General features: G+C 68.6%; 121 protein-coding genes, 2 tRNA genes and 10 pseudogenes (1 of these 133 running past the window's edge). 66 read left to right on the forward strand and 67 right to left on the reverse strand.

Going from position 1 to position 109,208, the window contains the following annotated elements:
* Window positions 1-15 precede the first annotated feature (15 nt).
* From dnaA to GBA65_RS00040, 8 genes are all read left to right on the forward strand, one after another.
* Window positions 16-1,362, forward strand: a complete 1,347-nt coding sequence (gene dnaA / locus GBA65_RS00005) for a chromosomal replication initiator protein DnaA (protein WP_166394824.1) — start codon at window positions 16-18, stop codon at window positions 1,360-1,362.
* A 574-nt stretch (window positions 1,363-1,936) separates the two neighbouring features.
* Window positions 1,937-3,085: a DNA polymerase III subunit beta gene (dnaN, locus tag GBA65_RS00010; RefSeq protein ID WP_166394825.1), complete on the forward strand. Its 1,149-nt coding sequence runs from the start codon at window positions 1,937-1,939 to the stop codon at window positions 3,083-3,085.
* Between the two features lie 6 nt (window positions 3,086-3,091).
* Entirely contained in the window at window positions 3,092-3,289 is a 198-nt protein-coding gene (locus tag GBA65_RS24860; protein WP_166394827.1) for an RNA-binding S4 domain-containing protein, read from the forward strand.
* Window positions 3,286-4,416 carry a DNA replication/repair protein RecF gene (gene recF, locus GBA65_RS00020; RefSeq protein ID WP_166394829.1) on the forward strand — a complete coding sequence of 377 codons (1,131 nt, stop codon included), beginning with the start codon at window positions 3,286-3,288 and terminating at the stop codon, window positions 4,414-4,416. Before GBA65_RS24860 ends, recF begins: the two co-directional genes overlap by 4 nt.
* 167 nt (window positions 4,417-4,583) lie before the next feature.
* Complete coding sequence (gyrB, locus tag GBA65_RS00025) at window positions 4,584-6,521, forward strand: DNA topoisomerase (ATP-hydrolyzing) subunit B (RefSeq protein ID WP_166394830.1); 1,938 nt, start codon at window positions 4,584-4,586, stop codon at window positions 6,519-6,521.
* Window positions 6,514-9,081 carry a DNA gyrase subunit A gene (gene gyrA / locus GBA65_RS00030; protein WP_166394831.1) on the forward strand — a complete coding sequence of 856 codons (2,568 nt, stop codon included), beginning with the start codon at window positions 6,514-6,516 and terminating at the stop codon, window positions 9,079-9,081. The genes gyrB and gyrA overlap by 8 nt, the downstream gene beginning before the upstream one ends.
* Window positions 9,074-9,499, forward strand: a complete 426-nt coding sequence (locus tag GBA65_RS00035) for a hypothetical protein (protein ID WP_166394832.1) — start codon at window positions 9,074-9,076, stop codon at window positions 9,497-9,499. The genes gyrA and GBA65_RS00035 overlap by 8 nt, the downstream gene beginning before the upstream one ends.
* Window positions 9,500-9,567: 68 nt before the next feature.
* Window positions 9,568-10,815: an NYN domain-containing protein gene (locus GBA65_RS00040; RefSeq protein ID WP_166394834.1), complete on the forward strand. Its 1,248-nt coding sequence runs from the start codon at window positions 9,568-9,570 to the stop codon at window positions 10,813-10,815.
* Between the two features lie 69 nt (window positions 10,816-10,884).
* On the opposite strand, the gene GBA65_RS00045 is transcribed toward GBA65_RS00040, so the two are convergent.
* Window positions 10,885-11,175: a hypothetical protein gene (locus GBA65_RS00045; protein ID WP_166394835.1), complete on the reverse strand. Its 291-nt coding sequence runs from the start codon at window positions 11,173-11,175 to the stop codon at window positions 10,885-10,887.
* 144 nt (window positions 11,176-11,319) lie between these two features.
* On the opposite strand from GBA65_RS00045, the gene GBA65_RS00050 reads away from it, so the two are divergent.
* The 4 genes from GBA65_RS00050 to GBA65_RS00065 all read left to right on the forward strand — a co-directional run bounded on the left by GBA65_RS00050 (window position 11,320) and on the right by GBA65_RS00065 (window position 15,712).
* A complete protein-coding gene (locus GBA65_RS00050; RefSeq protein ID WP_166394836.1) occupies window positions 11,320-11,652 on the forward strand; it encodes a hypothetical protein in 333 nt (110 codons plus the stop codon).
* A 564-nt stretch (window positions 11,653-12,216) separates the two neighbouring features.
* Window positions 12,217-12,981 (forward strand): hypothetical protein, encoded by a 765-nt coding sequence (locus GBA65_RS00055; protein ID WP_207956012.1) that lies wholly within the window; start codon window positions 12,217-12,219, stop codon window positions 12,979-12,981.
* An 81-nt stretch (window positions 12,982-13,062) separates the two neighbouring features.
* Window positions 13,063-14,796: an FAD-binding protein gene (locus GBA65_RS00060; protein WP_228281555.1), complete on the forward strand. Its 1,734-nt coding sequence runs from the start codon at window positions 13,063-13,065 to the stop codon at window positions 14,794-14,796.
* 64 nt (window positions 14,797-14,860) lie between these two features.
* Window positions 14,861-15,712, forward strand: a complete 852-nt coding sequence (locus GBA65_RS00065; RefSeq protein WP_166398245.1) for a succinate dehydrogenase/fumarate reductase iron-sulfur subunit — start codon at window positions 14,861-14,863, stop codon at window positions 15,710-15,712.
* Between the two features lie 120 nt (window positions 15,713-15,832).
* On the opposite strand, the gene GBA65_RS00070 is transcribed toward GBA65_RS00065, so the two are convergent.
* Window positions 15,833-15,905, reverse strand: a tRNA-Gly gene (locus GBA65_RS00070).
* A gap of 58 nt (window positions 15,906-15,963) precedes the next feature.
* On the opposite strand from GBA65_RS00070, the gene GBA65_RS00075 reads away from it, so the two are divergent.
* The 3 genes and pseudogenes from GBA65_RS00075 (at window position 15,964) to GBA65_RS23825 (ending at window position 16,794) form a co-directional block, all read left to right on the forward strand.
* Entirely contained in the window at window positions 15,964-16,278 is a 315-nt protein-coding gene (locus GBA65_RS00075) for a hypothetical protein (RefSeq protein WP_166394838.1), read from the forward strand.
* A gap of 2 nt (window positions 16,279-16,280) precedes the next feature.
* Window positions 16,281-16,469: pseudogene (locus tag GBA65_RS25890) on the forward strand (zinc ribbon domain-containing protein); the annotation flags it as partial.
* A 109-nt stretch (window positions 16,470-16,578) separates the two neighbouring features.
* Window positions 16,579-16,794, forward strand: a complete 216-nt coding sequence (locus GBA65_RS23825; protein ID WP_228281559.1) for an NUDIX hydrolase — start codon at window positions 16,579-16,581, stop codon at window positions 16,792-16,794.
* Here GBA65_RS23825 and GBA65_RS00085 read toward each other — a convergent pair.
* The gene (locus GBA65_RS00085; protein WP_166394840.1) at window positions 16,784-17,362 is read right to left on the reverse strand and encodes a flavoprotein; all 579 of its coding nucleotides are present in this window, start codon (window positions 17,360-17,362) and stop codon (window positions 16,784-16,786) included. The genes GBA65_RS23825 and GBA65_RS00085 overlap by 11 nt on opposite strands.
* Window positions 17,363-17,490: 128 nt before the next feature.
* Here GBA65_RS00085 and GBA65_RS00090 point away from each other — a divergent pair, with 128 nt between their 5' ends.
* The 3 genes from GBA65_RS00090 (at window position 17,491) to GBA65_RS00100 (ending at window position 19,219) form a co-directional block, all read left to right on the forward strand.
* The gene (locus GBA65_RS00090; protein WP_166394841.1) at window positions 17,491-17,691 is read left to right on the forward strand and encodes a DUF2795 domain-containing protein; all 201 of its coding nucleotides are present in this window, start codon (window positions 17,491-17,493) and stop codon (window positions 17,689-17,691) included.
* Window positions 17,692-17,790: 99 nt separating this feature from the next.
* Complete coding sequence (locus tag GBA65_RS00095; protein ID WP_166394842.1) at window positions 17,791-18,579, forward strand: SDR family NAD(P)-dependent oxidoreductase; 789 nt, start codon at window positions 17,791-17,793, stop codon at window positions 18,577-18,579.
* Between the two features lie 7 nt (window positions 18,580-18,586).
* Window positions 18,587-19,219: a hypothetical protein gene (locus tag GBA65_RS00100; RefSeq protein WP_166394843.1), complete on the forward strand. Its 633-nt coding sequence runs from the start codon at window positions 18,587-18,589 to the stop codon at window positions 19,217-19,219.
* 3 nt (window positions 19,220-19,222) lie between these two features.
* Here GBA65_RS00100 and GBA65_RS00105 read toward each other — a convergent pair whose 3' ends face one another.
* A complete protein-coding gene (locus GBA65_RS00105) occupies window positions 19,223-19,579 on the reverse strand; it encodes a hypothetical protein (RefSeq protein ID WP_166394844.1) in 357 nt (118 codons plus the stop codon).
* Window positions 19,580-19,584: 5 nt separating this feature from the next.
* Window positions 19,585-22,110 (reverse strand): MBL fold metallo-hydrolase, encoded by a 2,526-nt coding sequence (locus tag GBA65_RS00110; RefSeq protein ID WP_166394845.1) that lies wholly within the window; start codon window positions 22,108-22,110, stop codon window positions 19,585-19,587.
* A gap of 132 nt (window positions 22,111-22,242) precedes the next feature.
* Here GBA65_RS00110 and GBA65_RS00115 point away from each other — a divergent pair, with 132 nt between their 5' ends.
* Entirely contained in the window at window positions 22,243-22,515 is a 273-nt protein-coding gene (locus GBA65_RS00115; protein ID WP_166394846.1) for a hypothetical protein, read from the forward strand.
* Window positions 22,516-22,542: 27 nt separating this feature from the next.
* On the opposite strand, the gene pknB is transcribed toward GBA65_RS00115, so the two are convergent.
* From pknB to GBA65_RS00160, 9 genes are read right to left on the reverse strand one after another with little or no spacing between them, the layout of a single operon-like run.
* Complete coding sequence (pknB, locus tag GBA65_RS00120) at window positions 22,543-24,621, reverse strand: Stk1 family PASTA domain-containing Ser/Thr kinase (RefSeq protein WP_166394847.1); 2,079 nt, start codon at window positions 24,619-24,621, stop codon at window positions 22,543-22,545.
* A 29-nt stretch (window positions 24,622-24,650) separates the two neighbouring features.
* On the reverse strand, window positions 24,651-26,396 hold the full coding sequence (locus GBA65_RS00125) for a peptidoglycan D,D-transpeptidase FtsI family protein (protein ID WP_166394848.1): 1,746 nt from the start codon (window positions 26,394-26,396) through the stop codon (window positions 24,651-24,653).
* On the reverse strand, window positions 26,393-27,703 hold the full coding sequence (locus GBA65_RS00130; protein WP_166394849.1) for an FtsW/RodA/SpoVE family cell cycle protein: 1,311 nt from the start codon (window positions 27,701-27,703) through the stop codon (window positions 26,393-26,395). Before GBA65_RS00130 ends, GBA65_RS00125 begins: the two co-directional genes overlap by 4 nt.
* A 4-nt stretch (window positions 27,704-27,707) precedes the next feature.
* Complete coding sequence (locus GBA65_RS00135; RefSeq protein WP_166394850.1) at window positions 27,708-28,934, reverse strand: Stp1/IreP family PP2C-type Ser/Thr phosphatase; 1,227 nt, start codon at window positions 28,932-28,934, stop codon at window positions 27,708-27,710.
* 8 nt (window positions 28,935-28,942) lie between these two features.
* The gene (locus tag GBA65_RS00140; RefSeq protein WP_166394851.1) at window positions 28,943-29,446 is read right to left on the reverse strand and encodes an FHA domain-containing protein; all 504 of its coding nucleotides are present in this window, start codon (window positions 29,444-29,446) and stop codon (window positions 28,943-28,945) included.
* Between the two features lie 2 nt (window positions 29,447-29,448).
* On the reverse strand, window positions 29,449-30,291 hold the full coding sequence (locus GBA65_RS00145) for an FhaA domain-containing protein (protein ID WP_166394852.1): 843 nt from the start codon (window positions 30,289-30,291) through the stop codon (window positions 29,449-29,451).
* A 38-nt stretch (window positions 30,292-30,329) separates the two neighbouring features.
* A complete protein-coding gene (locus GBA65_RS00150; protein WP_166394853.1) occupies window positions 30,330-31,928 on the reverse strand; it encodes a serine/threonine-protein kinase in 1,599 nt (532 codons plus the stop codon).
* A 34-nt stretch (window positions 31,929-31,962) separates the two neighbouring features.
* Entirely contained in the window at window positions 31,963-32,343 is a 381-nt protein-coding gene (locus tag GBA65_RS00155; RefSeq protein ID WP_207956013.1) for a protealysin inhibitor emfourin, read from the reverse strand.
* A gap of 43 nt (window positions 32,344-32,386) precedes the next feature.
* On the reverse strand, window positions 32,387-33,457 hold the full coding sequence (locus tag GBA65_RS00160; protein WP_166394854.1) for a M4 family metallopeptidase: 1,071 nt from the start codon (window positions 33,455-33,457) through the stop codon (window positions 32,387-32,389).
* A gap of 103 nt (window positions 33,458-33,560) precedes the next feature.
* Here GBA65_RS00160 and GBA65_RS00165 point away from each other — a divergent pair, with 103 nt between their 5' ends.
* The 11 genes and pseudogenes from GBA65_RS00165 to GBA65_RS00215 all read left to right on the forward strand — a co-directional run bounded on the left by GBA65_RS00165 (window position 33,561) and on the right by GBA65_RS00215 (window position 39,277).
* Window positions 33,561-34,055: a hypothetical protein gene (locus GBA65_RS00165; RefSeq protein WP_166394855.1), complete on the forward strand. Its 495-nt coding sequence runs from the start codon at window positions 33,561-33,563 to the stop codon at window positions 34,053-34,055.
* Between the two features lie 245 nt (window positions 34,056-34,300).
* Window positions 34,301-34,432: pseudogene (locus tag GBA65_RS25895) on the forward strand (hypothetical protein); the annotation flags it as partial.
* A gap of 71 nt (window positions 34,433-34,503) precedes the next feature.
* The gene (locus tag GBA65_RS00175; protein WP_166394856.1) at window positions 34,504-35,478 is read left to right on the forward strand and encodes a GNAT family N-acetyltransferase; all 975 of its coding nucleotides are present in this window, start codon (window positions 34,504-34,506) and stop codon (window positions 35,476-35,478) included.
* A gap of 95 nt (window positions 35,479-35,573) precedes the next feature.
* Window positions 35,574-35,657, forward strand: a tRNA-Leu gene (locus GBA65_RS00180).
* Between the two features lie 187 nt (window positions 35,658-35,844).
* Window positions 35,845-36,813: a hypothetical protein gene (locus GBA65_RS00185; RefSeq protein WP_166394857.1), complete on the forward strand. Its 969-nt coding sequence runs from the start codon at window positions 35,845-35,847 to the stop codon at window positions 36,811-36,813.
* A 14-nt stretch (window positions 36,814-36,827) separates the two neighbouring features.
* Window positions 36,828-37,106: an Lrp/AsnC family transcriptional regulator gene (locus GBA65_RS00190; RefSeq protein WP_166394858.1), complete on the forward strand. Its 279-nt coding sequence runs from the start codon at window positions 36,828-36,830 to the stop codon at window positions 37,104-37,106.
* A 51-nt stretch (window positions 37,107-37,157) separates the two neighbouring features.
* On the forward strand, window positions 37,158-37,361 hold the full coding sequence (locus GBA65_RS25900; protein ID WP_407691125.1) for a hypothetical protein: 204 nt from the start codon (window positions 37,158-37,160) through the stop codon (window positions 37,359-37,361).
* A gap of 7 nt (window positions 37,362-37,368) precedes the next feature.
* Window positions 37,369-37,629, forward strand: coding sequence for a DUF2283 domain-containing protein (locus GBA65_RS00200; protein WP_166394860.1), 261 nt, complete (start codon window positions 37,369-37,371; stop codon window positions 37,627-37,629).
* 131 nt (window positions 37,630-37,760) lie between these two features.
* Window positions 37,761-38,765 (forward strand): GNAT family N-acetyltransferase, encoded by a 1,005-nt coding sequence (locus GBA65_RS00205; protein WP_166394861.1) that lies wholly within the window; start codon window positions 37,761-37,763, stop codon window positions 38,763-38,765.
* Between the two features lie 2 nt (window positions 38,766-38,767).
* A complete protein-coding gene (locus GBA65_RS00210) occupies window positions 38,768-38,908 on the forward strand; it encodes a GNAT family N-acetyltransferase (protein ID WP_166394862.1) in 141 nt (46 codons plus the stop codon).
* A gap of 51 nt (window positions 38,909-38,959) precedes the next feature.
* The gene (locus GBA65_RS00215; protein ID WP_407691126.1) at window positions 38,960-39,277 is read left to right on the forward strand and encodes a GNAT family N-acetyltransferase; all 318 of its coding nucleotides are present in this window, start codon (window positions 38,960-38,962) and stop codon (window positions 39,275-39,277) included.
* Window positions 39,278-39,391: 114 nt separating this feature from the next.
* On the opposite strand, the gene GBA65_RS00220 is transcribed toward GBA65_RS00215, so the two are convergent.
* The 4 genes from GBA65_RS00220 to mutL all read right to left on the reverse strand — a co-directional run bounded on the left by GBA65_RS00220 (window position 39,392) and on the right by mutL (window position 46,402).
* Window positions 39,392-41,575 (reverse strand): fibronectin type III domain-containing protein, encoded by a 2,184-nt coding sequence (locus GBA65_RS00220; RefSeq protein WP_166394864.1) that lies wholly within the window; start codon window positions 41,573-41,575, stop codon window positions 39,392-39,394.
* 625 nt (window positions 41,576-42,200) lie between these two features.
* Window positions 42,201-43,334 carry a glutamate--cysteine ligase gene (locus GBA65_RS00225; RefSeq protein WP_166394865.1) on the reverse strand — a complete coding sequence of 378 codons (1,134 nt, stop codon included), beginning with the start codon at window positions 43,332-43,334 and terminating at the stop codon, window positions 42,201-42,203.
* Window positions 43,335-43,432: 98 nt separating this feature from the next.
* A complete protein-coding gene (locus GBA65_RS00230; RefSeq protein WP_228282024.1) occupies window positions 43,433-44,383 on the reverse strand; it encodes a DMT family transporter in 951 nt (316 codons plus the stop codon).
* 141 nt (window positions 44,384-44,524) lie between these two features.
* The gene (mutL, locus tag GBA65_RS00235; RefSeq protein WP_166394867.1) at window positions 44,525-46,402 is read right to left on the reverse strand and encodes a DNA mismatch repair endonuclease MutL; all 1,878 of its coding nucleotides are present in this window, start codon (window positions 46,400-46,402) and stop codon (window positions 44,525-44,527) included.
* 117 nt (window positions 46,403-46,519) lie between these two features.
* Between mutL and accB the strand changes: the two genes are divergently transcribed.
* Both accB and accC read left to right on the forward strand, forming a co-directional pair.
* On the forward strand, window positions 46,520-47,023 hold the full coding sequence (gene accB / locus GBA65_RS00240; RefSeq protein WP_228281561.1) for an acetyl-CoA carboxylase biotin carboxyl carrier protein: 504 nt from the start codon (window positions 46,520-46,522) through the stop codon (window positions 47,021-47,023).
* Window positions 47,024-47,043: 20 nt separating this feature from the next.
* A pseudogene (gene accC, locus GBA65_RS25905) lies at window positions 47,044-48,431 on the forward strand (acetyl-CoA carboxylase biotin carboxylase subunit).
* 101 nt (window positions 48,432-48,532) lie between these two features.
* On the opposite strand, the gene GBA65_RS00250 reads toward accC, so the two are convergent.
* Window positions 48,533-49,066 (reverse strand): sugar O-acetyltransferase, encoded by a 534-nt coding sequence (locus GBA65_RS00250; protein WP_166398247.1) that lies wholly within the window; start codon window positions 49,064-49,066, stop codon window positions 48,533-48,535.
* A 177-nt stretch (window positions 49,067-49,243) separates the two neighbouring features.
* Here GBA65_RS00250 and GBA65_RS00255 point away from each other — a divergent pair, with 177 nt between their 5' ends.
* Both GBA65_RS00255 and GBA65_RS00260 read left to right on the forward strand, forming a co-directional pair.
* Window positions 49,244-50,065, forward strand: a complete 822-nt coding sequence (locus tag GBA65_RS00255) for a DUF1385 domain-containing protein (RefSeq protein WP_166394868.1) — start codon at window positions 49,244-49,246, stop codon at window positions 50,063-50,065.
* Window positions 50,066-50,322: 257 nt separating this feature from the next.
* Window positions 50,323-51,171, forward strand: coding sequence for an aldo/keto reductase (locus tag GBA65_RS00260; protein ID WP_166394869.1), 849 nt, complete (start codon window positions 50,323-50,325; stop codon window positions 51,169-51,171).
* 121 nt (window positions 51,172-51,292) lie between these two features.
* Here GBA65_RS00260 and GBA65_RS00265 read toward each other — a convergent pair whose 3' ends face one another.
* The 4 genes from GBA65_RS00265 to GBA65_RS00280 all read right to left on the reverse strand — a co-directional run bounded on the left by GBA65_RS00265 (window position 51,293) and on the right by GBA65_RS00280 (window position 54,512).
* Window positions 51,293-52,036 carry an SDR family NAD(P)-dependent oxidoreductase gene (locus GBA65_RS00265; RefSeq protein ID WP_228281565.1) on the reverse strand — a complete coding sequence of 248 codons (744 nt, stop codon included), beginning with the start codon at window positions 52,034-52,036 and terminating at the stop codon, window positions 51,293-51,295.
* 85 nt (window positions 52,037-52,121) lie between these two features.
* On the reverse strand, window positions 52,122-52,460 hold the full coding sequence (locus GBA65_RS00270; protein WP_166394870.1) for a hypothetical protein: 339 nt from the start codon (window positions 52,458-52,460) through the stop codon (window positions 52,122-52,124).
* Between the two features lie 207 nt (window positions 52,461-52,667).
* Window positions 52,668-53,075 (reverse strand): hypothetical protein, encoded by a 408-nt coding sequence (locus tag GBA65_RS00275; RefSeq protein WP_166394871.1) that lies wholly within the window; start codon window positions 53,073-53,075, stop codon window positions 52,668-52,670.
* A 6-nt stretch (window positions 53,076-53,081) separates the two neighbouring features.
* Entirely contained in the window at window positions 53,082-54,512 is a 1,431-nt protein-coding gene (locus GBA65_RS00280) for a circularly permuted type 2 ATP-grasp protein (protein ID WP_166394872.1), read from the reverse strand.
* Window positions 54,513-54,587: 75 nt separating this feature from the next.
* On the opposite strand from GBA65_RS00280, the gene GBA65_RS00285 reads away from it, so the two are divergent.
* The 7 genes from GBA65_RS00285 to GBA65_RS00315 all read left to right on the forward strand — a co-directional run bounded on the left by GBA65_RS00285 (window position 54,588) and on the right by GBA65_RS00315 (window position 59,095).
* On the forward strand, window positions 54,588-54,950 hold the full coding sequence (locus GBA65_RS00285) for a hypothetical protein (RefSeq protein ID WP_166394873.1): 363 nt from the start codon (window positions 54,588-54,590) through the stop codon (window positions 54,948-54,950).
* 15 nt (window positions 54,951-54,965) lie between these two features.
* On the forward strand, window positions 54,966-55,253 hold the full coding sequence (locus GBA65_RS00290) for a hypothetical protein (protein WP_166394874.1): 288 nt from the start codon (window positions 54,966-54,968) through the stop codon (window positions 55,251-55,253).
* Between the two features lie 51 nt (window positions 55,254-55,304).
* The gene (locus tag GBA65_RS00295; protein WP_166394875.1) at window positions 55,305-56,096 is read left to right on the forward strand and encodes a DnaD domain-containing protein; all 792 of its coding nucleotides are present in this window, start codon (window positions 55,305-55,307) and stop codon (window positions 56,094-56,096) included.
* Window positions 56,032-56,907 (forward strand): AFG1/ZapE family ATPase, encoded by an 876-nt coding sequence (gene zapE / locus GBA65_RS00300; protein WP_166394876.1) that lies wholly within the window; start codon window positions 56,032-56,034, stop codon window positions 56,905-56,907. The genes GBA65_RS00295 and zapE overlap by 65 nt, the downstream gene beginning before the upstream one ends.
* Before the next feature lie 4 nt (window positions 56,908-56,911).
* Window positions 56,912-57,436 (forward strand): hypothetical protein, encoded by a 525-nt coding sequence (locus tag GBA65_RS00305; protein ID WP_207956015.1) that lies wholly within the window; start codon window positions 56,912-56,914, stop codon window positions 57,434-57,436.
* Between the two features lie 199 nt (window positions 57,437-57,635).
* Window positions 57,636-58,517 carry a ComEC/Rec2 family competence protein gene (locus GBA65_RS00310; RefSeq protein WP_166394877.1) on the forward strand — a complete coding sequence of 294 codons (882 nt, stop codon included), beginning with the start codon at window positions 57,636-57,638 and terminating at the stop codon, window positions 58,515-58,517.
* Between the two features lie 98 nt (window positions 58,518-58,615).
* Window positions 58,616-59,095, forward strand: a complete 480-nt coding sequence (locus GBA65_RS00315) for a single-stranded DNA-binding protein (protein WP_228281568.1) — start codon at window positions 58,616-58,618, stop codon at window positions 59,093-59,095.
* Window positions 59,096-59,829: 734 nt separating this feature from the next.
* Here the strand turns inward: GBA65_RS00315 and GBA65_RS00320 are convergent.
* Window positions 59,830-60,471, reverse strand: coding sequence for a redox-sensing transcriptional repressor Rex (locus GBA65_RS00320; RefSeq protein ID WP_166394878.1), 642 nt, complete (start codon window positions 60,469-60,471; stop codon window positions 59,830-59,832).
* Between the two features lie 432 nt (window positions 60,472-60,903).
* Between GBA65_RS00320 and GBA65_RS00325 the strand changes: the two genes are divergently transcribed.
* Window positions 60,904-61,788: a GNAT family N-acetyltransferase gene (locus GBA65_RS00325; RefSeq protein ID WP_228282026.1), complete on the forward strand. Its 885-nt coding sequence runs from the start codon at window positions 60,904-60,906 to the stop codon at window positions 61,786-61,788.
* 175 nt (window positions 61,789-61,963) lie between these two features.
* Here the strand turns inward: GBA65_RS00325 and GBA65_RS00330 are convergent, their stop codons facing one another.
* The gene (locus GBA65_RS00330; protein WP_166394880.1) at window positions 61,964-62,119 is read right to left on the reverse strand and encodes a hypothetical protein; all 156 of its coding nucleotides are present in this window, start codon (window positions 62,117-62,119) and stop codon (window positions 61,964-61,966) included.
* Complete coding sequence (locus GBA65_RS00335) at window positions 62,113-62,628, reverse strand: hypothetical protein (RefSeq protein ID WP_166394881.1); 516 nt, start codon at window positions 62,626-62,628, stop codon at window positions 62,113-62,115. Before GBA65_RS00335 ends, GBA65_RS00330 begins: the two co-directional genes overlap by 7 nt.
* A 293-nt stretch (window positions 62,629-62,921) precedes the next feature.
* Here GBA65_RS00335 and GBA65_RS00340 point away from each other — a divergent pair, with 293 nt between their 5' ends.
* The gene (locus GBA65_RS00340) at window positions 62,922-63,173 is read left to right on the forward strand and encodes a hypothetical protein (protein ID WP_166394882.1); all 252 of its coding nucleotides are present in this window, start codon (window positions 62,922-62,924) and stop codon (window positions 63,171-63,173) included.
* Between the two features lie 48 nt (window positions 63,174-63,221).
* Here the strand turns inward: GBA65_RS00340 and GBA65_RS00345 are convergent, their stop codons facing one another.
* From GBA65_RS00345 to queG, 6 genes are all read right to left on the reverse strand, one after another.
* On the reverse strand, window positions 63,222-63,620 hold the full coding sequence (locus tag GBA65_RS00345; RefSeq protein ID WP_228282027.1) for a GFA family protein: 399 nt from the start codon (window positions 63,618-63,620) through the stop codon (window positions 63,222-63,224).
* Between the two features lie 291 nt (window positions 63,621-63,911).
* Window positions 63,912-64,691, reverse strand: a complete 780-nt coding sequence (locus tag GBA65_RS00350) for an amidohydrolase family protein (RefSeq protein WP_166394884.1) — start codon at window positions 64,689-64,691, stop codon at window positions 63,912-63,914.
* Between the two features lie 277 nt (window positions 64,692-64,968).
* Window positions 64,969-65,787, reverse strand: a complete 819-nt coding sequence (locus GBA65_RS00360) for an SDR family oxidoreductase (protein ID WP_166394885.1) — start codon at window positions 65,785-65,787, stop codon at window positions 64,969-64,971.
* Window positions 65,788-66,072: 285 nt separating this feature from the next.
* Window positions 66,073-67,698, reverse strand: coding sequence for a M2 family metallopeptidase (locus GBA65_RS00365; RefSeq protein ID WP_166394886.1), 1,626 nt, complete (start codon window positions 67,696-67,698; stop codon window positions 66,073-66,075).
* A gap of 167 nt (window positions 67,699-67,865) precedes the next feature.
* Window positions 67,866-68,705 carry a J domain-containing protein gene (locus tag GBA65_RS00370; protein WP_166394887.1) on the reverse strand — a complete coding sequence of 280 codons (840 nt, stop codon included), beginning with the start codon at window positions 68,703-68,705 and terminating at the stop codon, window positions 67,866-67,868.
* A gap of 7 nt (window positions 68,706-68,712) precedes the next feature.
* Window positions 68,713-69,915 carry a tRNA epoxyqueuosine(34) reductase QueG gene (gene queG / locus GBA65_RS00375; RefSeq protein ID WP_166394888.1) on the reverse strand — a complete coding sequence of 401 codons (1,203 nt, stop codon included), beginning with the start codon at window positions 69,913-69,915 and terminating at the stop codon, window positions 68,713-68,715.
* A 105-nt stretch (window positions 69,916-70,020) separates the two neighbouring features.
* Between queG and GBA65_RS00380 the strand changes: the two genes are divergently transcribed.
* From GBA65_RS00380 to GBA65_RS00400, 5 genes are all read left to right on the forward strand, one after another.
* On the forward strand, window positions 70,021-70,482 hold the full coding sequence (locus GBA65_RS00380; protein WP_166394889.1) for a MarR family winged helix-turn-helix transcriptional regulator: 462 nt from the start codon (window positions 70,021-70,023) through the stop codon (window positions 70,480-70,482).
* A gap of 288 nt (window positions 70,483-70,770) precedes the next feature.
* Window positions 70,771-72,162 (forward strand): NAD-dependent succinate-semialdehyde dehydrogenase, encoded by a 1,392-nt coding sequence (locus GBA65_RS00385; RefSeq protein WP_166394890.1) that lies wholly within the window; start codon window positions 70,771-70,773, stop codon window positions 72,160-72,162.
* An 82-nt stretch (window positions 72,163-72,244) separates the two neighbouring features.
* Entirely contained in the window at window positions 72,245-72,757 is a 513-nt protein-coding gene (locus GBA65_RS00390) for a hypothetical protein (RefSeq protein WP_166394891.1), read from the forward strand.
* Window positions 72,754-73,047: a hypothetical protein gene (locus GBA65_RS00395; RefSeq protein ID WP_166394892.1), complete on the forward strand. Its 294-nt coding sequence runs from the start codon at window positions 72,754-72,756 to the stop codon at window positions 73,045-73,047. Before GBA65_RS00390 ends, GBA65_RS00395 begins: the two co-directional genes overlap by 4 nt.
* Window positions 73,048-73,417: 370 nt before the next feature.
* Window positions 73,418-73,621, forward strand: a complete 204-nt coding sequence (locus tag GBA65_RS00400) for a hypothetical protein (protein ID WP_166394893.1) — start codon at window positions 73,418-73,420, stop codon at window positions 73,619-73,621.
* Window positions 73,622-73,833: 212 nt separating this feature from the next.
* On the opposite strand, the gene GBA65_RS00405 is transcribed toward GBA65_RS00400, so the two are convergent.
* Window positions 73,834-74,088 (reverse strand): hypothetical protein, encoded by a 255-nt coding sequence (locus GBA65_RS00405; RefSeq protein ID WP_166394894.1) that lies wholly within the window; start codon window positions 74,086-74,088, stop codon window positions 73,834-73,836.
* A gap of 93 nt (window positions 74,089-74,181) precedes the next feature.
* Here GBA65_RS00405 and GBA65_RS00410 point away from each other — a divergent pair, with 93 nt between their 5' ends.
* Both GBA65_RS00410 and GBA65_RS00415 read left to right on the forward strand, forming a co-directional pair.
* Window positions 74,182-74,958, forward strand: coding sequence for an SDR family oxidoreductase (locus tag GBA65_RS00410; RefSeq protein WP_166394895.1), 777 nt, complete (start codon window positions 74,182-74,184; stop codon window positions 74,956-74,958).
* Between the two features lie 45 nt (window positions 74,959-75,003).
* The gene (locus GBA65_RS00415; protein WP_166394896.1) at window positions 75,004-75,408 is read left to right on the forward strand and encodes a hypothetical protein; all 405 of its coding nucleotides are present in this window, start codon (window positions 75,004-75,006) and stop codon (window positions 75,406-75,408) included.
* A 246-nt stretch (window positions 75,409-75,654) separates the two neighbouring features.
* On the opposite strand, the gene sufU is transcribed toward GBA65_RS00415, so the two are convergent.
* From sufU to ygfZ, 10 genes are all read right to left on the reverse strand, one after another.
* A complete protein-coding gene (gene sufU / locus GBA65_RS00420; protein ID WP_166394897.1) occupies window positions 75,655-76,071 on the reverse strand; it encodes a Fe-S cluster assembly sulfur transfer protein SufU in 417 nt (138 codons plus the stop codon).
* Between the two features lie 37 nt (window positions 76,072-76,108).
* Window positions 76,109-77,167 (reverse strand): alpha-hydroxy acid oxidase, encoded by a 1,059-nt coding sequence (locus GBA65_RS00425; protein ID WP_228281574.1) that lies wholly within the window; start codon window positions 77,165-77,167, stop codon window positions 76,109-76,111.
* Window positions 77,168-77,169: 2 nt separating this feature from the next.
* Window positions 77,170-77,661, reverse strand: a complete 492-nt coding sequence (locus GBA65_RS00430; protein ID WP_166394898.1) for a GFA family protein — start codon at window positions 77,659-77,661, stop codon at window positions 77,170-77,172.
* A 44-nt stretch (window positions 77,662-77,705) separates the two neighbouring features.
* Window positions 77,706-78,023: a hypothetical protein gene (locus GBA65_RS00435; RefSeq protein ID WP_166394795.1), complete on the reverse strand. Its 318-nt coding sequence runs from the start codon at window positions 78,021-78,023 to the stop codon at window positions 77,706-77,708.
* Window positions 78,008-78,718 (reverse strand): HNH endonuclease family protein, encoded by a 711-nt coding sequence (locus GBA65_RS00440; protein ID WP_166394899.1) that lies wholly within the window; start codon window positions 78,716-78,718, stop codon window positions 78,008-78,010. Before GBA65_RS00440 ends, GBA65_RS00435 begins: the two co-directional genes overlap by 16 nt.
* Before the next feature lie 46 nt (window positions 78,719-78,764).
* Window positions 78,765-79,112, reverse strand: a complete 348-nt coding sequence (locus tag GBA65_RS00445) for a non-heme iron oxygenase ferredoxin subunit (protein ID WP_166394900.1) — start codon at window positions 79,110-79,112, stop codon at window positions 78,765-78,767.
* 4 nt (window positions 79,113-79,116) lie between these two features.
* Window positions 79,117-80,478, reverse strand: a complete 1,362-nt coding sequence (gene sufD, locus GBA65_RS00450; protein ID WP_166394901.1) for a Fe-S cluster assembly protein SufD — start codon at window positions 80,476-80,478, stop codon at window positions 79,117-79,119.
* Window positions 80,479-80,572: 94 nt separating this feature from the next.
* A complete protein-coding gene (sufB, locus tag GBA65_RS00455) occupies window positions 80,573-81,985 on the reverse strand; it encodes a Fe-S cluster assembly protein SufB (protein WP_166394902.1) in 1,413 nt (470 codons plus the stop codon).
* A gap of 13 nt (window positions 81,986-81,998) precedes the next feature.
* Complete coding sequence (sufC, locus tag GBA65_RS00460) at window positions 81,999-82,751, reverse strand: Fe-S cluster assembly ATPase SufC (RefSeq protein WP_166394903.1); 753 nt, start codon at window positions 82,749-82,751, stop codon at window positions 81,999-82,001.
* A gap of 241 nt (window positions 82,752-82,992) precedes the next feature.
* On the reverse strand, window positions 82,993-83,994 hold the full coding sequence (gene ygfZ, locus GBA65_RS00465) for a CAF17-like 4Fe-4S cluster assembly/insertion protein YgfZ (protein ID WP_166394904.1): 1,002 nt from the start codon (window positions 83,992-83,994) through the stop codon (window positions 82,993-82,995).
* Between the two features lie 48 nt (window positions 83,995-84,042).
* Here ygfZ and GBA65_RS00470 point away from each other — a divergent pair, with 48 nt between their 5' ends.
* Together GBA65_RS00470 and GBA65_RS00475 are read left to right on the forward strand one after the other, a co-directional pair.
* Window positions 84,043-84,693, forward strand: coding sequence for an HAD family hydrolase (locus tag GBA65_RS00470; RefSeq protein ID WP_166394905.1), 651 nt, complete (start codon window positions 84,043-84,045; stop codon window positions 84,691-84,693).
* Between the two features lie 158 nt (window positions 84,694-84,851).
* A complete protein-coding gene (locus GBA65_RS00475; RefSeq protein ID WP_166394906.1) occupies window positions 84,852-85,055 on the forward strand; it encodes a cold-shock protein in 204 nt (67 codons plus the stop codon).
* A gap of 113 nt (window positions 85,056-85,168) precedes the next feature.
* Here GBA65_RS00475 and larC read toward each other — a convergent pair whose 3' ends face one another.
* Genes larC through GBA65_RS00495 form a run of 4 tightly spaced genes read right to left on the reverse strand, consistent with a single transcriptional unit; the run spans window position 85,169 to window position 87,199 of the window.
* On the reverse strand, window positions 85,169-86,290 hold the full coding sequence (larC, locus tag GBA65_RS00480; protein ID WP_166398251.1) for a nickel pincer cofactor biosynthesis protein LarC: 1,122 nt from the start codon (window positions 86,288-86,290) through the stop codon (window positions 85,169-85,171).
* Window positions 86,218-86,757 carry a DUF3618 domain-containing protein gene (locus GBA65_RS00485; protein ID WP_166394907.1) on the reverse strand — a complete coding sequence of 180 codons (540 nt, stop codon included), beginning with the start codon at window positions 86,755-86,757 and terminating at the stop codon, window positions 86,218-86,220. The genes larC and GBA65_RS00485 overlap by 73 nt, the downstream gene beginning before the upstream one ends.
* Entirely contained in the window at window positions 86,754-86,984 is a 231-nt protein-coding gene (locus GBA65_RS00490) for a phage holin family protein (RefSeq protein WP_166394908.1), read from the reverse strand. The genes GBA65_RS00485 and GBA65_RS00490 overlap by 4 nt, the downstream gene beginning before the upstream one ends.
* Window positions 86,936-87,199, reverse strand: coding sequence for a phage holin family protein (locus GBA65_RS00495; RefSeq protein ID WP_166394909.1), 264 nt, complete (start codon window positions 87,197-87,199; stop codon window positions 86,936-86,938). The genes GBA65_RS00490 and GBA65_RS00495 overlap by 49 nt, the downstream gene beginning before the upstream one ends.
* Window positions 87,200-87,384: 185 nt before the next feature.
* On the opposite strand from GBA65_RS00495, the gene yqeC reads away from it, so the two are divergent.
* A complete protein-coding gene (gene yqeC / locus GBA65_RS00500) occupies window positions 87,385-88,128 on the forward strand; it encodes a selenium cofactor biosynthesis protein YqeC (RefSeq protein ID WP_166394910.1) in 744 nt (247 codons plus the stop codon).
* A 219-nt stretch (window positions 88,129-88,347) separates the two neighbouring features.
* On the opposite strand, the gene GBA65_RS00505 is transcribed toward yqeC, so the two are convergent.
* On the reverse strand, window positions 88,348-88,524 hold the full coding sequence (locus GBA65_RS00505) for a hypothetical protein (RefSeq protein WP_166394911.1): 177 nt from the start codon (window positions 88,522-88,524) through the stop codon (window positions 88,348-88,350).
* Window positions 88,525-88,685: 161 nt separating this feature from the next.
* On the opposite strand from GBA65_RS00505, the gene GBA65_RS00510 reads away from it, so the two are divergent.
* The 3 genes from GBA65_RS00510 to GBA65_RS00520 all read left to right on the forward strand — a co-directional run bounded on the left by GBA65_RS00510 (window position 88,686) and on the right by GBA65_RS00520 (window position 90,948).
* Window positions 88,686-89,120, forward strand: coding sequence for an OsmC family peroxiredoxin (locus tag GBA65_RS00510; protein ID WP_166394912.1), 435 nt, complete (start codon window positions 88,686-88,688; stop codon window positions 89,118-89,120).
* 164 nt (window positions 89,121-89,284) lie between these two features.
* A complete protein-coding gene (locus GBA65_RS00515; protein WP_166394913.1) occupies window positions 89,285-89,737 on the forward strand; it encodes a DUF2231 domain-containing protein in 453 nt (150 codons plus the stop codon).
* 32 nt (window positions 89,738-89,769) lie between these two features.
* Window positions 89,770-90,948, forward strand: coding sequence for a M20 metallopeptidase family protein (locus GBA65_RS00520; RefSeq protein WP_166394914.1), 1,179 nt, complete (start codon window positions 89,770-89,772; stop codon window positions 90,946-90,948).
* Between the two features lie 13 nt (window positions 90,949-90,961).
* Here GBA65_RS00520 and GBA65_RS00525 read toward each other — a convergent pair whose 3' ends face one another.
* From GBA65_RS00525 to GBA65_RS25910, 4 genes and pseudogenes are all read right to left on the reverse strand, one after another.
* Window positions 90,962-91,708, reverse strand: coding sequence for a uracil-DNA glycosylase family protein (locus GBA65_RS00525; protein WP_166394915.1), 747 nt, complete (start codon window positions 91,706-91,708; stop codon window positions 90,962-90,964).
* A 7-nt stretch (window positions 91,709-91,715) separates the two neighbouring features.
* Window positions 91,716-92,180 (reverse strand): annotated as a pseudogene (locus GBA65_RS00530) (YIP1 family protein); the annotation flags it as partial.
* A gap of 192 nt (window positions 92,181-92,372) precedes the next feature.
* On the reverse strand, window positions 92,373-93,074 hold the full coding sequence (locus tag GBA65_RS00535) for a DUF4097 family beta strand repeat-containing protein (RefSeq protein WP_166394916.1): 702 nt from the start codon (window positions 93,072-93,074) through the stop codon (window positions 92,373-92,375).
* A gap of 232 nt (window positions 93,075-93,306) precedes the next feature.
* Window positions 93,307-93,690 (reverse strand): phosphomannose isomerase type II C-terminal cupin domain, encoded by a 384-nt coding sequence (locus GBA65_RS25910; RefSeq protein ID WP_166394917.1) that lies wholly within the window; start codon window positions 93,688-93,690, stop codon window positions 93,307-93,309.
* A gap of 105 nt (window positions 93,691-93,795) precedes the next feature.
* Here GBA65_RS25910 and GBA65_RS25915 point away from each other — a divergent pair.
* Window positions 93,796-94,017: pseudogene (locus tag GBA65_RS25915) on the forward strand (2Fe-2S iron-sulfur cluster-binding protein); the annotation flags it as partial.
* 477 nt (window positions 94,018-94,494) lie between these two features.
* Here the strand turns inward: GBA65_RS25915 and GBA65_RS25920 are convergent.
* Window positions 94,495-95,175 (reverse strand): annotated as a pseudogene (locus GBA65_RS25920) (LLM class F420-dependent oxidoreductase); the annotation flags it as partial.
* Between the two features lie 81 nt (window positions 95,176-95,256).
* On the reverse strand, window positions 95,257-95,679 hold the full coding sequence (locus GBA65_RS00555; protein WP_166394918.1) for a hypothetical protein: 423 nt from the start codon (window positions 95,677-95,679) through the stop codon (window positions 95,257-95,259).
* A gap of 417 nt (window positions 95,680-96,096) precedes the next feature.
* Here GBA65_RS00555 and GBA65_RS00560 point away from each other — a divergent pair, with 417 nt between their 5' ends.
* Entirely contained in the window at window positions 96,097-96,414 is a 318-nt protein-coding gene (locus tag GBA65_RS00560; RefSeq protein ID WP_166394919.1) for a hypothetical protein, read from the forward strand.
* A gap of 228 nt (window positions 96,415-96,642) precedes the next feature.
* Here the strand turns inward: GBA65_RS00560 and GBA65_RS00565 are convergent, their stop codons facing one another.
* A complete protein-coding gene (locus GBA65_RS00565) occupies window positions 96,643-97,182 on the reverse strand; it encodes a cob(I)yrinic acid a,c-diamide adenosyltransferase (RefSeq protein WP_166394920.1) in 540 nt (179 codons plus the stop codon).
* Window positions 97,183-97,261: 79 nt separating this feature from the next.
* Between GBA65_RS00565 and GBA65_RS00570 the strand changes: the two genes are divergently transcribed.
* A complete protein-coding gene (locus GBA65_RS00570; RefSeq protein ID WP_207956018.1) occupies window positions 97,262-98,800 on the forward strand; it encodes an ATP-binding protein in 1,539 nt (512 codons plus the stop codon).
* Between the two features lie 272 nt (window positions 98,801-99,072).
* Here GBA65_RS00570 and GBA65_RS23835 read toward each other — a convergent pair.
* From GBA65_RS23835 to GBA65_RS00590, 5 genes and pseudogenes are all read right to left on the reverse strand, one after another.
* Window positions 99,073-99,273: pseudogene (locus tag GBA65_RS23835) on the reverse strand (cold-shock protein); the annotation flags it as partial.
* 103 nt (window positions 99,274-99,376) lie between these two features.
* Window positions 99,377-99,568 carry a hypothetical protein gene (locus tag GBA65_RS00580; protein WP_166394922.1) on the reverse strand — a complete coding sequence of 64 codons (192 nt, stop codon included), beginning with the start codon at window positions 99,566-99,568 and terminating at the stop codon, window positions 99,377-99,379.
* A gap of 158 nt (window positions 99,569-99,726) precedes the next feature.
* Window positions 99,727-99,948, reverse strand: a complete 222-nt coding sequence (locus GBA65_RS25715; RefSeq protein WP_407691032.1) for a histidine phosphatase family protein — start codon at window positions 99,946-99,948, stop codon at window positions 99,727-99,729.
* A gap of 175 nt (window positions 99,949-100,123) precedes the next feature.
* A pseudogene (locus tag GBA65_RS25925) lies at window positions 100,124-100,522 on the reverse strand (2,3-bisphosphoglycerate-dependent phosphoglycerate mutase); the annotation flags it as partial.
* 12 nt (window positions 100,523-100,534) lie between these two features.
* Complete coding sequence (locus tag GBA65_RS00590; protein WP_166394923.1) at window positions 100,535-101,011, reverse strand: hypothetical protein; 477 nt, start codon at window positions 101,009-101,011, stop codon at window positions 100,535-100,537.
* Window positions 101,012-101,251: 240 nt separating this feature from the next.
* Between GBA65_RS00590 and GBA65_RS00595 the strand changes: the two genes are divergently transcribed.
* A complete protein-coding gene (locus GBA65_RS00595) occupies window positions 101,252-101,449 on the forward strand; it encodes a DUF2795 domain-containing protein (RefSeq protein ID WP_166394924.1) in 198 nt (65 codons plus the stop codon).
* A gap of 100 nt (window positions 101,450-101,549) precedes the next feature.
* Here GBA65_RS00595 and GBA65_RS00600 read toward each other — a convergent pair whose 3' ends face one another.
* Window positions 101,550-101,852 carry a hypothetical protein gene (locus GBA65_RS00600; protein ID WP_166394925.1) on the reverse strand — a complete coding sequence of 101 codons (303 nt, stop codon included), beginning with the start codon at window positions 101,850-101,852 and terminating at the stop codon, window positions 101,550-101,552.
* A gap of 185 nt (window positions 101,853-102,037) precedes the next feature.
* Here GBA65_RS00600 and GBA65_RS00605 point away from each other — a divergent pair, with 185 nt between their 5' ends.
* A complete protein-coding gene (locus GBA65_RS00605; RefSeq protein WP_166394926.1) occupies window positions 102,038-102,361 on the forward strand; it encodes a Sec62 family protein translocation protein in 324 nt (107 codons plus the stop codon).
* Between the two features lie 86 nt (window positions 102,362-102,447).
* On the opposite strand, the gene GBA65_RS00610 is transcribed toward GBA65_RS00605, so the two are convergent.
* From GBA65_RS00610 to GBA65_RS00625, 4 genes are read right to left on the reverse strand one after another with little or no spacing between them, the layout of a single operon-like run.
* On the reverse strand, window positions 102,448-102,933 hold the full coding sequence (locus GBA65_RS00610) for a DUF4188 domain-containing protein (RefSeq protein ID WP_166394927.1): 486 nt from the start codon (window positions 102,931-102,933) through the stop codon (window positions 102,448-102,450).
* Window positions 102,930-103,484 carry a hypothetical protein gene (locus tag GBA65_RS00615; RefSeq protein WP_166394928.1) on the reverse strand — a complete coding sequence of 185 codons (555 nt, stop codon included), beginning with the start codon at window positions 103,482-103,484 and terminating at the stop codon, window positions 102,930-102,932. The genes GBA65_RS00610 and GBA65_RS00615 overlap by 4 nt, the downstream gene beginning before the upstream one ends.
* A complete protein-coding gene (locus GBA65_RS00620; protein ID WP_166394929.1) occupies window positions 103,474-103,956 on the reverse strand; it encodes a hypothetical protein in 483 nt (160 codons plus the stop codon). Before GBA65_RS00620 ends, GBA65_RS00615 begins: the two co-directional genes overlap by 11 nt.
* A complete protein-coding gene (locus GBA65_RS00625) occupies window positions 103,956-104,234 on the reverse strand; it encodes a hypothetical protein (RefSeq protein ID WP_166394930.1) in 279 nt (92 codons plus the stop codon). The genes GBA65_RS00620 and GBA65_RS00625 overlap by 1 nt, the downstream gene beginning before the upstream one ends.
* Window positions 104,235-104,357: 123 nt before the next feature.
* Between GBA65_RS00625 and GBA65_RS00630 the strand changes: the two genes are divergently transcribed.
* The 4 genes and pseudogenes from GBA65_RS00630 to GBA65_RS00645 all read left to right on the forward strand — a co-directional run bounded on the left by GBA65_RS00630 (window position 104,358) and on the right by GBA65_RS00645 (window position 108,370).
* Window positions 104,358-104,936, forward strand: a complete 579-nt coding sequence (locus GBA65_RS00630; protein WP_166394931.1) for a PadR family transcriptional regulator — start codon at window positions 104,358-104,360, stop codon at window positions 104,934-104,936.
* Between the two features lie 187 nt (window positions 104,937-105,123).
* On the forward strand, window positions 105,124-106,164 hold the full coding sequence (locus tag GBA65_RS25930; RefSeq protein ID WP_407691033.1) for a GNAT family N-acetyltransferase: 1,041 nt from the start codon (window positions 105,124-105,126) through the stop codon (window positions 106,162-106,164).
* A gap of 163 nt (window positions 106,165-106,327) precedes the next feature.
* Window positions 106,328-107,330, forward strand: a pseudogene (locus tag GBA65_RS25935) (TIGR03557 family F420-dependent LLM class oxidoreductase).
* A gap of 8 nt (window positions 107,331-107,338) precedes the next feature.
* Window positions 107,339-108,370, forward strand: coding sequence for a hypothetical protein (locus tag GBA65_RS00645; protein ID WP_166394933.1), 1,032 nt, complete (start codon window positions 107,339-107,341; stop codon window positions 108,368-108,370).
* Window positions 108,371-108,494: 124 nt separating this feature from the next.
* On the opposite strand, the gene GBA65_RS22575 is transcribed toward GBA65_RS00645, so the two are convergent.
* Window positions 108,495-108,878 carry an acetamidase/formamidase family protein gene (locus GBA65_RS22575; RefSeq protein WP_207956306.1) on the reverse strand — a complete coding sequence of 128 codons (384 nt, stop codon included), beginning with the start codon at window positions 108,876-108,878 and terminating at the stop codon, window positions 108,495-108,497.
* 5 nt (window positions 108,879-108,883) lie between these two features.
* Here GBA65_RS22575 and GBA65_RS22580 point away from each other — a divergent pair, with 5 nt between their 5' ends.
* Entirely contained in the window at window positions 108,884-109,126 is a 243-nt protein-coding gene (locus tag GBA65_RS22580; protein ID WP_207956395.1) for a hypothetical protein, read from the forward strand.
* On the opposite strand, the pseudogene GBA65_RS25940 reads toward GBA65_RS22580, so the two are convergent.
* Window positions 109,015-109,208 (reverse strand): annotated as a pseudogene (locus tag GBA65_RS25940) (acetamidase/formamidase family protein) (its annotated part continues 223 nt past the right edge of the window); the annotation flags it as partial. The gene GBA65_RS22580 and the pseudogene GBA65_RS25940 overlap by 112 nt on opposite strands.

Consider the following 109,208-nt stretch of genomic DNA (forward strand, 5'->3'; position numbering starts at 1 on the left):
GTGGAAGAGGTCTGGATGGAGGTCCTGGACCGCGTCTCCGAGCATATAGATGCGCCCTCCTGGCGCGTCTGGTTCGAGGGCACGAGGCCGGTGGACCTCCGGGAGGACCGGCTGGAGATCTCCGTCCCCAACTCCTTCGCCAAGGAGTACATAGAGGGACGCTTCAAGGGTCTGCTGGAGGAGGCCCTCGACTCGGCGCTCGGCGCGGAGGATTCCAGCCTCATCGTCTCCATCGAGGGACCCGAGGCACGCGGGGTGAGGCGGGAGAACGGCAGGAACAACGACGGAAACGGCGGCATGGACGGGGCGGAGGTCGTCAGAAACGCCCGCACGCCGCGCCCGTTCAAGGCGAAGTACACCTTCGATACCTTCGTGATCGGGGCGGGCAACCGCTTCGCGCACGCCGCGGCGATGGCCGTGGCGGAGACGCCGGGCGTGGTCTACAACCCGCTTTTCATCTACGGTGGGGTGGGGCTCGGTAAGACGCACCTCCTGCACGCCGTCGGGCAGTACGTCGAGGAGCAGGACCCGACCAGCGGGATCCGCTACGTCACCTGCGAGAACTTCACCAACGACTTCATCAACTCGGTGAGGGACAACGCGCCGCTGGACTTCCAGAGGCGCTACCGCGAGAACGACGTCCTGCTCATAGACGACATACAGTTTCTCGAGGGCAAGATCGAGACGCAGGAGGCGTTCTTCCACACCTTCAACGCCCTCTACGAGGAGAACAAGCAGATCGTCATAACCTCCGACCGGCACCCGAAGTACATCCCGACGCTGGAGGACCGGCTCGTCTCGCGTTTCGAGTGGGGGCTCGTCACCGACATCCAGCCGCCGGACCTCGAAACCAGGATCGCCATCCTGCGCAAGAAGGCGATGATGGACAAGCTCGAGGTCGACGACGAGGTGCTCACGTTTATCGCCTCCAAGGTCTCGACGAACATCCGGGAGCTGGAGGGGGCGCTGGTTAGGATCCTCGCCTACTCGTCGCTCTACGGCCGGCAGGTGAGCGTGCCGCTCGCCGAGGAGGTGCTGAAGGACATCCTGCTGGACGCGGCTTACCGCGAGATCCCGGTCGAGCTTATACAGCACGAAGTCTGCCGCTACTTCGGGGTGGCGAAGGCGGACCTCGTGGGCCAGAGCCGGTCCAAGCCGTTCGCCTACCCGCGCCAGGTCGCCATGTACCTCTGCCGCGAGCTCACCGACGAGTCGCTCCCGAAGATAGGACGCGCTTTCGGAGGCCGCGACCACTCGACGGTGATGCACGCCACCTCGAAGATCGCCAACCTCATCAACAGCGATCGCGACGTCTTCAACCAGATTCACGAGATCACATACCAGATCAAAAGCAAGCGCTAAACCCCGCCAGCCCCAAGCCTCTCATGCTTTTTCGAGTACCCGGACCCCCCTCCCCCTTATCTTTCTACCCCTCCCCTACAGGGGAGGTATTTGTAACAGATTTCGAGCTTTTCGCGCCCTTTTTATCCACAAGCCGTCCACAGGCTTGCCGGAGGCTGTGGATAACTCTGGCATGGCCTGCAGCGCTCGGCAGGGGGTTATCCACAAAATGTGTGGATAAAAACGCGCTCCTGTGGATAACTATCACGGTTCATGTCTAAACAGTGATGCCATATACGCGAATTGGCATAGAACCTGTGGATAAAAATGTGGACAAAGGGGGACGAAGCTGTGGATAAACCTGTGGATAAAAATGTGGATAACTAGGGGCTGTGGATAAGTGGGGTAGTTATCCACATTCCTTCCACAGGGTAGGGGCGTTTATCCACAATTTCGTCCACAGGCAAGGTAGGCGTTTTTCGGCTTAGATAAGCGGATCCGCGAAGTTATCCACACTATCCACAGGCCTTATTATTACTACTAATATAAGGAATATAGGGTTTTAATACTAATACTAAGGAGACGAGGAGGGGCGATGAGGGCCGTTTGCAACACGGAGATGTTCGGTAGGAAGCTCGCGCTGGTATCGCGGGGGGTATCGGCTCGTTCGACGATACAGCTTCTCGGCGGGATCCTGCTGGAGGCGTCCGCAGACGCCGGCGAGTTGCGGCTCTCGGCGACGGACATGGAGATCTCCATCCAGACCACGTCGCCGGCCGAGGTCGGGGAAGAGGGGCGGGTCGTGGTGCCGGCCCGGATCTTCAACGACGTGGTGCGTTCGTTGCCGGGCGGGGAGATCTCGCTCGTCCACGATCGGTCCGAGGGGGTGGTGCGGCTCTCCTCGCGGGAGAACGAGTACGGGATACGGGCCTACGCCGCCGAAGACTTCCCGAACCTGCCGAGCTTCGACGAGGGCTCCGCGTTCAAGATGAGCGCCGACGTTATCGTCGAGACCGTGGAGAAGGTTTCGAAGTCGTACTCGCGGGACGAGACGCGTCCGGTCCTGACCGGGATCCTGGTGAGCTTCGAGGAGTCGCGGGTGAGGATGGTGACGACGGACTCCTACCGGTTGAGCATCAAGGAGACCGAGCTCGCCACCAACGGCTTCGACGGGGAGCGGCAGGCGATCATCCCGGCCCGCGCCATGCAGGAGGTCAGCCGCATCTCCTCGGCCTCGGGGGAAGAGGGGGTGGAGGTTGTGCTCTCGGAGAACCAGGCGCTCTTCAAGATCGGGGACGTCCTCTTCGGCACCAGGCTCATCGAGGGGAACTTCCCCGAGTACCGGCGGCTGTTGCCGAGCGTGTTCGAGCGCGAGATCTCGGTGGACCGGGAGGAGCTGATCGGCACCCTGCGCCGCGTGAACCTCTTCGCCCAGCGCCAGACCCCGCCGGTGCCGGTGAGCCTGGCGTTCACGGAAGGGGCGGTGGAGGTCTCGGTGCGCAACGGCGAGGTCGGCGAGGCGCGCGAGAAGCTGCCCTCCAACGCCGAGGGCGAGGAGGAGTTCCGGATCTCGTTCAACCCGACCTACCTCATCGACGGCGTCACCGCGGTCGACTCCGAGAAGGTCCGCTTCAAGCTCAACGAGTCCTTGAAGCCCGGGCTCATCGTCCCCGACACGGAGGACGAGGGAGAGCCGGACTTTCTGTACCTGATCATGCCGATGCGCGACCCCTCCCGGAGCTAGGACACCTTGGAGCTCCCCCCCGGCATCACCCTCGGACAGGCCCTCAAGGCCGCGAACGTCGTCGGTACCGGCGGGGAGGCGAAGGTCCTGATCCAGTACGGAGACGTCCTCGTGAACGGCGAGGTGGAGACGCGCCGCGGCCGCAAGCTGGAGCCCGGCGACGTGGTCGAGGTGGGGGACGAGAGGTTCGAGGTGGGCCCGTGAGCTCTTACGTCAGGGCCGTCCGGCTCATCAACTTCCGCAACTACGCGGACGCCACCGCCCTCTTCTCGCCTGGGCTGAACATCGTGGTCGGGGACAACGCTCAGGGGAAGACGAACCTCCTGGAGGCGATCTCCTTCGCCACGACCGGCTCCTCGCCCCGCACCCCGAACGACTCCGAGGTCGTGAGATGGGGGGCGGACTTCGCCCGGACCGAGATGCGCGTGAGCCTCGACGAGAGCGACGGGAGCGAGGAGCGCAAGGTAGCAGTCGGGTATGCCCCCGGCCAGAAGAAGCGCCTCACGGTGGACGGGGCGCCGGCGAGCTCGCTCGCCTCCTACGCCGCCGGCGGGACGGGGGTGCGGGCTGTCACGTTCTTTCCGGACGACATCAGGATCGTCAAGGGCGCCCCATCCGACCGGCGCGAGTTTCTGGACACGCTGCTCTCCTCGCTGCGGCCCTCGTACGCCCGGGCCGTCGCCGAGTACGCCAAGGCCGTCCAGCAGCGCAACCAGCTTCTCAGGCGCATCAGGGACGGTTTCTCGTCCGAGAAGACGCTCTCGACCTGGGACCGGAAGGTCATGGAGCTCGGCTCCGAGGTGCTCAGGGGGCGAGAGGCGGCGGCGGAGCCCCTGAACGCGCTCTTCGGAACTTCGGTGCGCACGCTGTACGGCCCCGAGAAGGCCGCGCTGAGGTATTCCCATAGCGCACCCCTCGACGGGTACGCGGAGGCGCTTACGGAGGCACGTGAGGCCGATATAGAGCGAGGCACCACCTCGGTGGGGCCCCACCGCGACGACTTCGCCGTCCTTTTCGGCGGGGTGAGCATGACGACGTACGGATCGCAGGGTCAGCAGCGCCTCTCGACGCTGGCGCTCAAGTTCGCGGCGAGGGAGTACCTGAGGGGGGAGACGGGGGAGGATCCCGTGCTGCTCTTCGACGACGTGATGAGCGAGCTCGACGAGGAGCGGCGCGGGTACCTCTCGGGGTACTTTCTGGAGAGCACGCAGGCCGTTATAACGACGACGAACCTCGAGTACTTCGACGAGGAGGTCCTGGAGAGGGCGCGCGTCGTACGCATATCTGGGGGGGCGCTGTCCAGGCCCACAAGGGATGGTGCAAAGGGGTAGAATCGGGCCTTGGGAGGGCCGGAAAACCGCTTAAATAAGGGCCAAACGGTACATATACGCCGTTGGGAAAGCATGCGGAGTGTGATAGAATCTTCGGGTGCAAAGTTATGCGATAGATCCTGATGTCGGCGGAGGCGCCGATCGTAAGATGAGGAGGGTCCGGTTCCTTGGCGGCTAACCCTGTTACCAAGAATGGCAAGAGCGAGTACGATGCAAGTTCCATCCAGGTTCTAGAGGGTCTGGAGGCCGTCAAGCGACGGCCGGGGATGTACATCGGGTCGACGGGGCCGCGAGGGCTGCATCATCTCGTCTGGGAGATCGTCGACAATTCCATAGACGAGGCGCTGGCCGGTTACTGCACCGAGATCTCGGTGGTCGTGCACCCGGACAACTCCGTCTCCGTCACGGACGACGGGCGCGGCATGCCGGTCGGGAAGATGGACAAGTACGGCAAGTCCGCGGCCGAGGTCATCATGACCACGCTGCACGCCGGCGGCAAGTTCGACGGCTCGGGCTACAAGGTCTCGGGCGGGCTCCACGGCGTCGGGGCGTCGGTCGTCAACGCGCTCTCGGAGTGGCTCGAGATCGAGATCAGGCGCGAGGGCTACGTGTGGGGGCAGCGCTACGAGCGCGGCTTCCCGATGGGCGACCTCGACAAGGTCCGCAAGCTCAAGAAGGGCGAGCCCTCCGGGACGACCATCCGCTTCAAGCCCGACCCGGAGATCTTTACCGAGACGCTGGAGTACTCGTTCGACACGCTGAGCCGGCGGTTCAGGGAGTCGGCGTTCCTCAACAAGGGGCTCAAGATCTCGCTCGAGGACGAGCGCGACGAGGACCTCTCGGTGACGTACCAGTACGAGGGCGGCATCCGCGACTTCGTCGAGCACATCAACGAGGCGAAGGACCCGATCCACAAGACGATCTTCTACCTCGAGCGCGAGGACGAGGTCGGCGACGTCGAGGTGGCGCTGCAGTGGAACTCGGGCTTCCAGGACTCCGTGTTCACCTTCGCCAACAACATCAACACCCACGAGGGCGGGACGCACCTCTCGGGCTTCCGGGGGGCGATCTCGCGGACGATCAACGCCTACGCGCGGCAGAAGGGCCTGATCAAGGAGAAGGAGGAGAACCTTACCGGAGACGACATCCGGGAGGGGCTCGCCGCCGTCATCTCCGTGAAGCTCGCCGAGCCGCAGTTCGAGGGGCAGACGAAGACCAAGCTCGGGAACACCGAGATCAAGGGCCTCGTCGAGAGCTCGACGAACAAGTTCCTCGCGGAGTTTCTCGAGGAGCGGCCGGGCGAGGCCAAGGCGATCATCAACAAGTCCTTGCAGGCGGCGCGTGCCCGTCAGGCCGCGCGCAAGGTCCGCGACACGATCCGCAAGGGCTACCTGGAGAGCTCGACGCTCCCGGGAAAGCTCGCGGACTGCTCGTCGAAGGACCCTGCTCGTAGCGAGCTGTACATCGTCGAGGGCGACTCGGCGGGCGGTTCGGCCAAGCAGGGGAGGGACCGGAACTTCCAGGCCATCCTGCCGTTGCGCGGCAAGATCCTGAACGTCGAGAAGGCCAACATGAACAAGGTCCTCTCGAACGTGGAGATCCAGGCGATGATCAGCGCGATCGGGGCCGGCGTGGGGGAGACCTTCGACGTCTCTCAGGCCCGCTACAACAAGGTCGTCCTGATGACGGACGCCGACGTCGACGGGAGCCACATCCGGACGCTGGTGTTGACGTTCCTGTACCGGAACATGCCGGAGCTGATCGAGGCGGGCTACGTGTACATCGCGCAGCCGCCGCTCTTCAAGGTCACGCACCAGCGCAAGGACCACTACGTGTACAACGAGCGCGAGCTCAGGGAGACGCTGAACCGTTTGAACGCGAACGGGAACGCGAGCATCGGGCGCTTCAAGGGCCTCGGGGAGATGAACCCGATCCAGCTCTGGGAGACGACGATGAACCCGCAGAACAGGACGCTCTTGCAGGTCGGGGTCGACTCCGCCGCGGTCGCCGACGAGCTCTTCACGGCGCTCATGGGCGACAAGGTCGAGCCGAGGAAGCTGTTTATAGAGCAGAACGCCAGAGAGGTTAAGAACCTGGATGCTTGATACTTTTTCGGGGAACATACAGCCCCACTCGATTGAAGAGGAGATAAAGGACTCCTTTCTCTCCTATGCGATGAGCGTCATCGTCTCGCGCGCCCTACCGGACGTGCGAGACGGCTTGAAGCCGGTCCACCGGCGCGTCCTCTACGCGATGCACGACCTCGGCCTGCAGCCGAACCGTCCGTACCGCAAGAGCGCGACCGTCGTCGGCGAGGTCATCGGTAAGTACCACCCGCACGGCGACTCGGCGGTCTACGACACGCTCACGCGCATGGCGCAGGAGTTCTCCCTCAGGGCGCCGCTCGTCGACGGCCAGGGGAACTTCGGGAGCGTCGACGGCGACCCGCCGGCGGCGATGAGGTACACCGAGGCGCGCCTCACGCGGATGGCGACCGAGATGCTCCGGGACATAAGCTCCGATACCGTCGACTTCGCGCCGAACTTCGACGAGAGCCAGCGGGAGCCGACGGTGCTGCCGGCGCGCTTCCCGAACCTGCTCGTCAACGGCTCCGACGGGATCGCGGTCGGGATGGCGACGAAGATACCGCCGCACAACCTCGGCGAGGTCGTGGACGCGACCGTCGCGCTCATCGACGACCCGGAGATGGACGACGACGGGATCGCCGAGCACATCAAGGGGCCGGACTTCCCGACCGGCGGGATCATCGTCGGGCTCGCGGGCATCCGGGATGCTATCCGGGCCGGGCGCGGCTCCGTGCGGGTGCAGGCCAAGGCGCACACGGAGCAGATGAAGGGGAACCGGACCCAGATCGTGGTCACGGAGATCCCGTACCAGGTCAACAAGAGCTACCTGCTCCAAAAGATCGCCGAGCTCGTCAAGGAGCGCAAGATCACGGACATCTCGGACCTCCGGGACGAGTCTGACCGGAACGGCATGCGCATAGTGATCGAGCTGAAGCGCGACGCGGTGCCGAAGGTCGTCCTGAACCAGCTCTACAAGCACACCCAGATGCAGCAGAGCTTCGGGGTGAACCTGGTGGCGCTCGTGGACGGCGTGCCGAAGACGCTCTCTTACCGCTCCGTCCTCAAGCACTACGTCGACCACCAGTTCGAGGTAGTTACGCGCAGGACGCGCTACGAGCTCGCCCGCGCCCAGGCCAGGGCCCACATCCTCGAAGGCCTCCTCATAGCGCTCTCGAACCTCGACGAGGTCGTCGCGACGATCCGGAAGTCCAGGAGCGTGGAGACGGCGCGCAACAACCTGATGAGGACCTTCAAGCTCTCCGAGCGCCAGGCGCAGGCGATTTTGGACCTCAGGCTGCAGCGCCTCACCGCGCTGGAGCGCCAGAAGGTCGAGCAGGAGCATCGGGATCTGACGGAGAAGATCGAGTACCTCGAGAGCGTGCTCGCCGACGACGGCAAGGTCTACGGGATCATCAAGGACGAGCTCCTCGAGGTCCGCGCGGCGTATGCCGACGAGCGGCGGACCACCGTCACGGTCGACGAGAGCGTGGACTTCGAGATCGAGGACCTCATCGCCGAGGAGGAGATGGTCATCTCCATCTCCAACGGCGGCTACCTCAAGAGCGTGCCGGTCAACACCTTCCGCAAGCAGGGTAGGGGCGGCGTCGGCGTCGCGGGGATGGAGCTCAAAGAGGGCGACTTCATCGAGCACCTCTTCATCACGACGACGCACCACTACATGCTCTTCTTCACCAACAAGGGCAAGGTCTACCGGCTGAAGGTGCACCAGCTGCCGAGGATGAGCCGGACGGCGAAGGGGCGTCATATCGCCAACCTCCTCCCGTTCTCGCAGGACGAGAGGATCCAGACCGTCATCGCGACGAAGGACTTTCTGGACGCCGAGTACCTGCTCTTCGCGACTCGCAAGGGCGTCGTCAAGAAGACCCCGTTCCTCGACTACAACACGCACCTGAAGAGCGACGGGATCATCGCGATCAACCTCGCGGACGGCGACGAGCTGATCGCGGTCCGGACCGCCTCCGACGGCTCCGACGTGGTGCTCGTCACGAGCAACGGCCAGGGCATCCGCTTCAAGCAGACCGAGGCGCGGCCGATGGGCCGGGCGACCGGCGGGGTCAAGGGGATCACGCTCAAGAACGGCGACGACGTCCTCAGCATGGACGTCGTCTCCGACGGGGCGCCGGCGGACCTGTTCATGATCACGGAGAAGGGCTTCGGCAAGCGCACGCCCCTCTCGGACTTCAGGGCGCAGGGCCGCGGGGGGCAGGGCGTCATCGCCATGAAGACCGACGGCGAGCGCGGCAAGCTCGCGGGCGTGCGGGTGGTCCGGCCCGACCTGCACGAGCTGGTGATCGTCTCGAACTTCGGGACCACGATCCGCATCGACGCGGAGTCCGTCTCCCGGCAGGGGCGTGGCGCCCAGGGCGTGCGGGTGATGAACCTGCGCTCTGGCGACTCGGTGAGCGCGATCGCCAAGGTCGTCTCCTCCCGCTCCGAGGACGCCGACGGCGCGACGGACGAGCTCTCGCTGGACGAGATCGTGGACGAGGAGGTGTTGAGCCCCGCCGAGGCCGGGCTCCCGGAGGCGAACGGAGACGGAAGGGTGGAGCGTGGATAACGACAAGCACGCCTCCTGCGACGGCGTCGTCGAGTGCACGGCGCTCGTCCTCGCCGAGGGCTACGCCGAGCTCGAAGGGAGGCTCACCCTCTTCGGGATACTCGACGAGATCAGGCCCACCGGCGAGAGCGGCACCTCCTTCGTCGTCTACGCCAAGTTCGAGGGGTGCGAGCACGCGGCCGGCGGCGAGCGGCGGGCGCGCATCCTGATCACCGACGAGGACGGCGAGATCCTCGAGGAGTCGCCCGAGTTCTCCGTCTGGCTCAGCGGGGAGGAGGGCCCGGCGACCATCGTCGCCGAGTTCGACCTGCCGGGCGAGCTCGGGGGCGAGGAAGGAATACTGTGGGTGGAGGCGGAGCTGGACGACGAGACGCTCGCCCAGACCGCGATACCACTGCGCGAACGGTACAACGTGTAAACGGATCGGCGGAGGCCCGGGGGATCGTCCCCGGCCTCTCCTTTTATGAACCAAGGAAACCAACCCAAATGACCGAAGATACTGCAATATTCATCGACTGGGAGAACATCTACATCTCCACGGTCACGGAGTACGGCGCCAAGCCGAACGTCTCCGCAATCCTAGAAAAGGCCCGCGAGTACGGGCGCGTCGTCTCCGCCACGGCCTACGCCGACTGGACGGACGGCGACTTCCGGAACGCCCCCCCGACCCTGTACTCGAACGGCATCATCCCGCGCTACATCTCGGCGCGCTACTTCCCCGGGGGCCGGTCCTCCAAGCGGCGGACGAACTCCATCGACGTGATGCTCGCCGTGGAGTGTTCCGACTTCCTGCACGGTCACCCGCAGGTCGACACCTACGTCCTGGTGACCGGGGACGGGGACTTTATCCCGCTCGTGATGCTCCTCCGGAGCCGGGGGAAGAAGGTCGTGGTCATCGGGGTGTCCGAGGCGACCTCCTTCCACCTCATCGAGTCGGCCGACGACTTTATCTCCTACGCCTCGCTCATGGAGGAAGAGCGGGCGGCGCGGGCCCGCGAGAGGGAGCCCAAGAAGAAGACCGCCGACCCGTACAAGGAGCTCGTGCGCGCCGTCGAGGCCCTGAGCAACGGGAGCAAGACGCGCGTCCTGGGGCAGGTCAAGCAGCAGATGATCGTGCAGCTCGGCTCGTTCGACGAGCGCAACGAGGGCTTCAAGAAGTTCAAGGACTTCGTGGTCGAGGCCGAGCGCCGGGGGCTCGTGAACACGGTCGACCGGGACTTCGAGCTGCAGGTCTACCTGCCGGGCGAGGAGATCCCCGAGACCCCGGAGTCCGACCTGGCCACCGAGGAGCCGCAGGAGACGAAGGAGACCGCCGCGCCCGCCGCGACGAACGGCCGGACCGAGGCTCCGCCGGAGCCCGCCGCGAGCGACGGTTCCGACGAGCCGCCCCAGCAGCGTGAGGCCGCCGAGGAGGCCCCCTCCCCGGAGAAGCCGGGCTTCGATCTTCTGGAGGACCTTACGCCCTACGAGCTGAGGACGATCTGCAAGAGCGTCGCGGACCTCGAGCAGCCGGCTTCGTTCATAGAGATCTTCGGGAGCATCCGCGAGCTCGACGAGCGGGGCGAGCTCGAGCTCTCGAAGGACGAGATCCGCGAGGTGATAGAGGCGATGCTCGAGGCGGGCTACGTGGTCAAGAGGCGCACGAAGCCCTACAAGGAGGCCAAGGCCGACATAACCTTCTTCGCCCTCGACCGCGAGCGCGACGAGGTTAAGGCCGCCCTGAACGGCGCCTGACGCCAGAGGCGATAGCAAGAGTAGAGGGCCCGCGAGCGAGACTCGCGGGCCCTCTACTCTTGCCCGTTCTTAATCGGCGAGTTTGTAAACGGTGAAGGCCGCGATGAGGAGGGCTACGAGGGCCTGTGCCAGCGAGGCGCCGATCGTCGCGAGCACCTGGAGCGTGGAGACGCTGCGGATCAGGAGCTGCACGCCGATGATGCTCCCGAAACCGAGGAGGAAGACCAGCAGGGCCTTCTTCCTGTAGCCCTCGCCGCGCTCCTTGAGGAGGGCCATGCCCAGCAGGGCGGGTATAAAGAACGCAAGTATCAGGGGAACGAGGCGCAAAACCTCTATGGCCGCGCTTATAACGGTGGTCATATACTTAGTTTAGCGCAAACCTTGCACAATGCTGGAAACTCGGTTATTCGATATGTATCCTGCTGTACCTAAAGTGGAGACCGAGAGGCGGTAGGGCGGATGGGGATCAACCAGAGGATTTCGCTTCGTAAGTTTGTAGACGACGTGAAGCGCTGGGTGGACGAGGGCAGGTCGGACGAGTGGATCGCCAGCGCCCTCGGGACGAGCGCCTCCAGCGTGCAGTCCTTCCGGTCGCGCAATGGGATCTACCGCAGGGACGTCTCGGCAGCGTTGGGCAACCCCGAGGAGTACGAGGTCTACGAAGGGGTGATCGAGGCCGGCCACAGCGGCACCGGGATCTGGTTCGACCCGGAGGTGGGGGAGGGCCCCCGCTGGCAGGGGCGCTGGAGCGGCGTCGGGAAGGTCGAGATCCGCCTGAGCCCGACGAAGATCGTCCTGCTCTCGCGCGGCCGGGCCAACGGCCACTTGGGGGTATAATAACTTCGGTTCGGGCCGTCCGACCCGTCGCTGTCCGGCGGATCTCCGCCGGGTAGAGAAAAGTCCGGACTCGCGAGGACGGGGTAGGGGCGACCCTTCCCGATCCGGAGAGGCCGCTCGGGCCAACAACCCGAGGGGCGGGTGGCGCAAGCCCCCGTCACGTCAAGTGCAACAGAGAGCAGACCAGCCGATGGCCGTGAAACCCTTCGGGGTCCACCGGCACAGGTGATGGGTGAAAGGGTGGGGTAAGAGCCCACCGGCGGTATCCCGCGAGGGACCGGCCAGGTAAACCACCGGTGCGAGCAAGCCAAATTGTCCCCATAGGGGCTCCGCGAGGGGCTCCGGGGCTGGTAGGCGCGGCTCCTCCCAGAGGAGCCCGGGACGGGCCGCAAGGCGCTCCCGGAGATGGATGGCGGGATAGAGCAGGATCCGGCTTACGGGGCGGCCCGGACTTTGTATGTTGCGTCACATTAGATTAGAACGGTTTCACAAAAGCTATGTGCACGATCCTCTATACTTCCGGCACGTCAAGAATATACCTGTGGTTACTAGAGAGGGAACGCATTGGCACAGAGCGACGCGGCTAGATCCACCACCCAGGTCTTGAACAGGCTTCCTTGGTGGACGGGCCCGATCACGGTTACGACGGTCCTGATAGGCTTCGGGATCTACGTGACGGCTTCGTTATTCTTGTTCGACCGGAGCGAGTACGAGAACTACCTGTCGCCGTTCTACTCGCCGCCGGTCGGGTTCCCCGAGTGGTTGCCGACCTGGCTCACGCCGGCGGTCTTCGTGCTGTGGATACCGTTAGGGTTCCGGGCCACCTGTTACTACTACCGCAAGGCCTACTACCGGTCGTTCTTCTGGGACCCGCCGGCCTGTTCCAGCAAGGCCCAGCAGCGCGAGCCGCGCAGCCCGGAGAACTACAGGGGCGAGACCGCCCTCTTCGTGCTCAACAACATCCACCGGTACTTCCTCTACGGCTCGCTCATAGTCCTCGTGTTCCTGTGGTACGACACGGCCCTCGCGTTCCTCCCCCAGGGCTCCTTCGGCATAAGCCTCGGTTCCATCATCTTCCTCATCAACGTAAGCCTGATCTCGGCATACACGTTGTCTTGTCACTCCCTGAGGCACCTCATCGGCGGCCAGGTCGACTGCTACTCCTGTGTGACGGGCGGCAACGCGCGGCGCAAGGCGTACAACTGGCTTAGCGTCCTGAACCGCCAGCACGCGCTCTGGGCGTGGCTCAGCTTGTTCTCCCTTCTGATAACGGACATCTACGTGAGGCTCCTGCTTGCGGGCGCCATCACGGACCTGCGGATACTCTAAGGTTGGTGCAATTTGGAGCGTAACGGAAATACGAACGGTAGCAGCTCTCATCCTCACGAGGTAAGGGAGCACGACGTCCTCGTGATCGGGGCGGGCGGCGCGGGCCTCCGGGCGGCGGTCGCGGCCACCGAGCGCGGCCTCTCGGTCGGCGTCGTCACGAAGAGCCTCCTCGGCAAGGCCCACACGGTCATGGCCGAGGGCGGCATCGCGGCCTCCCTCGGCAACGTCGACCCCGAGGACGGCTGGCAGACGCACTTCAAGGACACGATGAAGAGCGGCAAGTTCATCAACAACTGGCGGATGGCCGAGATCTTCGCCAAGGAAGCCCCCGACCGGGTCTACGAGCTCGAGCAGTGGGGCGCCCTCTTCAACCGGACGCCGGAGGGCAAGATCTCCCAGCGCCCGTTCGGGGCGCACACCTACCGCCGCCTCTGCCACGTCGGCGACCGGACCGGTCTCGAGCTGATCCGGACGATGCAGGAGAAGGTTCTCGCGACCGACACCAAGGTCTACATGGAGACCACGGTGACGAGGCTCTTCCAGAACGACGAGGGGCGGGTCGTGGGGGCTCTCGCGTACACCCGCGAGACCGGCAAGTTCATCCACTTCAAGGCCAAGGCCGTCGTGATGGCGACCGGCGGGTGGGGCCGCATCTTCAAGGTCACCTCCAACTCCTGGGAGGGGACCGGAGACGGGGTCATGCTCGCGTACCACGCCGGCGCCGAGCTCGTGGACATGGAGATGATGCAGTTCCACCCGACGGGGATGGTCTGGCCCCCGGGCGTGCGCGGCCTGCTCGTCACCGAGGGCGTGCGCGGCGAGGGGGGGCTCCTCAAGAACTCCGAGGGCGACCGCTACATGGGCAACTACGACGAGGAGCGCATGGAGCTCTCCTCGCGCGACGTGGTGGCGAGGGCCAACTACACCGAGGTCAAGGAGGGGAGGGGATCGCCGCACGGCGGGGTCTACCTCGACATCACGCACCTCGGCTACGACAAGATCATCCAGAAGCTCCCGACGATGCACGAGCAGTTCCTCAAGCTCGCCGACATCGACATCTCCAAGGAGCCGATGGAGGTCTTCCCGACCGTCCACTACACGATGGGCGGCATCAAGATCGACCCCGAGACCGCGGCCTCGAACGTCCCCGGGCTCTTCGCGGCCGGCGAGGTCGCCGGAGGCCTGCACGGCGCGAACCGCCTCGGGGGCAACTCGCTCTCCGACCTGCTCGTCTTCGGGCGCAGGGCCGGCGAGGGTGCCGCCGAGTACGTCAAGAGCAACGGCTACTCGACGGACATCCCCGAGAGCGCGGTCGAGGAGGAGAAGAAGCGGATGCTGGATCCCCTGCAGAAGCAGGGCGAGGGCGAGAACCCGTACCACCTCCAGCAGGAGCTCCAGGAAGTGATGATGGAGCACGCGAACCTCATGCGCACCGGGGACTCCCTCAAGGAGGGGCTCGGGAAGGTGCTGGCCCTCAAGGACCGGCTGCCGAACATGAAGGCCAGCGGCTCGACCCTGTTCAACCCCGGCTGGCACGCGGTGCAGGACGTCAATAACCTGGTCACCATCTCCGAGGTGATCCTGAGGACCGCTCTAGAGCGCACGGAGCGCCGCGGCGCCCAGTGGCGCCTCGACTTCGACGGGCCGGACGACGATCTCGGCAGGGTCAACTTTATCGTCAAGGAGGACGCGCAGGGCGAGGTGGGCATAGAGAAGCGCGATATCCCGCCGATGCCCGAGCACCTCCGTAGGCTCTTCGACGAGAACCAGGACATGAGCGGCGGCGAGAAGACCGGGAAGGAGAGCCAGTTCTAGGCTGGCTCTCCCAAGACAGGAGCATAGATTGAGCGATAGAACGAACATCACCGACATCGCCGAGATGGCGCACGCGCCGGCGTACAACGACGACGCGGCCAACACCGGCGAGACCCGCACGCTCCAGATCTTCCGGGGCGACGGCGAGGGCGGGAGCCTCGTCCCCTACGAGATCGAGCTGATCGAGGGGATGGTCGTCCTCGACGCGGTCCTCAAGATCCAGGCCGAGCAGGCCGGCGACCTGGCCGTGCGCTGGAACTGCAAGGCCGCCCACTGCGGCTCGTGCAGCGCCGAGATCAACGGCAAGCCGAAGCTCCTCTGCAAGTCCCGCGTCGAGGAGTACGACGGGCAGGAGATCAAGGTCATGCCGCTCCAGGCGTTCCCGGTCGTGAAGGACCTGGTCTCCGACGTCTCGTGGAACTATGGGGTCTCGGCCCAGATCCAGCCGTTCAATCCCGGCAAGGAGCAGGCGCCGTTCACGATGTACGAGGAGGACGTCGAGCGCCTCTACGAGCCGAAGAAGTGCATCGAGTGCTTTATGTGCCAGGACGTCTGCCACGTGCTGCGCACCCACCACAAGCACCCCGAGTTCGCGGGCCCGCGCTTCTTCGTGCGGACGCAGTGGCTGGAGATGCACCCGATGGACGAGAACAACCGCCTGCAGTTCCTCAAGGAGGGCCGCGGCGGGGTGCAGTACTGCAACATCACCAAGTGCTGCTCCGAGGTCTGCCCGGTCGACATCCACATCACGGACAACTCCATCATCCCCCTCAAGGAGCGCGTCGCCGACGAGTACTACGACCCGGCGAAGTGGCTTATGCGCAAGATCCGGGGCAACAGGAGGAACGGCTCCGCCAACGGCAACGGGGGCACGCGCGCGAGCCACAAGCGCGCCGAGATCCGGACGAACGGGTAAGGGGACTTTCGACCGTCAGCCGTCAGCGGCCAGCCATAACGGGGGAGCCGCGGGTCACTTCCGACCCGCGGCTCCCCCGTTTCTGCTGAGGGTCGAAACCCTGATGAGAGGCAGAGAAAGAGCGGACGACGGGCTTCGAACCCGCGACCTCCAGCTTGGGAAGCTGGCGCTCTACCAACTGAGCTACGTCCGCAACGGTGCTATTTTAGCATCGGGGTGTGGAGCTTGCGACGGTCGGGGGTCTGCGTAGGATGGTGCGGAAACTGAAGGGGAGCATCTTCCGGAAGCCGCGGATGGGTCTGAGCCGCGCCGCGGGGATGAGGCTGGGCGACGCGCAGGTAGCGTGCGGGGCCCTGCTCCTAGCCCCCTCCTCCTTCGCTCCCTCGCAGGGCGCGAAACCCTTCTACTCCTCGTTCGGGCTGCTGGCCGGGCCGATGTTGGCGTTGCGGGGCCTTGCGGGGCTGCTGGCGGCGGAGAAGCGGAAGCTGGCCGGAGACCACCGCCTGGCGTCCATGCTGCCGGGGTTGCTCGCTCTCTTGGCCGCCGTTCTCGAGTTTCCGGCCTAGCGATGGGGGAGCTCGAATACGACTTCTGTCCCCGTTGCGGCGGTCGCCTCCGGTCGCGCCGGGTCAAGGACGGGGAGCCGGAGCGGCTGGTGTGCGAGGAGTGCTCGTTTATCTTCTACCTCGGGCCGAAGCTGGTGGCCGCGGTGATCTGCGAGATGAACGGGGGGATCGTGATGACCCAGCGGGCCATCGAGCCGGGGTACGGGAAGTGGACGTTCCCGGGCGGGTTCATGGACCGGGGGAGACGGCGGAGGCCGCAGCCTCGCGCGAGGCGCGGGAGGAGGCGGGGTCGAGGTCGAGGTGGGGCCCATCCTCGGGCTCTACTCCTACGAGGGGCAGGTGCCGGTGATCGCGGTGTACAAGGGACGGGTCACGGGCGGGACTCTGGAGCCGTTGGACGAGACGCTCGCCGTGAAGGTCTTTCCGCGCGACGGCCTGCCCTGGAGCGAGATGGCGTTTCCGAGCACGGAGCAGGCGCTCGAGGATTACGTGCGCAGCGTCTCCCCTAGCCCCTAGCCCCGGCCAGGGCCTCCTCGACGGCGGCCAGGATCTCGGCCTCGTCCGCGAGCCTGCCGACGCCCGGTAGCTCCTCCGCGGAGGCCATGAGCCCCTCGGACGGGCCGACGAAGCGGTGGTTCCATCCCTTCAACGTCTCCACGTTGCGCTCCGTGGCCGGGTTGGACCACATCTCGGGGTTCATGGCGGGGGCCCAGAGGACGGCCCTCGCGCCGGCCAGGATCGTGGCGGAGAGGAGGTCGTCGCCGAGGCCGACGGCCGCGCGGGCCATCGCGTCGGCGGTGGCCGGGGCGACGAGGACGAGGTCGGCCCAGCGGGCGAGGGTGACGTGTTCGACCCGGCCGGAGCGTTCCCACCACGTCTCGTCGGTGTGGACCCCGCCGCCGGCGGCTATCGCGAGGGTCTCCTCGGGGATGAAGCGGAAGGCGGCGTCCGTGGCGACGGCCCTCACCTCGTGCCCGGCCTCCCTGAGGCGCCGGATCACGCCGGGCGCCTTGTACGCCGCGATGCCGCCGGTCACGCCGACGAGCACCCTGCTGGCCGCACTGCTGCTACCGAGTTCCGTCACTTCTACCTCCGGCGGGATGCGCTTGCGTACCCGCGATTCTACGCCCGGTTGATCGCGCCCGCACAGGGGTAAAGCATCGGCCACGCGGGCCGTCGTACCCGCACGAGCGAGCCAAAGAGGAGGAGACGGTGGACTTCAATCCGGACGACGCGCAGCAGTACCTCGAAGGCATCGAGTACCCGGCCAGCAAGGAGGAGATCTCGTCCGCCGCCGAAGGGAACGGCGCCCCCGAGGACCTCGTCGGCCTGATCGGCACCCTGCCCCGTCCCGAGTTCTCCAGCCAGGAGGAGCTCATGGACGAGCTTCGGGCGCGACCGGGCGGCGGATAAACTCGGCGCAGGCTGCTCGACGCTACCTTTCCCCTCTCCGGACGACGCCCGTAGCGCCGCGCCGTACGCCGGCGCCTCGAACGGGTAAGATGCGAGGCCATGACTGAGAAGAGGTTGAGCGGCAAGATCGCGGTGGTCACGGGCGCGTCGAGCGGCATAGGGGAGGCCACGGCGCGGGCGCTGGCCGCCCGGGGTGCCCCGGTGGTGCTCGCGGCGCGGGACGAGGAGAAGCTGGCGTTTTTGGAGCGGGAGATCCGGGCCGCGGGCGGGAGGGCGCTCGTCGTCGGGACCGACGTCGCGGACAGGGAGTCGGTGAGGGGGATGGTCGGGCGCGCCGTGGCGGAGTTCGGGTCCGTGGACGTGCTGGTGAACAACGCCGGCCTCGGACTCTCCGGCCGCGTCGCCGAGCTGCGGCCGGACGACCTGCGCTACGTCTTCGACGTCAACCTCCTCGGCCCGCTCCACTGCATACAGGAGGCCCTGCCGCACATGCCCCGCGGCGGGCGCATCGTCAACGTCTCCTCCGTGGTCGGGAAGCGCGCGATCCCGAAGGTCGGCGGCTACTGCGCGTCCAAGTTCGCCCTCAACGCCCTCTCGGACGCCCTGAGGGTCGAGGTGGCCGCCCGGGGCGTCACGGTGACGAGCGTCTACCCGGGGACGACGCGGACCTCCTTCAGGGACAACTCGCGGCGCACCAAGAGCGAGAAGCGCGGCTGGCGTCCGAAGGGCGTGTCCCCGGAGAAGGTGGCCGAGAAGATCTCGGGGGCCGCCGAAAGAGGGGGACGCGACGTCTACGTCACCCCGACCGACCGGCTCTTCGTGGCCGCGACGACCCTCGCCCCCGGCCTCACGGACCTCGTGCTGCGCCGCTTCTGGGCGAAGGACTGACGGGGCCTTGGGCTTCGAGGAGAGCGCGCTCGCGAGGCTCGGGCGCTACCGCGAGGAGGCGGACCGCTCGCTGGAGACGCGGCGCGGGATCGAGCAGACCGCCCGCCGCTTCTCCGAGCGGCTCTTCGGGGGCCTGGAGTACGCCGCTTCGCTCGCGCGCCGGGCCGGGCTCGGGGCGGAGACGCAGCGCGACGGAGGCCTCCTGGTCCTGCGGGTAGAGGCGGAGCCCGGCGGGACCTCGGAGACGAGAGCTACCTTCGGGACCCTTCGGGGGACCGCCGCGGAGACCGACGAGGACCTCATGCACGAGGACCTGAGCCGCTACGACCTCGATCCCTCGGGGTTCTCGGGGCGCGTCCTGGGCTGGTCGGAGGAGGTGGGGGAGGAGCCCTGCCAGATCTTCGCCGTGTACGGCGACGGCGTGTGGAAGACGAAGGGCGTCTTCGTCGCGAGGTCCCGGGGCAGGGTGGACGACCCGGACGACGTCCTGAACGGCTTCTGCCTGCGCATCCTGGGACGCCTCTTCGACACGGCCGCGCTCACCGGCGGCGCGGGGCGGCGCTGGGCCCGGGACGCCTACACGCTCCCGGACCTCCTCTCCGGCCGGGAGCACCCGACGGAGCTTCGCTGGTCGAGGTAGACGTCAGGCCCCGAACTCCCGGACGGAACGGACCCCGTAGCCCGGCAGGGCGCCGCTCCTCGTGGCCCGCTCCCCGGGCACCAGCAGGTTGTGGCGGGCCAGGGTCTCGAGGGCGCCCGCTATCTCCTCGTCGGTGCTCTCCCCGAGGGTCGCGCGGAGGTCCTTGCGGTTGATCTGGCCGTGCCCGAGGTATGAGCAGAGGCCGGCGTAGAGGACCTTCGCCGCCGGGTCCACGGGCAGGGCCCAGACCTCGGGCTCGTACCAGAACCCGCCGACGCCCACGGCGTTCTCGGGGCGGGGGCCGCGGTCGTCGGAGAGGATCGTGACCTCGGGGAGGGCGGTGCTGCTTGCGCGCTCCATCCCCCCTACTTCAGGACGGTGCGGACCGTCTCGCCGACGGCGGGGGTGTGTATCTTGTAGCTCGGGGCGAGGCGGTAGGCCAGGTCGCTGATGCGCCGCTTGGAGCCGTGGATCAGGATAATCTGGCGCGGTGTCAGCTTCTCGGTGATGCCGAGGAGCTCCTCCTGGGTGCAGTGGGCGGCGAAGTTGACCTTCTCGACCCGCCAGCCCTCGCCCTCGGCGGGGACCTCGCCCGTGCCGTAGGAGGCCTGGGCGTTGGACGGCAGGATCACGGCGTTCGTCGGGTCGTCCTGCAGGCGCCTGCGGTAGAACGCGCTCGCTCCGCCCTGCATCGTCACCGGCGAGGCGATGATGGCGCACGGGTTGGAGAGGATGCGCTCGCGGGCCTTGTCGTCGTTGGCGACCGCCCGGATGTTCTCCCCGAAGAAGAGCTCCTTGGGGTCCGTGTGCTGCAGGTACGGCTTCATGTACCCGAGCTGCTCGGCGTAGAGGCGCTCCGAGGTCGTCACGACCGAGCCGTCCACGTAGATGAAGACGTCCTTGTCGAGGCCGTACTCCTTGCCGAAGTGCTTGAGGCCGAGGATGATCTCCTGCGCCTGCCCCAGCGCGTACGTCGGGATGAGGACCGTCCCCTCCTTGCCGACGGTCGTCTCGTTGATGACCTCGACCATGGTCCGTATGGACTCCGAGAACGGCTGAGGCCTCTGGTCCGCGAGCGTCGCCTCCATGATGAGCAGGTCTATGTCGCTGACCTCCGGCAGCCGCGCCGAGGGGATGGAGAAGTGATCCTCGAGGCAGATGTCCCCGGTGTGGAACACGGTCGCCGAGCCCGTCTCGAACAATACGCTCGCCGCCCCCAGGATGTGGCCGCTCTCGGTCAGTGTGATCCTGGTGTTCCCTACCTTGAGGGGCTTGTTGAACTGCACGGGGACGAGGCGCTTCTTGACCTCCGAGAGCGGCGCCCCGCCCGCGAGCCCGCCGCCCATCGCCGCGTGGTCGTTGAGCGCCGCGGCTATAAGCTTCGCCGAAGGCGGCGTGCAGTAGATGGGGACGTCCGGCTGGTCGCGCACGAGCAGCGGCAGCGCGCCGCAGTGGTCGAGGTGCGCGTGGGTAATGATCGCCGCGTCGAGGCCCTCCACCTCGCGGAAGTTGGGGGCCAGGGAGCCCCGGCCGTCGGGCTTTATGCCGGCGTCGACGAGGACGCGCGTGCCCCCGAAGTCCAGAAGGTGGCTGCTGCCGCCGACCTCCCCGGCCCCGCCCAGGGCCCGAAAGGAGAGCGTGGGGCGCGACCTCCCGTTCGGGTGAGCGCCCGCCTTGCCCGCCGGGCGGGACGGGAGCGCCTCCTGTGCCTCCCCGCGGTGGGACCCGTCCCCGGCTACCGGCGGGGCAGGGGACGGGTCGGGGTCTTCGGGCTCCTCGCTCGTGGCCGAGGAGCCCGCGGACCCGCCGCGCCCGTGCTGGCCGGCCCGCGGCTCGCGCAGGTCGGCGTGGGCGCGGAGCACGCTGCCCATGAACTCCATAAGCTGGGCGGTCCTGGCCGTGGCGTCGAGGGAGTTGGGCAGGGAGCCGACCTCGTTCTTGACGGCCCTTATGAGCAGCTCGCCGAAGCCGTCGTCGGTGAAGCGCGCGTTCTGGAGGGCGTCCTGGATGCGGTCGCGCTCCGCCACGACCTGCCCGAGCTCGTCGTGCATCGTCTCCAGGCGCTCGGCGGCGGAGGAGTAGGCGGATCTCTCGCCGTCGAGGATGCGCTCCAGGTGCCGGGCCCTCTTCTCCAGGTCGGCCACCTTCTCGCCCATCCTGGCCCTGAGGTCCATCGCCGTGGCCGCGCGCTCCTCGGCCCTGCGGGCCCCCGCGACGGCGTCCTCGCGCTCGTCGAGCAGGACCTCGACCTCGCGCCCGAGGGAGACCGCCTGCTCCCGCGCCGCCCTGCTGGAGAAGGAGAGCTGCTCGTTCTCGCGCTTGAGCCGCTCCAGCTCGGCCTCCAGCTCGGCTATGCGCGCGCTCTCGGAGGCCTGCTTCTCGGCCTGCTGGTTCTCCTCCCGCCAGCGAGCGATAAGCGCGGGGACCACCCCGTCCGCGGGCTCCGTCTCGCCGCTCACCGCGGCCAGCAGCAGGCTCTCCGTCGTGTGGGCCTCGGCGAGCTCCCCCAGGTTCTCGGTGGTGAGCCCTTCGAGGGCGTCGTCCGTCTCGGGCGGGATCTGGTCCCCGACGGCGGTGCGGAAGGCGCCCCAGGCGGCGACGTCGTTCATCACGCGCCTCGCGACGCCCTTCAAGATGCCGGCGGCGCCCCCGGACTTGCGGGTTAGGGCGTCGGCCTGGATGCCGCGGGGTAGGAGGGCCTCGTCCAGGCCCGGGATGCTCTTGCAAAGCTCCGCCAGGGTCTTGCGGGTGTCCAGCCGGGAGAGCCTGCGCTGCAGAAGCTCTTCAGGGAAACCCTCCGGCGGAAGCGGGGGCGACGCAGGCTTGCCGGCGTCGCCGGGTTCGACGCCCTTCCCCCCGGACGCTTCGTCTCTGGGTATGGGATCTGACATCGGATCTCCCTCCGAGTATGCGAATTTGCTGCACGTTTCATGAAAATTATTCTACCACGGGCTATTTTCCGGCCCCTCCGCCGCGCGCGTACGGGCCCCGGGCGGGGCTTCCCCTTCGTATAGACTGCGGGCATGGAAGCGGAGAAGGGCACACAGAACGCGAGGATCTTCGCCTACTCCCCCGGACGGTACCCGATACTCGTCGTGGAGCTGGCCCCGGGAGACCTCCGCACGCTCTACTACGAGACCGGCTACGACCCCGAGCGGTCCAAGCCCGTGACCGAGGAGTGGATGAGGGAGAACGCCGTGGGCCGCCACAGCTTCGTGGAGGTCTCCCCGCCCCACGAGGTGCCCGCCCCGGCGCTCAGGGATTACGTCCGCGAGGAGCTTCTGGAAGACCTCTAGGGGTCCGCTACGACCGGACCCTGGCCCCTAATCGTCGTTGTTGCTGTTGTTGTTATTGTTGTTGTTGTTACCGCCGTTGTTATTGTTGCGGTTGTTGGCGCCGTTGCCGTTGTTCCCGCCGTTGCCTCCTCCGTCCCCGGTCTGCGCGTTCCCGCCGTTGCCGCCCCCGCCGTTCTGCTGCGTCGGCGTCGAGGGCTGCGGGTCGGGCTCGGGTTCCGGCTCTGGTTGCGGGGAGGGGGTCGGGGCCTCGACGGGGGCCGGCGGGGGTCCCGAGCTGACGTTGACGGTCACGGTGATCGCGTAGGGGTCGGCCGGGGTGCCGGCCGCCGGGCTCGTCGAGACCACCGTACCGGCCGGCAGGTTGCTTTCTACCTCGACGACGTTGGAGAAGAACAGCGCGTTGTAGAGCGTGGCCGCGGCCGCGTCGGCGGTCTGGCCGCTCACATCGGGGATGGGGACGAGGTCCGGGGGCTCCGGGCCGGTGCTGACGGTGACGTCGACGCTGCTCCCGCGCCTCAGGTCGGTACCGGGGGAGGGCTGCTGGTCGACGATCTGGCCGGCCGGGACGCTCTCGTTCGGCGCCTCGGCCTCGTCCCCGAGCTCGAGGCCGGCGTCTTCGAGGATCTCCTCCGCCTGCTCGGGGGTCTGGCCCCCGAGCTCGGGCACCTCCGCGTCCGCGGGACCGGACCCGACGGCGATCGTGACCGCGGAGCCCACCTCGGCCGTCTCGCCCTCGCCGCCGGCCGGGTCCTGGGAGAGGACGCGCCCGTCGTCCTCCGTCGAGCTCTCCCGCTCCTCGACCTCGACCCCGAAGCCCGCCTCGTCGAGGATCCCGCGGGCCTCCTCTTCCGTGCGGCCCTCGACGTCCGGCAGGTCGGCCACCTGCGTGCCGCTCGTGTCGACGGTGATGGTGGAGCCCGGGACGGCCTGCTCCTGCGGGGCGGGGTCCTGAGAGACTACGGCGCCCACGGGCTCGGTGCTCTCCACGCGCCTGCCGGGTGCAACCTCGAAGTCCCCGCCGGCGACCGTCACGGCCTCGTCGATGGAGCGCGCGTCTTCGAGGTTCGGGACGGGGAGGCTCTGGGGGTCACCGCCGCCGACCTGGCTGTAGGCGATGCCGCCGATCGCGGCGAGGAGCAGCAGGAGCAGCAGGACGGGGACGACCCAGCGCCTGCGCCTGGGGCGGCCGTAGTCCTCCCGGGCGGGGGGCACCATCACGGCGGTGCGCTGGGCGGTGCCGTCGCGACGGCGCGCCGTCATCATGCGCGTCGTGTCGTTGGAGGGCGAGAGGCCCTCCAGCACCCGTTCGAGGTCCTCGATCAGCTCGCCCGCGTCCGCGTAGCGGTCGTCGGGGGACTTGGCGAGCAGGCGGCAGGTGACGGAGTTTATGCCGTCGGGGACGGCGGGGTTGAGGGCCTTCGGCGGGGCGAGGTAGCCGTTGACGTGCTTCATTGCGATCCCGATCGGCGTCTCGGCGTCGTAGGGGAGCGTCCCGGTGAGCATCTCGTACAGGACGATCCCGAGGGAGTACAAGTCGCTCTGCGGGCCGACCGGCTCGCCCATCGCCTGCTCGGGCGAGATGTAGTGGGCGGTGCCGAGGATGGAACCGGTCTTCGTCATCGTGCTCGAGGACGCGGCGCGCGCGATCCCGAAGTCCCCGACCTTGACGTCGCCGGAGCCGGTCACGAGGACGTTGTGCGGCTTTATGTCGCGGTGGACGACGCCCTTGGCGTGGGCGGCCTGAAGGGCCTCGGCGATCTGGAGCGCCACCGCCGCGGCCGTCCTCGGCGGGAGGGCGCCCCGTTCGAGGATCCTGTCCTTCAGCGTGCCGCCGGGAAGGTACTCCATCGCGATGTAGTACGTCCCCCGCTCGTCCTCGCCCCGGTCGTAGATCGAGACGATGTTCGGGTGGGAGAGGGCCGCAGCACTCTGCGCCTCGCGCTTGAAGCGCTCCACGAACTCCTCGTCGTCGGCGTAGCGCCCGCTCATCACCTTGAGCGCCACGTCCCGATCGAGGACGTCGTCGTGCGCGAGGTAGACCTCCGCCATCCCGCCGCTGCCGAGCGGCTTGGAGATCCGGTACCGGTTGTCTACGAGCTGTTCCAAGTCAGGGCATTATAGCGGTAGCTCGGTCTTCATCCGCCCGGCCCCTCTTCGAGCTGCTGCTGCGGCACGCCTTGCTGCTGCTGCGGCACCCCGAACGGTTGCTGCTGCTGGGAGGCCGGCGGCTGGAACTGCTGCTGTTGCTGTTGCTGCGGCGTCTGCTGCGGCGACTGGTTGCGGAACGGAGCGAACGCGTCGGGCGGCGTCTGCTGCTGCTGCTGCTGCTGCTGCTGCTGCTGCTGCTGCTGCTGCTGTCCGCCGGGCTGGACCGACTGGCCCCCGACGTCTCCGCCGGGGATGCCCGGCGGGTTGGCGTCCTGGCGGGCGGGGGGAGCGGGGGCCGGGCGGTCGAGGTAGGTCCTCATGAGGTTGCCCGCGATCGTGAGGGCCGGGGTCTCGGCGGCGCCGTCCTCGCCGATGATGCCGCCGTTCTCGACCATGACGGCTATGGCTATCTCGGGGTCGTCGGCGGGGGCGAAGGAGATAAACCACGAGTGCGGCTCGCCCTGCGGGTTCTCGGCGGTGCCGGTCTTGCCGGCGACGGGCGTGCCCTCGATCTGCGCCGCGAGCAGCTCCCCGTCCTCGACGACCCCCTGCATCATGTCGGTGAGCGTGGCCGCCGTCGCCCCGGGGAGCACCTCGTTCAGGGGGCGGGGCGTGGGCCGATCCAGGATGACCCCGTCGGAGGAGCGGACCTCGCGCACGAGCCGGGGCTGCATCATGTCGCCGTCGTTCGCCACCGCCGAGGCCACGAGCCCCATCTCGAAGACGTTCGAGAGCACCCGGTCCTGGCCGAAGGAGATCGGGGCGGTGTTCCCGACGGCCCACTCCTCCGGGGGGAGACCGAGGTCGCTCGGCTCTACGTAGAGCGGGTAGTCCTCGTAGTCCTCGCCGAAGCCGAACTCCCGGGCCATCGCCGCGAGCCGCTCCGGCCCGATCCTGTCGACCGCGATCTCGGAGAAGACGGTATTTATGGAGAAGACGAGGGCCTCGGCGAAGGTGACCTCGCCGTAGTCCTTGCCCCGGTAGTTGTAGACGGTGTAGCCGGGCGTCTCGTAGGTCCCGTCGTCGTCGAACTGGTCCGTCGGCCTGACCCCGGCCTCGAGGGCCGCCGCCGCCGTTATGACCTTGAACGTGGAGCCCGGCGGGTAGAGCCCCTGGGTGGCCCGGTCGAGGAGGGGCTGGTCCGGCTGCTCCGAGATCTGCTCGAAGCCCTCCTCCACGACGACGTTGGGGTCGTAGGAGGGGTAGGTCGCCAGCGCAAGGGTCTCGCCGGTTCGGGGGTCGAAGGCGGCGACGGCGCCGCGGCCGGTGTTGCTCCCGGCGAGCTCGTCGTAGGCGGCGCGCTGGAGCTCCGGGTCGATGGTGAGCGTGACGTTGTTGCCGGTCTCGGGGCCGCCGGAGAACTGGTTCAGGAGCTCGTCGAGGGTCTCGGGCTCCCCGGTCCCGGAGAGGTTGTTGTTCTGCCCGATCTCGATCCCGCTACCCCCGAAGCGGCTGCTCCAGTAGCCGACGACGTTGGCGAAGACCTCGCCCTCGGGGTAGATGCGCTCGTACTCGTTCCCCTCGGCGCGCTGGCTGCGCGCGAGCACCGTCTCGCCGTCCCCGGCGAAGATGATGCCGCGCGGCGTCTCCTGCGACCGCCTGGATTGCAGCCCGTTCGAGGGGTGGTTCGTGAGGTCCTCCCTCGCGTAGACCTGCCAGTAGGCCATCACCCCGACGAGCACGACGAACCCGAACGAGAACAGGTAGAAGGTCCGCCTGAGCTGGGTGTTCAAGCCGCCTCGCCCTCCACGACCTCCGGGTCCTCCTCCTCGGCGGCGCGCCTTCCGGCCGACTCCGAGACGAGGAGGAGCAGGGCCGTGAGGACGAAGTTGCCCACCACCGAGGAGCCGCCGTAGGAGACGAAGGGGAGGGTAATGCCGGTCAGGGGGATCGCCTTTGTCACCCCGCCGACGATGATCAGGGTCTGCAAGGCGAACATCGAGGTGAGGCCGAAGGCGAGGAGCTTCGAGGCGTCGTCGGCGGCGAGCAGCGAGATCTTGATCCCCCGGTACACGAAGACGAGAAAGGCCAGGAGGAGCGCCGTCGAGCCCAGCAGCCCGAGCTCGCTCGCGATCGCCGAGAAGATAAAGTCCGTCTCGACCTCGGGGATGGCCTGCGAGAACCCCTCGCCCAGGCCCGTCCCGGTGATGCCGCCGTCGGCGATGGAGAAGAGGCTCTGAAGTATCTGGAAGCCGCCCGTGTCCGGCTGCGACCAGGGGTCGAGCCAGGCCGAGACGCGGACCTGCACGTGGTCGAAGAGGAAGTAGGTGGCGAGGGAGCCCACGGAGAAGAGGACGGTGCCGAGGATCACGTACGCGATGCGGCCCGTCGCGACGTAGAGCATCAGGAGCGGCACGGCGAAGAAGAGCAGGCTGCTCCCGAGGTCCTTCTCGAAGACGAGGAGCCCTAGAGAGGCCGCCCACACGAGGGCGACCGGCCCGAAGTACTTCAGCGCCGGGACCTGCACGCCCAGGATGGTCCGGCTCGTCGCCGCGAGGAGGTCGCGGGTGTCGGCGAGGTAGCCGGCGAAGAAGATTATGAGCGCGATCCTGGCGAACTCGGAGGGCTGGAAGTTGACGGGCCCGACCCTGAGCCAGAGCTGCGCCCCGTTGACCTCGTAGCCGAAGAAGATCGTCGAGGCTATGAGGCCGACGGCGACGGCGGCGAGAAGGTACTTGTAGTTGAAGAGGCGGTGGTAGTCCTTGAAGAGCAGCACCGTCAGGACGAGGGCGGCGCTGCCGACCAGGATCCAACCGGCCTGAGTCGTCGCCAGGTTCTCCACCCCCGGAACGTCGTACGTCAAGCGGTAGATCATGACGAGCCCCACGCCGGTCAGCAGGGTGACAACCGCGAGGAGCAGGGCGTCGGAGTGCGGCAGCCAGAGCCGGACGCCGAGGTACAGGGCGACCATCGTCCCGGCGTAGTACGCGCCGTAGATGAGCGGCGGGCTCTTCGCCTCTTGGACGAAGATCAGGGTCGCAAACCCCAGGGTGGTGACGAGGAGCGCTATGGCCATGGGAATGGTCGCTCGCTGGGTCAAGCCGCTATCGTCCCTCTCGTTCGGTCTCCTGCTGGTCTTCCAGGTCCCTCACGACCCGCTCGACGTCCTCGCTGGAGGAGTAGAGCCTGTGCGTGTCTATGGGCTCGCGGTACGCCTCCCCGACCTCGGACTCCCTGAGGTCGGTGCGCCGGAACTCCTCGTTCAGCGTGTACCCGAGGGTGTACTCCTCCGGCAGGCCCCGGTATATCACCACTTCGCCGAAATCGAAGCCCAGGTAGTACCGGCTGCTCCCCCAGAGGTAGAAGGGCGAGGCGAGCGCGGCAAGCACCATCAGCGCCGCCAGGGCCCGCACGATCCAGGTGAGCAACCGGACCGGGGCGCTCCGCTTGTTTCTCTGACGGGCCTTGGCGGACGGCGCGCGCCGCCCCGTGGGCCTCCGGCTACCTCGCCGGGGAGGCGGGGCCTCGACGGCGTCGGCCTCCTGAGGGAGGGCCCTCATCTCCTGGGTGTCGCTCCTCGGCCTCTCCGGGGCGGGCTCCTCGGCCTCCTTGACGTCCACGACCACGACGGTGACGTTGTCCGCGCCGCCGGCGTCGAGGGCGGCCCTGACGAGGGCGCGGGCGGCGCCCTCGGGGGCCGGGTCGGCCAGAAGCTCGCCAACCTTCGCTTCCGCGACCATGTCCGTGAGGCCGTCGGAGCAGAGCAAGACGCGGTCGTCCGGCTCCACGGGCAGGACCGCCGTGTCCACCTGGACGTCGTCCTCTGCGCCCAGGGCGCGCGTGATCAGGTTCTTCTGCGGGTGCTCGGAGGCCTGGGCCCGCGTGAGGTCGCCGCTCCTCACGAGCTCCGCGACGAGCGAGTGGTCCTCGGTTATGGGCGCGAGCTCGCCGCCGCGCAGGAGGTACGCCCTGGAGTCGCCGACGTGCGAGATCTCCGCGCTCGCCCCGGAGCCTCCTGTGCCGCCCACGGAGAAACGCGCCGCCACGATCGTCGTGCCCATCCCCGAGAGCTTCTCGTCCCCGCGCGCCGCCGCGAGGATGCGGCGGTTCGCCTCCCTCACGGCCTCCTCGAGGGAGGCGCCGGGCTCGAGCTCCTCGAGGACGCCGATGGCGATTCGGCTGGCGACCTCCCCGGCCTCGAAGCCGCCGATCCCGTCGGCGACCGCGAAGAGCGCCTCGTCCTTGCCGTCCCCGGTGAGGAGCGAGTCCTCGTTGTTCTTGCGGACCTTGCCGGCGTCCGTAGAGCCGAACGCGTCGAGGTAGAGCCCCATCGCCCTCCCTACTCCGAGTACCTGAAGGTCGTGGAGCCCACCTTGACCCGATCCCCGCTCCTCAAGGGCGTCGCGCCGACCGCCTTGCGGCCGTTGACGTAAGTGCCGTTCGTGGATTCCGCGTCTTCGACGTACATGAGCCCCCCGTGCCTGGTGAGCCTCGCGTGCTCGCCGGAGGCGTAGTCGTCGTTTTTCAGCACGATATCGCTCCCGGAAGAGCGCCCGAGGACCATGACGCCGCCCGACACGGGGAAGCGGGTCTCCGGGGCGAGCACCTCCGAGTCCTCCACCACGAGGACGGAGCTCTTCCCCCGGCCGTTGGACCCGTACGCCGGCTTCTCCTGCGCCCGCCGCCTCGGGGTCTTGTTCTCGACCCCGGGGACGAAGACCTCGTCGTCGGGGACGGCCCGCAGGTCGCCGATACCACGCCGGACCACGACGTAGATGAAGGCGAAGAGCAGCAACAGTAGCAGGGCCTTCGCCGCCAGGAGCGGCACCTGGAGGTCGAGCACGGTTAGCGCCCCCTGGGCGTGCGGCGCGCGGTGACGTTCCCGAAGGAGTCGGGGTCGGGGGACCCCTCTCCTTCCTCGCCCCTGCGCCGCACGAAGCGGGCGTTGACCCCGCCGAAGGTAAGCTCGTCGCCGCTCTCGATGCGCTCGCGGTCTATGGGCGCCCCGTCCAGGAGGGTGCCGTTCGTCGAGCCCAGATCCTCGACCACGAAGCCGTTCTCGGAGCGAATAAGCCTCGCGTGGCGCCTGGAGACGTTCGGGTCGGAGATGGTGATGTCGTTCTCCTCGGAGCGGCCGACGCTCCAGGGACCGCGTCCCTCCAGGGGATGAGCCTCGCCGCCCTCCATGACGAGCTCGACGATCTCGCGCGCCAGGCCGTGTTTTCTCGCCTCATCCGAGGAGATCATGGCCGTCCCCTGATCCTCGCCCTCGTCCGCGCCCTCGTCGGTGCGGAAGATCCTCGTCTGGCCGGAGGTATCCTGGGGCGCCCCCCTCTCGCGGGGGCCGTCCCCGCCGGTGAGCTTGGCGGTGACGCCGAACTCGCCGAAGCGTAGGGTGTCCTCCGTCGTGAACCGCACCCTCGGCGGGGTCATGAGGTGGTAGTTTTTCGACTGGGCGTGGGTGGTGGCGTACTGGATGAGCTCGTCGCGGAGGGAGCTCTGGTAGGCCTGGATGGACTCGGCGTCCGCCTGGGAGAGGTGGACGGTGAAGTCGTTCGGGGCGTAGGTGCGCGAGACGCTGACCATGCTGCCCTCGTCCATCTGCTTGGCGAGGCCCTTGGCGATCTCGACCGGGTGGACCTGTCGCCTGAAGGCACGGCCGAACATGCCCTCAACGAGGGACTCCATCCGCTTCTCTATCTGCCGCAGGAAGCCCAAAGAGATCCTTACCCGCCCGCTCTGGAGCTTAGGAACCTGATCGCCCCGTACATTATAGCCGCGAGACCTAGGGAAGTCATAGCCTCTGAGAGCGCCGCGGGCGTCTCCGAGACCGCGAGCGCGTACCCGAGCACCCCGCCGCCCACCGCGACGACGAGCCCCAGGGCCCACTGTCCCACCCACTCGGCCGCCGAGACGACCCCGGCCATCACCGCCCAGAGCACCGCGAGGAGCCCGAGGGAGGGGTAGGCCCCGACGAGCGCCTCGCCCTGCCGCAGAAACTCCGCCGGGCCCGCGCCGAGCGGAAGGTTCCCCAGGGAGAGGCCGAGGTAGGGGAGGGCACCGTCCTCCCAGGCCAGGTCGTAGACCACGAGGGAGGCCGCGCCCATCGCCGCCGACGGGACTGCCCCCAGAGGCCGCATGAGCGCGCCGAAGAGCAGCGGCAGCCCCGCCCCGAGGCCAACGCCCGCGAGCGGGATGGAGAGCAGCGGTCCCAGGGGCAGGCGGCTCGTCCCCCCGCTGACGGAGCCCGCGGCGACCCAGAGGCCCCCCACGGCCGGCAGCAGCGCCGCGAGCCCGAAGGAGATCTGGCCGTTCCTCGCCAGCGCCACCGCGAGCGCCACGATCACCCCCAGAGCGCCGAGGCGCGGCAGGAGGTAGCCGAGGACCCCGAACCCCGCCGCCACCCCCAGCGAGGCCGCGTCGTTGAGGAGCAGGCCGGCCACGAGGTAGCCGAGCCACCCGGCCACGATCCCGTTGACCGCCCTCAGGACGTGCCCGAGGTACCCGCCGCCACCGCCCTTGTTCGGGGCCTTGTCTACGACCCTCGTCTTCTGGGCTCCGGTGCTGTCGCGGCGCCCGGTGAGCAGTTTGAGGGCGGCGCCCGCGCCCTTGGGGCGGTGGTCCGGGTTGGGCGAGGTCGCGCGGTTGACGAACTCCAGAAGCCTGGGCGGCGGCTCCTCCGGCTGGCGGGCTAGGAGGGCGCGGGCGGTCGCGCCGACGGCGTAGATGTCGGTGAGCTCGGTCGGGTTCTCGCCGTCCAGGATCTCGGGCGCTATATAGCCCGGGGTCCCGACAGCGTAGCCGACCTGGGTGAGGCGCGTGTCCCCGGCCCGGTAGGCGACCCCGAAGTCCGTGAGCTTCACCCTTCCGCGGCCGTCCACGAGGGCGTTCTGGGGCTTTATGTCGCGGTGGATGATGCCGCGCGAGTGGGCGTACTCCAGGGCCGAGAGGATCTGGACGAGCGAGTCGATGACGTCGTCCATCCGGTAGTGGCGCGCCGCGACGTCCAAGGGGTCCCCGCGCACGAACTCGGTGACGAGGTAGACCTCGAGGTCCCCGGGGATGACCTCCAGGGTCTCCACGATGTTCGGGTGCTTGAGGCCCTCGGCGATCTGGCCCTCCCTCAGGGCGCGCGACCGCTCCCCGTAGCTGTAGACGGGGATGACCTTGACGGCCACCTCTCGCCCCCCGCGGAAGTAGCCCTTCTTGCCGTCGACGGAGCGGGCCCGCCAGACGGTTGCGAAGCCGCCGCGGCCGACCATCTCCGCGAGCGCGTAGCGGCCCTGCCCGGGGGCCTCGCCGCCGATGTACCGCGTCCCTCCCATCAAGCGGTATTGTATAGCCCCCGAGCGGCGCTTGTTACGGGGGTACGTTGCCGCCCGGCCTCCCTACGGGGCCTCCTCCGGGGCCCCGCCCGCGCCTGGCCCGTCGGATCTCCCTCGCCTGCGCGTCGAGGGCCTCTATCAGCGCCCGGAGGGCCGGGTCTTCGACGGGCTCGTACGCGCGCACCGTGCGGCTGCGCGCGCCCTCCTCGACGGTGACGACGTGCAGCCGGAGGTCCGCGGCGCCGGGCGGCGGCTCCCCGGGCCCCTCGGGCCGCTCGAAGAAGCGCGTCTCCCTGACGCGGCGCACGAGCTCGGCGGCCTCCTCCTCCCCGAGCCCCTCCGTGTCGATCTCGACCGGGCCCTGGAGCCCCGGGAAGGACGCGAACCCCCCTTCCGTCTTGAGCTTGAGGCGCATTCTTCTACCTCCGTTCCTACCTCCGTTCTACCTCCGTCCGGGGCTAGGGGGTGATCCCGACGCCCTCCCAGGCCCCTCGTACGGCATCCTCCTCGCGGCCGCCGGAGCCGTAGAGGGAGGCGGCGTTCCTCGCGGTGAGGCGGGCGAAGCGTCTGAAGCCGGTGTCGGGCTTGAGCCTGGGGTCGATCGCGGTGGCGTTCCAGATCCTGCCGGCGACCTCCCAGGCGTTCCCCCCGAGGGCCGCGGCGGCGAGGTAGAAGGCCCGGTTGGGGATGCCGGAGTTTATGTGGACGCCGCCGTTGTCCTCGAAGGTCCTGACGAAGTCGTCCATGTGGGCGGGCTGCGGGTCCTCGCCGAGGACCTCGTCGTCGAAGGCGGTGCCGGGCTCCCTCATCGAGCGGAGCGCCACCCCGTCGACGTTCTCCGTGAGGAGGCCCGCGCCGATGAGCCAATCCGCCTCCTCGGCGGTCTGGCCGAGGAGGTACTGCTTCACCAGGGAGCCGTAGACGTCGGAGAGATGCTCGTTCAGGGCGCCGGGCTGCCCCATGTAGTTCAGCCCGGACTCGTACTGGGTGACGCCGTGGGAGAGCTCGTGGCCCATGACGTCGAGGGAGATCGTGAACCGGTTGAAGAGCTCGCCGTCCCCGTCGCCGAAGACCATGCGCTCGCCGTCCCAGAAGGCGTTGGCGTAGTCCACGCCGAAGTGGACGTGGCCGTTCAGCGGCAGCCCGTCGTCGTCGATGGAGTCGCGCTCGTAGACCTCCCAGAAGAAGTCGTAGGTGGCGCCCAGGCCGTCGTAGGCCTCGTCCACCGCGGCGTCCCCGGACGGGCCCTCCCCCTCGGTCCGCGCCACCCTACCCGGCAGGTTCTGGGTGTTGCCGACGTCGAAGATCGTGCGCCTCTTGCGGCCCTCGGGCTCCAGGACCCCGCGGACCCCCGCGTCCGGGGCCCGGGACGGGGGCGTGGCCTGCCGGAGCGAGCGGAAGGTGCCGTCGCTCGCGAGGGTGCGCGTCGCCGTCTCCCTCTGCGCGGGGGAGCCGTTACGGGCGATCCGGCGCAGCAAGTAGGGCGGCGTCAAGCAGAAGACGGGGTTGCGGCAGGCGGCGTGGTTCAAAGCTCGCTCCTATCGTCGGGCGTCCTTTCCGACAGCCTACCCGGGGCTTCCCCGGGGGACACCGGCGGTCGGCGGGGGCCGTAGCGTATAAACTCCGCTCAGGGTGAGCGAAGGCTTCGTACATCGGGAGCACGACGAGGGATCCGGGAGCGAGACAGAGGGCTCCCGGCGACGCCTGCTGCCCGCCCTCCTCGCCGGGCTGCTCGCCCTCTCCCTGCTCTCGGCGATGGCCGCGCCGCTGCTCCTGGAGCGGTCCTCGACGGGCAGCGACGACGAGGCCAAGGGGCTCCTGCTGGGGGCGGCGGAGGAGATGGACTCGTGCGCGGCGTCGGCGGGCGGCTCGTACAGTGGCTGCGACGCCCGGCGCATGAGGGAGCTCGCGCCCGGGATCGAGTGGCGCGAGGGGTGGCGCCGTACGGCAAGGGCTGGGGGACGGCAGGATCGGCCGGGTCTACGTCTCCGTCGCCCCGGGCGGGGCGGGGCGCGCTCCTACCGGCTGGAGACGACGAGCGGGAGCGGGTACGTCTTCTCCTACGAGTACTCGAACGGCTCGGTGACAAAGAACGCGAAGGGCAGCAGCGAACCCGAGCCCTGGTAGGCAGCGGGTCCGCGGCACGAAGCCCTCTTCGCGCAGCCCCTCGCGAGGTCGCGAAGCGTTTACTGGGAGACGGGAGGACTGCGGTTAGAATAGCCACCGTCGTCCCCCACAACGCACAGGAGTTGCTCACGGCTCTTACAAAAGAACAGGCGCGGACCCGCGCAAGCATAACCGGAGAACACGAGCCTTCGGGGTGAGCGATCCTCGCGCGCTACCTGCTCCGCGCCGCGCAGCTTGTGCCGGCGGTGTCCCGCGGGGAGCTTCGTGATGCGGGTCGGGCGGATCTCCGGGATCGGCGGGGTGGACGCGGGGCGTGGCGGGCCCTCGAGCCCCGGGACTTCCCGTTCTTCGACCTCGAGTTTCTGGAGGCGCTGGAACGCTCCGGGAGCATCGGCAGGTCCAGCGGGTGGATGCCGGCCTACCTCCTGTGCGAGGGCGACGGGGAGGGATGCTCGGCGCGCTCCCGGTCTACCTCAAGACGGACAGCTACGGCGAGTACATCTTCGACTGGGAGTGGGCGCGGGCGTACCGCGAGCACGGGCTCCGCTACTACCCCAAGCTCGTCGCCGCCGTGCCGTTCACGCCCGCCACGGGGCCGAAGCTCCTTCTGCGCCGCGATCTGGACGAGGGGGGCGGGGAGGGGCGCAGGGCGGTGGCGCGCGCCCTGCTCGACGCGGCTCGCGGCCTCGGAGACGAGCTCGGCGTCAGCTCCTCGCACGCGCTCTTCCTCCCGGAGGAGGAGCTCGGGGAGTTCGAGGACCGGGGGTTCGCGGTGCGCCACTCCCTGCAGTTCCACTGGCACAACCGCGGCTACGGCACCTTCGACGACTACCTCGGGGCGCTCACGAGCAAGCGGCGGCGTCAGATCTCGCGCGAGCGCCGCCAGCTCTCGGAGGAGGGCCTGATCATCGAGCGCCTCACCGGGGAAGATCTCACCCGCGGCCACGCGGAGGTCATGTACCGCCTCTACCTGAGCACGCTGGATCGGAAGTGGGGCTCCCCGTACCTGACCGCCCCCTTCTTCGACGAGGTCTTCCGGACGATGAAGGACCGCACCCTCCTCGTCCTCGCGCGCGACGGGGCGACCCGCCGCCCGGTCGCGGGCGCCCTCAACTTCTACAAGGGGCGGACCCTCTACGGCCGCTACTGGGGCGCCTTCGAGGATCGGCGCAACCTCCACTTCGAGCTCTGCTACTACCAGGCGATCGAGTTCGCCATCGAGCGCGGCTTCGACCTCTTCGAGGCGGGGGCGCAGGGCGAGCACAAGCACGCCCGCGGCTTTCTGCCCTCGATCACCTACAGCGCGCACGAGATCCGGCACAAGGGCTTCCGCCGCGCCATAGGCCGCTACATCGACGAGGAGAAGGAGTGGCTCGCCGAGGCCTTGCAGGACTACGCCCGCCACGACCCGTACAAGCCCTGATCGAGGTCCGGCGCGCGAAAACCATACGGCTTTCCGTTGTTAGCCAAGCGTCCGCGGGGTTGGTACAATCCCCGAGGTTTCCTGAACCGAACTTCGGGCGAGTGGCGGAATCGGTAGACGCGCTAGGTTCAGGGTCTAGTGTCCGAAAGGACGTGAGGGTTCGAGTCCCTCCTCGCCCACTAGGTCGTCCCAGCCGGCGGAGCTTTGCCTGCGGCAATCCCCCGGCCCCTACACGGGGGTTGTTTGGAGCGTAGATCCCACAGGTCAGGGCCGAAGGTTCGCCGCGCGAGACCGGCGTCTTCCCGCGGCGGAAACCGTCCGAGAGCGTCCGCCCGTCCGCGGCGCGAGAGGACCCTGCCGCCCTGGGTGACGCTCCTCGGCTCCATCCTCTTTCTCACGATCTGCTGCTTCTTTATCTTCTTTGTCGCCAAGGGCTGCGTCGCCGCCCAGGAGTCGACGCAGGTGCGCAAGTACGTCACGAGCGCGGACAGCACCCTGAGCGACTCGGCGAACCTGGGCCGGGAGGAGCTGCAGGGGGCGCTCGTGGGCGCGGCCGAGGACCCGGCGAGCATGGACGCCGGCGCCCTGAGCGCCGCCTCGGACAAGGCGCGGACGTACTACCTGGACGCCCTGCACAACCAGGAGGTGCCGCCCGGTTTCGAGGACGCGCACCACTACGTGGTCAGCTCTTTAGGCATCCGGTCGGAGGCGCTGGAGAACCTCTCCGGGGCCGTCGGCGCGGAACCGGCGGAGGCCGGCGAGGCGCTCGCGGCCTCCGTGGAGGACTTCAAGCTCAGCGACGCCATCATCCGGGACCACTACGTGCCGTCCTCGGAGGACGCGCTCGAGGCGTCCGGGAGGAGGGGGGACCGGAGCTACCTCTACGAGCCCGAGCCGTTCATGGACTACGAGGCCCTAGGCCTGGAGACGGAGGCGGCGGGGGCGGCATCGGCGACCTCCTCCGACCCGAACGCGCTGCACGGTGTGGAGATCTTCGGCGTCGAGGTCGGCGGCCAGCCCCTGTACGCGGGCGGGAACGCCGTGCTCACGGGCTCGGCCGAGCCGATCTTCCTCGTGACCGTCACCAACAGCGGCGAGGTCCCGGAGACCGGGGTGCCCGTCGAGGTGGTGCTCAACACCATCGCCGAGCGCCAGGCGCTGTCGGCCAGGGTCGAGCGCATAGAGCCCGGGGGCTCCGCGACGGTGGAGGTCGGCGGCTTCAAGCCCGGCCAGCTCAACGAGACCGCCGAGGCGACGGTCTCCGTCGGGCCCGTCGAGTACGAGCAGAACGAGGACAACAACGCCCTGACGGGCACCGTGACTTTCGGGTTATAGGAGGGGGTAGAGCTTTGGTAACGGCGGTGGTCCTGGTGACGACGGAGAGCGAGAGGGTCGCGGAGGCCGCGCAGGCCATGCTGAAGGTCGAGGGCGTCACCGAGGTCTACTCCGTAACCGGCCCCTACGACCTCGTGGTCATGGTGCGCATCCCCGACTTCGAGCGGTTGGCCGAGATCGTCCCCGAGAGGCTCGCCCAGGTCCCCGGCGTCGCCCGCACCGAGACCATGGTTGCCTTCCGCACCTACTCCGACTACGACCTCGACCGTATCTGGGCGCAGGGTCTGGAGTAGCAAACACACGCGGCGTTGAGGATCTCCATACTTCCGCACGCCCGGCGCCGAATGGAAGAACGCGGCATCCGAGAGGACGAGGTTCGAGCAACGCTCGAGAGGCCAGATGTAGAGTATCGGGGTAGCGCTGGACGCGTCGTTGCGGAGCGGATGCCGCCGGGTAGGAGCCTCGCAACCAAAGTAATCTACAATCCAGGTCTAGAGGGCGAGAGGGTGGTCGTTACTGTCGAGCGCGGCCGACCGTCCAGGAGGTGAAGGCCCGATGAGGTTCGAGCACGATTCTCAGAGCGGCGCGCTTTACATAAGGGTTCGTGAGGGGGAGATCGAGGAGACCCTAGATCTCGCCGAACCCGGTTTCGGGGCGCACGTGGACATAGACCGTGAAGGCAACGTCTTGGGGATCGAGTTCCTTTCTTTCGAGGAGTACGCAGAGCTCGTTTGCAGGAGCGGTGGCGCGTTAGAACTTCCCGATCGCATAGAAGATCCAGAGCACTTCCGGACCGAGTTGGCACGTCCGGCTTAGTGCGGCCCGGCTCCGGGCTCCTCATATTGTCGCGATAGGCACGTTCGCGGCCGGGAGCGTGGACGATCTCTGGACAAAGCACGGGGCTCATGCAGCTTACGGCAGACACCGTTCGTAAGGTTGGAGGGAGCATGCGGGACAATACCGCGGCAGTGCTGAAGGGAGAGGTCGTTGTCCTAGAGCCATTAGAGAGTCGCCACGAAGATGCCCTCTTCGAGGCTGCTGCGGACGCACGAATATGGCGCTGGATGCCCTACGACCCGTCCGAGAGTCGCGAGAGTTTCAGCGCGTGGTTCCGAAGCGCCCTTGGTTCGTCCAGAGCGGGAAACGAGGCCGCTTTCGCCGTTCTAGACGCGAGCAACGGCGTGCCTGTAGGGAGCACCCGCTACCTCGCGCTCCGGCCCGAGCACCGCGCCCTGGAGATAGGCTGGACCTGGTTGTCACGCTCCGTGTGGGGCAATGGGACGAACACGGAGGCCAAGCTACTGCTCCTTGAGCATGCCTTCGAGCGGCTCGGATATTTACGTGTCGAGTTCAAGACCGACTCCCGCAACGAACGCTCCCGCGCTGCCCTAGAGGCGCTTCCTGCACGCTTCGAGGGCGTCTTTCGCAAGCACATGCTGGTACGCGGCGGGGATCGCCGGGACTCCGCCTACTACAGCATCATCGATGAAGAATGGCCGAGGGTAAAAGCCTCGCTCAAGCAACGCCTCGCGTTCGAGACCTCCGGCAAGAAACCTCCGTCCGAGCACCCCAACGCCGCGCTGATACGCTGTCTGTACGATGCCCGCGACCGGAACGACGAAGGCGCCATCCGCTCCGTGCTCTCCGGGGACGTGATCTGGCACGAGCCCGACGTGGGTGCCGGGCACACCGGCGACCTCCACGGCCCCGACGCCGTGCTCGCCATGATCCGGGACGCCCGCGGCCGTACCGGGGGTACCTTCAGCCTCCGGCCGCAGGAGATCGTCGCCAACGGGGAGCACGCCGTGGCCCTCGTCGACTGGTCGGCCGAACGTCACGGGGAAGCCCTCGAAGGCAAGGAGGTCGCCGTCTACCGGGTGCGGGCCGGCAGGGTCGTCGAGGTCCACTTCCACCAGGACGATCAGAACCTGGACCGGCGGTTCTGGGAGTAGCGGTGCCGGAGATACGGACCGAGCGGCTGCCCCTGCGCGGGTGGAGGGAGAGCGACCTCGACCCCTACGCCCGCATGTGCTCCGACCCGGAGGTCATGCGTTGCCTGCCCGCCGTGCTCGACCGCGAGGGGAGCGAGGATTAGGTCTCGCGCTTCGTCCGCCACTGGGAGGAGCGGGGGTTCGGGTTGTGGGCCGTGGAGCACGGGGCCACGGGAGCATTCGTAGGGTTCGCCGGCCTGCTCCGTCAGGAGGACCGGCCCGAGGGCGAGCACGAGACCGAGGTAGGGTGGCGCCTGGATCGCTCCTTCTGGGGACAGGGGCTCGCCACGGAGGGGGCGCGGGCGAGCCAGCGCCACGGATTCGAGGCGCTGGAACTGGAGCGCATCATCAGCATAACCGTCCCGGAGAACGCCGCCTCCAGACGGGTCATGGAGAAGGCGGGCCTGACCTTTCGGGGCGAGACTTCCTGGAGGGGCTACGGGGTGGTCTGGTACGCCGCCGACCGCGAGTAGCGGGTGTGGGCGGCGAGACGGCGTTCGCCGCGACGCACGGCAAGCAGGCGGTCCGAAAAACGAAGGGGACGGCCGGGTGGCCGTCCCCTTCGTTCGTTGCGGTTGGGAACGCTGCTAGCGGTAAACTACCGTATTGGACTGGGCCGAGGCCGCCCCCCAGACCTTGGTGGCCGTGGTGGCGGGCGTGTTGGTGGCCTGAACCCGGAACTTGTAGAAGGCGCCGTTTACGAGACCAGACGTCACGTTCAGCTGCCTGGCGGTGGCCGGTACCGTCCGGAAGGGGACAGCCGGCTGCGTGGCGTGACGCGCCGGGTTCGTCGCGCTGACGACCCTGATGATCTCCACTCGGTAGCCGGTGATCGCGCGACCGCCGGTGTTGGTCGGGGCCGTCCACCGGGCCAGCGCCGACCGGACCGTTCCGTCGGTGGTGAGGCCGCTGGCAGCCGTACCGATCGTCGGGGCGCCCGGGATCGTGACCGGCGTCACCACGTTGGAGAACGCGGAGTAGGCGCTCGAACCGCCGGCGTTGATCGCGCGGACCTGGAACTTGTAGGGCGTGCCGTTGGTCAGGCCGGTGATGACCCCGCTGGTCACGTTGCCGAACGACCTGACCTGGACCGGCGCGTTGGTCGTCGCGTTGACCACGTTTACCTGGTAGCCGGTGATGGCCGCGCCGCCGTTGTCGGCCGGCGGGTTCCACCTCACCGTCGCGTTGGAGGCGCCTGCCGTGGCGGAGCCGATGGTGGGCGTGCCGGGGGCCACGGCGCCGATGGTGTACGCGAAGGACGTGCTCTCGGCCGGCGTGGTGTTCGTCCGATTCGAGTCGCTCGGGTTGCCCGCCGTATCGAAGACCTTGGCCTTGATCGTCTGCGAGGCGGTCACGTTGATCTGGGTCGTGAACTCCCTGCTGGTGCCGGTAGGCTCCGCGCCCCCGACCGTGTAGCGGATGGTGGCGTCGTCCTCGGCGGCCTCAAGGGTGACCGCCTGCGCCGTGAGGTAGCGGCCGGCGCCCGGCGTCGCCGTGGGGGCGTCGGGGATCGTGAGGTCCTTCTGGATGCCGAGGACCTGGCCGCCGATCTGGACCGTCTCGGGCCCGCGATCGGGGTTGGGGATCTGCGGACCGGTCGGGTCGTTGGGGTCGGGGATCGTCTCGGGCCCACGGTTGGGGTTGGGGATCGTGAACGTTGCTTCCGCGGTGAGCGTGCCGTCCGAGAAAGCCTGGACCTGAGCCGCCGGGATGGGGGCCGCCTTCCAGGTCTGCGCGCCGGAGGCCGGGCTCGGCACTATGTTGTTGACGACCACGGGGCTCGTCGCGGGATCCTGATCGTCGAGCGAGACCGAGACCGCGGAGGCGTTGTGGGAGACGCCGCCGAGGACGAGGTCCTGGTTTATGTTCAGCGTGTTGACGGCCTTGCGGCCGGCGTCGGTAACGGCGTAGTTGGCGCTCTGCGGGCAACCACTGAAGCCGGGGCCGTCGATCTCGCCGTGCTCGTAGATCGTGATGCCGGTGCGCTCGGTGGTGACGGGATCGGTCTTCCAGCCCAGGACGCGGCTCTGACCGGCGACGGCCGAATCGACCGCGGCCACGTCGTTGGGGCCCGTGAAGGTGTACGTGGCCGTGAAGGTGGTGGGATCGTCGTCGCCGTCGGCGTAGGTGAAGGTGCCGTTGTAGGTGGTGCCTTCGCCGTTGGTGCCCGGGGCGCGGACATCGCGCTTACCGATAAGCTCGACGAGGTCCGGCTGGATGATCCGCGCTTCGATCTCGTCTACCGGCACCGCGCTTCCGTCCGCTTCCTGCGCCTTGCCCTTCATGGTGAGCTGCCTGGGGTTGTCCGGGTTCTCTGTGGCAGGCTGCGTGACTTCTACGTTTCGAACCGGGATCCTGGCCCCGTCGGGCTCCTCGGAGTTAGCGTCCAGGACCTCGATCTCGTCGCCGGCGATGATGTTCGGCGTCGTGCCGGTCCAGCACACCCCGCCGGGGTGGTTGATCTCGAAGAAGCCGGTGGCGTCGGCCGTGCCGCTGGTCGTACCGATGACGACGCCGTCCCGGATTACGTTGACGGTCAGGTCCTTGTTCGCGAAGAACGCGGCCTCGTCCACGGTGACCATGTCGCGCTTCGGGAAGATGGTGATGTTCTTGTCCAACGGGAGCGGCTCACCGCTCACTTCGGGCGCGGTCTGTGCCCGGACTTGAGGCGCCAGCGTCGCGGCCGCGAGGAGAGCGGCGAACAACGTCAGGAATATCTTCATCATGGTGCCGCCCCCCCCTCTCAAATAGCTTGCGTGTCCCGTGATCATCTCTCTTACTCCTTTGCTTTTGCCAACCACTGCAAACTGCTGACTCTTCTGCCGCTTATCTCCAGAGCACTTGCATCTGCTCGTCTCGTCCTACGTTCCGGCTAGATACGGCCATCGAACACATGAACCTCGCTTCTTCGCTACCTCGTGTCTCTATCGGGAAGGATGGACCAGCGCGGCGAGCCTGCCATCACTTGCATGAGCGATTTATTGCTAGTCCATGTGGGCTACTGAATTCCGGGCCCCCACTGCTTATCGGTTTTTGGGTATGCACGCTCGCGCCCGCCCCGGGTCCGAACGGGCCCAAAACGTATCTGCTCCAACGGTTGCCGGTGGCCACTCATCACGCCGCACTGCTCGGGATCGAACTCGAGCCGATGCCACGTAGTCAGGCGTCGTAGGGGAGATGGGGTCTCGACCTTCCAGACGCGCGTCTTTCGTGGGGGTTCGAAAGGTAGGCTAGAGCGAGAGGCGAGTCGCTTGCTCTCTGCGGTCAAGAACGAGCACGGTACGCATCATCCCGGCGTACCAGGGGCTATCGCTGGACGTTCTTCTCGTCGTCCCGTTCGTTGAAGAGCCAGCCCTCGGGGGGTGTCTTATCGGCCAACTCCCGCCGGTTTTTCTGCTAGCCCTGCTCTTCGGCCGGGGCCTCGGCCATGGCGGGGCGGGTGCCTTCGATGAGGTAGGCGACCACGTCGAGAAAGTCGCCGCTCTCCTCGTAGATGCGGCGCTGGTACTGGCTGCCGGTGCCGCGCTCCACGATCTCGAGGACGTTCAGGAGCTCAGCCTCGCACCTCAGGTCCTGGCTCACGGGGCGTAGCTCCTCCACGGCGGCGCGTGCCACGTCGCGGGCGGGGACGTTGGTCCGCTTCCCCAGGTCGTAGAAGGCGGCGTCGAGGCCGTGGCGGGAGGACCTCCACTTGTTCTCCAGGGCGAGCTCGCGGTTGTAGGGGCCCTTCGGGGGACCCGAGAGGGAGCTCGCGACGAGGCATTGCGTCAGGGCGGTCAGGGCGACGGCGTGGTCCAGGCTCGTCTGGGAGTCGAGGATGCGCAGCTCTATCGTCCCGATCTTCGCGTGCGGCCTGACGTCCCACCAGCAGAACGTGTAGTCGTCCATCGCCCCCGAGTCGACCATCAGGTCCACGTAGGACTCGAAGGAGCCGTAGTCCGGGAAGGCGGGGGGGAGGCCGGCCCTCGGAAAGGTCTCGAAGATCTTGACGCGCGTCGATTCGAAGCCGGTGTCCATGCCCTGCCAGAACGGCGAGTTCGACGAGAGCGCGAGGAGGAGCGGGGCCCACTCGGAGAGGCGGTTGTGGGCCTCTATCACCTCCTCCTCGCCCGGCACGGCGACGTGGACGTGCTGGCCGAAGATGACCTCGCGCTCGGCGACCCAGCGCAGGGTCTTTATCACCTTGCGGTAGCGCTCCTGGTCCGTGATCTTCTGGTCGCGGTAGAGCGAGAAGGGGTGCGTGCCGGCGCTCGCCAGGGCCGCGCCGCAGGCGGCGGTCCACGACCTGACCCGGCTCCTGAGCTCCCTCAGCCGCCCCGCGGCCTCCGAGACGGTGGCGCACGGCGGGGTCTTTATCTCGAGGACGGACTGGAAGAGCTCGTAGGAGACCGCCTCCTCCAGGTCCTCGGGCAGGCGCGACATGACCTCCTCGATCTTGGAGACGAGCTCGCCGGTGCTGGCGTCGACGATGTGGAGCTCCTCCTCCACCCCCAGGGTGTACCCCCGGCTGCCGTTGAACTCTAGCGCCATGACTCCTCCCTCATCTTCGCGATGAGCCGACCCGCGTTCTTACGAGCCCGTATGGTAGCCCTTTTGCCCGGACGCCGCGCAGGGCGCGAAGGGCGCGTTCACGGGCCAGCATCGGGCGCCTTCTTCGGCGCCGCGGGCGCCCCCGGCCCGACCTGGGCGAGCGCCGCGCCGGAGAGCACGAGGAGCGCTCCGAGGACCTTGAGCGCCGTGAGATCCTCCCCCAGCAACAAGACCCCCAGGGCCCCGGCCACCACCGGCTCCACCGTCGCGACGATGGCCGCCCTCCCCGCCTCCAACCTCCTCAGCCCGAACGTGTAGAGGGCGAACGCGAGCGCGGTGTGGACGACCGCGAGCATCAGCAGCAGCGCGTAGCACCACAGGGGGAGCCCCACGAGCGTGCCGAGGGTCGGGAGGGCGAAGGCGACGAGCAGGACGGCGCCGAAGCCGAGGGCGTAGCTCAGGATGGCGGCCGGCCCGAGGTGGCCCGCGACGGGCTTGCCGAAGATCGAGTACATCCCGTACGTCAGCCCCGCCAGGAGCCCGGTCAGGAGCACGAAGGGCGTGACCTCGAGCGTCCCGAGGTCGTACGCGCCCACCACGAGCCCGATCCCGGCGAAGGTCAGCCCCAGCGCCACGACCCGCAAGACCCCCAACGGCTCCCTCAGAAACGCCCACGCCAGCAGGGTCACGAACGCCGGTGAGCTGTACAGAAGGATCGACGCCGTCCCGACCTCGCTCTCCCGCACGGTGAAGAAGTACAGCAGGTAGAACGCCCCGATCCCCACGAGCCCCAGCGGCGCCAGGAACACCAGGTCCCTCCGTGCCACCCGTAGCTGCCATAGCCCCCTCGTCAGGGCCAGGAAGACCAGCACCGCCACCCACCCGACCACGGCGCGAAACGCGACCAGCGCCTCGAACGAGACGCCCTCCGCGTAGAGAAGCTTCGCGAAGTAGCCTAAGGTGCCCCAGATCGAGGCCGCAGCCGCGACGGCGAGGACGCCCAGGAGCCGTCCCCCCGCCGAAGGTTTCTGTCGTGGTCGACTCATCATCCGCACGATGTTAGCCGAGACGGGGAGAAAAGACGTGTGAATGCTCGGCGCAGAAGGGCCGTCAAGGGTGCCCACCAGACGACACGGCGAGATGTCGAGGGAGAGCTCGTCTTCGCAAGGCGCGGTTCGGGGCCCGGGGTTCTAGTGCCGGTCGAGCTTGCGGGCGATCTCGTTGACGCCCATGCGGAAGCAGATGGAGCGGCCGTGGGGGCAGGTGGCGGGGAGGCGGCTGTTCAGCCAGCTCTTTACGAGGGCCTCCATCTCGGGTTGGGAGAGCTTGTCGCCGAGCTTCACGGCGGAGTGGCAGGCGATGGTGGCGAGGATGTGGTCCTCGCGACGGCGTCCGGGGCCGGTGCCGCGGGCGGCGGAGAGGGCCTCCTTGAACGCGCCGGCGACGTCGCGGCCGGCGAGGGTGGAGATGACGGCGGTCACCCTGAAGGAGCTCGGGCCGAAGGGCTCGGCCTCGAAGCCGTAGACGGCGAGCTCTTCGAGGTAGCCCTCGGCCGACTCGGCCTCCGCGGGCGGCAGCTCCACGACCTCCGGGACGAGCAGGGCCTGGGTGGTCGGCACGGAGCCCTCCTCCGCGTCCGTGAGCCCGTCCAGGATGGCCCGTTCGTGGGCGACGTGCTGGTCGACGACCCACATCGCCCCCGGCTCCTCGACGAGGATGTAGCCGGCGGCGAGCTGCCCGATCACCCTTAGCTCATCGACGGCCGCCCGGGGCAGCGCGCCCCGCTCCGGCGGCTCGTAGGGCTCCGGGGCCTCCTCCCGCCGGGGCGCGCCGTACTCCGAGAGCGGCCGGGAGGCCCGGGCGAGCCTCTCCCGAACCTCGTTCAGGTCGCGCCGCGGGGCGGGGGGCCCGAGCGGGGATGCCGGCGAGGGGTAGTCGGGGCGGCGCTCGGCGACGCGCTCGTAGCGGCCGGGCGGTTCGTACGGCCGGGGCGACGGGAGGCGGTCCTGGGAGTAGGAGGGCTCGGTCGGGCGCGGGACGGAGGCGGGCGGCGAGGGGCGCCACTCTATCGCCTCGCGCACCGCGGCGGCGACGGCGGCGCGGGCCGCCCGCTCCTCGGAGAAGCGGACCACCTGCTTTGTGGGGTGGACGTTCACGTCGACCCGGCGCGGGTCTACCTCGATGCGGAGCGCGACCGGGGGGTAGCGGCCGGAGGGCAGGGTGGAGCGGTAGGCGTCGTCGATGCCGCGCGTCAGGTTCTCCGCCCGCACCCAGCGGCCGTTCACCGAGATCGTCTGGCGCGCCCGGTTCGACTCCGTCAGGCTCGGGAGGGCGGCGTATCCGGAGACCCGGAAGGCCCCGGACTCGTACTCGACCTTGCGCATCGAGCGCGCCTTCGCCACCCCGTGGACCTGCGCGAGGCGCTCCAGGAGGTCGCCGTCCCCGCTCACGGGGAGCGAGAGGTAGTCCCGCCCGCCCTCGGAGAGACGGAAGGCGACCTTCGGGTGGGCGACGGCGAGGTGCGTCAGGGTCTCTATGATGGCGGCGCGCTCGGCGCGGGGGCCCTTGAGGAAGGCGCGCCGGGCGGGGACGTTGTAGAAGAGGCGGTCGACGAGGATCGTCGTTCCCCTGGGGTGCGAGGCCGGGAGGACCTTCGCCTCGCCGCCCCCGTCGACCAGGACCTTCGTGCCGGCGCCCTCGCCGGTCGAGGTCGTCAGGCAGAACGACGAGACGCTCGCGACGGAGGGGAGGGCCTCGCCGCGGAAGCCCAAAGTGGCGACGCTCTCGAGGTCGCCGACGGAGCGGAGCTTGCTCGTCGCGTGGCGCAGGACGGAGAGGGCGGCGTCATCGCGCGCCATCCCCGAGCCGTCGTCCCGGACGAGGATGTGCGAGGTGCCCCCGTCGCCGAGCTCCACCTCGACGCGCGAGGCGCCGGCGTCCAGGGAGTTCTCGACGAGCTCCTTGACCACGGAGGCGGGCCGGTCGACGACCTCCCCGGCCGCGACCTGCTGGGCCACCCTGGGGTCCAGGACCCGGATGCTCGCGCGCTCGTCGCCCTTCTCTCCCACAAGCGGATTCTACACGCGGCGACCGGCTTTCCCACCGTCCTGCGCGAGGCCGGGGGCCTCCCCAACCTTCGGCGGCAAACGTGTACAATCCGGGGCTATGCCGAAGAGGAGGGAGCGTTGAACAACGGCGGAGAGCCGAAGGGCCAGGCGGGGATGCCCCTGCCCCTCGACGACGTGGGCAAGCTCGTCGAGCTTCTGGCCGAGAGCGGGGTCGGCGAGATCCGGGTCCGCCAGGGTGAGCTCGAGATCACGGTGAAGGCGAAGCCCGAGGCCGCGCCCGTGGCGGTCTCGGCCGAGCCGCGGGTCCACGCGGCGGAGGCCGCCGTCCCCGACGCCCAGGTTCTGGAGACGCAGGCCGAGGTCCCGAGCACGAACGGGCTGCACGCGGTCCGCTCCCCGGTCGTGGGGACGTTCTACCGGGCGCCGGCGCCGGGGGAGGGCCCGTACGTCGAGGTGGGGGACAAGGTCAGGGCGGGGCAGACGCTGTGCATCGTCGAGGCCATGAAGCTGATGAACGAGATCCCCTCGGACGTCTCCGGCGAGGTCGTCGAGATCCTCGCCGAGAACTCGGGCGGGGTCGAGTACGACCAGCCGCTCTTCCACATCCGGCCCGAAGCCTAGAGATTCAGGGTAGGGTCTTCTTGCTGAACAAGGTACTCGTGGCGAACCGCGGCGAGATCGCGCTGCGCGTCATCCGCGCGTGCCGCGAGCTCGGCATCAGATCCGTCGCCGTCTACTCCACGGCCGACGCGGACTCCCTCCACCGGCTCCTCGCCGACGAGGCGGTCTGCATCGGGCCCGCCCACCCCTCGGGCAGCTACCTGAACATACCCGCGATCATCTCCGCCGCCGAGCTCCGGGGCGCCGACGCCATCCACCCCGGCTACGGCTTTCTCGCCGAGAACGCGCGCTTCGCCGAGATCTGCGAGGCGTGCAACATCAGGTTCGTCGGCCCCCGCTCGGAGACGATCGCCCTCATGGGCGACAAGGTCTCCGCCCGGCGCGCCGCCGCCGAGGCCGGGGTGCCCGTGACGCCGGGGAGCGACGGCCCGTGCCGCACCTCCTCGGAGGTGAAGCGCGTCGGCGCCGAGGTCGGGTATCCCCTCCTGATAAAGGCGAGCGCCGGCGGCGGCGGCAAGGGGATGCGCGTCGTCCGCTCGGAGGGCGAGGTCGACGCCGCGTACGCCTCGGCGAGCCGCGAGGCCGGGGCGGCGTTCGGGGACGGCTCGGTCTACGCCGAGCGCTACCTGGAGAAGCTCCGCCACGTCGAGGTGCAGGTCCTGGCGGACGAGCGCGGGGTCACGGCGGCCTTCCCGGAGCGCGACTGCTCCGTGCAGCGCCGCTACCAGAAGCTCCTGGAGGAGTCGCCCGCGCCGGGGCTGCCGGAGGGGGCGCGCGAGGGGATGAAGAAGGCCGCCGCCTCGCTCGTGGAGCGCCTGGGCTACACCGGGGCGGGGACCGTCGAGTTCGTGTACTCGGGGGCGAGTTCTACTTTATCGAGATGAACACGCGGCTCCAGGTCGAGCACCCCGTGACGGAGGAGGTCGCGGGCGTCGACCTCGTCGCCGAGCAGCTGAGGGTGGCGAGCGGCGAGGGGCTCTCGGTCTCGGGGGAGGTGCCCGCGCGCGGGCACGCGATCGAGTTCAGGATCAACGCCGAGGACCCGAGGCGCGGCTTCCTTCCCCAGACGGGCCCGGTCGAGTTCTACAACCCGCCCGGCGGCCCCGGCGTCAGGGTCGACTCTCACCTCTACGCTGGCTACAAGGTCTCGCCCTACTACGACTCCCTGCTCGCCAAGCTTATCGTCCACGCGGGGACACGGGAGGCCGCCGTCCGACGCGGGGCGCGAGCCCTCGACGAGTTCGCGCTCGTGGGCCTCGACACGACGCTCCCCCTCCACCTCGCCATCCTGGAGGACGAGGACTTCCGGCGCGGAGGGGTTCACACGGACTTTCTCGCCGACAGGGAGCTCACGGGCGACGGAGCGGGGCTACCGAGGCTCGCCTCCGTCGGCAGATCCCCCGCCTGAGACGGACCCCGCCCCTTCCTCGTCCTCCGGGAGGGCGAGGAGCCGGGCCCACGCAAAGGTCGCGCCGCCCCGTTTTGGTACCCGCGACCCGCGCCGAGCGGCTACAGCGAGCGGATCACCCGCGCCGGGTTGCCCACCGCGACCGTGTTCGGGGGCACGTCCTCCGTTACGACGGCACCCGCGCCGACGATGGCGTTCTCGCCGACGACCACGCCGGGAAGAACGATCGCGCCGCCCCCGACCCACGCGTTGTCCCCGATCGTGATGGGCAGGGCCGCCTCCCACTTCGCCCGCCGCAGCTCGGCGTCGGCCGGGTGCGTCGGCGTCAAGAGCTGTACGTTCGGTCCGATCTGTGCGTCGTCGCCGATCCTGATCTCGGCGACGTCGAGGGCCATCAGGCCGAAGTTCACGAAGGCCCGGGCCCCCACGCTTATTCCGAAGCCGTAGTCGCAGTACAGCGGCGGCCGTATCTCCGATCCTTCGCCGAACGCTCCGAGTAGGTCTTCGAGGAGGCGCCGCCGCAGATCGGGGTCGCCCGCGGGGCTCTCGTTGAACCTCTCCATGAGGGCCATGGCCCGCAGGTTGTCCCGCGCCAGCTCCGGATCGTCGGCGACGTAGAGGTCGCCGGCGAGCATCCGCTCGCGCTGGGTCCGGGCGTCGGGCTGTGGGGTCTTTTCGGCCAAGGGCTCGAGTTTAACTCAGGGCTACCCCGACGGCCCGCTCGACCGGGAGGGCCACGGGTGGGCGGGCAGGTGGTAATCTTTTACTCCCCGGCGCGCGGTCTCCGGGGCGAGGTTCCGAGGAGGGGTCGTTTGGCGCAAGAAGGGGCACAGGAGAAGGAGAGGCTGCTCTTCGGCGGGATGGCCCGCTGGGGAGGGGTGGACTTCTTCGGGCCCAGCTACGCGAGCTCCGCGCAGCGCAAGGACGGCAAGATCTACGTCTGGATCGACCCGTTTAGCGTCTGGCAGCCGGAGGGCACTCTGGGGCGCGTCCTCAAGCTGCCCATCATTCGCTCGGTCTTCTTCTGGTTCCGCATCGTGCTCCAGCTTGTGGGCTCGATCTGGACCCTCGTCTTCTTTGTCGCCATCATGGGCGTCCTCTGGCTGCTCGTGAGCCTGATGGAACGGGGCACGGAGGCCGTCGGCGGCCCCGTGGGCCAGGTTCTCGCCTTCTTCGCCGCGTTCCCGATCCTGCCGATCCTGCTGCTCTTCTTCGCCGCGATGAAGTTCACCTCCATCGGCCGCTACCACGGCGCCGAGCACAAGGCCGTCGCGGCCTACGAGCGCTACGGCGAGGTGACCCTCGAGAACGCGAAGGGCGTGAGCCGCCTCCACCCCCGCTGCGGCACGAACATACTCTTCTACATAACCCTCGCCGCCCTCGCCGACCCGTTCATAAACTGGGCCCCCTACGCGGTCCTCCAGTTTATCCTCATAAGCGAGGCCTGGTTCGTCTTCGGCAAGACGCGCCCCTCCATCGCCATCGGCAACTTCCTCCAGAGGTACCTCACCACCTCGGAGCCCGGCCGCAAGGAGCTCGAGGTCGCCGTAGAATCCCTCTCCGAGCTTATAAAGGCCGAGAACGGCGAACGCGCCTCCGCCAAAGAGCCGGTCCTGATCCCGGCGCGTTACTAGCGTTCCAGGGCCCCGGTCCCCTCGCTCCGCGCCGCACCGCCGCGGGCGGAACCCTGCCCCTCCGAGAGACCTCGACGCCCCCGATCCACGCAACTCAAGCCGGCCCGCGACCGACACGGCGCACGGCCGTGCGCCGGTGCGGTCAGGGGAGCAAGGAGTGACCTCCGCCTTTGTAAAACGGTTTAGTAACAGTTTGATCCGGGTAGCATCGAGACTTGAGGTTTGAGACACGGTTGTATAGAAGGAGTTGGATTTTTGTGACTACGGTTCCCGGCATTACGCTCAACGACGGCAACGTCATCCCGCAGCTCGGTTTCGGGGTCTTTCAGATAAAGCCCGAGGATACCGTCGAGGCGGTGAGCAACGCCCTCCAGATCGGCTACCGGCACATCGACACCGCGGAGATGTACGGCAACGAGAAGGAGGTCGGCGAGGCTGTCCGCGCCTCCGGGTTGGATCGCGGTGACGTCTTCGTCACCAGCAAGCTCAACAACAGCTTCCACGAGCCCGGGGACGCCCGCCAGGCGTTCGAGACGACGCTCTCCGAGCTCGGCTTCGACTACGTCGACCTGTTCCTCATCCACTGGCCGCTGCCCACGCTCTACAACGGCGACTACGTCTCCACCTGGAAGACGATGGAGGAGTTCAAGAGCGACGGCCGCGCCCGCTCCATCGGCGTGTCGAACTTCCAGATCGAGCACCTGGAGAAGCTGGCCGCCGAGACGGACACGGTGCCGGCGGTAAACCAGATCGAGGTTCACCCCTACTTCACCAACGACACCGTGCGCGGCTACGGCCAGGAGCACGGGATCGTCACGGAGGCGTGGTCGCCGATCGCGCAGGGCGGGGTGCTCGACGACGCGACCATCACCCGGATCGCCGAAAAGGTCGGGAAGTCGACTGCGCAGGTCGTCCTGAGGTGGCACATCCAGCGCGGCGACATCGTGTTCCCGAAGTCGGTGACGCCGTCGCGCATGAAGGAGAACTTCGAGCTGTTCGACTTCGAGCTCGATCCCGACGACATGAACGAGATCACCGCGCTCGACCGGGGCGAGGACGGCCGCACCGGCCCGAACCCGGACACGTTCGCCTTCGTCCCGAGCTAGACCTCTTCCGCACCGGGGACTCGTCCCGGCCCCGGTCCAGATTAGACGAGCAGCGCCGAGCCATCGTGGCCCCGGCGGGAGCGCCTCTACCGGCGTGCTCCCGCCGGGGCTTTGGTCGAGGCTAGTTCGGCTGCTGGGTGGGGCGGATGAGGATCTCGTTGACGCTCACGCGCTCGGGCTGCGTGACGCAGTAGGCGATGGCGTTCGCGATGTCCTCGGCCTGGAGGATGTCGAGCGAGAGGAGGCCGCTGAGGTTCTCCTTCGCGTCCTCGTCGGTGATGTGGGTGGCGAGCTCCGTCGCGACGGCGCCGGGCTCGACGATCGTCACGCGGATGTTGTCCTCCAGAAGCTCCTGCCTCAGCGCCTCGGAGATGGCGTTGACGGCGAACTTCGTCCCCGAGTAGACGCCGGTGGTCGCCCGGCTCCGCCGTCCGGCGACCGACGAGATGTTCACCAGGTGTCCGGAGCCCTGCTCCTTCATGACCTGCACCGCGGCGTCGGTGGCGTAGAGGAGGCCGAGGACGTTCACGTCGAACATCCGGCGCCACTCGTCGGAGAGGCCCTTCTCCACGGCCGAGAGCTGCATCACGCCGGCGTTGTTCACGAGGATGTCCACCCGGCCGAACTCGCTCTTCGCCCTCCGCACGAGCTCGTGCGCCTGCCCCTCGTCGGTGACGTCGGCCGCGACGGAGAGCGCCTTGCCCCCGTTGCCGTTGATCCTCTCGACGAGGCCGGAGAGCCTGTCCTCCCTGCGCGCCGCGACCACGACCGACGCCCCTTCGGCGGCCAGCGCCTCGGCCGTCGCCTCGCCTATCCCGCTAGATGCGCCGGTTATCACCGCGACCTTGCCGTCCAGCTTTGCCACGATCTGCCTCCCGATGGTGGTTTATCGACCGACAGACTCTAACACCGCCGGGCTCCTTCCCCGAAGGGTTGCCCCCGGCCGGGCCCTAGATCGCGGGTCGCGGGTTCGGCGCGCCTCGGGAGGTGAGGCGGAGGTAGGCGAGCGTCCAGAGGGCGTGCCTGAACGTACCGAAGGCGCCCGTCGCCACGAGGAGGAGCGGGACCAGGATCAGGGCGGCGACGATACCGGCCGCGATCGCGGCGGTGGGGTACCCGGCCACCCCGAGGGCTATCGTCGGGAGGAAGAGGATCAGGCCGACGATCAGGGCCGCGATGAGGAGCGCGAGCCCGACCCCGATGGCGAGCCCGATCCCGATAAGCCACACGATCAGGCTCCTCCCGAGGTTCTGGCGGAAGAGCCGGTAGCCGCCCCCGACCGAGCCCACGACGCCCTCCCGGTCCACCACGATCCGCCGCAGCGCGAACTGCCCGACGATGGACAGGGGACGAACAGGGCGATCAGGACCAGGACGCCCGCGAGCCCCGCCAGCACCCCGAAACCCACGCGAGCACCCACCGACTCCGTCGCGGCGAAGACGCCCAGGAAGAGCAAGACCAGGGCAGCGCGACGACGAGAAGGAGCACCAGCGAGATCAGGACGAACAGCGCGTAGTACCCGAGCACGCGCCAGAAGTTCGACAGCCCCGCCCGGAACGCGGACCCGAACCGCCGGGCCTCCCCCGGTCCACCGCCGCCACGCTCTCGGCGAGCGCCCCCTGCGAGACGAGGGCGAAGAACAGGAAGACGAGCACGAGCAGCACCGCCAGGGTGACCATCCCCAGAATCAGGGCCGTGTTGTCGAAGACGTTCTGACCGCTTTGCAGGGCCAGCGCCGAGGAGAAGTCCGAGTTGCCGGGATCGGAGTCGAAGTTGCCGCCCCCGCCGGTGGGGACGCCGGGGAAGTTGAAGGAGGCGCCGCCCGCGAAGAAGCCGAAGAACCACAGGTAGCGGTTGCGCAAGGAGATCCAGAAAGCGCTCTTGACGATCTCCCCGTAGTCCACGCGGGCCTACCTCTCCAGGACCCAGGTGTCCTTCATCTTGCCGCCGCTGGAGATGTTCACGATGTGCTTGCCCGGGGCCGCGACGCGCGTCAGCGAGCCCGGCACCACCTCCACGACGGACGGGTCCTCCGGGTCAGGGGCGAGGGCGAGCATCCGGTAGTCTGCGAAGGAGTCGGTGAGGTCGAAGGCGTCGTTCTCGGCATCCGGCTCGCAGATGACGTGGGTCGAGAAGTCGATCATGCGCTGGGCGATGTACTCGACCGGGTTCCCCTCGACGACGCGCCGGAACTTCTCGATGGACTCCTTCGACTCCTCCGGCCCGATCATGACCTCCTTGCCGCCGTAGCCCCCGCGGCTCTTCACCACGAGCTCCCCGAAGTGCTCCATCACGTACTCCCGCTCCTCGGGGACGGCGAGGGACCACGTCTCGGCGGTCTCTATGAGGGGCTCCTCGCCGAGGTAGGTCCGGATCATCTCGGGCACGAACGCCCCGACCCCCTTATCGTCGACGACCTCGGAGTTCGGCGCGAACAGGACGTGGACCCTGCCCTCGACGTGGCAGTTCAGAAGCTCCGGCAGGTCGGCGTAGAGCTTGTCCTCGTCGACGCGCTCGTAGATGACGTCTATGCGGCGCCCGGACGGCTCGTGGACGAGGTACCCGTCGCCGTCGAAGGCCAGGTGCTTCGTCTCGGCGAGGACGGCGCCCATCTCCTGAGCGTAGATGTGGTGATCGAGGTAGAACTGATCTGCCGGCCCGCTGGAGACTACCGCGAGGGTCGCCTCGGGCCCCTTCGGCGACGCCGCCCTCAGGGAGTCCCCGAGCCGGGCGAGCCAGCCACTCAGGGAGCGCACCGGCAGGTTCTTCAGCGCCTCGGGGAAGAAGACCTCGTGGCCCATGCGCCGCCGCCTGGTCATGGCGGCGAGGCCGACGGGCATCTTCGCGTTCTCCTCGAGGACCACGTACTCCCAGCCCCCGGTCTGGCCCGCCCGCGTGCTCTCGACGGCGACGACGTCGAAGGCGATCTGGCGCACCGGAACGGGCCCGAAACGGTTCGGGGTGGAGGTGTCGTAGAGGATGCTGGATTCCAGGATCTCCCTCGGTACGACCTCGTCCTTGCCGGCCTGGAGCCTGCGCAGGAACTCGTTGATCGCGCGCATCCTCTGCACGAGGCCGCGCTCCAGCCGCTCCCAGTCCGCCGCCGGGACGACGCGGGGGAACCAGTCCGTCGGGTGGGTCTTGTCCCCCTCCCGGATGCCGAAGGCGTGCTGCTCCTCCAGGAGCAGCCCGTGCGCGCGCCCGAGGTTCTCCTTCCAGCGCGCCGGTCCGGTCCTCTCCAGCTCGTCGAAGACGGGCCCGTAGATGGGGCGCGGCGAACCGTCGGGGCCGAAGACCTCGTTGGTGCCGGGGAGTGTGCTCTCGAATACGATGGGCTTCACAGGACGGGGATTATACTAGGCGCTCCGTAGAAGTATCTTCGTCGACCACAGAACCGGCACGGGGGGGCACCGAACTTGAGCGAGAGGGACACGGGGAGCGGGAGGACCGGGGGCGGCGAGGATCTCGAGGCCCGCGCCGAGAACGCCAAGTCGGGCGTCGCTACGCTCGTCTGCGCCCTGGGCCTGGTCATCGCCCTGGGCTCCGCGGTAGCCACCATCTTCGTGGGCGTGGGCGTGGACGTGATCTCCGGCGGCGCGATAGGCGTGGGCCTGGGCATCCTCGGCTACTTTCTCGGCGCCGGCAGGCTCGGCGTCGCCACCATCGTCGTCTCCATACTCGCCATGTTCGCCGGGCTCCTCGTCAACCAGGTCATCCCCGGCGTGGGCGGCGACGACCGCGAGCTCCCCGCCAGGGAACCGGGCTCCAGCGAAGGGTAAGGCCCCCCCGGCGCCGTGACCGAGCCACGCCCTCCAGACGAGACCCCGCGCGGCCGTGCGGGCCGGGGTTGGGCGATCGCGGGCATCGTCTCGGGCGTCGTAGCGCTGGTGATCGTACCCATACTCTTCGGGCCTCTCGGGGTCGCGCTCGTGGTCGTGGGCTACGTGAAGGGCTCCCGCAGGGCCGGCGTCGCCGCCATCGTCGCGGGGGTCCTCGGGCTGGTGCTCGGGATCCTCTTGACCGCGTTCCTGCTCTCGGTCTCGGAGCAGACCCTCGTCCCCATCGGGGGGCTCTCCACCTAGGACGAACGGTGCCCTCCTCGGGCCGCCTCCGAAATCTGCCGTGGAGGGCCGGTGCTCCGGCCGCTATACTGCGGCGGCATGGAGCGGGTTCGGCTTACACCTCCGGGGGAGAAACGGGAGCGGGGCGCAAAAGCGCGCCTCTACGTCCGCTGGATGCCGCACCTCGGCGCCGAGGCCGTCGCCCTCTACGAGCTCCTGCGTCTCCTCCCCGACGTGGGGAACGACGCCGTGGATCTCACAGAACTGGCCGAGCTTCTGCGCTCGAGCCCGGAGAGCGTCGAGACCTCCCTGAGGGTGCTGGTGGAGCACGGGTTCGCGGTCGAGAGGGAGGGCTGGTTCGAGGTCCTCGAACACCCGCCCGTCGCGCGCGGCTCGCGCGATGGTGCGGCCGGAGTCGCGGAGGCCGCGGGTGCCGTACACGACGGCCCCGTCGTTCGGGAGATCGAGGTGATGCGCGCGGAGCCCGAGGGGGTCTCGCCGGACGACTACTTCCGGTACATGGGGACGCTGCCGGCGCCTCACATACTGGAGTTTCTGAATGGGTACACGGAGCGCGACGGCGTGGAGACGGAGGCGGTGATCGAGGCCCTGAAGATAGCCAGCGAGCGCGACGCCCGCCGGGTGGGCTACGTCAGGAGCATCCTGGAGCGCTGGGTCGAGCGCGGCGTCAAGACCGTCGCGGACGTGGAGCGCTTCGAGCAGGACCGCAAGCTCCGCCTGGTCGCCGAGAGCGGCGCCGTCAGGGGCGGGGCCCTCAAGCTGCGAGGGGGGGTGAGCGATGGAACCGATAGGGGATCTGCTGCCCGACGCCGGGAGGGCTATGAGTGGCTCTTCGGCGAGTAGGAAGAGGGGCTCCGGTCACGAGGGCTCGGCGCTCAGGCTCGACGATCAGGTCTGCCCCCACTGCGGCAACGAGCTCGCCGCCGAGTTTTTCGAGTTCCCGCCCGCCCTGCAGCGCAAGTACGGGAAGACGGGCGAGTGGTACTACCACCCCTGCACCCCCGAGTGCGAGGCGAAGAACGAGCGCCGGGAGTGGGAGCTTATGCGCCGCGACGCCCGCGTGGCCTCCCTCAAGGAGAAGAGCGGCCTCACCAAGCGCCTCAAGCGCTACACCCTCGACAACTTCAAGCCCTACGTCGGGGCGAGCGCCGCCAGGGCCGTCGAGAGGGCCGAGGAGTTTCTGAGGGGCTGGGAGGACAACCGGGAGGAGGGCCGCGGGCTCTACCTCTGCGGGGATGTGGGAACGGGGAAGACCCACCTCGCGGTCGCGATCATGACCGAGCTGATCCGGCGCCGCCGGGTGCCGTCGCTCTTCGTCACCGTCCCCGAGTTTCTGGACAACCTGCGCGGGGCGTACAACGACCCGGGGCGCGACATCGACGAGTGGATGGACGCCGTCAAGAACGCCGACCTCCTCGTCCTCGACGACCTCGGCGCCGAGAAGCCGAACGCGTGGGTGCGCGAGCGGCTCTTCGTCGTCGTCAACCACCGCTACAGGGAGGCGCTGCCCACGATCTTCACCTCCAACATCGGCCCGAAGGACCTCGCCGAGCAGCTCGGCGACCGGACGGCAAGCCGCATAATCGCGATGTGCGAGTGGGTCGCCCTCGAGGGCGAGGACTACCGGGAGACCGCGGCACGGGAGGGCCGCTAGAGCCATGCGCGACGAGTTCATGATCACGCGTCAGGGGAAGCAATATGTCCTGTTTGCTGGCCTCCTCGACGAGGCCCATGCCCGCGGCCTCAAGGGCATCGACACGGACCTCGTACAGGTCCCGACGGGCGAGAACGGCAACGTCGCCGTGGTGAAGGCGACGGTCGAGATGGAGGACGGCCGGACCTTCTCCGGCATCGGCGACGCCAGCCCCGACAACGTGGGGCGCGGCATAATCCCGCACATCATCCGCATGGCCGAGACGCGGGCGAAGGCCCGCGCCCTGCGCGACGCCGTGAACGTCGGGGCCACGGCCCTGGAAGAGCTCTCCGACGGCGACGACGCCCCGGCGCCTCAGGCCCCCCCGCAGCCGCGCGGCCTCCAGAGCGTCCCCAGATCCGGCGCCCGCGAGCGGCCGGCCGCGGAGGCCGGGAGAGGCCGGCGCGCCCGGCCCCAACGGCAGGGCCGCCCAGGAGCAGGAAGAGGGAGACGAGGAGTCCCAGAAAGCCCCCCGCGGGGGCGGCTCTAAGGCGTCGCAGAAGGCCCGGAAGTCCCAGGTAGACCTGCTCCGCACCCTCGCCGAGGAGCTCAGGGGCGAGAACGGGGTCGCCCGCCTCGAGGGCCGCATCGGGAAATCCCTCTCCGAGCTCACCCGCGCCGAGGCCGACGAGTGGATCGACCGCCTCACCCCCGCCGAGGGCCGCGAGTAGCGCCGACCGGCAACTCTGTTGAACCCGCCCCGCCGCCTCCCGCCCGTGGTACTCCTGCTCCTCGTCGTCGCCGCCCTCACCGGCTGCGAGCCCCTCTCGGCGCTCTCGCCGGGAGCCGGGAGCCAGCCGCCCCCGGCGGGCGCTCTGGTCGTCAGCTTTATCGACGTGGGGCAGGGGGACTCGGTCCTCGTCCAGTCCGGCGGCAAGAGCTACCTCGTGGACGCCGGCAAGCCCCAGGAGGGCCCGAACGTCGTGGACTTCCTCCGGAGCCGCGGGGTCGAGAAGCTCGACGGCATCGTTGTCAGCAACCCGGACGCAGACCACATCGGGGGCTTCGTGGACGTACTCGACGCCTTCGAGGTCTCGACCGTCTACCTCTCCGGGGACCCGAAGGGGACGGCGACCTATAACTCGTTTCTCCGCGGCGTCCGGGACGAGGGCTCGACCGTGGAGGAGTCCCGCAGCGGCGACGTCTACGACTGGGGCGGGACGGAGGCCGACGTCATCTCGCCGCCGCCCGGCGCCCTCTTCTCCGAGACGAACGACAACTCGGTCGGCATCCTGCTGACCTTCGGCACCGCCCGCGTCCTGCTCGCCGGCGACGCCGAGAAGAAGGGCGAGGAGTACATGAGCGTCGGCCCCCACACGGGCCCCCTCACCGTCCTCAAAGTCACCCATCATGGCTCCAACACCTCCTCGACCCCGCTCTTCCTGAGCCGCTTCAAGCCCAGGATCGCCGTCATCCAGGTGGGCGAGGACAACTCCTACGGCCACCCCACGCCGCAGACGCTCAGGCGCCTGCAAACCGTGGGCGCCAAGGTCTTCCGCAACGACGAGCACGGGGACGTGATCGTCACCATAAAGGACAACAAGGCCGACGTGGCCGTCACCGAGCCCTGAACATCATCCCTCGGGAACGACGCCCCCGGGTCGCCCCTCCCTTAAGTTAACGGCAAGGAGTAGCCCCTTGAGAAGCAGGGGCATCCCTGTAGACTGACGTGGAGAGAAGAGAAAGGACGAAGAACATGGTCAGCTTCAACCGCGTGATCCTGGCGGGTAACCTCACCAGGGACCCCGAGCTCAGGTTCACGAACGACGGCATCCCGGTCTGCTCCTTCGGGCTGGCCGTGAACCGGCGCCGCTCCAAGTCCGAGGAGGTCGACTTCTTCGACATCTCCGCCTGGCGCGAGCTCGGCGAGACCATCGCCAACTACAAGAAGAAGGGCGACCCGATCCTGGTCGAGGGCCGCCTGCAGTTCCGCTCCTGGGAGGACCGCGAGAGCGGCCAGAAGCGCAGCAAGGTCGACGTGGTGGCCGACAACGTCCAGTTTCTCGGCGGCCGCGGCGACGGGGACGGTTCCAACGGCGGCGGTGGCGGCGGCCAGCGCAGCCGCAGCGGCGCCGGCGCCCGCAGCGGTGGCGGCGGGCGCGACGACGTGGACCTCAACGAAGAGGATTTCGACGACATTCCTTTCTAAAACAACTATTAACTAAACGTAAAGTATGTACAGGGCGTAGTGGATCTAAAGCCCTCCCCGAGCGCTGAACTCGGGGAGGGCCAAGGGCTACATGAGCGCTCGACGAGCACACGACCGCTCTTACGACAAGGAGCACGAGCGCCAGCGAGACCACCGAGAAGCGAGAGGCCTACCACGCCGTTAACCCGAAGCGCTCTGGCGTAGGGCGTACCCGCAAGAGATGACCGCTCGGATTGCTCCCTCTACATCGTCTCTTCACGCTGTGCCGCTGGATCTGCGGCACGAGATCTCCTCATAGATCGAGTATTTCGCTACGTCGCAACATATGCTACTCAATTAGAGAGCGCTACCCACTATGCTGTGCGGCGTCGCCGCTCTGTGAGCCTCCTGAGGGCTGTCGAAGCGAATATCCTCACTTTTTCGAGTTCCAATTGGTTTACAAAGTGTGGCGAGGGGGGTATATTCTCCCGGTCGGTTGGTGCGATACCAGATCGACACACAATTAAAGAGCCCCGGGGCGTTTCTCCTCCTTTCCCTTTCCCCACCTATCACCCCTAAGAGCGTCCCGGGCTCTTCCTTTTTTCTAACCCTCAGGCGTTTAACTCAGGTGGTCAACAAGGTGTCCTTCGGTGTGGCGAGTTGCGCCCTGGCGCGTTCCCTGTTGCGAAAGAAAAGCGCGGTCCCCCGGGCAAACTCCGGGGGACCGCGCGATTACGGTTGGTTGCGGGTGTTGCTTACGAAGCCGCTTCTCCGCCGACCTGGGTGAGGTAGTAGAGGGTGTGCATGAGTTGGGCGGTCGGGTCTATGCGGTGGACCTCGACGTTGTAGGGGACGTGGAGGAGGACGTCGGTGTAGTTGAGGATGACGCGGATGCCGGCGTCGGTCATCAAGTTGGCGACCTCCTGGGCGGAGGCCGAGGGGGTCGCGATGATGCCGATGATCTCGTCCGCCTCGCCGACGCTCTTCTTCAGCTCGTCGATGTGCTTGACGACGATGTTGCCGACGGTGCGGCCGATCTTGTCCCCGTCGTTGTCGAAGACGTCGTGGATCACGAACCCGCGCTTGGGCAGGATGGTGCTGCTCGCGATGGCGCTGCCGAGGTTGCCCGCGCCGACGAGCGCGATGTTGTAGGTCTGCTTGAGGCCGAGGATCGCCCGGACCGCCTCGACGAGGTCGTAGGCCTGGTAGCCCACGCCCCGGGTGCCGGAGAAGCCGATCGCGTTCAGGTCCCGCCTGACCTGGACCGGGTTGATCCCCGTGAAGTCGCCGAGCTCCTTGCTCGAGACCGCGTCGCGGCCCTCCTCTATAAGCTGCTGCGTGACCCTCAAGTACTTGGTCAGCCTGTTCGTCAAACCCGGTTGTAGCGTGGCGCGCACCTTGCCTCCGACTTCTTGTTTTATACGCTAAATAGTTACAACGAATCATTGTAACAAAAACGCTTCAACTTGCACTAAGGGTGCTCTTTAGGGCAGGAACTCCTCTAGCAAGTCGCATTACAGCCTTGGCGTTTGTTGCCGCCGGCGGCCGTGTTGTAGAGTAGCGGGGTGAGCGAGGATCTTACAGTGCCCTACGAGCGTTTCTTCCGGGGCGGATCCCCGACCGTCCTCGCCCGGCCGGCCCTGTAGGGAGGGTCGATCGGGGCTACCGAACGTTCTTCTGGAGCGTTCGCGCCGGGTACCTGTCTAGCGAGATCTTTGTTTCGGGGAACCTTGTCGGCTTACTCAAAGGAATATTGGCAACGGGGCCGTGAGCGGCATCGCGACGGCCGGAACACCGTCGAGGAGGCATCCGGCGTCCTCGTGCGGCGCATGGACGACGTCGACCTGCGGCGCATACTGGAGTTGCGGGAGACCGTGCGGTGGTCCGGGGACCCGCGGGCTTTCGAGCTCCTGCGGGGGATGGACGAGGCGCGCTGGGCCGTCGCCGAGGACGGGGGCAAGGGCGGCGTGGTCGGGATGGTCGGGGCGGTGCCGCTGGGAGAGGTGGGGATACTCTGCCACCTCGCCGTCCACCACGGGCACCGCGGGTACGGCCTGGGCTCCCGGCTCACCCGATGGGCCGTCTCCTACCTGCTCTCCCGGGGGGTACGCTCCGTCAGGCTCGACTCGACGCGCGCCGCCGAGGGGCTCTACCGCTCCATGGGCTTCGCGCCCGTCTTCGCCCGCACCGAGTACCGGCTGGAGGGGGGAGTCCTCGCCGCCCGTCTCCGGGGAGACCGGCACCTCGGCGGGCCGGGGACCGGGGGCGAGAAGGGGCTGCGGGTGGCGCCGCTGTCCTTCGGGGACCTGCCCGAGCTCTACGGGGTGGACCTGTGGTCCTACGGCGCGGATCGCTCGGCGATCATCCTCGCTACCCTCAGGCAGTACCCGGGCTGGGGGCTCGTCGCCCGGGACGCATCGGGGAGGGTCCGGGGCTACCTCGTGCGGAGCGCCTCCGGCGCCACCGTCAGGGTCGGGCCCTTCATGGCCTCCTCGCCGGACGTAGCCAGGGCCCTGCTCACCCGCGCCCTGGAGACCGACGGCGGCCGGTCCGTCGAGGTCTCGCTCCCGGCCCCGAAAGGGAGCCCGGCGCACGCACTGCTCCGCGAGTTCGGCTTCGTCGGACGCCGGGACCGGCTCCGGATGGAGCTGGGCGAGACGGCCCCGGCGCAGGGCCTGACGGCCTACGCCACCACGCCGTACCTGGCGACCTGAGGGTCCGTCGGCACGATAGCCGGGCTATGGGCGGCATCGTCGCGGCAACGAGTAACCCGTCTGATAACTTCCAAAAGCACGGTCCGTCGAACCTTGCCCCGTCATCGCGTTCGACGTCCTCGTCAGGGAGCGCTTCGTGTGGGCGATCCCGTCGTGTCCGTCGTCCGTGCCGGTCCTACGCCGGCGCCTTCTCGGGCTCCCTGGCCGGGACTTTCTCCGGGGCCGGATCTTCGCGGCGCTCCCTGCGGCGTTCGGGCGTCGGCTCGACCAGCGGCTCCACGATCTCCTCGCGCTCCGGCTTCTCCTCGCCGCCCGCTCTTACCCCTACCATCCCATCGCCTCCCTCTCCGTGTACTCGCGCAGCTCCTCCGGGCCCTCGACCATCGCGGCGCCCAGCTCCTCGGCCACGCGCAGGATCTTGGCCTCCGCCTCCTCGGGGAACATCCCCCCGCCGATGCGTGGCCTCACGAACGCCACGGGGAGGGCTTTCTCGGCCCTGAAAAAGGACCTCCTCTCGTGGTGCACCACCCGGCCCCACGCCAGCACGCTGCCCGCGACGTAGGGTAGGGGCTGCGCCTCGGCGGAGGGCTCGTAGCCCGCGTACAGCCCGCACGAGCAGCCGAACTCGGGGGAGGTGCCGCAGGCGCTCCGCACGAGCAGCGGCTTGCCGGGGTCGGCCTGCACCCGCGGCGGGCAGGCGGCTACCGTCGGTCCCGTCGTCGACCATCCCTTGTGGCCCGTCTGGGCGTGGAGGCTCTCGGAGGGGGAGATCCACCTGCTCGGGATCACCCGCCACGTCCTGTAGCCGATCACGATGCCGGTCCTGTCCGGGATCAACATGCCCCAATGTTACCGCCCCGCCGGCGACTCGTAGCTTCTGCCCCGGCGCACACCATCGCGGCCCTGCCGGGCGCGACGCCCCGGATCCGAGTTGGGAACGAAGGACGGAGGGTAGAGAAACCGCGGTTACCGGTGGGTGTTCGCAACGCCCTTCGGGCCGGCGGAAGGAGCCGGGACGACGGAGCAGACGCAGAGACCGTGGACGCCCCGCCCGGCAGGGCCGTGCCGGTGAGCGTTCGAGCGGTGGATCCCACGTCGGTGCCGCGGAGTACAGCGATTCGGGAGGAGCAGGTATGGAAGAAGGCAGGCAGGAGATGGCAGCGCGGATGAAGGATACGGGGGCGACGGAGGAAGAGGCCCGCATCCTCTACCACCTCGACGAGGTGGGGAGGTTGTTCTACGAGCTACCCGGGATCACCGAGGGCGACCTCACGATCTCGGGCCAGCACGTCTCGTCGCTCGTCCGCATGCTCGCGTCGAGGGTGGCGGAGAGGGATCACCCCGAGGGCTGGTTCTTCAGCAAGCGCGACGAGGGGGGCAGCTAACCGTCCCGGCGCAGCGGCGCGACGTTGGGCTCCGTCCCCCGCGCGGCCTTACCTCGGAACGCTGCTCTCCTCGAACCTGGGCAGATCGTCTTGAACGGCGAGCCATCCGGGCTTCTGGGAGAACCAGTTGTGAGCCTCCGGCTCGAAGGGCTTGAGGTCTTCGAAGACGCCCACGTGGACGTAGATCTCACCCTGCAGGCGCTCGTCCTCGTACGAGACCGGCGTCCCGCACTCCGCGCAGAAGGACCTGACGACCTCCGGGGAGGAGGCATAAGCTTTGAGCTTCTCTCGCTCGACCTCGACCTGACCGGTCCGGTACCCGGCGAAGAGCGAGACGGGGGCTCCGGTCGCACGCCTGCAATCCACGCAGTAGCAGTAGACCACGGTCGACGGTCTGCCGGCGGCCCGCAACCTGACGGCCCCGCACTGGCATCCGCCCTCCGCCACACGCTCCAACCCACCAGCGTCCTCGACCACCACACAGCCTTTCGCTCGCTTCTCTCCGGCACCACGCGGGTTCGACCACCCTCGTCGAGAACCCCGACCCGTCCCGACAGGATCGTACTCCAAACCCGAGAAAGTCCTACAACGCCTGAGCATAGCGTACCCTGCTGCAGCTCCTACACCGGAAGATCGACGCAGAGACCTGGACGAACGCAGCCGCTGCCCCTTCATCCCCGGCCGTCGGTACGCGGCCTGTGCTACCAGCGGCACACTGCATCGAGACCGGGCCGGGTGCTAGCTCCCTCGGCCGGCACGGGCTGTGCCCGGCCTGTAAAACTCCGCCGCGTTGTCGAGGAGGGCTTTTCTCGCCAGGTCTTCGTCGAGGGCCTCGATCACCGTCCGGACGTCCTCGTCGCGGAAGGGCCTGCGCGCGCGGGTCGAGGGGAGGTCCGTCCCGAACATGAGCGCGTCGGGGTTGGCGGCGGAGATCTCGCGCATCGCCGCGCCCGGGTCGAAGTCGAGCCGGCCGAAGCCCGTCGCCTTGACCCGCGCACCTCGCTCCACGAGCCTCAGCAGCGTTCGGAACCCGGAGACCGAGAGTCCCAGGTGGTCGATGCTCAATCTCGGTAGGCGTGCGAGCATCTCCTCCAGCTTCGTCAGATGGACGGAGTCCGCGTAGAGCTCCGCGTGCCAGCCGGAGACCTCGTAGACGCGCTTCGCGAGCCGCTCCAGGTTCCCCGGCGTCTCCGAGCCGCCCCGCTCGAGGTTGAAGCGCACCGCCCTCACGCCCGCTTCGTGCAGCCTCAGCACCTCCTCGTCCGGCACGGAGACCGGCAACTGGGCGACGCCCACGAACGACGGACCCAGCCCCTTCAAGGCATCGAGCAGGTAAGAGGTGTCGAACGCCTGGAAGGAGCCCGAGACGACGGCCCCACCGACCACGCCGAGCGGCTCCACCCGCTCCAGGTAGTCCTCCACCGTGAAAGGGTCGGGAACGTAGCCCCGGTTCGGCACCAGCGGGAAACGCGGGTCGATCACGTGCAGATGGGCGTCGAAGATACCGTGATCCAGCATGCTCCCTACCCTATCTCCTCCTGCCCCGACGCGCCTCGTCGAGGAGTGCAGACGCCTCGCCGGTAGCCAGGACTTCCGGTAGCCCTGGCTATGCACTAGCGGCATGTTCGAAGCCGCTCGTCGCCCCTACGAACAGAAGGGCTTCGAGCCCGTGGGCGAGGAGGACCACAGCTTCGGCACGGACCTCGTCGGCCAGAACCGGGAGCCGAGGCTGTAGAGCGCCGGCGTGTTCCGGGCGGAGGTGCCCCGTGGTTCCACGTGGGCTACCCGGCGGGGATCAGGCCAGGCCGACCATGCGCTCGCTGAGCTCCCAGAGCTTTCGCTGGGCCTCCTCGTCGTGGGAGGCGGGGGAAGATTCTGCCTCCCGTCGCCCGCGGAAGTACTTGCCCGTCACCCCCTCCACCTCCGGGCTCGTCGCCAGGTAGACCGACGTCTCCGCCCCCGACTCGACGGAGGATCCGCCGCCCCCGAAGCCTGTGGCTAATAGTTTCGTGCCGATCACGCCGGGGTGCAGGGCGTTCGCCGTCACCCCCGTCCCCTCGAGCCTCCTGGCGAGCTCGTAGGTGAACAGGAGGTTCGCCAGCTTGGAGCGCGCGTAGGCCCTGTTCATGGAGTAGCCGCTTCGCAGGTTCGGGTCGTCGAAGTCGATCCGCGCGCCCCCGTGCGCGATGGAACTGACCGTGATGATGCGGGAGGGCGCCGCCCTCCTCAGCTCGTCGAGGAGCAGGTTCGTGAGCAGGAACGGCGCGAGGTGGTTTACCGCGAACGTCAGCTCGTAGCCGTCCTCCGTCTCCGTCCTCTCCTCCGCCACCACCCCTGCGTTGTTGATCAGGACGTCCAGCCCGTCGTGTTCCGACCGGACCTGCTCGGCCAGGTCACGCACCTGCGCCATGGAGGAGAGGTCGCCGACCACGAGGCGGAGGTTCTCGTTGCCGGTCCCTTCGCGGAGCTCTTCGAGGGCCTCCTCGCCCCGCTCCCGGCTCCTGCCGTGGACGAGGACGGTGGCGCCCATCTCCGCCAGACGCCTCGCCGTCTCCTTGCCGATGCCGTCCGTCGAGCCCGTCACCAGCATCACGGAACCCTCCACCTGTCTCATCGCGCACGCCCCTTCCCGAAGATTGTCACGCGGCGGCCCGCGAACGGCCGCTCCAGTAACCCGCCTCGTGAAAGGTTATGGAAAGGGCGGGGCGCGTACAAGTACGCGGGCTCCCGAGGTACGGACTTCGAGCGGCGCGACCCTCGCGACCTGCGTCCGGCGGCCCCGCTACCCTGGACCGGGCGCATTGCTCGTGGACGGGGCGGTTGCTGCGGCGGACCGAGGCCCGCGGAACCCTTCCTTGGCCCGGGGTTCCGCGAGATGGCGGGGCCGCTCGGACGAGGGCTACCGCAGGGACTTCGCGAAGTAGCCCGGGTCGAGCTTCTCCCCCGTGGCGTGGAGGACGGTCTCCTGCCAGTCGCTGCGGGCGCCGGGGCCGAAGATCGCCTCCTGGAGGTAGCGGCCCGCGGTCTCGCTGCGGAAGAACGGCCTGCCGGCTACGCGCTCCTCGAGGTGGTGGCGCAGCTGGGCGGCGGTGAGGTGGCCGAGAACGTAGTTGTGGTAGTAGATCGGGGCGACGGCGACGTGGATCTTGGCCGCCCAGTCTGGCTCGTCGCGCCCGGGCGGGCGCTCCTGGAGCTGAAGGTCCCCGACGAGGTCCCACCACAAGGGGTTCAGGTCGTCGCGGTCGGGGTCCTCGTAGAGGGCGGCCTCGAAGCGGTACATCACGAGCGCCCAGCGGACGAAGACCAGCTTGTCGGCCCGGGCGCTCCTGAAGAGGTACTCGCGGTCGGCGTCGAGCTCGTCCTCCGGGACGCCGGCGACGGAGGAGAGCCAGGCCGGGTCGCTCGCCAGGGAGCCCATCATGAGCGCGATGGCCTCGGTGGTGCTGGTGTGGGCGACGGAGCGCAAGAGGTACGGCAGGCTGGGGTTTATGTGCTTGTCGTAGACGGCGTGGCCGAACTCGTGGAGCATGGTGTCCGCCCAGTACGCGTCCGGCTCGGCGTTCGCCAGCACCCTGACGTCGTAGGGGTAGTCCCTCCCTATGGGGATGCAGAAGGCGTGCTGGCTCTTGCCGGGGCGCTCGTAGAGGTCGCTCCGGGCCAGGACGTCCCGCACCTCCAGCCCCATGTTGTCGTAGGTTTCGCGGGTCAGGGCCTCGAGGTCCTTCCCCTCGAAGTAGCGGTCCGCGTCGGCTCCGGGCCCCCCTTCCGAGCGTCCGAGGGCGGCGATCTCGTGCGCGCAGCTCTGGAAGAAGGGGTCGGACAGGTGCCACGGCATGACCCGCTCGACCCCGAACCTCCTCTTGAGGTGATCGTCGATCTCGCCCCTCAACCCTTCGAAGGCGCCGCGGGTCGTGGCCTCCAGGTCGTCCATGAGCCGGTCGAGGGCCTCGACCTCGATCTCCTGGAGGTCGAGGGCGCGCACGCGGTGGTTCGGATAGCCGGCGTCCCGGGCGAGCTTGTTTCTGAGGCGGGCGAGCTCCCTGACGGTCCCCTCGACGGGCCTGCCGACGGACTTCGAAGCCTCCCAGGCCTCCTGCCTGAGGGCGGCGTCGTCCGAGGAGCGCAGGATGGTGCGCAGCTCGTTCTCGCTCCTCTCCTTGCCCCCGACCCTTCCCCGATGGTTGTTGTAGATCGCGTTGGCCTCGGCTTCGAGCTCCTCCACGCGCGTCAGGGTCGCCTCGTCGCCCTGTCGTCCGGCGAAGGTCTTGTACAGGATCTCCAGCCGTCGGCGCAGAATCTGGCTCTCCACGGCATCCCGCCCTTCGTACCAGCCCTTCAGCTTCTCGAACTCGTCCCCGTCGGCGAAGAGGGCGTTGTACTCCTTGCCGACGCGCACGACCTCCCCCCTCGCCTCCTCCGTGCCCGTGGTCGCCAGAACCCAGTAGGCCTCGCCCGACGCCTTCTCCACCGGCGCCATCCGCTCCTCGAAAGATGCGATAAAGCTCTGTATCTCCGCGCTATCCATGGTAGAAGCCGCCCTCTCTAGAACGCGTCCAAAGACGCTATCTTACCCACGATGCGACGACGTTCCCCACCCGAGGGCTCCCCGGGGGCCCGATCGTAGAAGGCGCCTTGTCGCTCGCACGGGCCACCGGGCGTTTCGGATGGGCGGTAGGGCGCTAACCGGGGAGGCTAGCGCCGGCGGCTGCGTTCGTCGCGGCGGTTGCCGAGGTAGACCACGATGAGCAGCAGCACTATGCCGAGGGTGACAAACTGGAGCAGGCCGTCCGGCCCGCCCGAGCCGCCGACGACGAGCGCCGCGACGAAGACGAGCGCGAGTGCCGCCCAGCCCGCGGCCCTGTAGGCGAGGTAGGCGGCGAGGAGCCCGACGAGGGTGTAGGGGACGAACATCAGCGGTCCCAGCGCCGTGACCCCCGGGTCGAGGACGGCGGGCGGGTTGTTGAGCCCGGTCGCCCACAGACCGATCTGCCCGACCACCAGAAAGGCGATGAGGGCGCCGAAGAAGCTCAGGGCCCCGGACCGCCAGGTGATCGGCTCGGGGTCGAAGTCCTGCGGCTGGTACCAGCTCGCCTCTCGCGCCGGCGCGCCCCGGTAGCGGCCCCGCCCGGACGACGGCTCGCTCCGGCGCGCGGACGGCTCCTCCGGCTCTTCCTTGCGGAACCTGTTGCGCAGGCGCTCGCCGAGGCTCGGTCCACCCTCGGACGTGCCGCGCTCCTCGCGCTCGCGGCGCTTCCTGGAGACCTCGTCGTCGAGGGAGCCGAAGTCGAGGTTGAGGCCGGCGAGCTGGTCGGCGGCGTGGGCGAGGTCCAGCGCCTCGTCGTGGCGCCGGCGCCGGTTCGGGTCGGAGAGGACGGCGTTCGCCTCCTGCAACTGGCTGAACTCCGTCTCGCTCCCGCCCGAGTGGTCGGGGTGGCGCTCCTTGGCAAGCCTCCTGTAGGCCGCCTTTATCTCGGACTGGCTCGCCGAGCGCGGGACGCCGAGGATACGGTAGTAGTTGATCTGCTCCGCCATGGTTTCCTTATTCTAACCCACTCTTACCGACGGGCGAGGCGATGTTTTCGAGCGCGAGCCTTATCTCTTCGAGGCAGGAGGCCTCGGCCTCGTCCCCGAGCGCCGCCTCGAGCGCCTCCGCGGCGGCCCCGCCGCCGATCTCGCCTAAAGCCCACGCCGCGTGTCCCCGGACGAGCGCCGACTCGTCCTCGGCGAGGCAACGGACGAGGGCCGGGACCGCCTCCCCGAGCCCGAGGTTGCCGGCCGCCACGCAGCAGTTGCGGAGCAGCCCGGCCCGGCCGGGCCGCGTGAGGGGCGTCCCGGCGAAGCGAGCCTCGAACTCCTCGTCGTCCCGAATGCCCAGGACCTCCGGGATCTCCAGGTACGGCCCCGCCCCCGCCCCTGCGGAGAACTCCGGCCAGGAGCTCACCGTCGCCTTGCGCTTGTTGTAGGGGCAGACCTCCTGGCAGACGTCGCAGCCGAACGCCCAGTCCCCGACCTTTGCGCGCAGCTCGCGCGGGATGGGCCCCCTGTTCTCGATCGTGAGGTACGAGATGCACAGGCGCGCGTCCACCACGCCGGGAGCCTTGATGGCGCCGGTCGGACACCCCTGCATGCAACGGGCGCACTTGCCGCAGGTGCCCTCGCCCTCTGTGTCCGGCTCCAGGTCGAGGTCCACGATCAGGTCGGCGATAAAGAAGTACGAGCCTATGCGGCCGTTGATGAGGCACGAGTTCCGCCCGAAGAACCCGAGCCCCGCGTGCTGGGCCGCCGAGCGCTCGAGGAGCGGCACCGCGTCCGTGAACGCACGCGCCTTGATCCTGCACCCCAGCGCCTCCTCGAGCTCCGCCCGGAGCGCCTTCAGCCGCTCCTTGATGACGACGTGATAGTCCTGCCCCCACGCGTACCTCGCGACCCGCCCGCCGCCCTCGTCCGCCGGGTGGTCCCCCGGATAGTAGGAGACGCCCAGGGAGACCACGCTCCGGGCGCTCTTCTGCAACCTCTTCGGGTCCGCGAGAAGCCCGGCCGGGCGGTGCATGAAGCCCATGTCCGCCGCCATCCCGGCCTCCTGCCACTCCGTCAGGCGCTCCCCGCCCCTCTTCAAGGGCTCAGCGCCCGTCACGCCGACGAGGTCGAAGCCCGCCGCGCGCGCCCTCTCCTCGAGAACGCGCCGGGCCTCCCTCCGCGTCGTCCTCGCCTCGTCCGTCGCCCCGTCGCCTCTCCCCTTCACGGAGAATGATTCTACCCGCAGCGGCGCAAAAATTGGGCCGAACGACGCTTCTTTGTAACCATACGATTGATGACAAAAATTAGTGACGGTAGTAGTATTTTGCCCATGGCTAAAAGCGATACCGTAAAAAAGGTTCTGAGGCTGCAGGACGAGCTCATCCACTACCGGGCGGTGCTGGACGCGGGCCCGTGGTTGGATCTGAACATGTCCACGCCGCAGCTCAAGGCCCTGCTCCTGATCTCGGAGGAGGACGCCATCCGGATGCGCGAGCTGGCCCGCAAGCTGGGCGGCTCCTTCTCCAACGCGACCGTGCTGGTGGACCGCCTCGTGGAGCGCGGCCTCGTGGAGCGCATGATGGAGCCGCAGGACCGCCGCGTCGTCCTCGTCCGGGCCACCGAAGACGGGCGGCTCCTGATCGAGCAGCTCGTCACCTCCTGGCGTAGCCTCTCGGAGCCGCTCCTCGAACGCCTCTCGACCGAGGACCTGGAGACCGTCCGCAAGGCCCTGGACATCCTCGTCGGCGCGGCCCAGGCCCGCGAGAAGGAAGACGCGCGACAGGAGGGGTGACGGGCGCGGTGGGGTAGACCACCCGCTACGGTCTCAGCCACCGACCTCTTACACGGCACGGCCGCCGACCCGGGCAAGCCCCTGTCGCCGCGCTGGTCAGCATCTTGCTGAGGCGCACCGTCTCGCGGCGCAACGGTAGAAACCACCTTCGATGGGAAGCCGCCGCGTCTCGCGGCGACGGCGCCGCGCGGTTCTCGCCGCGTCGGGCATGGGCGGGGCAGGCGCGGTTCCGGTGCCGGGCGCAGGGGGTATATTCTGGGGCGAGTACGCTAGGAAGAGGAGTGGTCCATGGCCATAGCAACCGTCAACCCGGCGACCGGGGAAGAGATTCAGGCTTTCGATCCCCTCACCGACGAGGAGATAGACCGCAAGTTACGGCTCGCGGCGGAGACCTTCCGCGAGTACCGCAACACGAGCTTCGCCGATCGGTCGCGCTGGATGATGCGGGCGGCGGAGATTCTGGAGGAGGAGCAGGAGGAGCTCGGCCGCATCGCCACGCTGGAGATGGGCAAGACCTTCGTCTCGGCCAAGGCGGAGGCGGTCAAGTGCGCCCGCGGCTGCCGCTACTACGCCGAGAACGCCGAGAAGTTCCTCGCCGACGAGCCCGCGGAGCTCGAGGGGGCCTTCGTCCGCTACCAGCCCCTGGGTCCCGTCCTCGCCATCATGCCCTGGAACTTCCCGTACTGGCAGGCCTTCCGCTTCCTCGCGCCCGCGCTCATGGCGGGTAACGTGGGCCTGCTGAAGCACGCCTCGAACGTGCCCCAGTGCGCCCTCAAGATCGAGGACATAGTCCGCCGGGCGGGCTTCCCCGAGGGGGCCTTCCAGACGCTCCTCGTCGGCTCCTCGGCGGTGCAGGCGATTATCGACGACCCGCGCGTCAGGGCGACGACGCTCACCGGGAGCGAGGGGGCCGGGCGGCAGGTCGGGCACGAAGCCGGGGAGCAGATCAAACCCTCCGTCCTGGAGCTCGGCGGGAGCGACCCGTTTATCGTGATGCCGTCGGCCGACCTCGACCAGGCGATCTCGACGGCCGTGACTTCGAGAACCTTGAACAACGGCCAGTCTTGCATCAACGCCAAGAGGATCATCGTCCACGAGGAGATAGCGGACGAGTTCCAGCGCCGCTACGTCGAGGAGATGCAGGCCCTCAAGGTCGGCGACCCGATGGACGAGGGGACCGACATGGGCCCGCTCGCCATGCCGCAGCTCGTCGAGGACCTCGACGACCAAGTGAGGAGGAGCGTCGAGGCGGGTGCCCGCGTCCTGACCGGCGGCAAGCCCCAGGACGGGCCCGGCAACTACTACCCGCCGACCGTCCTCACCGACATCCCCGAGGGCTCCCCGCCCCGCACCGAGGAGTTCTTCGGCCCCGTCGCCTCGCTCTTCCGCGCCCGCGACGCCGAGGAGGCCCTGCGCATCGCCAACGACACGCCCTTCGGCCTCAGCTCCTCCGTCTGGTCCAACGATCCCGCCGAGCGCGAGCGCTTCATCGACGGGATCGAGGCCGGCATGGTCTACGTGAACCGCATGACGGAGTCGACCCCGGAGATCCCCTTCGGCGGCGTGAAGAACTCGGGCTACGGGCGCGAGCTCTCCCACTTCGGCATCAAGGAGTTCGTGAACATCAAGACGGTCTGGGTGACCGAGCCCGAAGGCTCCGCGGGCGAAGGGGTGGAGTAAGGGGGGAAGATACGCCGTTCGCGCCCCGCCCCGTGAACGGCCTCGCTGTCCCGGACGGCTCCGAGAGATACCTTATGTTGCGATGTCCGTGAGCTCGCGCAACCGTTTGATCCTCTTCGGAGCCCTCTATGGGCTCGGGCTGGCGCTCCTGCCGTCGGCACTAGCCTTCGACGGGTTAGCCCTGAGCCCGTTCCTCGCCGCCGCCCTTATATGCTCTGCGCTGAGCGGGGCGGCCGGGGCCCTCGTCGCCGGCCGCGGGGCGGGCCGCCGGCGGGAGCCGGGGCGTGGCTGGGCCGCCGCCTCCGGCACGGGGTCGTTGCACGGGCTCGTCGCAGCGGCGCTCGCCGCGCCCTCGATCTGGCTCGCCCTGACGGCGACCATGACCGGGTTCTCGCCCGCCGCTCCGGCCAGGATCTCCGCCCTGTTTACGAGCCCGGATATCTTTCTGCAGAGCGCGCTCGCGGCCGGCGTGGTCTTCGCTTACGCGGCCCTCGCCGGGCTCCTGCTCTCGCCCCTCGTGGGCGCGGTGATCCTCCGGATGGTGCGCGAGGGGGATCGCGGCGCCTCCCGGTTGTCCGCGGGGGGGACCGGATGACGGCCGTCGCCCCAAACCGTCTCCTGCCGCTTCGGGCCGTCCAGGGCCTCTTGGGCGGGGCGTTCGCGGCGCCCTTGCTCTGGGCGGCAACGGCGCCGACCATCTCCGGCTTCGCGCATCAAGACGCCGTCGAGCTCCCGGTCTTGAAAAGCCCCGGGACCTTCCCGGGCAGCTTCTTCGTGGCCCTCTTGGCCTTCGCTCATACCCTCGTCGGCGGGCTCCTGCCCGGGCCCATCTTCGGCCCGTTCGTGGAGCGCGCCGCCAGTAAGGAGAAAGAACTTGTACGCTAAGCTTCTGGGCTTCGGGGCCGTCTACGGCTTCGGCTTCACCCTCATAAAGTCCCTGTTCCCGACCCCGTGATCCTGCTCTTCGCCGGCGGCGATAGCTCCGAGGGGAACCTCACCACCCTCGCCACCATCTACATGCTCTCGGGCCTCCTCGCGGGAATCATCGGGGGCCGCTCTTCGGAGCCTTCCTGCTCCGGCGCAGGGGCTCCCGGGCGAACGTGGGGACCGGCCAGATCCCCGGGGCGGGACCGACCTCGGCAAGTCGCTCGCCCTGAGCTTCGGGTTCGCCATCTTTATAGGCTTCATCTCGACCCTGCTCACGATAGGCGCCTACGGCTTCGGCCTCCTGCCCGCCGGCGGCGTCCTCGACCCCTTGACGCTCATAAGGAGCTCGCAGTTCAGCCCCGGCACCCCGCTCCTCGTCGCCTGGACCTTCGCCCGGGACATGCTCCCCGCGATGCTCGCCGGCCTCTTCCTCTCGCCCCTCGGCGGCAGCTTCCTCTACCGCGTCTACGCCGCCGGACGCCCCGCGAGCGCCACGCCGAACCGCGCCAGGGTCATCGAGGACGAGTTCTAGAGCGCTCGACCGCAGAGCATCGCCGCCTACCAGCGCCACCGCCACCTCGGTTCCTCACCCCGGAGGGAGCGGATTTGAGATGCCGGCCGATCAACGCGCGACTTCCCGGCGCGGGCTTGTAGAGAAAACGTTCGAGCCGAGACTGGAGGTAGGTTCCGGGGCGCGTATGCCTCGTTGCGGGGCGGAGGCCGAGCTTTGCGTGGCGGCGGGTCCTAGATGATGTTTACGAGCGGGGAGATCTTGCACTCCGCCAGGGCGTAGCTCTCGCGGGAGTTGCGCCGCGCCGCCTGGACGATGTACTCGACGCAGTTCGCCCGGCAGTCTACCTTGCCGCAGGGCACCTCGATCGTGCCGAGGTCCTCGACGATGCGCACCACCGGGTCGAGCCCGTCGCCGGGGGCCGCGTCCCGATGGCGGACGAACTCACCCTCCTGGTACTGTTTCCGCTCGTAGCGAAAAACCGTCATAAGGGCCATTCTACACCATACGTTTGACCTGGATCACACGAGCGACGGAGCCGGCCGGGACCCCATCCTCCGGGGTCGGGTTACGATGGAGGGATGGAGCGAGGCTTGAACGGGCGCGTGGCCGTGGTGACCGGGGCGGGTCGGCGCCGGGGGATAGGGGCGGCGATCTGCCGGGCGCTGGCCGAGGGGGGCGCGGACGTCCTGTTCACCTACTGGGGCGCCTACGACGCCGGGATGAACCCCGGCGAGGAGGGCGAGGTACCGGCGATCACGGAGGAGTTGCGCCGCGCTGGGGTGCGCGCCGAGGGGGTCGAGATCGACCTCTCGCGGCCCGAGACCCCGGAGGAGCTCCTCGACGCCGCTGCGGAGAAGCTCGGGCCGCCCTCGATCCTGGTCAACAACGCGGCGCACTCGACCCGCGACGGGTACGAGGGGCTCGACGCCGCCACCCTGGACGCCCACTACGCCGTCAACCTGAGGGCCACGGCGCTCCTCTCCGTCGGGTTCGCCCGCGGGTTCGAGGCGGGGAGCGGGGGCAGGGTGATCAACCTGACCAGCGGCCAGGCCCTCGGGCCGATGGTGGGGGAGCTCGCGTACGCCGCGACGAAGGGGGGGATCGAGGCCTTCACCCGCACCCTCGCCGCCGAGGTCGGGCACAGGGGCATAACCGTGAACGCCGTCAACCCCGGCCCGACGCAGACCGGCTGGATGGACGACGGCCTGGAGCGGGAGCTCGCCGCGAAGTTCCCCTCCGGCCGGGTGGGCGCGCCCGAGGACGCCGCGAGGCTCGTGGCCTTTCTCGCGGGCGACGAGGCCGCCTGGATCACCGGGCAGGTCATCCACTCCGAGGGCGGCTTCCTCCGCTCGTAGAGATCGAGCTCGCTTCCGCCCTTCGTGGGGTACCATACGCGGACGATGAGACCCGTTGGAAGCTTCAGAAAGTTTCTCGAGCGTCCCCCAGGGACGCTCTTCGAGGAGGTCAAGGAGGACCCGCACGCCCGGCCGAAGGGCCCGCTCTTCTCGCGCCGCGTCTTCTGGGCGCTCCTCATCGTCTTCGGCATCTCGCTCATGCTCGCGATGGACTGGTTCGGGCTACTGCTCCTCAACGCCCCGGGCGTCTTCCAGCAGATGGGCACCCTCAACACCCTCAGGGTCACCGCCGTCCTCATGGGCGGCATAGCGGTACCCTCGGCCCTCCTGATGCTCCACTACGGCCGCCTCTACACCTACACTTCCGAGGAGAACGTCTTCTTCTCCATCACCTTCTCCCTCTCATTCCTCCTCGGCTCCCCCTGCGCCCTCGTCGGCGCCTTCGGCTAAGAAGGCCACCGAGCGGGGCGGCTGCCTCCAGGGACGAAGGTTTCGCCTGGTGGTCTACACAATCGGATGACGGCTATCGGTGGGCGCCTCCGAGCACCAGCGCTTCCTACTCTCCCGCACGGACGCGCAGCGCCGGCCGTAGAAACGAGGCCGGAGCCTGTGTTCTGGGCGCGTGTCCTGGATAAGCCGGGCTTTGCACCACGGGGTGGTGCCGCGTTCGCCCCGGGTCTCCCGTGCTGCGGGGGGCTACTCTCCCCCGCCGCGGAGGCCGCTCTTGAAGGCGGTCCAGGCGAGGGTGGCGCAGCGGATGCGGTTCGGGGTCTGGATGATGCCCTTGAGCGCCGCGAGGTCGCCGAGCTCCTCGTTCTCCTCGGTGCGCATCATCTCCAGGAACGCCTCTATCTCCCCTTCGGCCTCCTCGCGGCTCTTGCCCGAGAGGCGCTCGGTGAGCATGGAGGCCGAGGCCTGCGAGATGGAGCATCCGCGTCCGGTGAAGCTTACCTCGGCCAGCTTGTCCTCCTCGAACCTGGCGTAGACCGTCACCTCGTCACCGCACAGGGGGTTGAGGAGGTGCTCGCGAAGGTCCGCGTTCTCGAGCTCGCCCCGGTGTCGGGGGCGACGGTAATGGTCGAGGACTATCTCCTTGTAGAGCTCCTGGAGCATGCCGGAGATTGTACCAGCAAGGGCTAGACTGGTGCCCCTACCCCTTCCGGGCGAGATCCGGACCGACGCTCTCGAGGTCCGGCAGGCCGGCGAGGATCATCGCGAGCTCCAACTCCTCCCGCAGCATCTCCAGGACTCGCCCCACGCCGGCGGCGCCGTCCGCGGCGAGCCCCCAGAGCACGGGACGGCCCACGAAGACGGCCCGCGCCCCCAGGGCGAGCGCCTTGAGTACGTCGGTCCCGCGCCGGATGCCGCCGTCCATGTAGACCTCGGCGCGGCCCGCGACCGCCTCCACGACGGCGGGCAGCGCCTCCACGCTCGCGGGGACGCCGTCGAGCTGGCGCCCGCCGTGGGTCGAGACCACGACCCCCTCGACGCCGTGCTCTACCGCGAGCGCCGCGTCCTCGGGGTGGAGGATGCCTTTCAGGACGATCGGCAGCCCCGTCGATGACCGTAACCACGCCACGTCCTCCGGGGTGAGCGCGGCGGGCTCGCGGGCTTCCTCGCCCAGCTCCTCCTCGATGCTGACTGCACTGGCACCGGGGGGCAGCTCGTCCTCGACGCGCAGGAAGCGCTCCTTCCGGCCCCAGCGGGGGGCGTCGACGGTCAGCACGATCGCGCCGTACCCGGCGCGTTCCGCCCGCCGCACGAGCGTCTCGGCGAAGGGCCGGGCGCCCTCGTAGACGTAGAGCTGGAACCAGAGCGGTCCCGTCGCGGCCGCGGCGACGTCTTCGAGGCGCCGCGAGGAGACCGTGCTTACCGCCATCAGGGTCCCGGCCTCTCCGGCTCCCCGGGCGGTCGCGCACTCACCTTCGGGATGGGCCAGGCCCTGCACGCCCGTGGGCGCGACCATGATCGGCGCTCGTATGGGGGCACCGAGCACCGAAGCGGAGGTATCCGCGTGGTCCACGCCGCGCAGCACGCGCGGGACGAGGAGGAGCTTCTCGAAGGCGTCGCGCTCCCTGCGGAGGGTGACTTCGTCGCCGGCCCCGGCCGAGTAGTAGGCCCAGGCCGCAGGGTGCATGGCCTCCCGTGCCAGGCGCTCGTAGTCCCGGACGTTCAGCGGCTCCGGACGCTCGTCGCTTCCCCGGTTCACGGCTACCCGCCCAGGCCGTGCCGGCGGTGCCAGTCCTCAAGCGATTCCTCGGGGTACTCGGGATAGTGGGCCTCGCCGGGGCCCTCGGGGACCCCGCACCAGGGTGCCGCGTGGTTCAGCATGAGGCGGACGTACTCGGGCGGCTTCGGGAGCGGTGTGTCGACCGCGGAGGCGAAGGGGTGGACAAGCTCCGGGTAGCCCGGGGAGAAGAGCCAGAGGAAGCTCCCGCAGTAGCGGCAGAAATGGCGCTCCGCCTCGCTCGCGGGGACCTCGTCCCCCTCGCCGCGGTCGTAGAGCTTCGCGTTGTAGACGGAGACGTGCTCCCGGCCCTCGACCTCCAGGGTGTTCGCGTCGGCGCCGAGGTTGATCGCGAACCCCCCGCCGCCGGCGGTCTTGCGGCAGATGGAGCAGTAGCAGGCCTGATACGGGTACGGCGTCGAGGACTCGACCCGGAAACGGACGGAGCCGCAGTGGCAAGATCCCTCGAGCAACATCGCATCCTCCTCGTCGGGTCCGGGTAGGCGCGCGGAGCGCACGGCTACAAGCGATCCATCCCCCGCAGCGAGGTGGCGGCCTCGTTCCCGTTCTCGACGGGCCCGGGCTCCGTCAGGCGCTCCACGACGCGCCCGTGCATCTCCCGGGGGTCCCTCTCCTCGCCGGAGAGCGGGACGGGGCTCCCGGTCACGGTGTACCACTCCTCCGCCCCGGCGTAGCGCACGCGGACTTCGAGGAGCCCCGCCTCGGGGAGCGTGCGAACCTCGAGCTCGCCGGTGATCGCGCCCGCCTCGTCCGTCATCACGCCGCCCGCGGTCGAGACGATGTTCGAGCGGGCTTCCACGGCTACGAGCCCCCGCAATCGTCGAGCATCTCGGAGAGGGCCTCCTTCTCCTCGGGGTTCACGCTCAGGCCGTAGCCGGACTTTATGGAGATCCAGCGCGACGCGTAGTCGCACCAGATCTCCTCGTTCGGCGGCCTCCACGCCTCCGGGCCCTTGTCCCCCTTCTCCTGGTTCGCGTCGTCCTCGACGGAGAGCAGGACGTCCGGGGCGTTGGCGTAGGCCTCGCGCTCTTCGGCGCTCCACGACGAGGCGCCGCTCCGCCAGGCGTTGGCGAGGGGCACGACGTGGTCTATGTCTATGTCCTGGGGGTCGGTGTACGTCTCCGTCGTGTACGGGTCGAGCCAGGTCCCGGACTCGACCCTGCACCCGTCGCCCACGACGACGTCTTCGCCGTCCCGGATCAGGGCGGCGTCGCGCACGTCGCAGGACTCTTCCGGCGCCTCCCAGCCGAACTCGCGGGCGTCGCTCCAGTGGTCGAACTTCTCCCGGGAGTAGCCCGACATGGAGCCGGGCTCGGAGACGGCGAGGTCGTCGAGGGCTGCCCGCGCTTGCCCGGGGTCGCCGCCGACGGCGCTGCCGCCTCCCCCGCCGCTCTGCGTCGTGGGCCCGGAGAAGTAGGCCCAGAGCGCCACGAGGGCGAGGATCAGGAGCAGGGAAGCGAGTCCCGAGGCCCCGCGACGGCTCCTCCGCCTGCGCCGGCCGCGGCGGCTCACCGTCCGGGGCTCCCGGTTCCTCGCGCCCGGCGACTACGTCCCAAGGCTAGCGTCTCCTGCGCCCGCCGACCTTGACCTGCTTGGGGTTGAGGGCGACGTAGACGACGCCGTCCTCGACCTTTACCTCGTGCGTCGGGACGGCCTTGACGGCGGGGAGGCTCTTGGCCTCGCCGGTTTTTACGTCAAAGGTCGCGCCGTGCAGGGGGCACTTGATGCGTTCGCCGACGAGGCCGCCCTCGCTCAGGTAGGCGAAGGCGTGGGTGCAGATGTTCTCCAGGGCGTAGAGCTCCCCGTCGACGTTGCAGAGGGCCACGGGGCGGCCCTCCACCTCGTAGTTTCTGACCTCGCCGGGGGGAACCTCGTTGGCGGGGGCTAGCTTGTGGAACTCTGCCACGGCTCTATGCGGCCCGGTTCTCGAAGCCCAGCCCGATCTTGGCTTCTATCACGCGGTCGAGCTTCTCCTTGAGGCCGAGCAGCGGGACGCGGCTCGTGACCTCGCCGAAGAAGCCGAAGACGACGAGCCTCTCGGCCTCGTGGCGCGGGATGCCCCGGCTCATGAGGTAGAAGAGCTCCGTCTCGTCGACCTGGCCCGTCGTCGAGCCGTGCGAGCACTTCACGTCGTCGGCCATGATCTCCAGGTTCGGCAACGAGACCGCGAAGGCGTCATCCGTCCCGAGGATGATGTTCCTGTTCGTCTGGTAGGCGTCGGTCTTCTGCGCCCCCGGCTCTACCCGGATGAGCCCCGAGAACACCGTGACCGACTCGTCGCGCAAAGCCCCCTTGTACACGAGGTCCGAGTGGGCGTTCGGCGCGAGGTGGTCCTGGAGCGTGTGGTGGTCGAGGACCTGGTTCTGGTCGGCGAAGTACAGGCCGAGCATCTCCGAGTCGCCGCCGTCGGCCGTCAGGCCCGCCTCGACGTTCGTCCGACTAAGCTGGGCGCCGAAGGAGACGACGAGGCTGTTAATCGTCGCGTCCTTCTCGGTGGCCGAACGGATGGTGTTAAAGTGGAGGACGTTGCGCTCCCAGTTCTGCAAGGAGACGTAGCGGAGCTGCGCGCCCTGCCCGACGTAGAGCTCGACCGCCCCGTTGGAGAACGCCGGGTCCTCGGCGTCGGCGGAGGCGTACTCGTCGATGTAGGTAACGCTGGCGTTGTCCTCGACGACGACGAGGGTGCGAGGCATGATCGAGCCGACCACGTCCAGCCAGCGGTAGCTCTGGATCGGCACCTCGATCTCGACCCCGCGCGGCACGTACAGGAACGACCCGCCCGCGAACGCCGCCGCGCTCAGCGCCGCGAACTTGTCGTAGTCCTCGGGCACGAGCCCGAAGAGCTTCTCCTTCACGATCTCCTCGTGCTCCTGAAGCGCCGTGTGGAGGTCGGTGAAAACGACGCCCTTCGCCTTCAGCTCGTCGTCGATGCGCGAGTAGGCGGTCTCCGAGTTGTGCTGCACGAGCAGCGCGGAGTTCTCCTCCCCCTCGGCGAGGAGCTTACGAACCGCCTCCGGCAGCTCATCCTCGCTCTGGGCGTCCGGGCTCGGGGCGTAGGGGAGGAAGTCCTCTATCCTGACGTCCGAGATGTCCGTGTAGCGCCACGCCTCGTCGCGGAGGGTAGGCATCGGGAGCCCCTCGAAGGCGCGCCACGCATGCAGGCGCTTCTCCGCGAGCCAGCCCGGCTCGCCCTTGAGGGAAGACAGCGCCTTCACCGTCTCCTCGCTTATGCCGCGGGTCTTCAAAACTTCTGGTACTTCTCTCTGCTGCAAAGGGACCGCCTCTCTCACGCTAAAAAATAGGGGCGGACCCTCGTGTAGAGAGCCCGCCCCGCCGAAAAGTCTTGCAAGCTACAACCGGCGGCTCCTAGCCGACCGAGCCTTCCATCTCGAGCTGGATCAGGCGGTTCAGCTCGATCGCGTACTCGAGCGGGAGCTCCTTGGCGATCGGCTCGATAAAGCCGTTGACCACCATCGCCATCGCCTCTTCCTCACTCAAGCCCCGGCTCATGAGGTAGAAGAGCTGGTCCTCGCCGACCTTCGAGACGGTGGCCTCGTGCTCGGTGTTGACCTTCTTCTCCTCGATCTCGATGTACGGGTACGTGTCCGTCCGCGCGTTCTCGTCGAGCAGCAAGGCGTCGCACTCGACGCGGCTCTTGGCGTTCACGGCACCCTCATGCACCTTCAGGAGCCCGCGGTACGTCGAGCGGCCCGTCCCCTTGGAGATGGACTTCGAGGTGATGAGGCTGGAGGTGTTGGGAGCGGCGTGCACGATCTTGCCGCCCGCGTCCTGGTGCTGGCCGTCGCCGGCGTACGCGACCGAGAGGATCTCGCCGCGAGCACCCTCGCCCACGAGGTAGACCGCCGGGTACTTCATCGTGAGCTTGGAGCCGAGGTTGCCGTCGACCCACTCCACGGTGGCGTTCTCGTGCGCGACCGCGCGCTTCGTCACCAGGTTGTAGGTGTTGTGCGACCAGTTCTGGATGGTCGAGTAGCGGATGCGCGCGCCCGGCTTGGCGATAAGCTCCACGACCGCCGAGTGCAGCGAGTTCGTCGTGTACGTAGGCGCCGTGCAGCCCTCGATGTAGTGAACGTACGAGTTCTCGTCGGCGATGATGAGCGTCCGCTCGAACTGGCCCATGTTCTCGGCGTTGATCCTGAAGTACGCCTGAAGCGGGATGTCGATGCTGACCCCTGGCGGGACGTACACGAACGAGCCGCCCGACCAGACGGCCGAGTTAAGCGCGGAGAACTTGTTGTCGTCCGCCGGGATGATGGTCCCGAAGTGCTCGCGGACGAGGTCCTCGTGCTCGCGGAGCCCGGAGTCCATGTCCATGAACACGACGCCCGCCTTCTCCCACTCCTCCTTGAGGCTGTGGTAGACGACCTCGGACTCGTACTGGGCGCCGACGCCGGCGAGCGTCTCGCGCTCGGCCTGCGGGATGCCCAGCTTCTCGAACGTGTTCTTGATGTCGTCCGGCACGTCGTCCCAGGAGCGGCCCTGGTTCTCCATCGGGCGGATGTAGTAGTAGATCTCGTCGAAGTCGAGCTCGCTCAGGTCGCCGCCCCACTGCGGGGTCGGCTTGGCGTAGAACGCCTCGAGCGCCTTCAGGCGGTACTCGAGCATCCACTCGGGCTCGTTCTTGTGCTTGGAGATCATGGCGACGATCTCCGGGTCGATGCCCTTCCTCGGCGTCTTGAAGAAGTACTCCTCCGGGTCGCGGAAGCCGTACTTGTACTCGTCTAGGCCGAGCTGCTGAATAGTCTTGTCTTCCGGCATGCCTTCTCCTCCTCTAGCTCTGCGCGGCGGAGCCGAACTCCTGCCGCACCCAGTCGTAGCCCTTCTCCTCGAGCTGGAGCGCGAGCTCCTTCTGCCCGGAAGTAACGATCCGCCCGTCGAGCATCACGTGCACGTGATCCGGCTCGATGTAGCGCAGGATCCTGTTGTAGTGCGTGATGATGAGCGCGCTGAACTCCGGCCCCCTGAGCGCGTTGACGCCCTTGGAGACGACCTGGAGCGCGTCGATGTCGAGCCCCGAATCGGTCTCGTCCATGATGGCGAGCTTGGGATCGAGCATGAGCATCTGCAGGATCTCGTTGCGCTTCTTCTCACCACCGGAGAAGCCCTCGTTCAGGTACCGCTCGGCGAACTTGGGGTCCATCTGGAGAAAGCGCATCTTCTCCTGGATGAGCTTGTACATCTCCATCGGGGAGAGCTCCTTCTCCCGCACGCTGTTGACGGCGGTGCGGAGGAAGTTCGCCACGGAGACGCCCGGCACCTCGCTCGGGTACTGGAAGGCGAGGAACATGCCGAGCTTGGCGCGCTCGTCGGCCTCGAGCTCGAAGATGTCCTGCCCGAAGAACGTGACGGCGCCGTCCGTAACCTCGTACCTCGGATGCCCCATCAACACGTTCGAGAGCGTGCTCTTACCGGAACCGTTCGGACCCATGATCGCGTGGATCTCGCCCTGGCCGATCTCGAGGTCCAAACCCCTCAGAATCTCCTGGCCGTCGATCTCAGCGTGCAAATTCTCTATCTTTAACATCGAACCCCTGCCATCGCCTTTGCAAATACCTTGATACTGCAACACCCCAGATCATAGCACACTGCCCCCGGCGAACGCGCGGAGATCGAAACCGAAAACTCTTCTTGAAACCGCCCGAATTCGGCGCAAATAAAAGGATCTACGCCGCCGAGGGTAACGCGTTCACACCCACATGAGAGCCGTTGTCAGGGAGCGGACGAAGGTACCTGCTTGTAACGTAATCGAGGCCCGCAGGGAGGGGTTATCGGGAACTGTTCCCAACAAGCGCCAGGGGACGGACGGTGGCCTCGCCGGCCCGGAGGGGCACGTCGGGTTGCGTCTTGCGGGAGAGGTAGCCGAGCGCGAGGGTTCGGCCGTCTGCGGGCAGGGGGGCGACGCCCGTGACGCTGCCGACGCGCTTGCCGTCCTGGAGGATCTCGGCGCCAACCTTCGGCGACTCGCCCTCGACGACGAAGCGGTGCAGCTCCTTGTTCGGGTGGCCGCGGTAGTGCATCCTCGCGACGGTCTCCTGGCCGGGGTAGCAGCCCTTCTTGAAGCTGACGGCCCGCTCGAGGATGCCGCACTCTCCCGGAAAGTTTTCGGGGGTGATGTCCGTGCCGAAGCGGGGGACGCCGGCCCCTATGCGGGCCGTCTCGTAGGCGTCGCGCCCGGCGGCTACCGCCCCCGAGCCGAGCAGGTGTTCTCTCGCCGCGGCCAGCGCGCTCTCCGGCCCGAGGAGGTCGAAGCCGGGGACGGGGACCGCGACGCCGACGGCGAGCAGGGTCGCGCCCGCCAGCGTTATCTCCGACGATTCGTGCTCGGCGAGGGCGAGGCCTCCGAGGAGCCCGGCGGCGCGCGGGCCGTAGAGGCCGAGGACGGCCCAGGGGTCGGCGGCGCCCGAGAGGTCTTCGATCTTCACGCGGGAGAAGGGGGCGTAGCGGCCCAGGACCTCACGGGCCGCGTCCGCGCCCTCCGGCTCCGTATCCACGAGGATGCGACCGTCGGAGGGGGACTTGAGGGCGCGCAGGTCCGTCAGCACGCGGCCCTTCGGGTTCAAGAGCGCGGCGTAAACGCCGAGGCGCCCATCCCCGGGAACCTCGTTCGTCAGAACGGCGTTCAGCATGCCCGCCGGGTCCTTGCCCGCCAGCCCGAGCACGGCGCGGCCGGCCCGGTCCACGAGCGCCGCGCCAGCGTAGAGGGCCTCGTAGCCCGCGTCTTGTTCGAGCCCTGTCTCCGCCGTCCGCGTGTTTCTCCCGTCGTCCATGCGGATATTGTAAGGCACGTATACGAGGCCGACGAGGAGGGCGCTTACATGGCTGTAAAGGCCGTAATCCTGGATGTAGACGGAACGCTCATGGACACGAACTACTTGCACACGGAGGCGTGGTGGCGGGCCTTCGAGGAGGTCGGACAGCGGGCGCCGCGGGCGGCGATACACAAGGAGGTCGGGAAAGGATCGGACCTTCTGGTCCCCGAGTTCGTCGAGGGCGAAGAGGCGCAGGGGAAGGTCAGCGACCTGCACGGCGAGCAGTACATGGCCATGCAGGAGTACGGACTACCCCTCCCGGGGGCGAAGGAGCTCGTGGCCGCGCTCGTCGAGCGCGGTTACGGCGTGTGGTTCGCCACCAGCGCCGAGCCCCAGGAGCTCGAGCACCACATGCAGCTTCTCGAGGCCGAGGGCAGGATCCAGGGCGTCGTCAGCTCGGGCGACGTCGAGAACTCCAAGCCCGCCCCGGACCTCTTCCAGGAGGCCCTCGACAGGGCCGGGGTCGCGGCCGACGAGGCCGTCGCCGTGGGGGATTCGATTTGGGACGTGCAGGCGGCGAAGGCGGCCAACATCCGGACGATCGGCGTGCTCAGCGGCGGAGCGTACGACGAGGAGGCCCTGAAGGTCGCCGGGGCGGTCGCCGTCTACGACAACTGCGCCGCGCTCCTGGAGAGCGGCTTCCCCGAGGAGGAGTAGCTTTTTCTGCGTGTCGGCCTTCAAACGGATGAACCTGCCGCGCCGGTTTTGTATAATTAAGAGTGCAAGTGAATGTTGGGCTCCGGCAAGCAGAGGCTTCCCCTCGAGAGAGGCCCTTTTGCGGCGAGACCCAGAGAAGAGAAAGGCGGGCTAAGTACATGCCCCAGGGAACGGTTAAGTGGTTCAACGACGAGAAGGGCTACGGCTTCATCTCCCCGGACGACGGCGGCGAGGACCTCTTCGTCCACTACTCGGGGATAGCCGGCAACGGCTTCCGCTCGCTGGAGGAGGGGACGAAGGTCTCCTACGAGGCGACGCGCGGCAAGAAGGGCATGCAGGCGGAGAACGTAACCCCCGCGTAACAAGAACTCAAACAACAGCATAAGCGGAACGAGGGCCGGGGTTAATTCCCGGCCCTTTTGGTGTTCTCGGGGTCGCCCTCGCGAGGTTTGGGGCGCTGTCGCCCTGGCGGCGGCTAGCTCCCGTCCGCCGGCCAGCCGGGAGACGAAGGCCTACCTTCGTATGCGGCGCGGGCTTCGGAGTAGACGCGGGGGAGGGGGAGACCCGTCTCCTCCGCCAGCCGGGAGGCGTCCAGGTACTCGGGGGAGACGACGAAGTCCTCCCCGTCGAGGCTGCCCACCTTGACCCGGCACCGTCCGTAGGGGAGTTCGACCTCGACGACGCGGCGGTCGGCGGTGGCGCGCCCGACGGGAGAGTGGCGGACGCCCAGCGTGCCCGTCGCGCGCATGAGGTGGCGGGCGAGCCCTTCGCGGTCGGCGCCGCGTGCGAGGGCGCAGACCTTGTAAGCGCCGCGTCCCCGCTTCATCACGATGGGCTCTAGCCAGGCGTCGAGGGCACCGGCCCCGAGCAGCCCTTCGACCGCCGCCCCGAGGAGCTCCCCCGGGGCGTCGTCCACGTTCGCCTCGAGGAGCGTGAGGTCCTCGGCGCCGCTCGCGCCTTCGATCTCCCCGATCACGACCCGCAGTACGTTGGGGGCGTCGCGCAGGGTCGCGTTGCCGGCGCCGTAGCCCACCGCGCGGGGCGTCATGGGGGGGGCGGCGTCGGTGAAACGCCCCCCGGTGAGGCTCGCCATGAGGGCGGCGCCGGTCGGGGTGGTCGTCTCCCTCGGCTCCTCCGTGAAGCGCACCCGCGAGCCCTTGAGGACCTCCAGCGTCGCCGGGCCGGGGACGGGGAGGGGGCCGTGGGCCGCGCGCACGACACCGGTCCCCATCGGCAGAGGACCGCAGCTCACCGTCTCGACGCCGAGAAGCTCCAGGGCCACGCAGCTCCCGACGGTATCCAGGATCGAGTCGATCGCCCCGACCTCGTGGAACGTCACCTCATCGGGAGGGAGCCCGTGTACCATGCCCTCCGCCTCGGCGAGGACGCGGAAGGCGGCGACCGAGCGGCTCGCAACCCTCCCCGACAGCCCCGCGCCCTCCAGAAGATACCGGATATCCGCGAAGGTGCGGTGGGCGTGACCTTCGGGGTGTTCGACCGAGAGGCGGAGCGACCGTATGCCGTTCACCTCGGCGGGCTCCGGCCGTAGCTCGAAGGGGAGACCGAGCTTGCGGAGCTCCCTCGAGATCCCTTTGATGGGGCGCCCGCGTGGAGCAGGGCGGCCAGGGTCATGTCGCCGGCGGCGCCGCCGACGGGCTGGAAATGGGCGTGTTGGGGGAGGGGCCTCTCAGTCCCGGTCGCGGCTACCCCGGTGACCTTGCGCGCCATAAGCAAAAGCAGGGTGAGGACGACGGCAAGGAGGACCATCGGGCGGGGGTCGCTCCTGACGGCATCGGTGAGGGGGGCGGTCTCCCTCGTCTCGCCGACCTTGCGGGCGAGGTTCGCCTGGCGCTTCCCCGAGTCGACGAGCTCCTGGCCGCGCGCCCTGAGGTTCGCCTTGACGCGCTCGACGGCGTCCTGGATGCGCTGCCTGATCGTCCCTTTCACCTGCTCGGCGATGACCTGAGGCTGCACGTGCTTCGCCAGGTCCTGGGCATCCGGCTCCATCTGGCTCCGGATCTCGAACATCTCCCGCTCTATACGCTCCGGTGGCTTCTGAGTCACGGCCTAAGCTGCCCCTTTATCCATTCAATGTTCTGCTGGAGGGCCGCGATGGTACGGTGGGGCTTGGGATCCAGAGTCCTCAGCCTGCCCGCCCCCAAGCCTGCAAGTACGCCCCCGATCAGCAGCAGTATAACAGTGACGATCCCTATCGCGACCCAGACCGGGAAGCCGACCGCGATCAGTGCCGCCGCGAACGTCGCGAAGAAGAAGCCCAGGAAGAGCAACATGAACACGGCCCGACGACGAGCAGGCCGATCGCGATCCCGGCCTTGCGGCCGACGGGTGTGAGCTCGGCCCTGGCCAGCTCGATCTGCTTGTTCAAGAGCTCCTGGAGGCGGGGCCTGAGGGCGTTGAAGATCTCGCCTATGCTCCGATCGGAGGCCGGCCGGTCTTGCCGTAGCTCCCTGGTAAAGTTCTCCACCCTATCTTGCTGCTGCGTCACCCAGCACCCCCTGTTCGGACGATCTTGACGGTTCGCACCCTATTACCCCCGTCCCCGCCGGGGTAATCGCGGCCACACATAACAATCGTCACTTATGATGTTCTCTGCTGGTGTAGTATAAGACACGCACGTCCCCCGGTCAGCGGTCCGGCGGTGCGACGTATTCGTCACCCCGAGGAGGTTTGTTGGAGCTTTACAGGGCTCTGGGCGTCGTGCCCGGGGACGTGGTCGCCTTCGTGGGGGCGGGCGGTAAGTCCAGCGCGATCCTCCAGGCCGCGGACGAGCTGAAGAGGGCGGGCGTGAAGGTCCTCGCGGTGCCCACGACGAAGATGTTCGTCTCCGAGGCCAGGCGGATCGGCCCCATCGTGACCGGTGAGGATGCCGGGGACCTGCGCCTGGAGGTTGGGAGGGCGCTGGAGGACGGGGGCGTGGCCGTGGCCGGGTCCGGCATGCTCTCCAGGGACCGCGTCGGCGGGGTCGAGGCGGCGGCGGTGCCGTCCCTCGCGCCGAAGGGCGGCGTGACGCTCGTGGAGGCCGACGGCTCCCGCAGGCGCCCCATCAAGGGGACGGCGGACCACGAGCCCCCCCTGCCGGAAGGTGCGACGCTCGTCGTCGCCGTAGGGGGAATAGACGCCCTGGGCCAGACCGTGGACGAGGAGCACGTCCACCGTCCGGAGGTCTTCGCGGAGATCACGGGCGCGGGCCCCGGACACACCATCACCCCCCTGGCCTTCGCCCGGGCCCTCCTCGCGGGCCTGCGCAACGCCCCGCAGGACGCCCGCCTCGCCGCCCTCCTCGCCGGCGTCATGCCTGGGAGCGACCTGGCCGCCGCCTCGACGGTCGCCCGCGAGCTCTGGCGGGGCGGCGTCCGCAAGGTCGTCTCCACCTCCCTGCCCAAAGAAGATCCGGGGAGGGTCTGGACCCTCTGATCCAACACCCGAACGCCCCCGTCGGGTCCGCCGCCCCGAGACCGGCTTTCCGCCCGGCCCCCGACGAGATCGACGGAGCCCATACGGCCTCTCGGGGTCCCTTCTATACGGAAGTAGCTCCTGCTCCGCCGTCCCGGTAGGCTCGAAACCGCCTCACGGCGGCGTTGGGAGGGATGCGACGGCGAGGAGAGCCCGAACGGCGATCTTCTTCGCGCTGGCTTACGGGATCTCCTGGTCGCTTAAGCTCCCGATCGTCCCCGCGGTGCTCGCCCACGGCGCGTTCGGCCTCACGGCGGGGTCTCTGGTCCCGATCCTGCCGCTCCCCGCCGGAGACGACGCCGGCGGACGGGCCGCGTCGGTGGGGGCCGAAGGGCCGGTGCCTTTCGCGATCTTCACCGCCCTCCTCGGCGCACTGCTCCGGGGCTCCAACCTCTCCTACCGCCGTCCCCCGGCCAGGACGGCTTGGCGGGGAGAACGCTTGTGTATACACGGAGCATTCCGGGTATGATTTATGCGTTGTGGCAGATGAATAGAAGGCGAATACCGAGGAGGAGATTGTGGCTAATGTAGAGCGCAACGCGCACGTGGAGTGGAGCGGCGACCTGATGTCGGGCAACGGCACGGTGTCGGAGGGCAGCGGCGTGCTGAGCAATTCGCCGGTAACCTTTGCGGCGCGCACCCAGCAGCCCGAGGGGAAGACGAGCCCCGAGGAGCTCATCGCCTCCGCGCACGCGACCTGTTACGCGATGGCGCTCTCTCACACGCTGGCCGAGGGGGGCAACGCGCCCGAGAGCCTCACGGTCGACGCCGTCTGCGTCCTCGACGACTCGCAGCTCAAGATCACGACGGTCGACCTGAACGTGCAGGGCAACGTGCCCGGCATGAGCCAGGACGACTTCGAGAACGCCGCCCGCCAGGCAGAGCAGATCTGCCCGGTCTCGAACGCCCTCAGGGGCAACGTGGAGATCCGGCTGAACCCGACCCTCGCCTAGAAACCTGGTTCGCTGAAGGGGGAGATCCCCTTTCGGAGGCGCCCGTGGGGGGTATCCCCCGCGGGCGTCTTCGCGTTTCGCCCCGTCGGGGGCGCGTGGCGTCGTAGAATGGTGGACGGTTTCGCGAGGTCGGCGCAGGTGCGTGCGGCGGAAGGGTTGTGGATGTGAGCGATTTCTTCGAGAACCTGTTCAACCACGTGCACAGCGCGACGACGCACTTCCCCATAGCGCTGCTCTTCGTCAGCGTGGGCATGGACTATTTCGCGGGCAAGAGGCCGGGGCTGCGCTCCGGGGCCTGGCTGCTGCTCGTCCTCGGGACGCTCGGCACGATAGCGGCGACGGTGACGGGCCTCGTGGCGCACCTGGCGTACGAGGACGACTCGGTCCTCCTCTCCGTGATAGACCGCCACCAGTACCTGGGCTTCGCGACGACGGCCCTCTTCGTCGGGCTGACGGCGTGGCGCTGGCGTTCGATGCGCCGGGGCGGCGACGCCGGCGGGACGCGCGCCTACCTCGTCGTGGCGCTCGCGGGGCTCGCCGTGCTCGGCCTGACGGGTTTTCTCGGGGGGAACTTGCTCATGGAGTGGGGCATCGGGGTCAAGGGCGTCACCCGGTAGGACAAGCACGTAAGAAGCAGAGAGGAGGCTACATGGACGTGGCCCAGGGGTTCAAAGGACTGGTAGACGAGGTTCGGGGGAGCTTCGGCGAGGAAATCGTCGCGCTCAGGCGCGACATCCACCGCGAGCCCGAGCTCGGCTTCGACACCGAAAAGACCGCCGGGAAGGTCCTCGCGGCGCTCGAAGGCCTGCCGCTGGAGATCCAGACCGGCGTCGCGCAGAACGGCATCGTGGCGACGCTGGAGGGGGCGGGGGACGGGCCCACGATCGCCCTGCGCGCCGACATGGACGCCCTCCCGATCCACGAGGAGACGGGCCTGCCCTTCGCCTCCGGCACGGACGGCAAGATGCACGCCTGCGGCCACGACGGACACACGAGCATGCTCGTGGGTGCGGCGAAGGCCCTCTCGGGGATGCGCGAGGGGCTCAACGGGACCGTCAAGTTCGTCTTCCAGCCCGCCGAGGAGGGCGGCGGAGGAGGAAAGGTCATGGTCGAGGAGGGGGTCGCCGAAGGGGTGGACCAGATCTTCGCGCTCCACCTGTGGCCCGGGCTGCCGTTCGGGACGGCGGCGACGAAGGCCGGCCCGATCATGGCCGCCGCGGACAAGTTCGAGCTGGAGATCAAGGGCACGGGCGGGCACGGCGCGATGCCCCACCTCGCGGCCGACGCCATCGTCGTCGCGGCGCACGTCGCCACGGCGCTCCAGACGATCGTCTCCCGCGAGGCCGACCCCGTGCAGCCGGCGGTCGTGACCATAGGGGAGATCGGGGCGGGGACCGCCTTCAACATCATCCCCGAGACGGCGCGCATGGGCGGCACGGTGCGCACGATCGACGACGACCTCCGGCACAGGATCCCGGAGCGCATGGAGAGCCTCGTGAAGGGCCTGGCCGGCGGGATGCGCGCCGACGCCGAGCTCGACTACACCTTCTCCTACCCCGTCACCCGCAACGACCCGGAGGCCGCGGCCCTGGCCCTGAGGGTCGCGGCCTCGCTCTTCGGGGAGGACCGGGCCGCCGAGCCCGCCTATCCCTCGATGGGCGGCGAGGACTTCGCGTTCTTTCTGGAGAAGCTGCCCGGCGCCTACGTCTGGCTCGGCGTCGGCGACGTCTCTGGCCTCCACACCCCGCAGTTCGCCTTCGACGAGGAGATCCTGCCGCGGGGCGCCGCACTCCTGACGGCGATCGCGCTCGAAGCCCTCTCCGGCTAGGCCCGCCCGGCCCCTAACCTTCCCGCAGGCCGCTGACCCGCAGGGCCTCCTCCAGCATGGCGACCTCGGCGGCGTCGCCTTCGAGCCCTGCGTAGCGGCGCCCGAGGACGCTGGCCCAGCGGATGGAGGGGTGGACGAGGGCCGCGACCGCGACCTCCCCTCCGGGGACGGAGGGGAAGCGCGCGTTCGGGATGAGGGGGCGACCGGCCTCATCGAGGGCCTTGAGCGAGGCGGCCCTCAGCCACGGGGCGAGGTCCCCGGAGAGCGGGGCGAGGACGGCGGGGACGTAGCTGCCTAGAGTGAGGACCAGGCGTGGCTTCTGGGCCCGCAGTTGCTCCCCCAGGAACTCCCTGCACCGCTCGACGAAGCCGGGGTCGCGCGATCCCGGGAACCGCCCGGTGTTCCGCGAGCCGGCGCGCAGGCCCACGTACGCGTTCGTGAAGAAGCACCGCTCCGGCCCGACCCCCACGCGGGCGAGCAGGGCGAGGAGGTTGCGCCACGTCGGCCCCCTGGTGCTCTCGCCGCGTTCCGCCACGAAGCGCCGGTAGCCCGCCTCCGAGTAGAAGTCGTGGCCGAGCACCATCACGCCGCCGATGGGCATGGGCGGCGGGGCCCCGTCGGGCTGCCACAGGCCCGTGCCGCCGGGGAAGAACGCGGTGCCGGGGAGCTTCTCCGGCACGGGGACCACCCCTTCGGGGTACGGCTCGACCGTCCCCAGGAGCTCGAAGAGACGCTCGACGGGGTGGCGCCCATACCGCATCGCTCCCTCAGCTTCCGGGCGGGTTGACGAGAAGCTCGCGGGCCTCGTCCGGGCCGGTGAGGAGCAGCAGGATCAGGAGCACCGCCCCCAGCGGGATGAGGGCCGCGGCCGCGGCGCGCTTCCAGCCTATAAACAGCACCTCCTTCACGGCCACGGCGGCGACGTAGAGGCCGTAGGGGACGGCGACGATGGGGGCGAGGGGGAGCCAGAGCACCAGCCCTATCGCCGAGGCGTAGCCCAAAGCCCGGAAGACGGGGCCGAACTTGCGGCGGGAGGGGGCGCCGTCGAGGATCGTGAGGACGAGGGCCGCGAGCCCCGCGACGAGCAGGGGCCCGAGGACGAGCGAGACCGCGAGCCCCGCGAGCGCGGCGTAGAGGAGGCCGTAGTTGAACTCGAAGAGCCATATCTCCTGCAGAAGCTCCCCGAGGAGGAGGTTGAGGTAGAGGACGGCCGAGGAGAAGAGCGCCGGCCTGAGCCAGCCGCCGTCCGGGTCGAGCCTGCGGAAGAAGCGTCCCGGGGCGAGCCAGACCTCCCGCGCGACGTCCCGGAAGCCCTCCGGAGAGTGGAAGCCCGAACCCCTCCCTCCCCGAGCACCGGCTACTCGCCCCCTCGGGGTCGCCCTCGCGCGCGACCCCGCCCACCCGGGCCTCCAGGGCGAGCTCCCTCACGTCCTCCGGGGGACCCTCACGGCGATGGAGCCCGTCTCGACGAGCAGCCGGCCCCCACCGGCGAAGCGGCCGAGAAGCTCGGCGCTCCCGGCCTCCACCCGCGCCTCCAGGATGCCGACGACGAGGTCGCGCAGGATCAGGTCGCCCGAGCCGACGGAGAGCTCGACGTTCCCCGTCTCCGTGCTTATCCCCTCGACCGCGACGTCTCCCTGGGGAGCATCGACCGTCACGGAGCCCCGCACGTCCCTCACCGCCACGTCCCCCATCTCCGCCGTCACCCCGACGCTGTCGGCGACGCCCGCTATCTCCACGTCCCCCTCGGCCGACTCGACCTCGACCCTGCTGCCCACGGGCACCCGGAGGGAGTAGTCGACCCCCGTGCCGCGGCCCCCGTCCGAGGAGATCTCCAGGGTGGAGCCCTCCCGCGCGACGTCCACGGCGACCCCGGAGGCGTTCTCCCTCGCGGCGGACGGGTCGGAGCCGCGGGCGTACCTCTCGGCCGAGATCTCCACGGTCTCCGCCTCCGCCCCCTCGATGCGGACCTGCCCCGGCCCGTTCGTCAGGCGCACGAGGGCTCGGGCCCGAGGCGACGGAGTCCTCGAAGGGGCTGGTCCCCCGGTCTGGTCCCCGTACCAGCGCCACAGCAGCACCCCGCCGACCGCGAGCGCGACGAGGAGGAGCCCGACCACGGGCAACACGAGGCCTCGCGGCTGGGAGAGGGCGCCCCGTCTCCTGCCCTCTGCGGCTGAACCTCGTCCTCGGCGCGCCGCCCTTCGCCGGGAGGTTCCGACCGTTCCCCGCGGGGCGCGTCGCGCCGCTCGTCCTCGCGCCCGGTCGGGCTCATGCCCGGTTCTCCGGGCGCGGGCGACAGGGGCGGCTCGGGGCGTGCTCTGGGAGTCGGTGGTGGGCGCGGGCCTCACCGGGGCTGCTCTACGGCTCGATGCGGCCGTAGACGTCATCGAGGCGGACGATGTCGTCCTCGTCGAAGAGGCCGAAGGAGATCTCCAGGATCCTCGCCGGCTCGTCCCCGGCGCAGGAGAGACGGTGCACCGTCCCGCGCGGGATAAAGATCTTCTCCTCCGGATCGGGGTCGAGGACCTCCTCGCCGATCTCGACCCGGATGCCCGGGTCGAGCACCACCCAGAGCTCGTCGCGTCCGTGGTGGTACTGGCGCGAGAGCATCCCGCCCGGCTCGACGGTAATGATCTTGACCGTGCAGGGGAGGTTGTGGGTGTACTGCTCGAACCTCCCCCAGGGCTTGTCTACCTTTACCGAAGGCGGCCTGTCGTCCACTCGATACGTCTCCTCGTTCATGGCCGGGCAGTTTACCGCATCGCGCGTCGTTTGAAACACGAAAAACCCGCGAAGCAGCCGCCCGAGGAGGGCCGGCCTCGCGCCGCGAGGTCGCCGGGCACTAGAATGACCTCCACGCCAACCGCTGAAGAGGAGGAGCTCGTGCCCAAGATCGAGGTAGAGGGAGTAGGCGCTTCCGACGTGCCGGAGGGGAAGAGGCTCGTCCTGGCGATAGAGGAGGACGTGGGACTGGACATCCTCCACCGCTGCGGCGCCTACGCCAAGTGCACCACCTGCCGCGTCGAGTTTCTCGAGGGCGAGCCCGAGATGATGACGGAGGCCGAGGTCAAGATCCTCGGGGAGAAGAACCTCGTCGGGCAGGTCAGGCTCTCGTGCCAGATTCTCGCGGACCACGACATGAAGGTGCGCGTCCCCATGACCGTCTCCTCGATGGGCCTCGACGGCCCCGGCAACGCGCCCCAGCCCACCATCACCCCGCCCCCGAGTGGGTGGAGAAGCCCGTCTCCTAGGAGGCCGCCCCTCAGGAGAAGCTCGGGACGACCTCCCTCGCGAAGCGCTCCACCATCGTCGGCTCGTAGGCGACGCGGGCATGTAGACGATAAAGTAGTTGACGCCCGCCTCGACCATGGGCCGGAGGCGGGCGATGATCTCCTCCGCGGTCCCGACCATGAACTGCTTCGAGTACTCGTCGTAGGCCATGCCGCCCCGGGCGAGCTCCGTCGCGCTCACCGGGTCGTCGCCCTCCTCCAACAGGTAGACGTTGACCGAGGTGGAGCGCGTGATCTCCTCGTAGTCTCGCCCGACGTCGTCGCAGTGGCCCTTCAGGACCGCGAACTTGTGCTTGAGGCGCTCTACGTCGCCGCCGACGTTGCAGGCGTCGCCGTAGCGGGCGACGAGCCTCAGGGTCACCTTCTCGCCGCCGCCCCCGATCCAGAAAGACGGGTGCGGCACGCTGACGCCCTTGGGCTCGTTTATGGGCCTGTCGAGCTTGTAGTACTCGCCGTCGAACCGGACCCCGTCCTCCGTCCACATGCGGTGGATGATCTGGCACGCCTCCCGGAAGGCGCGCATCCTCTCACGCGTCTCTGGGAAGCCGTAGCCGTAGGCCCGCCACTCGTGCTCGTACCAGCCGGCGCCGAGGCCGAAGAGGAGGCGCCCCCGGCTCATGACGTCGACCGTCGAGGCCATCTTCGCGAGGAGGGCGGGGTTCCGGTAGCCGTTGCAGGTGACCATCTGCCCGATCTTGACCTTCTCGGTGTCGCGGCTGAGGCCGGCGGTCGCGGTCCAGCACTCGAAGACGGTGTTCTGCGTCGGCTCGGGGACGGTGTGGAAGTGGTCGTAGAGCCAGACGGAGTCGTAGGCCCCGGTGCCCTCGGCGACCCTCGCCACCCGGGTCATCGCCTCGTACTGCTCGACCGGGTCCTCTATCTCGACGAGGTCCATCCGCCACCCCTGCGGGACGAAGACGCCGAACTCCACGGCCATGCCACCCTCCTCCTCTTGAGAATCTCCTCGCCCGGCATCATACCCGCGCCGGGGGCCCGCTTCCCCCGTTGCGAAATTTACTTAAGGCCAGATCCTGAGCACCCCGTCCGTCCTCCCGGCGGCGATGGAGAGCCTGCCGTTCGCGTCCGTGGCGGAGGCGAGGTTCGTCGTGAGCGTGCCGCCGACGGGGAGCTTCCAGGCCTCCTCGGCCCCGTCCGGCGTGCGCCGCACGGCCGCGAGCCCCGTGCGGAACCTGTCCGGGACGAGCACCTCCCACGAACCGTCGCCGTCGAGGTCGCCGGCGCGGGCGGTGTCGAGGTTGCGGCTGTAGAGGGTGTGGGTGGTGTAGCCCGGGAGGGTGGCGGAGATCTCCAGGGCGCCCTGCTCGAAGTTCGGCCGGTAGAACTCCAGGACGCCGCCCACGTGCGGCGTCCTCATGACGGCGAGCTCGACCTCCCCGCCCGGGCCGAAGGGACCGGCGGCGAGGAGGTGGCGCCACTGCATCGGCTCCCCCATAGGGGGGCCCGCGAGGGCGAGCGCCCCGTCGGTCCGGTAGGCCGAGACCCTGGTGCCCAGGTCCTCGTCGCTCTCGGCGACGGCGAGGAGCTCTTGGCCAGGAGATGCCTCGAACCACAGGGGCGCCAGGGTCTCGAAGACGCCCCGGGCGCGGGGCGCACCTCGCCGGAGACCTCCGGTTCTCCCGCGTCCCCGTCGAGCAGGGTGATGCTCTCCGCCTCGGCCTCGTCCCCGAGGGCGCCGTGCGCGTAACGCGTGGTCGGGCCCGAGGCGACGGCGAGGGTGCCCCTTCGCTGCGCACGGCGCGGGCGTCCGGGAGCGCCGTCACCCCGGTACCCTCCCCGAGCCCGAGGATAAGCCCCCCTCCTCGTCCACCTCCAGCAGGCCGTTGCCCGCGGGGACCGGGTGGGTGAGGGGGAGGACCCTTCGGAGGGCGGGACGAGCCGCAGCTTCTCGCCGCTGGAGAGGACGAGCGGCGGGGCCTCGGGCGGCAGCTCGTCCGGCGCGACGAGCGAGGGCTCGACCTCCTCCCCCGGGCCCCGGAGCCTGAACGCCTCCAGACGGCCGGTGTTCAGCGCGACCACCCATCCCGTCCCCTCCCCCAGGGGTACGCCGACCACCCAAACCGGCTCGCCCCCGAGCTCCACGTCGACCGGGCGCGTCCGGGGCAGGTCGCCGAAGCCCGGCGCCACCCTGTTGCCCGAGGCCTCGCCGTACGTGTAGCCGTAAGACGGCGCGGGCTCGCGGAGGCCGGGGGACGGGGTGGTGCGCAGGGGGTCTCGCGTCCAGGACGGGGCCGTCGTCGCGGGCGCGCCCCCGCGGGCTTCGGCGGCGGGCTCGCCCGCGTCCCGGGCGGGGCTCCCGGTCCCCCCGGCGCCGTCGCTCTCCCCCGAGCAGCCCGCGAGGATCAGGAGGGCGGCGAAGAAAAGGAGCCGTAGCGCGGGGGCTACGCTAGCCCCTGGAGAGGTCGTGCCGGCCGTCGGCGTTGCGGGCGAGGACGAAGAGAAGGTCCGAGAGCCTGTTGATGGCTCTCAGGGCGCACGGGTGTCCCTCGGCGTACCCGGCGACGACCAGGCTCCGCTCGGCGCGCCGGACGACGGAGCGGGCGACGTCCAGGAGGGAGCCGAGGCGGCTCCCCCCGGGGACCACGAACTCGTTGGGGAGCTCGGTACGGCCGCGCCACCCCTCGAGGGCGTCGTCGAGGTAGCCGACGTCCCCCTCGTCGACGAAGTTCTGCTCCTTCGGCATCGCCACGTCGCCCATCACGCGGTAGAGGAGGCGCTGGAGGTCCAGGATCAGGGCCACAAACTCCTCCGCGCCGGCCCCCGCGGCCTCGGCCCGGGCGAGGCCGAGGAAGGAGCTGGCCTCGTCGATGTCGCCGAGCACGACTATGGGGGCGTCGGCCTTGGAGAGGCGTCCCGCGCCCAGGAGGGTGGTCGTCCCGTCGTCGCCGCGGCGGGTGGAGATGGGCGGGTTTTCCTTGTCTGCCATGTTTTGTCCCCCTTGCGCGGCCTGCCCGGGGCCGTTCCCGCCCCGCGCGATGATAGAATCGCCCCTCGTGAGGCTCTCGATGAGATTTCCCCTGCGGTCGGACGGCGCCCTGGCGAGGGCCGCCTCCGTCGCCGCTCGCCATCCATCTTACCGGATCGAGGGCGAGAACGGCTCCGCCCGCGTGGGCGTGGAGCTCACGCTCCCCGACGAGTGGCGCCCGGTCGACGAGCTCCGGGGCTACCTCAGGGGCGAGAAGGAGGCCGAGTACGCCGCGGACGGGGTCGCCGTCGGCGCCGAGGAGATCTTCGGCGGCCTGAGCTGTTTTCTGCGCAAACAGCGCTCCGGGACGCCGGCCCGCGACTGGTGTACGCCGAAGAAGCTCGCGGGCAAGCAGCTCTTCCCCTGCCGACAGATCCGGGTCTACGACAACGACCACGCCACCCCGAACTCCTGGTACTCGTTCGGGAAGACCGGGGAGGACGGCGTCTTCGAGGTGGACAAGGAGGCGATGACCGAGCGCGTCCTCTCGGACCTCGGCTCCTGCGCCCGATGCCCGATCCTCGACCTCGACGGGACCGCCGAGCTTCTGGCGCGCCTCCCCGAGAAGATCGACCCGAACCGCGACGAGGCCTGGCGCTACCGCGGCTCCGGCCCCGTCACGAGCTGGACCGTGACGAAGAAGCGCGACGCGAAGGCCGGGGAGGACGTGCCCGCAGAGCCCCGGGAGAACCTCCTGGAGCGGCTCGCCAAGAGCGTGAGGAGCGGCGGCGCGGGGGTCAAGGCGGCCTCGGGCACGACGCCGGGGCAGCGCAACGTGCCGACCACCACCTACGCCGACGTCGGCGGTATGCGCGAGACGATAGCGCTCCTTCGCGAGGCGATCGAGCTGCCCATCGCGCACCCCGAGATCTTCCAGAAGCTCGGCATCCGGCCGCACAAGGGCATCCTGCTCTACGGCCCCCCGGGGACGGGCAAGACCCTGCTCGCCCGCGCCGTCGCCAACGAGACCGGCGCCCACTTTATAGCGATAGCGGGCCCGGAGATCCTGAACAAGTACTGGGGCCAGAGCGAGCAGCGCCTGAGGAACATCTTCAGCGAGGCGCGCAACAAGGCGCCCGCGATCATCTTGTTCGACGAGATCGACTCCTTCGCCTCCGCCCGCGACTCGATGAGCGAGTCCTTCGAGGCGACCCTCGTCTCGCAGCTTCTCTCCCTCATGGACGGGATGAACGACGCCGGGCGCGTCTGCGTCGTCGCCACCACGAACCGTCCCTCGGCCCTCGACCCGGCCCTCCGGCGCCCGGGCCGCTTCGACCACGAGGTCGAGGTCGGCCTCCCCGACCCCGAGGCGCGGCTGCACATCCTCAAGATCCACACCCGCGACATGCCCGTCGCCCCCGACCTCGACCTCGACACCATCGTCGGGCTCACCCGCGACTACTCGGGCGCGGACCTCGAGGCCCTGTGCCGCGAGGCCGCCCTCGCCTGCATGCGCCGCTCCATAAACCTGCGCGACTTCGAGCAGAAGGTCTCGACGCACAAGCTGGGCTCCCTCTCGGTCACCACCTACGACTTCCGCACCGCGATGAAGCGCGTGGGAGCTAGCAAACACCGCTAGACGGCCCCCACCGGCGCCCCGGCTTGAGGTCCGTAGCCCCGCACGAGAGTGATCGCGGGTCAGGGACAGACCTTACGGAAGTGGACCTCGGGTTACAGCCTCTCCACGAGCTCGTCGCGCTTGGCCCGGAACTCCTCCGGCGTCAGGACGTTTGCGTCCCGCAGGGCGGCGAGCATGCGCAGCAGCTCGGGGACGTCGGGGGACGCGGAGGGCGCGGGGCCGCGCGAAGGGGGCCGAGGGGCGGGCGGCTTCTGCTGCGGGCGGGGGGGCGAGAGGCGGCGGACGTTCTCAGCCTGCGGGCCCCTCTTGCCCTGGCTCACCTCGTAGGAGACACTCTCGCCCTCTTCCAGCGACTTGAAATCGTCGCCGAGGATGCCGCTGAAGTGGACGAAGAGGTCGCCGCCGCCCTCCTCCGGTGAGATGAAGCCGTAGCCCTTGCCTCCATCGAACCACTTGACCGTTCCCTGGGGCATCCGACCGGCCCAGCCTTTCTATGACTCTATCCAGTTCGTCTCCGCAAACCGTGCGTGCGGGAGCTCATCATACGCTCCCTTGGCGGCACGATCACAGGACGGCTCAGGAGCCCCCGTCCCCTTCCCTGAGCTTCTCGACGACGCGGCGCTTCTCCTCGTCCTCGGACGGGGCCTTGGAGGCCTCCTGGCGGGAGGAGGCGTCGCCCCGACCCTCCTCGGGGAGCTCGTCGCCGGCCTTGGCCTCCCTCTCGTTCCTCTTGCGCTCCTCTATGTCGCTCCAGCGGTTCTCGCCCATGTCTCTCCTCGCGGCGGGGCCGGTCGGCCCCGAACGTCGGTTTCAGCCTCCGGACCACTTTCCGCCCGTCGTACCCGGCCGCGAAGGGCCGGAAACGGACCGCGGTTCGTTCTTCGGGGGGACGATTTTGGGGGTGCGGACTGTCGTCCCCTGGCGGGCTAACCTCTCCCCAGGCGGTAGCGGCGGGCGGGCTCCGTGCCGCCGTCGAACTCGTAGACGAGCGGACGGGCGGGCGGTATCTCCAGCTCCTCCACCTCGCCGTCGGAGAGGCCGTCCAGGTGCTTGACGAGCGCCCGCAGGGAGTTGCCGTGGGCGACGACGAGCACCCGTCCGCCCCCCGTCACCGCGGGGGAGATCTCCGCTGACCAGTACGGCAGCACCCTCTCGTAGACGTCCTCCAGGCTCTCCGCGAGGGGCGACGGCGTCCTCGGGGATCTTCGTGATGCCCGTGGAACCCCGGGAGCTGGGCCTCCGGGGTTTCGGGCGCCGGCGGGCGGGAGCGGTAGCCCTCCTCCAGGCGCGGACGCGCTCCTCGCCGTACCGTTCCTCCGCCTCGGCCTTCTCGAGGCCCTGCAAGGCGCCGTAGTGGCGCTCGTTCAGCCTCCAGGAGGAGCGCACCGGCACCCCGTCCAGGTCCATCTCCTCCAGCACGAGCCGCAGCGTCGCGACCGCCCTCTGCAGGCAGGAAGCAAAGGCCGCGTCGAAGGCGAGGCCGGCCTCCGCGAGCAACCGGGCGGCGTGACGCGCCCCCTCGCGGCCCTCCCCGGTGAGGCCGACGTCCTGCCAGCCCGTGAACCTGTCCTCCAGGTTGCTCCGGCTCTGCCCGTGCCTGAGCAGGACCAGCAGGCCTCTCAAGGGCCCCTCCGTGTGCCCCTCCGGACGGCCGCCGTAGGGATCGGGGGCAGGTTCGCCGCCCGTGTGCGCCGCTACTTCTCGGGATCGGGCGTGCGGCACGGCGGGGACCCCCTAGAAACCTCCACGATGGCGGGCCCGCTCCGCCTCGAGTTCGGATCTCAGCTCGTCGGACCTCTCCGTCTCGCGCCGCAGGGCCTCGCGCAGGGCCTGGTCCTGGATCTCGGCGAACTCCAGCCGCCCTTCGAGACGCTCCAGCTCCGCCACCAGGGACTCCGCCCGCTCCCGGAGGTTTCGCAAGCTCTCCGAGAGCAGCTCGGAGGCCTCGGAAGGCGTGTCCGTGTCCAACCTCTCCACGACCGCGTCGCTGACCGGCTCGGCATCGCCACCATCTGGCCGCCCCGAAGCCACCGTGGTCGCGTCGTCGGGCTTCGCGTCCCTGGGTCCAGCGGGCTCGGCGTCGGGCTCCTCTTCCGAGAAAGCGTGCACCGCGTCCCTCTGGATCCTCCACGGACCCAGCACCCCTTCGATGTGCTCCTCGCGCCGCTCCGCCAGAAGCTCGCCCGAACGGCACAACTGGCGTATGCGCACCGGCGAGAGCCCAGGATGCTCGCCGCTTCGTCTACGGTGTAGTGATCTCCTTCGCCCGCCACGCAGGGTTGTTTACCCCCTCTCCGCCCCCGCAAGCCTGCCGAAGCCCCCCGGCTGGATCCGGGGAGTACCCACCCCGGCCGCGGACACCGGCGGTCCGCACGAGGCGGGTGCATGTTTCCGCCGGCCCCTGAGGGGTACGCAAACACAGACGTGAGAGGCAAGCGAAGGAGAGCAACGATGGACAACTTCGGCTCGATGGGGAACATCCAGCAGTACCTGCAAGGCATCAACTTCCCCGCGCAGAAGGAAGAGGTCGCCTCCGGGGCCGAAGGCAACGGGGCCCCGCAGGGGATCGTCGACCAGATCAGGAACGCGGCCACCGAACGCTTCAACGGCCCCCAGGAGGTCGTGCAGGCGATCGGCGGGGGCCAGTAAGAGCGGGTCTTTACTCCCCGCTCCAGAAGGAGCGGCGCACCAACGCTAGAGCGGGCCGGGCCTTTCGAGGCCCGGCCCGCTCTAGCGTGAGATCGGCCCGTTAACGCGGGCCGAAGTCCGTGGGCCACATCGCGTCCCCGCCGTAGCCCTCGTAGGTGTGGGACAGGGCGCCGGACCTGCCGAGCAGATCCCGGGACCACACCTCCCCGTCCGGGTCTCCGCCGTGCGTGATCGGGTGCTCCTCCGGCCCGAAGGCGCCCTTCTCGACGATCCGCCTGACGTCTTCCCCGTCCACGACGGCCATCCCGTGCACCCACCTGTAGTGGTTCAGGGTCTCGTGGACGAGACCGTCGTCGTTGGCGGCCTCCAGGCGCTGGCCGCACCCGCATAGCATAGCTCTCATGCTTACCCTCCCTTCCCGTTCCCCACGAACGAGTGCGGGTATTTCAGCACACCCGCGCGCGAGCGTTAAGTGCGCCGGGAACATACGCCGGGCGTATGCGTCCGGTGGCCGCGGCCTGCCCCCCTCGCCCGGGGTAGGCGCGGTTGTTAAGATGCAACAAAGGTGTCGTGTGTGGGGGTGAGACCATGGAGAGTCGCGAGGGGACCACGGACGAGAGGGGCCGGGAGGGTAGGGGGGCTGCGTCGGCGATCATCGGGCAGGCGCTCGCCGCTTTAGGCGTCCTCGCCGGCCTTGCGGGGGCGATCTCCGCCCTGTGGCCGACCGCCATGGCGAACGCGGTGCCGTCCGCCTCGCTGGGGATACTCCTGGGCGTCGTGGGCTACTTTCTGCGCGCCCGCAGGCTCGCCGTGGCGGCGGTCATCCTCTCGGCGGTCGCGCTCGTCCTGGCGATCGCGGTCGGCCAGGGGATGCTGCCCTGGACGGGTCCGACCGACCCGATCACGAACTAGCGAGGGCCGTTCTAACCTAAGCTTCCGCCCGTGAGGAGCGACCTCGGAGCCAGGAGTCCGAGGTCGCTCTCTGCTTCTCGGGGCGTCTAGCTCCGCTCCTCCCTCATGAGGCGGCGGCGGGCGCTCTCCCTCGCGCCCACGGCGGGGACCATCTCGGTGGCCTTCGCGAGGCCGAAGGGGGGCATGTTCGCGTAGATCGCCTCGTAGGCCCCGGGCCCCACGAGGTAGGTCTCGTGCCAGATGCCCACGCTCCCGCTCCTCCTCGCCTCGCGGTTGAAGCGCTGCCAGGCGGGGAGGTGGGGGTCGTCGGGGCTCTTGGCGAAGTTCTCCAGGTCTTCGAACGAGCGCCAGTACTGCAATATGGCGGGGCCGCGCGAGTAGAGAAAGTACTCCGCCCCCAGAAATCCCTTCTCCGGGTGGGCGTAGAGCTCCTTGAGCATCGGGCCCATCGCCCGGGCCGTCGGCACCCAGCTCTTGAAGTCGAAGAAGCGGTTGATGCGCAGCCCTATTACGAAGACCGCGAAGGGCTCGTCCCTTCTCGCCGTGAACCTGCCGTTGCGAACGTCGCTCATGTCCCGCTCCTTTCCAGGTCTCGTCCCGTTGCGTCCCTGCCGGACTCTAACAGCTCGAGTCCCGGCGGCTCGTGGCGAGGCTCGCCGAGCGCCGACCGCGGTACGGTCCTCTCCGGTACCTCCCACAGCGCGTAGGAGAGGGCCCCGCCGCGCGCCCTGACCTCGAGGTGTCCCCCCTCGGCCAGGCCTCCGAGCATCGCCCCGGCCTCGGCCACCGTCAGCGACGTCTCCATCGCCGCCCCCGCGGGCGTCAGCTCGCCCCGCTCGCGCAGCGCCTCGAGGAGCTCCCGCTCCTTGCCGCCGGCAGAGGACCCTCCGACGGCGTCGCCGGAGAGCCCCGAGATCCCGCTGGCCAACAACCCGAGGGCCGGGAACGAGATCCAGAAGTACGTCGTGAAGATCCACCAGAAGGCCGGGGCGAGCGCGACGAGGGCGAGCCCGGAGAGCGCCACGGGCACCAGGACGGCCAGCGAGGCGAAGATGCGGCCCCTCGGGCTCACCGACGCCCACGGGTCCGGGCCGTGGCTCCTCGAGATCTTCCTACCGCACATCGCCGGCTCCTTCCCTCTCGGTCTGGCGGCGCGCCATCAGGGCGACGAGGGCCAGGAGCGCCACGCTGGTCAGCAGACCGGTCAGGACCGCGAGCGCGATGGTCCCGGCCGCCGGGCTCGTGTAGGCCGCGTAGATGTCCGCGATCGGGGCCTCGTGTCCCGCGACGGGGACGAAGTGGACGAAGCCGAGGGTCGCGAGCCCGCCCGCCGCGACGAGCAGGTGGTAGCCGGCGATCGAACGCCCCCGAGCCGTCAGGTAGATGCCGGGCAGTACGAGGGCGTAGATCACGAGGCTGAACGTGAACGGCGTGACCCCCGCCTCGAACGGCCAGCCCGAATGGCTCCCCCTGATCACGTGGTCCGCGTGGTGGAGCAGGCTGAAAACCGTCGCCGCCGTCGCGAGCCCCAGCAGGGCGCGCCGATACCCCTTCCGTTCGCGTGCCTCCACCGCGCCCACCGCACGAGCGGCCATTACGCCACCTCCCCCGCGCCCCGTCGCTCCTCAATCACCAGCTCCCGAACGCGCAACCGCCCCACCTCCAGGTCCTCTATGGACAGATGCCCGATCTTCCCCCTCTTGATCGCCAACCTCCGGATCGCCAGCGCCCCTATCGCGACGGCCCCGAACGCCGCCGCCCCAACCGCCGCCGCTCCCAGGCTCGCCGCCCCGAGCGCCGTCGCCCCGCCAACGGAAGCGACCTGTCCCCCGAAGTGCCTACCCCCAACCCGTCCCGACCCGCGTCTCCTCATCGACCGCTCCTCTCTCGCAACTACCCCGACCTACCACGAACCATATATGTAAGTCCTGACATATGGTACTCTAGAACCTGTTAATCTATATGTCAAGAGTGACATAAAAGAAATCGGAGGAAGATGACGACGCTTGGTTACGCGATCCTGGGATTGTTGGCACGAGAGTCGCTCAGCGGGTACGACCTGACGCAGAGGATGAAGGGGCGGGTGGGGTTCTTCTGGAGCGCGAGGCACAGCCAGATCTACCCCGAGCTCGCGCGGCTGGAGGGCGACGGCTTCGTGACGCACAGCGTGGTCGAGCAGCGGGACCGGCCGGACAAGAAGGTCTACGAGATCACGGCCTCGGGCCTGCAAGCCCTCAAGGGTTGGATAACGCAGCCGCCGCCCGAGAAGCCCACGCGCGACGAGCTCACCTTGAAGGCGTACTCCGTCTGGCTCGCGGACGGGGGGGAGGCCGCGCGGGTCTTTCGGGAGGAGGGGCTCAAGCACGAGGAGCAGCTCGCCCGCTACGAGGAGATCCGCGCTCGGATGGAGGACGAGTGGCGGGAGGGCATCTCCGACCCCGGTTCGCCGCAATTCGCCTCCTACGCGACGCTGCGGCGCGGCATAATCCACGAGCGCGGCTACGCCGAGTGGTGCCGCTGGCTGGCGGAGGCCGTGGGCGGGGAGGTCCCCATCTCGGGGAGGGGCGGGGCGTAGTAGTTTCTACGTTGAATCGGGGTTCCGGCGGAGGCGAGGGGCGGAGGGTTATGGAGCTGCGCGGGTATCGCAAGGAGGATCTGGGGGCGCTCGCCGGGCTGGGGACTCTGGCGTTCGGGATGGGGCGTACTGGGAGGAGTACTACGACCCGGAGAAGAACCCCAGGCTCGACCCGAGCCTCGTGTACGTGATCGAGGAGGACGGCGAGCCCCGCGCGACGGCGACGGTGCTGCCGATGGAGGCCTTCGTCGACGGCGAGCCCGCCGCGATGGGCGGCATCGCGGCGGTCAACGCCCACCCGGCCTATCGGCGCCGGGGCTACGCGGGGAGGCTCATGCGGGCCGCGATAGACGGGATGCGGGAGCGGGGGATGACCCTCTCCATGCTCCACCCGTTCGCCCACGCCTTCTACCGGGCCTACGGCTGGGAGCTCGCCACCGAGGCCATCAAGTACGAGCTGTCGCCGACGGAGATCCCGACGAGCGCCGAGCAGAGGCGCGTGCGGGCCTACGATCCCACCGGGGGTGACCTCTCGCGCATGGCGGGGCTCTTCGACGGATGGGCGGCGTCGCGTTCGTGCTCCGTCGGGCGGCCGGAAGGACGCTGGCTACAGCACCTCGCCCGCAAGAACCAGGAGGCCGCCGTCTACGAGGGCGAAGGCGGCACCATCGAGGGCTACCTCCTGTACAAGCAGTCCGAGGGGAGCGGTGACCCGCCGAACACCCTCGACGTCTCCGAGCTCGTCGCTGCCACGCCCGCCGCGAGGGAGGCGCTCGTCTCGTTTATGGGCGCCTACGACCCCCGGATGTACACGGTTACGCTTTCCACCCCGCGCGGGGAGCCCCTCCACCCCTACCTCCCCGACTCCTACGTCAAGGCGCGCCTGGAGCCAGAGTTCATGCTGCGGCTCGTGGACGTGGAGGGCGCCCTTGGACTGCTGAGGCGTACCGGGAACGAGCCGATAGTGCTCGAAGTCTCCGACGACGCGGTCCCCGAAAACTCCGGCTCGTACACGCTGGCGGACGGCGGGGTGACGCGGGGCGCACAGGCCGAGGCGAGGGTCGCGCTGGACGTCCGGCGGCTCGCCCAGCTCTACGCCGGGTACCTGCCCGCCGGGCAGCTTGCTCGGTACGGTCTGATCGAGCCGGGTTCGCCGGAAGCCCTGGAGGTTCTCGACGCCTGGTTCCCCACGAACGACCCGTACGTCTCGGAGCCCGACCACTTTTAAGCGTTCGGCCGTCGGCAGAAACCTCTGGTGAAGCAGATGTGAGCGTGGAGGAAGCTACCGGCTACCGCCGCCCTTATATACTGGACCCCGAGCGCAGGCGCCCAGCCCTACCGGAGGCTGAACGCCGGAAGCCGAGGCCTATCTACCAAACGGAGGTTCGCGCATGAAGACCACTGGCACCGTCGGGTACGCGGCGATGTTCGAGCAGTTCCACCCGACGGACCTCCTCGGGTGGTGCAAGACCGCCGAGGAGAACGGGTTTACCTCCGTGATGGCCTCGGACCACTTCCACCCGTGGACCCCCGAGCAGGGCGAGAGCGCCTTCGTGTGGAGCTGGATGGGCGCCCTCGGGCGACGACGTCTTTGCGCTTCGGGACCGGGGTGACGCCGCCGGGGTTCCGTTACCACCCCGCGATCATCGCGCAGGCAGCCGCCACGCTCGAGGCGATGTACCCGGGGCGGTTCTGGCTCGGGCTCGGGCGGGCGAGGCCCTCAACGAGCACATCGTCGGCGAGTACTGGCCCGAAGCCCCGACGCGTCTGCGCATCCTCATGGAGTCCATAGAGGTGATCCGCAAGCTCTTCACGGGCAAGGTCGTGAAGTACGCGGGCGACCACATAAAGCTCGAGAGCGCGAGGCTCTACACGATGCCCGATACGCCGCCCCCGATCTACGTGGCGACCGCGGGGCCTCTTCAGAGCCGGAGGACCGGCGAGTTCTGCGACGGGATCATCACCGTGGGCGCGGCCGACGAGAAGATAAAGATGCTCATGGAGAAGTTCGAGGAAGGCGCGAGGAGGGCCGACAAGGACCCGTCCGAGATGCCGCGCATGATCCAGCTGCACGTCTCCTGGGCCGAGAGCCAGCCCGAGGCCGAGGCCCAGGCCGTCAAGGAGTGGCCGAACGGAGGGATGCCCTTCCCCAAGGGCGACATAAAGAACCCCGAGGACTTCGCCGCCATCGCCAAGCAGGTGACGGTCGAGAACTTCAAGAACCGCGTCCTGATGAGCGCCGACCTCGACGAGCACCTCGAGCACGTCCAGAAGTACGTGGACCTGGGCTTCGACGAGGTCTACGTCCACAACGTCGGGCGCAACCAGGAGGAGTTCATCAGGGCCTACGGCGAGCGCGTCATCCCCAAGCTCCGCTGGCCGAACAAGGGCTGACCTGGAACATGGTCAACATTGTTGACTCCATAGGTTTCGACCTCGAAAGAGTTCACACCGGTCTGATCGTCTACCTTGTGGGTTTGTGGCAAATAGGGGATGAGACCCCCCTTTTGTCGTTCCTCGGAGCTCTTGGCGTAAGAGATCTGCGGGGGCATAAAGAGATCAAGGCCAAGAAGGAGTACAAGAATATAGACCTAGTTCTGTGCGGACAAGATGACGAAGTTTTCGTCGCTATTGAGATGAAGGTTCATAACCATGAGAGCCTCGTGACTTCAGAAGGCTCTGATAGCGCTAAGTCTTACCAGACAGAGGAGTATCCGAAACGAGTGCACGACTGCCGGTTCCTGTATATAACGTTGGGGCTTGGCGAATATTATCGTCGAGAACCACACGGAGACGACGTGCATCATGTTGGCTTGCACGCATTCCACGCAGCAGTCGAAGGGGCTGCCCATAATAATCCCATCCTCAAGGCTTGGGAAGAAACGCTTGATGCCGAGCAGGCGTTTAGGAAGGCGTGTAGAGAGGGTCGTGAGAGCGGTATAGTAGACGCTAAGAAGTGGAACGCTTACTTCCTTGGCTTCCTCAGATATGACCTAGAAAGCTTAGTATCAGATGTTCAGGGAGCGGACCTCACAGTCTACCGGCACAGTTCTGACACCATCTTAAATTTGGGTCTCAGAAGGCCACGAGGAAACGAAACTGCACACTGCTATATGGAGATGAACCAGAATGGCATGCTCAACTTGAAAGCAGCCTTGGCACCTCTGGGCAGCCAAACCGAGAAACGAGCTTACGTTCGCAGAGTTAGGGAACATTACGAGGGTCTAACACCGGATTCGTTGAAGTCAGAGCAAAAGAACGACGTCAAGATTCTGAAAAAGTCAAAAACCATAATGTCGTTCGACGTCGGCATCGAGAAGCGAGGCAAGTTTCTCTTCCACAAAGACAAAGAGGGCACTTGCAAGCAAATCAGCGACGTAATGCATTGGTTCTCTGAGACACCTTGTGCGAAGGTAAATTGGCTTACTTCATAAAGTGCAGCTTTCTAAGGCACAGGGTAGCGGACACGCTACCCTAAAGCTCTGCTGGTCCAACAACGAGCTGCCAGCAGGCACGGGAGCGCTGAACTCCAGCGCTCCCGTCCTCTTCTGCTTAGTTCTACGACCCGCTCAAATAGCGCTTCGGGCAGCGGGCGACGAGGGAGTAGGTGGTGTCGACCATATTCCCGACGTAGAGCTCGCCGGCCTGGGTGAGGAGCTGGTAGGCGTCGAGGCGATCGAAGCCGTACTCCTCTTCGAGCCACAGGATCAGCTCGGTGTTCGCGATCCTGGCTGCATCCTCCATCGGCCGCGCGCTCCCCACGACCATTATTTTGTCTTCCGACTCGATGCGCGGCCACTCTATAGTCTTGTCCTTTATCACGTCGAAGACCACCGTGACCTTGGCTGTGATCTCCAGCGCCACCCCGCAAAGCTCGCCCTGCCCCTGCCTCGCGTGGCAGTCCCGGTGTAAAAGAGCGCCCCTCGTTCCACACCGGCAGATACACCGTGTTCCCCGGGCAGACGTCCGGCACGTCCATGTTCCCCCCGAAGGGCCCCGGCGCCAGCGCGCTGATGGCCTCCAGGTCCGGCGCCACCGCGAGGGTGCCCATGAAGGGCTGCCAGTCGAGCTCCACGCCGAGGTCGTCGTTGGTCAGCTTATCGCCGTCCAGCTTCCACACCCACGTCTTCTCCGGCAACGGGTCTTGCAGCGTGCGGGTCATGGCCGTGGAGGTAAGGCCGCCGAAGTAGGGCACGAGCGTGCTCACGGCGAAGTCGCGGGTCGGCTCTATGCTCTCGATGCGCACCGCCAACGTGTCGCCCGGCTCCGCCC

This window comes from Rubrobacter marinus, from assembly GCF_011492965.1.
Taxonomy (GTDB): domain Bacteria; phylum Actinomycetota; class Rubrobacteria; order Rubrobacterales; family Rubrobacteraceae; genus Rubrobacter_F; species Rubrobacter_F marinus.

Excerpts from the sequence above, each read along its gene's own strand:
- dnaA (WP_166394824.1), top strand. The coding sequence starts at position 16 with ATGGAGGTCCTGGACCGCGTCTCCGAGCATATAGATGCGCCCTCCTGG.
- dnaN (WP_166394825.1), top strand. The coding sequence starts at position 1,937 with ATGAGGGCCGTTTGCAACACGGAGATGTTCGGTAGGAAGCTCGCGCTG.
- gyrA (WP_166394831.1), top strand. The coding sequence starts at position 6,514 with ATGCTTGATACTTTTTCGGGGAACATACAGCCCCACTCGATTGAAGAG.
- GBA65_RS00040 (WP_166394834.1), top strand. The coding sequence starts at position 9,568 with ATGACCGAAGATACTGCAATATTCATCGACTGGGAGAACATCTACATC.
- GBA65_RS00045 (WP_166394835.1), bottom strand. The coding sequence starts at position 11,175 with ATGACCACCGTTATAAGCGCGGCCATAGAGGTTTTGCGCCTCGTTCCC.
- GBA65_RS00065 (WP_166398245.1), top strand. The coding sequence starts at position 14,861 with ATGGCGCACGCGCCGGCGTACAACGACGACGCGGCCAACACCGGCGAG.
- GBA65_RS00075 (WP_166394838.1), top strand. The coding sequence starts at position 15,964 with ATGGTGCGGAAACTGAAGGGGAGCATCTTCCGGAAGCCGCGGATGGGT.
- GBA65_RS00095 (WP_166394842.1), top strand. The coding sequence starts at position 17,791 with ATGACTGAGAAGAGGTTGAGCGGCAAGATCGCGGTGGTCACGGGCGCG.
- GBA65_RS00105 (WP_166394844.1), bottom strand. The coding sequence starts at position 19,579 with ATGGAGCGCGCAAGCAGCACCGCCCTCCCCGAGGTCACGATCCTCTCC.
- GBA65_RS00110 (WP_166394845.1), bottom strand. The coding sequence starts at position 22,110 with ATGTCAGATCCCATACCCAGAGACGAAGCGTCCGGGGGGAAGGGCGTC.
- GBA65_RS00115 (WP_166394846.1), top strand. The coding sequence starts at position 22,243 with ATGGAAGCGGAGAAGGGCACACAGAACGCGAGGATCTTCGCCTACTCC.
- GBA65_RS00135 (WP_166394850.1), bottom strand. The coding sequence starts at position 28,934 with ATGGGGCTCTACCTCGACGCGTTCGGCTCTACGGACGCCGGCAAGGTC.
- GBA65_RS00145 (WP_166394852.1), bottom strand. The coding sequence starts at position 30,291 with ATGGAGTCCCTCGTTGAGGGCATGTTCGGCCGTGCCTTCAGGCGACAG.
- GBA65_RS00150 (WP_166394853.1), bottom strand. The coding sequence starts at position 31,928 with ATGGGAGGGACGCGGTACATCGGCGGCGAGGCCCCCGGGCAGGGCCGC.
- GBA65_RS00155 (WP_207956013.1), bottom strand. The coding sequence starts at position 32,343 with ATGCGCCTCAAGCTCAAGACGGAAGGGGGGTTCGCGTCCTTCCCGGGG.
- GBA65_RS00175 (WP_166394856.1), top strand. The coding sequence starts at position 34,504 with ATGCTCGGCGCGCTCCCGGTCTACCTCAAGACGGACAGCTACGGCGAG.
- GBA65_RS25900 (WP_407691125.1), top strand. The coding sequence starts at position 37,158 with ATGGAAGAACGCGGCATCCGAGAGGACGAGGTTCGAGCAACGCTCGAG.
- GBA65_RS00200 (WP_166394860.1), top strand. The coding sequence starts at position 37,369 with ATGAGGTTCGAGCACGATTCTCAGAGCGGCGCGCTTTACATAAGGGTT.
- GBA65_RS00205 (WP_166394861.1), top strand. The coding sequence starts at position 37,761 with ATGCGGGACAATACCGCGGCAGTGCTGAAGGGAGAGGTCGTTGTCCTA.
- GBA65_RS00220 (WP_166394864.1), bottom strand. The coding sequence starts at position 41,575 with ATGATCACGGGACACGCAAGCTATTTGAGAGGGGGGGGCGGCACCATG.
- GBA65_RS00225 (WP_166394865.1), bottom strand. The coding sequence starts at position 43,334 with ATGGCGCTAGAGTTCAACGGCAGCCGGGGGTACACCCTGGGGGTGGAG.
- GBA65_RS00230 (WP_228282024.1), bottom strand. The coding sequence starts at position 44,383 with ATGATGAGTCGACCACGACAGAAACCTTCGGCGGGGGGACGGCTCCTG.
- GBA65_RS00250 (WP_166398247.1), bottom strand. The coding sequence starts at position 49,066 with ATGCTCGCCGGCGACCTCTACGTCGCCGACGATCCGGAGCTGGCGCGG.
- zapE (WP_166394876.1), top strand. The coding sequence starts at position 56,032 with ATGGAACCGATAGGGGATCTGCTGCCCGACGCCGGGAGGGCTATGAGT.
- GBA65_RS00305 (WP_207956015.1), top strand. The coding sequence starts at position 56,912 with ATGCGCGACGAGTTCATGATCACGCGTCAGGGGAAGCAATATGTCCTG.
- GBA65_RS00325 (WP_228282026.1), top strand. The coding sequence starts at position 60,904 with ATGGACGACGTCGACCTGCGGCGCATACTGGAGTTGCGGGAGACCGTG.
- GBA65_RS00330 (WP_166394880.1), bottom strand. The coding sequence starts at position 62,119 with ATGGTAGGGGTAAGAGCGGGCGGCGAGGAGAAGCCGGAGCGCGAGGAG.
- GBA65_RS00335 (WP_166394881.1), bottom strand. The coding sequence starts at position 62,628 with ATGTTGATCCCGGACAGGACCGGCATCGTGATCGGCTACAGGACGTGG.
- GBA65_RS00340 (WP_166394882.1), top strand. The coding sequence starts at position 62,922 with ATGGAAGAAGGCAGGCAGGAGATGGCAGCGCGGATGAAGGATACGGGG.
- GBA65_RS00350 (WP_166394884.1), bottom strand. The coding sequence starts at position 64,691 with ATGCTGGATCACGGTATCTTCGACGCCCATCTGCACGTGATCGACCCG.
- GBA65_RS00360 (WP_166394885.1), bottom strand. The coding sequence starts at position 65,787 with ATGAGACAGGTGGAGGGTTCCGTGATGCTGGTGACGGGCTCGACGGAC.
- GBA65_RS00365 (WP_166394886.1), bottom strand. The coding sequence starts at position 67,698 with ATGGATAGCGCGGAGATACAGAGCTTTATCGCATCTTTCGAGGAGCGG.
- GBA65_RS00370 (WP_166394887.1), bottom strand. The coding sequence starts at position 68,705 with ATGGCGGAGCAGATCAACTACTACCGTATCCTCGGCGTCCCGCGCTCG.
- GBA65_RS00380 (WP_166394889.1), top strand. The coding sequence starts at position 70,021 with ATGGCTAAAAGCGATACCGTAAAAAAGGTTCTGAGGCTGCAGGACGAG.
- GBA65_RS00385 (WP_166394890.1), top strand. The coding sequence starts at position 70,771 with ATGGCCATAGCAACCGTCAACCCGGCGACCGGGGAAGAGATTCAGGCT.
- GBA65_RS00390 (WP_166394891.1), top strand. The coding sequence starts at position 72,245 with ATGTCCGTGAGCTCGCGCAACCGTTTGATCCTCTTCGGAGCCCTCTAT.
- GBA65_RS00395 (WP_166394892.1), top strand. The coding sequence starts at position 72,754 with ATGACGGCCGTCGCCCCAAACCGTCTCCTGCCGCTTCGGGCCGTCCAG.
- GBA65_RS00405 (WP_166394894.1), bottom strand. The coding sequence starts at position 74,088 with ATGACGGTTTTTCGCTACGAGCGGAAACAGTACCAGGAGGGTGAGTTC.
- GBA65_RS00410 (WP_166394895.1), top strand. The coding sequence starts at position 74,182 with ATGGAGCGAGGCTTGAACGGGCGCGTGGCCGTGGTGACCGGGGCGGGT.
- GBA65_RS00415 (WP_166394896.1), top strand. The coding sequence starts at position 75,004 with ATGAGACCCGTTGGAAGCTTCAGAAAGTTTCTCGAGCGTCCCCCAGGG.
- sufU (WP_166394897.1), bottom strand. The coding sequence starts at position 76,071 with ATGCTCCAGGAGCTCTACAAGGAGATAGTCCTCGACCATTACCGTCGC.
- GBA65_RS00430 (WP_166394898.1), bottom strand. The coding sequence starts at position 77,661 with ATGTTGCTCGAGGGATCTTGCCACTGCGGCTCCGTCCGTTTCCGGGTC.
- sufB (WP_166394902.1), bottom strand. The coding sequence starts at position 81,985 with ATGCCGGAAGACAAGACTATTCAGCAGCTCGGCCTAGACGAGTACAAG.
- sufC (WP_166394903.1), bottom strand. The coding sequence starts at position 82,751 with ATGTTAAAGATAGAGAATTTGCACGCTGAGATCGACGGCCAGGAGATT.
- ygfZ (WP_166394904.1), bottom strand. The coding sequence starts at position 83,994 with ATGGACGACGGGAGAAACACGCGGACGGCGGAGACAGGGCTCGAACAA.
- GBA65_RS00470 (WP_166394905.1), top strand. The coding sequence starts at position 84,043 with ATGGCTGTAAAGGCCGTAATCCTGGATGTAGACGGAACGCTCATGGAC.
- GBA65_RS00475 (WP_166394906.1), top strand. The coding sequence starts at position 84,852 with ATGCCCCAGGGAACGGTTAAGTGGTTCAACGACGAGAAGGGCTACGGC.
- GBA65_RS00490 (WP_166394908.1), bottom strand. The coding sequence starts at position 86,984 with ATGTTGCTCTTCCTGGGCTTCTTCTTCGCGACGTTCGCGGCGGCACTG.
- GBA65_RS00520 (WP_166394914.1), top strand. The coding sequence starts at position 89,770 with ATGGACGTGGCCCAGGGGTTCAAAGGACTGGTAGACGAGGTTCGGGGG.
- GBA65_RS00525 (WP_166394915.1), bottom strand. The coding sequence starts at position 91,708 with ATGCGGTATGGGCGCCACCCCGTCGAGCGTCTCTTCGAGCTCCTGGGG.
- GBA65_RS25910 (WP_166394917.1), bottom strand. The coding sequence starts at position 93,690 with ATGAACGAGGAGACGTATCGAGTGGACGACAGGCCGCCTTCGGTAAAG.
- GBA65_RS00555 (WP_166394918.1), bottom strand. The coding sequence starts at position 95,679 with ATGCAGTGGCGCCACCTCCTCGCCGCCGGTCCCTTCGGCCCGGGCGGG.
- GBA65_RS00565 (WP_166394920.1), bottom strand. The coding sequence starts at position 97,182 with ATGGCAGACAAGGAAAACCCGCCCATCTCCACCCGCCGCGGCGACGAC.
- GBA65_RS00570 (WP_207956018.1), top strand. The coding sequence starts at position 97,262 with ATGAGATTTCCCCTGCGGTCGGACGGCGCCCTGGCGAGGGCCGCCTCC.
- GBA65_RS00580 (WP_166394922.1), bottom strand. The coding sequence starts at position 99,568 with ATGGGCGAGAACCGCTGGAGCGACATAGAGGAGCGCAAGAGGAACGAG.
- GBA65_RS00595 (WP_166394924.1), top strand. The coding sequence starts at position 101,252 with ATGGACAACTTCGGCTCGATGGGGAACATCCAGCAGTACCTGCAAGGC.
- GBA65_RS00600 (WP_166394925.1), bottom strand. The coding sequence starts at position 101,852 with ATGAGAGCTATGCTATGCGGGTGCGGCCAGCGCCTGGAGGCCGCCAAC.
- GBA65_RS00605 (WP_166394926.1), top strand. The coding sequence starts at position 102,038 with ATGGAGAGTCGCGAGGGGACCACGGACGAGAGGGGCCGGGAGGGTAGG.
- GBA65_RS00610 (WP_166394927.1), bottom strand. The coding sequence starts at position 102,933 with ATGAGCGACGTTCGCAACGGCAGGTTCACGGCGAGAAGGGACGAGCCC.
- GBA65_RS00615 (WP_166394928.1), bottom strand. The coding sequence starts at position 103,484 with ATGTGCGGTAGGAAGATCTCGAGGAGCCACGGCCCGGACCCGTGGGCG.
- GBA65_RS00620 (WP_166394929.1), bottom strand. The coding sequence starts at position 103,956 with ATGGCCGCTCGTGCGGTGGGCGCGGTGGAGGCACGCGAACGGAAGGGG.
- GBA65_RS00625 (WP_166394930.1), bottom strand. The coding sequence starts at position 104,234 with ATGAGGAGACGCGGGTCGGGACGGGTTGGGGGTAGGCACTTCGGGGGA.
- GBA65_RS00630 (WP_166394931.1), top strand. The coding sequence starts at position 104,358 with ATGACGACGCTTGGTTACGCGATCCTGGGATTGTTGGCACGAGAGTCG.
- GBA65_RS00645 (WP_166394933.1), top strand. The coding sequence starts at position 107,339 with ATGGTCAACATTGTTGACTCCATAGGTTTCGACCTCGAAAGAGTTCAC.